This window comes from Nocardia sp. CA-120079, assembly GCF_050955745.1.
Lineage (GTDB): Bacteria > Actinomycetota > Actinomycetes > Mycobacteriales > Mycobacteriaceae > Nocardia.
The window spans coordinates 5,539,546-5,654,888 of sequence record NZ_CP192088.1; the positions used below are offsets into that span (position 1 = coordinate 5,539,546).

101 protein-coding genes, 3 pseudogenes and 1 riboswitch (2 of these 105 only partly in view) are annotated in these 115,343 nt (G+C 65.8%); of the genes and pseudogenes, 67 read left to right on the forward strand and 37 right to left on the reverse strand.

The genetic code is table 11. From position 1 onward, the window contains the following. The 9 genes and pseudogenes from ACQPYR_RS25535 to ACQPYR_RS25575 all read left to right on the forward strand — a co-directional run. Window positions 1–780, forward strand: a pseudogene (locus ACQPYR_RS25535) (DEAD/DEAH box helicase) (its annotated part extends 564 nt beyond the left edge of the window); the annotation flags it as partial. Window positions 781–1,210: 430 nt separating this feature from the next. Further along, window positions 1,211–2,056 (forward strand): DMT family transporter, encoded by an 846-nt coding sequence (locus ACQPYR_RS25540; protein WP_433621474.1) that lies wholly within the window; start codon window positions 1,211–1,213, stop codon window positions 2,054–2,056. A gap of 90 nt (window positions 2,057–2,146) precedes the next feature. After that, the gene (locus ACQPYR_RS25545; protein ID WP_433621475.1) at window positions 2,147–3,583 is read left to right on the forward strand and encodes a GuaB1 family IMP dehydrogenase-related protein; all 1,437 of its coding nucleotides are present in this window, start codon (window positions 2,147–2,149) and stop codon (window positions 3,581–3,583) included. A gap of 680 nt (window positions 3,584–4,263) precedes the next feature. Next, window positions 4,264–5,637: a hemolysin family protein gene (locus ACQPYR_RS25550; RefSeq protein WP_433621476.1), complete on the forward strand. Its 1,374-nt coding sequence runs from the start codon at window positions 4,264–4,266 to the stop codon at window positions 5,635–5,637. Further along, window positions 5,630–6,694: a hemolysin family protein gene (locus ACQPYR_RS25555; RefSeq protein ID WP_433621477.1), complete on the forward strand. Its 1,065-nt coding sequence runs from the start codon at window positions 5,630–5,632 to the stop codon at window positions 6,692–6,694. Before ACQPYR_RS25550 ends, ACQPYR_RS25555 begins: the two co-directional genes overlap by 8 nt. After that, window positions 6,691–7,581: a 3-methyladenine DNA glycosylase gene (locus tag ACQPYR_RS25560; RefSeq protein WP_433621478.1), complete on the forward strand. Its 891-nt coding sequence runs from the start codon at window positions 6,691–6,693 to the stop codon at window positions 7,579–7,581. The genes ACQPYR_RS25555 and ACQPYR_RS25560 overlap by 4 nt, the downstream gene beginning before the upstream one ends. A 145-nt stretch (window positions 7,582–7,726) precedes the next feature. After that, window positions 7,727–9,301 carry an LVIVD repeat-containing protein gene (locus ACQPYR_RS25565; RefSeq protein ID WP_433635242.1) on the forward strand — a complete coding sequence of 525 codons (1,575 nt, stop codon included), beginning with the start codon at window positions 7,727–7,729 and terminating at the stop codon, window positions 9,299–9,301. Between the two features lie 2 nt (window positions 9,302–9,303). Beyond that, window positions 9,304–9,945 carry a DUF305 domain-containing protein gene (locus tag ACQPYR_RS25570; protein ID WP_433621479.1) on the forward strand — a complete coding sequence of 214 codons (642 nt, stop codon included), beginning with the start codon at window positions 9,304–9,306 and terminating at the stop codon, window positions 9,943–9,945. A gap of 96 nt (window positions 9,946–10,041) precedes the next feature. Then, entirely contained in the window at window positions 10,042–10,860 is an 819-nt protein-coding gene (locus tag ACQPYR_RS25575) for a hypothetical protein (RefSeq protein WP_433621480.1), read from the forward strand. An 8-nt stretch (window positions 10,861–10,868) separates the two neighbouring features. Here the strand turns inward: ACQPYR_RS25575 and ACQPYR_RS25580 are convergent, their stop codons facing one another. Further along, window positions 10,869–11,885, reverse strand: coding sequence for a hypothetical protein (locus tag ACQPYR_RS25580; protein WP_433621481.1), 1,017 nt, complete (start codon window positions 11,883–11,885; stop codon window positions 10,869–10,871). A gap of 228 nt (window positions 11,886–12,113) precedes the next feature. Between ACQPYR_RS25580 and ACQPYR_RS25585 the strand changes: the two genes are divergently transcribed. Then, on the forward strand, window positions 12,114–13,328 hold the full coding sequence (locus tag ACQPYR_RS25585) for an IS110 family transposase (protein ID WP_433621482.1): 1,215 nt from the start codon (window positions 12,114–12,116) through the stop codon (window positions 13,326–13,328). A 5-nt stretch (window positions 13,329–13,333) separates the two neighbouring features. Here ACQPYR_RS25585 and ACQPYR_RS25590 read toward each other — a convergent pair whose 3' ends face one another. Next, window positions 13,334–14,668, reverse strand: a complete 1,335-nt coding sequence (locus ACQPYR_RS25590) for a Dyp-type peroxidase (RefSeq protein ID WP_433621483.1) — start codon at window positions 14,666–14,668, stop codon at window positions 13,334–13,336. An 11-nt stretch (window positions 14,669–14,679) separates the two neighbouring features. Next, on the reverse strand, window positions 14,680–15,240 hold the full coding sequence (locus ACQPYR_RS25595; protein WP_433621484.1) for a hypothetical protein: 561 nt from the start codon (window positions 15,238–15,240) through the stop codon (window positions 14,680–14,682). A gap of 210 nt (window positions 15,241–15,450) precedes the next feature. Between ACQPYR_RS25595 and ACQPYR_RS25600 the strand changes: the two genes are divergently transcribed. Both ACQPYR_RS25600 and ACQPYR_RS25605 read left to right on the forward strand, forming a co-directional pair. Next, complete coding sequence (locus tag ACQPYR_RS25600) at window positions 15,451–16,113, forward strand: hypothetical protein (protein WP_433621485.1); 663 nt, start codon at window positions 15,451–15,453, stop codon at window positions 16,111–16,113. A gap of 43 nt (window positions 16,114–16,156) precedes the next feature. Next, window positions 16,157–16,642 (forward strand): hypothetical protein, encoded by a 486-nt coding sequence (locus ACQPYR_RS25605; RefSeq protein WP_433621486.1) that lies wholly within the window; start codon window positions 16,157–16,159, stop codon window positions 16,640–16,642. A gap of 32 nt (window positions 16,643–16,674) precedes the next feature. On the opposite strand, the gene ACQPYR_RS25610 is transcribed toward ACQPYR_RS25605, so the two are convergent. Both ACQPYR_RS25610 and ACQPYR_RS25615 read right to left on the reverse strand, forming a co-directional pair. After that, window positions 16,675–17,232, reverse strand: a complete 558-nt coding sequence (locus ACQPYR_RS25610) for a hypothetical protein (RefSeq protein ID WP_433621487.1) — start codon at window positions 17,230–17,232, stop codon at window positions 16,675–16,677. Window positions 17,233–17,549: 317 nt separating this feature from the next. Continuing rightward, window positions 17,550–19,733: a malate synthase G gene (locus ACQPYR_RS25615; RefSeq protein WP_433621488.1), complete on the reverse strand. Its 2,184-nt coding sequence runs from the start codon at window positions 19,731–19,733 to the stop codon at window positions 17,550–17,552. Window positions 19,734–19,889: 156 nt separating this feature from the next. Between ACQPYR_RS25615 and ACQPYR_RS25620 the strand changes: the two genes are divergently transcribed. The 4 genes from ACQPYR_RS25620 to ACQPYR_RS25635 are packed head-to-tail and all read left to right on the forward strand — an operon-like array spanning window position 19,890 to window position 23,657. Then, complete coding sequence (locus ACQPYR_RS25620; RefSeq protein ID WP_433621489.1) at window positions 19,890–20,639, forward strand: SDR family NAD(P)-dependent oxidoreductase; 750 nt, start codon at window positions 19,890–19,892, stop codon at window positions 20,637–20,639. Next, window positions 20,636–21,685 carry an alcohol dehydrogenase catalytic domain-containing protein gene (locus ACQPYR_RS25625; RefSeq protein ID WP_433621490.1) on the forward strand — a complete coding sequence of 350 codons (1,050 nt, stop codon included), beginning with the start codon at window positions 20,636–20,638 and terminating at the stop codon, window positions 21,683–21,685. The genes ACQPYR_RS25620 and ACQPYR_RS25625 overlap by 4 nt, the downstream gene beginning before the upstream one ends. Next, window positions 21,682–22,365 (forward strand): TetR/AcrR family transcriptional regulator, encoded by a 684-nt coding sequence (locus ACQPYR_RS25630; protein ID WP_433621491.1) that lies wholly within the window; start codon window positions 21,682–21,684, stop codon window positions 22,363–22,365. Before ACQPYR_RS25625 ends, ACQPYR_RS25630 begins: the two co-directional genes overlap by 4 nt. Before the next feature lie 2 nt (window positions 22,366–22,367). Then, entirely contained in the window at window positions 22,368–23,657 is a 1,290-nt protein-coding gene (locus tag ACQPYR_RS25635) for an acyl-CoA dehydrogenase family protein (protein WP_433621492.1), read from the forward strand. Window positions 23,658–23,662: 5 nt separating this feature from the next. Here the strand turns inward: ACQPYR_RS25635 and ACQPYR_RS25640 are convergent, their stop codons facing one another. Next, on the reverse strand, window positions 23,663–24,292 hold the full coding sequence (locus ACQPYR_RS25640) for a DUF4232 domain-containing protein (protein WP_433621493.1): 630 nt from the start codon (window positions 24,290–24,292) through the stop codon (window positions 23,663–23,665). A gap of 200 nt (window positions 24,293–24,492) precedes the next feature. Between ACQPYR_RS25640 and ACQPYR_RS25645 the strand changes: the two genes are divergently transcribed. Next, entirely contained in the window at window positions 24,493–24,723 is a 231-nt protein-coding gene (locus ACQPYR_RS25645) for a hypothetical protein (RefSeq protein ID WP_433621494.1), read from the forward strand. A 3-nt stretch (window positions 24,724–24,726) separates the two neighbouring features. On the opposite strand, the gene ACQPYR_RS25650 is transcribed toward ACQPYR_RS25645, so the two are convergent. Further along, a complete protein-coding gene (locus ACQPYR_RS25650; RefSeq protein ID WP_433621495.1) occupies window positions 24,727–25,386 on the reverse strand; it encodes a winged helix-turn-helix transcriptional regulator in 660 nt (219 codons plus the stop codon). On the opposite strand from ACQPYR_RS25650, the gene ACQPYR_RS25655 reads away from it, so the two are divergent. The 7 genes from ACQPYR_RS25655 (at window position 25,369) to ACQPYR_RS25685 (ending at window position 31,473) form a co-directional block, all read left to right on the forward strand. Then, entirely contained in the window at window positions 25,369–26,502 is a 1,134-nt protein-coding gene (locus ACQPYR_RS25655; RefSeq protein WP_433621496.1) for an acyl-CoA dehydrogenase family protein, read from the forward strand. The two genes, ACQPYR_RS25650 and ACQPYR_RS25655, sit on opposite strands and share 18 nt — an antisense overlap. Window positions 26,503–26,874: 372 nt before the next feature. Continuing rightward, window positions 26,875–27,780, forward strand: a complete 906-nt coding sequence (locus ACQPYR_RS25660; RefSeq protein ID WP_433621497.1) for a cutinase family protein — start codon at window positions 26,875–26,877, stop codon at window positions 27,778–27,780. Window positions 27,781–27,816: 36 nt separating this feature from the next. Continuing rightward, a complete protein-coding gene (locus ACQPYR_RS25665) occupies window positions 27,817–27,963 on the forward strand; it encodes a hypothetical protein (protein ID WP_387292773.1) in 147 nt (48 codons plus the stop codon). A 51-nt stretch (window positions 27,964–28,014) separates the two neighbouring features. Further along, window positions 28,015–28,560: an HNH endonuclease gene (locus tag ACQPYR_RS25670; protein WP_433621498.1), complete on the forward strand. Its 546-nt coding sequence runs from the start codon at window positions 28,015–28,017 to the stop codon at window positions 28,558–28,560. A gap of 27 nt (window positions 28,561–28,587) precedes the next feature. Next, on the forward strand, window positions 28,588–28,857 hold the full coding sequence (locus ACQPYR_RS25675; protein WP_433621499.1) for a WhiB family transcriptional regulator: 270 nt from the start codon (window positions 28,588–28,590) through the stop codon (window positions 28,855–28,857). Window positions 28,858–28,941: 84 nt separating this feature from the next. Then, entirely contained in the window at window positions 28,942–30,606 is a 1,665-nt protein-coding gene (locus tag ACQPYR_RS25680) for a VWA domain-containing protein (RefSeq protein ID WP_433621500.1), read from the forward strand. A gap of 186 nt (window positions 30,607–30,792) precedes the next feature. Beyond that, window positions 30,793–31,473, forward strand: coding sequence for a hypothetical protein (locus tag ACQPYR_RS25685; protein ID WP_433621501.1), 681 nt, complete (start codon window positions 30,793–30,795; stop codon window positions 31,471–31,473). A 75-nt stretch (window positions 31,474–31,548) separates the two neighbouring features. Here the strand turns inward: ACQPYR_RS25685 and gcvP are convergent, their stop codons facing one another. From gcvP to ACQPYR_RS25720, 7 genes are all read right to left on the reverse strand, one after another. Next, a complete protein-coding gene (gene gcvP / locus ACQPYR_RS25690; protein ID WP_433621502.1) occupies window positions 31,549–34,368 on the reverse strand; it encodes an aminomethyl-transferring glycine dehydrogenase in 2,820 nt (939 codons plus the stop codon). Between the two features lie 188 nt (window positions 34,369–34,556). Continuing rightward, window positions 34,557–34,656: riboswitch (glycine riboswitch) on the reverse strand. Between the two features lie 131 nt (window positions 34,657–34,787). Next, a complete protein-coding gene (locus ACQPYR_RS25695; RefSeq protein WP_433621503.1) occupies window positions 34,788–35,387 on the reverse strand; it encodes a MerR family transcriptional regulator in 600 nt (199 codons plus the stop codon). A gap of 195 nt (window positions 35,388–35,582) precedes the next feature. Beyond that, window positions 35,583–36,056, reverse strand: coding sequence for a bifunctional nuclease family protein (locus tag ACQPYR_RS25700; RefSeq protein ID WP_433602795.1), 474 nt, complete (start codon window positions 36,054–36,056; stop codon window positions 35,583–35,585). A 167-nt stretch (window positions 36,057–36,223) separates the two neighbouring features. Continuing rightward, complete coding sequence (gene ftsR / locus ACQPYR_RS25705) at window positions 36,224–37,027, reverse strand: transcriptional regulator FtsR (protein ID WP_433621504.1); 804 nt, start codon at window positions 37,025–37,027, stop codon at window positions 36,224–36,226. Between the two features lie 106 nt (window positions 37,028–37,133). Continuing rightward, a complete protein-coding gene (garA, locus tag ACQPYR_RS25710) occupies window positions 37,134–37,619 on the reverse strand; it encodes a glycogen accumulation regulator GarA (protein ID WP_040689879.1) in 486 nt (161 codons plus the stop codon). 170 nt (window positions 37,620–37,789) lie between these two features. Then, window positions 37,790–38,188: a glycine cleavage system protein GcvH gene (gcvH, locus tag ACQPYR_RS25715; protein WP_433603448.1), complete on the reverse strand. Its 399-nt coding sequence runs from the start codon at window positions 38,186–38,188 to the stop codon at window positions 37,790–37,792. Window positions 38,189–38,265: 77 nt separating this feature from the next. After that, window positions 38,266–38,835 carry a CDP-alcohol phosphatidyltransferase family protein gene (locus ACQPYR_RS25720; RefSeq protein WP_387293224.1) on the reverse strand — a complete coding sequence of 190 codons (570 nt, stop codon included), beginning with the start codon at window positions 38,833–38,835 and terminating at the stop codon, window positions 38,266–38,268. A gap of 271 nt (window positions 38,836–39,106) precedes the next feature. On the opposite strand from ACQPYR_RS25720, the gene ACQPYR_RS25725 reads away from it, so the two are divergent. From ACQPYR_RS25725 to ACQPYR_RS25740, 4 genes are all read left to right on the forward strand, one after another. After that, complete coding sequence (locus ACQPYR_RS25725) at window positions 39,107–40,801, forward strand: GMC oxidoreductase (RefSeq protein WP_433621505.1); 1,695 nt, start codon at window positions 39,107–39,109, stop codon at window positions 40,799–40,801. A 372-nt stretch (window positions 40,802–41,173) separates the two neighbouring features. Next, on the forward strand, window positions 41,174–42,562 hold the full coding sequence (locus ACQPYR_RS25730) for a DUF2252 domain-containing protein (protein WP_433621506.1): 1,389 nt from the start codon (window positions 41,174–41,176) through the stop codon (window positions 42,560–42,562). A gap of 90 nt (window positions 42,563–42,652) precedes the next feature. Continuing rightward, entirely contained in the window at window positions 42,653–43,555 is a 903-nt protein-coding gene (locus ACQPYR_RS25735) for a nuclease-related domain-containing protein (protein ID WP_433621507.1), read from the forward strand. Between the two features lie 640 nt (window positions 43,556–44,195). After that, window positions 44,196–44,834: a phosphatase PAP2 family protein gene (locus tag ACQPYR_RS25740; RefSeq protein WP_433621508.1), complete on the forward strand. Its 639-nt coding sequence runs from the start codon at window positions 44,196–44,198 to the stop codon at window positions 44,832–44,834. A 5-nt stretch (window positions 44,835–44,839) separates the two neighbouring features. On the opposite strand, the gene ACQPYR_RS25745 is transcribed toward ACQPYR_RS25740, so the two are convergent. After that, entirely contained in the window at window positions 44,840–46,792 is a 1,953-nt protein-coding gene (locus ACQPYR_RS25745; protein WP_433621509.1) for an acyl-CoA dehydrogenase family protein, read from the reverse strand. A 230-nt stretch (window positions 46,793–47,022) separates the two neighbouring features. On the opposite strand from ACQPYR_RS25745, the gene ACQPYR_RS25750 reads away from it, so the two are divergent. The 4 genes from ACQPYR_RS25750 (at window position 47,023) to ACQPYR_RS25765 (ending at window position 52,500) form a co-directional block, all read left to right on the forward strand. Continuing rightward, entirely contained in the window at window positions 47,023–47,655 is a 633-nt protein-coding gene (locus tag ACQPYR_RS25750) for a TetR family transcriptional regulator (protein WP_433621510.1), read from the forward strand. Then, complete coding sequence (locus ACQPYR_RS25755) at window positions 47,655–48,587, forward strand: ABC transporter ATP-binding protein (protein WP_433621511.1); 933 nt, start codon at window positions 47,655–47,657, stop codon at window positions 48,585–48,587. Before ACQPYR_RS25750 ends, ACQPYR_RS25755 begins: the two co-directional genes overlap by 1 nt. Continuing rightward, a complete protein-coding gene (locus tag ACQPYR_RS25760) occupies window positions 48,584–50,221 on the forward strand; it encodes an ABC transporter permease (protein ID WP_433621512.1) in 1,638 nt (545 codons plus the stop codon). Before ACQPYR_RS25755 ends, ACQPYR_RS25760 begins: the two co-directional genes overlap by 4 nt. Before the next feature lie 356 nt (window positions 50,222–50,577). Continuing rightward, window positions 50,578–52,500, forward strand: coding sequence for a VWA domain-containing protein (locus ACQPYR_RS25765; RefSeq protein ID WP_433621513.1), 1,923 nt, complete (start codon window positions 50,578–50,580; stop codon window positions 52,498–52,500). Between the two features lie 27 nt (window positions 52,501–52,527). Here the strand turns inward: ACQPYR_RS25765 and ACQPYR_RS25770 are convergent, their stop codons facing one another. Continuing rightward, window positions 52,528–53,382 (reverse strand): TIGR03619 family F420-dependent LLM class oxidoreductase, encoded by an 855-nt coding sequence (locus ACQPYR_RS25770; protein WP_433635243.1) that lies wholly within the window; start codon window positions 53,380–53,382, stop codon window positions 52,528–52,530. Between the two features lie 239 nt (window positions 53,383–53,621). On the opposite strand from ACQPYR_RS25770, the gene ACQPYR_RS25775 reads away from it, so the two are divergent. Both ACQPYR_RS25775 and ACQPYR_RS25780 read left to right on the forward strand, forming a co-directional pair. Next, on the forward strand, window positions 53,622–55,073 hold the full coding sequence (locus tag ACQPYR_RS25775; protein WP_433635244.1) for a threonine/serine ThrE exporter family protein: 1,452 nt from the start codon (window positions 53,622–53,624) through the stop codon (window positions 55,071–55,073). Window positions 55,074–55,169: 96 nt separating this feature from the next. After that, the gene (locus ACQPYR_RS25780; RefSeq protein ID WP_433621514.1) at window positions 55,170–55,832 is read left to right on the forward strand and encodes a heme oxygenase (biliverdin-producing); all 663 of its coding nucleotides are present in this window, start codon (window positions 55,170–55,172) and stop codon (window positions 55,830–55,832) included. Between the two features lie 3 nt (window positions 55,833–55,835). Here ACQPYR_RS25780 and ACQPYR_RS25785 read toward each other — a convergent pair whose 3' ends face one another. Next, window positions 55,836–57,350, reverse strand: a complete 1,515-nt coding sequence (locus tag ACQPYR_RS25785) for a sugar transferase (protein ID WP_433621516.1) — start codon at window positions 57,348–57,350, stop codon at window positions 55,836–55,838. Between the two features lie 491 nt (window positions 57,351–57,841). Between ACQPYR_RS25785 and ACQPYR_RS25790 the strand changes: the two genes are divergently transcribed. From ACQPYR_RS25790 to ACQPYR_RS25805, 4 genes are read left to right on the forward strand one after another with little or no spacing between them, the layout of a single operon-like run. Continuing rightward, window positions 57,842–59,110: a methyltransferase domain-containing protein gene (locus ACQPYR_RS25790; protein ID WP_433621517.1), complete on the forward strand. Its 1,269-nt coding sequence runs from the start codon at window positions 57,842–57,844 to the stop codon at window positions 59,108–59,110. Beyond that, entirely contained in the window at window positions 59,107–59,886 is a 780-nt protein-coding gene (locus tag ACQPYR_RS25795) for a glucose-1-phosphate cytidylyltransferase (protein WP_433621519.1), read from the forward strand. Before ACQPYR_RS25790 ends, ACQPYR_RS25795 begins: the two co-directional genes overlap by 4 nt. After that, window positions 59,883–60,533 carry a PIG-L deacetylase family protein gene (locus ACQPYR_RS25800; protein ID WP_433621520.1) on the forward strand — a complete coding sequence of 217 codons (651 nt, stop codon included), beginning with the start codon at window positions 59,883–59,885 and terminating at the stop codon, window positions 60,531–60,533. Before ACQPYR_RS25795 ends, ACQPYR_RS25800 begins: the two co-directional genes overlap by 4 nt. A gap of 35 nt (window positions 60,534–60,568) precedes the next feature. Continuing rightward, complete coding sequence (locus ACQPYR_RS25805; RefSeq protein ID WP_433635245.1) at window positions 60,569–61,606, forward strand: NAD-dependent epimerase/dehydratase family protein; 1,038 nt, start codon at window positions 60,569–60,571, stop codon at window positions 61,604–61,606. 88 nt (window positions 61,607–61,694) lie between these two features. Here the strand turns inward: ACQPYR_RS25805 and rfbC are convergent, their stop codons facing one another. Then, window positions 61,695–62,252, reverse strand: coding sequence for a dTDP-4-dehydrorhamnose 3,5-epimerase (gene rfbC / locus ACQPYR_RS25810; protein ID WP_433621521.1), 558 nt, complete (start codon window positions 62,250–62,252; stop codon window positions 61,695–61,697). 14 nt (window positions 62,253–62,266) lie between these two features. On the opposite strand from rfbC, the gene ACQPYR_RS25815 reads away from it, so the two are divergent. From ACQPYR_RS25815 to ACQPYR_RS25835, 5 genes are all read left to right on the forward strand, one after another. Further along, complete coding sequence (locus tag ACQPYR_RS25815) at window positions 62,267–63,376, forward strand: class I SAM-dependent methyltransferase (protein ID WP_433621522.1); 1,110 nt, start codon at window positions 62,267–62,269, stop codon at window positions 63,374–63,376. Between the two features lie 101 nt (window positions 63,377–63,477). Further along, complete coding sequence (locus ACQPYR_RS25820; RefSeq protein ID WP_433621523.1) at window positions 63,478–64,113, forward strand: MspA family porin; 636 nt, start codon at window positions 63,478–63,480, stop codon at window positions 64,111–64,113. Between the two features lie 184 nt (window positions 64,114–64,297). Next, window positions 64,298–65,965 (forward strand): fatty acyl-AMP ligase, encoded by a 1,668-nt coding sequence (locus ACQPYR_RS25825; protein ID WP_433621524.1) that lies wholly within the window; start codon window positions 64,298–64,300, stop codon window positions 65,963–65,965. 14 nt (window positions 65,966–65,979) lie between these two features. Further along, window positions 65,980–66,249, forward strand: coding sequence for an acyl carrier protein (locus tag ACQPYR_RS25830; RefSeq protein ID WP_433520803.1), 270 nt, complete (start codon window positions 65,980–65,982; stop codon window positions 66,247–66,249). Next, the gene (locus ACQPYR_RS25835) at window positions 66,246–70,463 is read left to right on the forward strand and encodes a type I polyketide synthase (RefSeq protein ID WP_433621525.1); all 4,218 of its coding nucleotides are present in this window, start codon (window positions 66,246–66,248) and stop codon (window positions 70,461–70,463) included. The genes ACQPYR_RS25830 and ACQPYR_RS25835 overlap by 4 nt, the downstream gene beginning before the upstream one ends. A 162-nt stretch (window positions 70,464–70,625) precedes the next feature. Here the strand turns inward: ACQPYR_RS25835 and trpB are convergent, their stop codons facing one another. The 4 genes from trpB to ACQPYR_RS25855 form a co-directional block, all read right to left on the reverse strand. Beyond that, window positions 70,626–71,861 (reverse strand): tryptophan synthase subunit beta, encoded by a 1,236-nt coding sequence (gene trpB, locus ACQPYR_RS25840; RefSeq protein ID WP_433621526.1) that lies wholly within the window; start codon window positions 71,859–71,861, stop codon window positions 70,626–70,628. A gap of 154 nt (window positions 71,862–72,015) precedes the next feature. Next, window positions 72,016–72,846, reverse strand: coding sequence for a glycosyltransferase family 2 protein (locus ACQPYR_RS25845; protein WP_433635246.1), 831 nt, complete (start codon window positions 72,844–72,846; stop codon window positions 72,016–72,018). Window positions 72,847–72,857: 11 nt separating this feature from the next. Next, window positions 72,858–74,210, reverse strand: coding sequence for a polysaccharide pyruvyl transferase family protein (locus ACQPYR_RS25850; protein WP_433621527.1), 1,353 nt, complete (start codon window positions 74,208–74,210; stop codon window positions 72,858–72,860). Window positions 74,211–74,327: 117 nt separating this feature from the next. Continuing rightward, the gene (locus ACQPYR_RS25855) at window positions 74,328–74,588 is read right to left on the reverse strand and encodes a hypothetical protein (RefSeq protein ID WP_433621528.1); all 261 of its coding nucleotides are present in this window, start codon (window positions 74,586–74,588) and stop codon (window positions 74,328–74,330) included. 229 nt (window positions 74,589–74,817) lie between these two features. Between ACQPYR_RS25855 and ACQPYR_RS25860 the strand changes: the two genes are divergently transcribed. The 10 genes and pseudogenes from ACQPYR_RS25860 (at window position 74,818) to ACQPYR_RS25905 (ending at window position 87,670) form a co-directional block, all read left to right on the forward strand. After that, window positions 74,818–75,894, forward strand: coding sequence for a glycosyltransferase family 4 protein (locus ACQPYR_RS25860; RefSeq protein WP_433635247.1), 1,077 nt, complete (start codon window positions 74,818–74,820; stop codon window positions 75,892–75,894). Next, window positions 75,891–77,036 (forward strand): annotated as a pseudogene (locus ACQPYR_RS25865) (glycosyltransferase family 4 protein); the annotation flags it as partial. The gene ACQPYR_RS25860 and the pseudogene ACQPYR_RS25865, both read left to right, overlap by 4 nt. 121 nt (window positions 77,037–77,157) lie before the next feature. Beyond that, on the forward strand, window positions 77,158–78,570 hold the full coding sequence (locus tag ACQPYR_RS25870; RefSeq protein WP_433621529.1) for a lipopolysaccharide biosynthesis protein: 1,413 nt from the start codon (window positions 77,158–77,160) through the stop codon (window positions 78,568–78,570). Continuing rightward, window positions 78,567–79,580, forward strand: a complete 1,014-nt coding sequence (locus ACQPYR_RS25875) for a CgeB family protein (RefSeq protein ID WP_433621530.1) — start codon at window positions 78,567–78,569, stop codon at window positions 79,578–79,580. The genes ACQPYR_RS25870 and ACQPYR_RS25875 overlap by 4 nt, the downstream gene beginning before the upstream one ends. A 76-nt stretch (window positions 79,581–79,656) precedes the next feature. Beyond that, window positions 79,657–81,039: a hypothetical protein gene (locus ACQPYR_RS25880; RefSeq protein WP_433621531.1), complete on the forward strand. Its 1,383-nt coding sequence runs from the start codon at window positions 79,657–79,659 to the stop codon at window positions 81,037–81,039. Then, window positions 81,030–82,349: a protein tyrosine kinase gene (locus tag ACQPYR_RS25885; protein WP_433621532.1), complete on the forward strand. Its 1,320-nt coding sequence runs from the start codon at window positions 81,030–81,032 to the stop codon at window positions 82,347–82,349. The genes ACQPYR_RS25880 and ACQPYR_RS25885 overlap by 10 nt, the downstream gene beginning before the upstream one ends. Beyond that, window positions 82,346–83,701: a glycosyl hydrolase family 28-related protein gene (locus ACQPYR_RS25890; protein ID WP_433621533.1), complete on the forward strand. Its 1,356-nt coding sequence runs from the start codon at window positions 82,346–82,348 to the stop codon at window positions 83,699–83,701. The genes ACQPYR_RS25885 and ACQPYR_RS25890 overlap by 4 nt, the downstream gene beginning before the upstream one ends. 2 nt (window positions 83,702–83,703) lie before the next feature. Next, window positions 83,704–85,026, forward strand: a complete 1,323-nt coding sequence (locus ACQPYR_RS25895; RefSeq protein WP_433621534.1) for a GNAT family N-acetyltransferase — start codon at window positions 83,704–83,706, stop codon at window positions 85,024–85,026. Window positions 85,027–85,148: 122 nt separating this feature from the next. After that, the gene (locus ACQPYR_RS25900; RefSeq protein WP_433621535.1) at window positions 85,149–86,537 is read left to right on the forward strand and encodes a glutamate-1-semialdehyde 2,1-aminomutase; all 1,389 of its coding nucleotides are present in this window, start codon (window positions 85,149–85,151) and stop codon (window positions 86,535–86,537) included. Further along, on the forward strand, window positions 86,534–87,670 hold the full coding sequence (locus ACQPYR_RS25905; protein WP_433621536.1) for a glycosyltransferase: 1,137 nt from the start codon (window positions 86,534–86,536) through the stop codon (window positions 87,668–87,670). Before ACQPYR_RS25900 ends, ACQPYR_RS25905 begins: the two co-directional genes overlap by 4 nt. Window positions 87,671–87,818: 148 nt before the next feature. Here the strand turns inward: ACQPYR_RS25905 and ACQPYR_RS25910 are convergent, their stop codons facing one another. Continuing rightward, window positions 87,819–88,349 carry a sigma-70 family RNA polymerase sigma factor gene (locus ACQPYR_RS25910; RefSeq protein ID WP_433621537.1) on the reverse strand — a complete coding sequence of 177 codons (531 nt, stop codon included), beginning with the start codon at window positions 88,347–88,349 and terminating at the stop codon, window positions 87,819–87,821. 329 nt (window positions 88,350–88,678) lie between these two features. Further along, entirely contained in the window at window positions 88,679–89,398 is a 720-nt protein-coding gene (locus ACQPYR_RS25915) for a GAF and ANTAR domain-containing protein (RefSeq protein WP_433621538.1), read from the reverse strand. A 329-nt stretch (window positions 89,399–89,727) separates the two neighbouring features. On the opposite strand from ACQPYR_RS25915, the gene ACQPYR_RS25920 reads away from it, so the two are divergent. After that, window positions 89,728–90,489: an ANTAR domain-containing protein gene (locus tag ACQPYR_RS25920; RefSeq protein WP_433621539.1), complete on the forward strand. Its 762-nt coding sequence runs from the start codon at window positions 89,728–89,730 to the stop codon at window positions 90,487–90,489. Between the two features lies 1 nt (window position 90,490). Here ACQPYR_RS25920 and ACQPYR_RS25925 read toward each other — a convergent pair whose 3' ends face one another. The 5 genes from ACQPYR_RS25925 to ACQPYR_RS25945 form a co-directional block, all read right to left on the reverse strand. After that, the gene (locus tag ACQPYR_RS25925) at window positions 90,491–91,222 is read right to left on the reverse strand and encodes a GAF and ANTAR domain-containing protein (protein ID WP_433621540.1); all 732 of its coding nucleotides are present in this window, start codon (window positions 91,220–91,222) and stop codon (window positions 90,491–90,493) included. 207 nt (window positions 91,223–91,429) lie between these two features. Then, the gene (locus tag ACQPYR_RS25930; protein ID WP_433621541.1) at window positions 91,430–93,460 is read right to left on the reverse strand and encodes an SDR family oxidoreductase; all 2,031 of its coding nucleotides are present in this window, start codon (window positions 93,458–93,460) and stop codon (window positions 91,430–91,432) included. Between the two features lie 305 nt (window positions 93,461–93,765). Then, window positions 93,766–95,466 carry a bifunctional metallophosphatase/5'-nucleotidase gene (locus ACQPYR_RS25935; protein ID WP_433621542.1) on the reverse strand — a complete coding sequence of 567 codons (1,701 nt, stop codon included), beginning with the start codon at window positions 95,464–95,466 and terminating at the stop codon, window positions 93,766–93,768. A gap of 99 nt (window positions 95,467–95,565) precedes the next feature. Then, on the reverse strand, window positions 95,566–96,225 hold the full coding sequence (locus ACQPYR_RS25940) for a cutinase family protein (protein ID WP_433621543.1): 660 nt from the start codon (window positions 96,223–96,225) through the stop codon (window positions 95,566–95,568). A 183-nt stretch (window positions 96,226–96,408) separates the two neighbouring features. Further along, window positions 96,409–97,458 carry a zinc-binding alcohol dehydrogenase family protein gene (locus ACQPYR_RS25945; RefSeq protein WP_433621544.1) on the reverse strand — a complete coding sequence of 350 codons (1,050 nt, stop codon included), beginning with the start codon at window positions 97,456–97,458 and terminating at the stop codon, window positions 96,409–96,411. A 160-nt stretch (window positions 97,459–97,618) separates the two neighbouring features. On the opposite strand from ACQPYR_RS25945, the gene ACQPYR_RS25950 reads away from it, so the two are divergent. Both ACQPYR_RS25950 and ACQPYR_RS25955 read left to right on the forward strand, forming a co-directional pair. Then, window positions 97,619–98,260 carry a TetR/AcrR family transcriptional regulator gene (locus ACQPYR_RS25950; RefSeq protein WP_433621545.1) on the forward strand — a complete coding sequence of 214 codons (642 nt, stop codon included), beginning with the start codon at window positions 97,619–97,621 and terminating at the stop codon, window positions 98,258–98,260. Next, a complete protein-coding gene (locus tag ACQPYR_RS25955) occupies window positions 98,257–99,948 on the forward strand; it encodes an FAD-binding dehydrogenase (protein ID WP_433621546.1) in 1,692 nt (563 codons plus the stop codon). The genes ACQPYR_RS25950 and ACQPYR_RS25955 overlap by 4 nt, the downstream gene beginning before the upstream one ends. A 139-nt stretch (window positions 99,949–100,087) precedes the next feature. On the opposite strand, the gene ACQPYR_RS25960 is transcribed toward ACQPYR_RS25955, so the two are convergent. From ACQPYR_RS25960 to ACQPYR_RS25970, 3 genes are all read right to left on the reverse strand, one after another. Then, complete coding sequence (locus tag ACQPYR_RS25960) at window positions 100,088–100,927, reverse strand: expansin EXLX1 family cellulose-binding protein (RefSeq protein WP_433621547.1); 840 nt, start codon at window positions 100,925–100,927, stop codon at window positions 100,088–100,090. A gap of 259 nt (window positions 100,928–101,186) precedes the next feature. After that, the gene (locus ACQPYR_RS25965) at window positions 101,187–102,440 is read right to left on the reverse strand and encodes a bifunctional 3,4-dihydroxy-2-butanone-4-phosphate synthase/GTP cyclohydrolase II (protein ID WP_433621548.1); all 1,254 of its coding nucleotides are present in this window, start codon (window positions 102,438–102,440) and stop codon (window positions 101,187–101,189) included. Between the two features lie 60 nt (window positions 102,441–102,500). Further along, a complete protein-coding gene (locus tag ACQPYR_RS25970; protein ID WP_364472449.1) occupies window positions 102,501–103,133 on the reverse strand; it encodes a PadR family transcriptional regulator in 633 nt (210 codons plus the stop codon). Between the two features lie 100 nt (window positions 103,134–103,233). Between ACQPYR_RS25970 and hemC the strand changes: the two genes are divergently transcribed. Then, a complete protein-coding gene (gene hemC / locus ACQPYR_RS25975; protein WP_433621549.1) occupies window positions 103,234–104,163 on the forward strand; it encodes a hydroxymethylbilane synthase in 930 nt (309 codons plus the stop codon). Window positions 104,164–104,178: 15 nt separating this feature from the next. Here the strand turns inward: hemC and ACQPYR_RS25980 are convergent. Both ACQPYR_RS25980 and ACQPYR_RS25985 read right to left on the reverse strand, forming a co-directional pair. Further along, window positions 104,179–104,280 (reverse strand): annotated as a pseudogene (locus ACQPYR_RS25980) (acyl-CoA dehydrogenase); the annotation flags it as partial. 56 nt (window positions 104,281–104,336) lie between these two features. Then, window positions 104,337–105,179 (reverse strand): IclR family transcriptional regulator, encoded by an 843-nt coding sequence (locus tag ACQPYR_RS25985; protein ID WP_433621550.1) that lies wholly within the window; start codon window positions 105,177–105,179, stop codon window positions 104,337–104,339. 241 nt (window positions 105,180–105,420) lie between these two features. Here ACQPYR_RS25985 and ACQPYR_RS25990 point away from each other — a divergent pair, with 241 nt between their 5' ends. The 6 genes from ACQPYR_RS25990 (at window position 105,421) to ACQPYR_RS26015 (ending at window position 110,290) form a co-directional block, all read left to right on the forward strand. After that, window positions 105,421–105,897, forward strand: a complete 477-nt coding sequence (locus ACQPYR_RS25990) for a flavin reductase family protein (protein WP_433621551.1) — start codon at window positions 105,421–105,423, stop codon at window positions 105,895–105,897. An 89-nt stretch (window positions 105,898–105,986) separates the two neighbouring features. Continuing rightward, window positions 105,987–107,120, forward strand: a complete 1,134-nt coding sequence (locus ACQPYR_RS25995; RefSeq protein WP_433621552.1) for a Rieske 2Fe-2S domain-containing protein — start codon at window positions 105,987–105,989, stop codon at window positions 107,118–107,120. A gap of 11 nt (window positions 107,121–107,131) precedes the next feature. Beyond that, window positions 107,132–107,359 carry a hypothetical protein gene (locus ACQPYR_RS26000; protein ID WP_433621553.1) on the forward strand — a complete coding sequence of 76 codons (228 nt, stop codon included), beginning with the start codon at window positions 107,132–107,134 and terminating at the stop codon, window positions 107,357–107,359. 8 nt (window positions 107,360–107,367) lie between these two features. Continuing rightward, window positions 107,368–108,360, forward strand: coding sequence for a 2Fe-2S iron-sulfur cluster-binding protein (locus ACQPYR_RS26005; RefSeq protein WP_433621554.1), 993 nt, complete (start codon window positions 107,368–107,370; stop codon window positions 108,358–108,360). A 7-nt stretch (window positions 108,361–108,367) separates the two neighbouring features. Next, a complete protein-coding gene (locus ACQPYR_RS26010; RefSeq protein ID WP_433621555.1) occupies window positions 108,368–109,255 on the forward strand; it encodes a VOC family protein in 888 nt (295 codons plus the stop codon). A gap of 72 nt (window positions 109,256–109,327) precedes the next feature. After that, window positions 109,328–110,290, forward strand: a complete 963-nt coding sequence (locus ACQPYR_RS26015; RefSeq protein ID WP_433621556.1) for an NAD(P)H-dependent flavin oxidoreductase — start codon at window positions 109,328–109,330, stop codon at window positions 110,288–110,290. Here the strand turns inward: ACQPYR_RS26015 and ACQPYR_RS26020 are convergent. Further along, the gene (locus ACQPYR_RS26020; protein ID WP_433621557.1) at window positions 110,287–110,538 is read right to left on the reverse strand and encodes a three-helix bundle dimerization domain-containing protein; all 252 of its coding nucleotides are present in this window, start codon (window positions 110,536–110,538) and stop codon (window positions 110,287–110,289) included. The two genes, ACQPYR_RS26015 and ACQPYR_RS26020, sit on opposite strands and share 4 nt — an antisense overlap. 169 nt (window positions 110,539–110,707) lie before the next feature. Here ACQPYR_RS26020 and ACQPYR_RS26025 point away from each other — a divergent pair, with 169 nt between their 5' ends. The 3 genes from ACQPYR_RS26025 (at window position 110,708) to ACQPYR_RS26035 (ending at window position 112,764) form a co-directional block, all read left to right on the forward strand. Then, window positions 110,708–111,118: a hypothetical protein gene (locus ACQPYR_RS26025; RefSeq protein WP_433621558.1), complete on the forward strand. Its 411-nt coding sequence runs from the start codon at window positions 110,708–110,710 to the stop codon at window positions 111,116–111,118. A gap of 44 nt (window positions 111,119–111,162) precedes the next feature. Beyond that, window positions 111,163–111,639, forward strand: a complete 477-nt coding sequence (locus ACQPYR_RS26030) for a nuclear transport factor 2 family protein (RefSeq protein WP_364472488.1) — start codon at window positions 111,163–111,165, stop codon at window positions 111,637–111,639. Window positions 111,640–111,717: 78 nt separating this feature from the next. Beyond that, window positions 111,718–112,764: an aminotransferase class V-fold PLP-dependent enzyme gene (locus ACQPYR_RS26035; protein ID WP_433621559.1), complete on the forward strand. Its 1,047-nt coding sequence runs from the start codon at window positions 111,718–111,720 to the stop codon at window positions 112,762–112,764. A gap of 81 nt (window positions 112,765–112,845) precedes the next feature. On the opposite strand, the gene ACQPYR_RS26040 is transcribed toward ACQPYR_RS26035, so the two are convergent. Both ACQPYR_RS26040 and ACQPYR_RS26045 read right to left on the reverse strand, forming a co-directional pair. Further along, window positions 112,846–113,919: an NAD(P)H-dependent amine dehydrogenase family protein gene (locus tag ACQPYR_RS26040; RefSeq protein WP_433621560.1), complete on the reverse strand. Its 1,074-nt coding sequence runs from the start codon at window positions 113,917–113,919 to the stop codon at window positions 112,846–112,848. After that, window positions 113,916–114,710, reverse strand: coding sequence for an SDR family oxidoreductase (locus ACQPYR_RS26045; protein WP_433621561.1), 795 nt, complete (start codon window positions 114,708–114,710; stop codon window positions 113,916–113,918). Before ACQPYR_RS26045 ends, ACQPYR_RS26040 begins: the two co-directional genes overlap by 4 nt. A 90-nt stretch (window positions 114,711–114,800) precedes the next feature. Between ACQPYR_RS26045 and ACQPYR_RS26050 the strand changes: the two genes are divergently transcribed. Then, window positions 114,801–115,343 carry the 5' portion of a helix-turn-helix domain-containing protein gene (locus ACQPYR_RS26050; RefSeq protein ID WP_433621562.1) on the forward strand. Its footprint extends 324 nt past the window's final position, so the window shows 543 of its 867 coding nt (coding positions 1–543); the start codon lies at window positions 114,801–114,803; the stop codon falls past the right edge of the window.

Consider the following 115,343-nt stretch of genomic DNA (forward strand, 5'->3'; position numbering starts at 1 on the left):
CTGTTTTCGGCCACCCTCGACGGTGAAGTCGACAAACTGGTCAAGCGTTACCTGCGCTCCCCCGTCACGCATTCCACCGCGCCGCCGTCGGCCTCGGTCGCGACGATGTCGCATCATCTGCTGTACCTGCGCAAGGCCGATAAGCGCGAGATCACCGCGCAGATCGCCGCCCGCGATGGGCTGACCATCATGTTCGTGCGCACCAAACACGGTGCGGACCGGCTCGCCAAGCAGTTGCGGGCGGCCGGAATCGCGGCAGGCGCGCTGCACGGCGGTAAGGCACAGAACAACCGCGTGCGGACGCTGGCCGCATTCGCCGACGGTACGACACCGGTGCTGGTGACCACCGATGTGGCCGCGCGCGGCATCCATGTGGACGGGATTTCCCTTGTCGTGCACGTCGATCCGCCCGCGGAATCCAAGGCGTATCTGCATCGCGCGGGCCGCACCGCACGCGCCGGTGAGGACGGCGTCGTCGTCACGCTGGTCACCGAGGAGGAACGCGCCGAGGTCGAGAAGATGACCCGCAAGGCGGGCGTCGATGTCGACGGCGTGCAGGTCCGTCCGAACGATCGGCGCCTGAGCCAGATCACCGGCTCGAAGCAGCCGTCGGGCGTACCGATCGTCGCGGCGAACTCGGCGGTCACGGTGGGTGACGAGGGTGAGTTGAAGGTCGGTAGGTCGAGCCGCCGGTCCGGTCCGGGTTCCGGCGGTCGTGGCCGCGGCGCACGCTCGGGCGGTGCGGGCTCGGCCGGTGCCGGGCGGCGTAGTGCCGGTTCGAGTGGTCGCGCCGGGGGTGCGAAGAAATCCTCGGATGGTTCGTCGAGCTCCACCGCGACTTCGAATCGGCGCAGTGTCGCAACGTCGGGTCGGGGGACGACGGCCGCCCCTGCCGCGGGTCGAACCACAGCAGCGGCGACGGCTGCCCCAGGCCGGAGCGCGGGGTCTGCGAACACGGCTCCGGGGCGGACCGCGAGCACGACATCGGCCGCGCCGGGGCGGGCTGCCGGGTCGGCCAAGGCGGCCCACGGCACGGGCTCACCCGCGCGCGCTACGTCTGCCGGCCATGGTGCAGGGGCCACTTCAGGTCGTGGTGCCGGGTCCGGTCGCACCGCTGCGACCAGCGGCGACACGCCCGGGCGTCCGCGTCGACGCGCCGGGCGGGCACAGGGGGTGCCGAGCGCCCGCAATCGCGGGGCAAACTGAGCAGGTGGCGAATCATCAGGTGGGCGCGGTCGTCTGTGCGCTGATCGCGGCGTTGCTCTTCGCGGTCGCCGCGGTCGCGCAGCAGCATGCGGCGGCCGCGGTTCCCGAGGACGAATCGCTCATGCGCTCACTGCTGCGCAATCCGCGCTGGTGGGGCGGAATCATCGGGGATGCGGGCGGTTACGCCATGCAGGTCGCCGCACTCACTCTGGGGGCGGTGCTGCTCGTCCAGCCGATTCTGGTGAGCATGTTGGTCTTCGCGCTCCCGCTCTCCGCCCGCATCAACCGCCGCCGCATCACCCCGCGCACCTGGGCGACCGCCGTCGCACTCGCGGGGGCCCTTGCCGCCTTCTTGATCATCGGCGATCCGACCGAGGGCAATACCAATGCGCCCCTGCGTGATTGGATCCCGCCGCTCGCCGCCCTGCTCGGTGTGCTGGCGGTGGCCGTCGTCGTCGGCCTCGGGACCTCCGACCCGACGCGGCGCGCACTCCTGTTCGGCACTGCGGGCGGCGCCCTGTTCGGACTGGCCGCCGCGCTCACCGAGTACGTGACCGAACTCTTCGACGGCGGCCTCATCCATGTGCTGGGCAGCTGGCAAACCTGGGCCTTGGTGGCCTCCGGTTTGACCGGGCTCTACCTCCAGCAGCGCGCCTTCCAATCCGGCCCCCTCGTCGCATCGCTGCCCGCCGTCACCATCGCCGAGCCCCTGGCCGCCGCCTTCATCGGCATTACCGTCCTCGACGAACGCTTCCGCACCGACCACATCGGATTCGCGGTGATCACCGTCGCCGTAATCATCATGTGCGCGACCACAATCCAACTCTCCCGTGCCCAAGCCGACGCGTGACAGGCACGGCTCGAGATCAGGTGCACACCGGCGCAGAGGGAATGCTGGGTGATTGCACGGAAGTGCGGCGCACCGGTTAGAATCGGTTAAGTGCAGTTTCTCCCTGGTCATCAGCCGCCGTACGACCTGACCTACGACGACCTCTTCCTCGTCCCGAATCGGACGGATGTCGCGTCACGGTTCGACGTGGATCTTTCGACCACAGACGGGTCCGGCACCACCATCCCCATTGTCGTCGCGAATATGACCGCGGTCGCCGGACGCCGGATGGCCGAGACTGTCGCCCGTCGCGGTGGCATCGTCGTCCTACCGCAGGATCTTCCGATCGCCGCGGCATCGGAAACCATCGCCTTCGTCAAGACCCGCTCGCTCACCGCCGATACCCCGGTCACACTGGATCCGGAACGTTCGGTCTCCGAGGCCGTCGCCCTGATGCACAAGCGCGCTCACGGTGCCGTGGTGGTCGTCGACGGCGGTAAGCCGGTCGGTGTGGTCACCGAGGCATCCTGCAGCGATGTCGACCGGTTCGCCCGGCTGCGCGATGTAGCGGTCACCGACTTCGTGCAGGCACCGGCCAGCACCTCGCCGCGCGATCTGTTCGACCTGCTCGAGGCCGAGCACGCGCAACTCGCCGTGCTCATCGCCGAGGACGGCAGCCTCGCGGGCGTCATGACCCGCACCGGAGCCATCCGCGCAGGCATCTACCAACCCAATGTGGACGCCAACAACCAGTTGCGCGTGGCCACCGCGGTCGGCATCAACGGCGACGTGGCGGCCAGGGCCAAGGCGCTCGTCGACGCAGGCGCGGACTTGCTCGTCATCGATACCGCACACGGCCACCAGGCCAAGATGCTCGAAACCCTCAGCGCCATCCGCGATCTCGGCCTCGGTGTGCCGCTGGTCGCGGGCAACGTGGTCTCCGCGCAGGGCACCCGCGATCTGGCCGCTGCGGGCGCGGACATCATCAAGGTCGGTGTCGGCCCCGGTGCCATGTGCACCACCCGCATGATGACCGGCGTCGGCCGTCCGCAGTTCTCCGCGGTAGCCGAATGCGCCACCGCCGCAAAGGAACTCGGCGTGCACATCTGGGCCGACGGCGGGGTCCGGCACCCGCGCGACGTCGCTCTCGCACTGGCCGCGGGCGCGTCCAATGTGATGATCGGCTCCTGGTTCGCAGGCACCTACGAATCCCCCGGCGACCTGCGCGTCGACCGTGACGGCAATGCCTACAAGGAAAGCTTCGGCATGGCCTCCAAGCGCGCCGTCGCCGCCCGCACCGCCACCGACAGCGGCTTCGACCGCGCCCGCAAGGCATTGTTCGAAGAGGGCATCTCCAGCTCGCGCATGCGCCTGGATCCGGAACGCCCCGGCGTCGAGGACCTCATCGACCACATCTGCTCCGGCGTTCGCAGCGCCTGCACCTACGCGGGTGCCCGCAGCCTCACCGAGTTCCACGACAAGGCGGTGCTCGGCGTGCAATCGGCCGCAGGTTTCGCCGAAGGCCGCCCGCTGCCGTCCGGCTGGTAGCCGAGCAACGGATAATAGCCCGGCCCTTCCTGCCCAGCCGACCCCAACGGAGCGAGACTTACGAGCGACCCGTCCGCGGCCCGTCTCGCGTCCAAGCCGTCGAAGCGCATGCGACATAGTCGCGAGTCTCGACGCGCGCGCATAAGATGCCGAACGACCCGCCATCAGACACCACAACGGAGCGAGACTTACGAGCAACCCGTCCACGGCCCGTCTCGGGTCCGAGCCGTCGAAGCGCATGCGACGAAGTCGCGAGTCTCCACGCGCGCGCATCAGATGCCGAACGACCCGCCATCAGACACCACAACGGAGCGAGTCTTACGAGCAACCCGTCCACGGCCCGTCTCGCGTCCGAGCCGTCGAAGCGCATGCGACGAAGTCGCGAGTCTCGACGGCTCGGACGCGAGACACCAGGGGGCCGCGAACACGCCGCGCCGGAGGCGCGGCCATCAACACAGCAATACCGGCCCACGCGGGCACGCGCGTGGGCCGGTAGCATAGTGGTTGCCGGTTTCCGGTTACACAAACCCATTTGCCGAGAGGAACAAGTTGTCACCCGCGTCCGAGGGCGCCGCACAGGAGGGCTCCTCTACCGAGCCGGGTGACAAACCCGGCGCCCTCCTTCCCACAGCCGCCCGATCCGATTCAGCTCATCGCATGTTTCGCAGGTGGTGCTGACGATGTCCGTCGTGCTCACCGTGCTCAGCCTGATCGGGTTCATCGCACTCACCGTCGGCACCGCGTTGTTCGTTGCCGCCGAATTCTCGCTCACCGCTCTGGAACGCAGCACCGTCGAATCGCATGTGCGCACGGTCGGGGACGCCCGCTCGCGCATGGTCCGGCAGGCGCACACCACATTGTCGTTCCAGCTCTCCGGAGCGCAGCTCGGTATCACCATCACCACGCTGATCACGGGCTATATCGCCGAACCCGTCCTGGCCCGGCTGCTGTCGCCGCTGTTCACCGCGCTCGGTCTGAGCGAGGGTGCGGCGCACGGTATCTCGCTCACGCTGGCGTTGCTGCTGGCCACCTCGCTGTCGATGATCTACGGCGAGCTCGTGCCGAAGAACATCGCGATATCGAAGCCGCTCGGCACCGCCCGGGTGACCGCGGGCCCGATGATCGCCTTCTCGGTGGTGTTCAAGTGGATGATCCACTTCCTCAACGGCACCGCGAATTGGGTGGTCCGGCGCCTGGGCGTGGAACCGGCCGAGGAGCTGCGTTCGGCGCGCTCCCCGCAGGAACTCGGCTCGCTGGTGCGCACCTCCGCACTGCGCGGCGCGCTGGACCACCGCACCGCGCAGCTGGTCGATCGCTCGCTGCAATTCGGTGAACGCAGCGCCGAGGAGTTGATGACGCCGCGGGTCAAGATCGAATCCCTGGACAAGTCCGACACCATCGCCGATCTGATCGCGGCCGCCAGCCGCACCGGTTACTCCCGCTTCCCGATCATCGACGGCGATCTGGACAACACCCTCGGCGTGGTGCACGTCAAACAGGCGTTCACCCATCCGGCGAATCTCCGCAACACCATCCCGCTGCATCTGCTCGCCCGGCCGGTCCCGATCGTGCCGGCCAGCCTCGACGGCGACGAGGTGCTCGAGCGGGTGCGCGCCGACGGCATGCAGGTCGCGCTGGTGGTCGACGAATACGGCGGCACCGCGGGCATCGTGACCATGGAGGATCTCATCGAGGAGATCCTCGGCGATGTCCGCGACGAGCACGACGAGGAAGAACGCGATGTCCGCCGGGTCGCCGACGGCTGGGACTGCTCGGGGCTGCTACGCATCGACGAGGTCTCCCGGGCCACCGGTTACGACGCGCCGGAGGGCGAATACGAAACCCTCGGCGGTCTGGTGCTCACCCGGCTCGGCCGCATCCCGGTGACCGGTGATGAGGTCATCCTGCCGAATCCACGGTCCTCGCATCGCTATCCGAACGACGATGACGGCGGCTGGATCGCCAAGGTCGAACGGATGGATGGGCGGCGTATCGATCGGATCCGGCTGGTCCCGGTCGCGGCCGCCGTGCTGAAGGAGAACAGCCATGGGTGATCTCCTCGGTGTCCTCTTGACGGTCGTGCTGCTGGCCTGCAATGCCTTCTTCGTCGCAGCCGAATTCGCGCTCATCTCGGCCCGCCGGGACCGTCTCGAAGCGCTCGCCGCACAGGGCAAGCGCAAGGCGCACACGGTGATCCGGGCCGGTGAGAACCTGTCCATGATGTTGGCCGCCGCGCAGCTCGGCATCACCATCTGCTCGATTCTGCTCGGCCGGGTCGGCGAACCCGCGGTCGCGCATCTGCTGGAGGGGCCGTTCGAGCTGGTCGGCCTGCCCGAACAGCTGCTGCATCCGGTGGCCTTCGCCATCGCGCTGGCGATCGTGGTGATCCTGCACATTCTGTTCGGCGAGATGATTCCGAAGAATATCGCGCTGGCCGGACCGGAACGCAGTGCGCTGCTGCTGGTTCCGGTGCATCTCATGTGGTTGCGCTTGGCGCGCCCGCTCATCGCCCTCTACAACCTGGCGGCGAATCTGTCGCTGCGCATGTTGCGGATCGAGCCGAAGGATGAGCTCGAGGCGACGGTCTCGAGTGTCGAGCTCGCCGAGATGATCGGTGAATCCCGTTCGGAGGGCCTGCTCGACGAGGAAGAGCACCGTCGCCTCACCCAGGCGCTCGGCACCTCCGATCGGGTGGTGGGCGATGTGATGGTGCAGCTGGCGACGGCCCGCTCGGTTCCGCTGCGCGGCAATGGCACCACGCTCGGCGATATCGAAACCGCGGTCGCCGAAACCGGTTTCTCCCGGTATCCGGTGCGCGCGAGCGACGGTTCGCTGGTCGGGTATCTGCATGTCAAGGATGTGCTCGACAAGGTCGCTGACGAAAGCGCCGGACCGAATACACCCATCCCGCGCACCGATATTCGTCCACTGCCGACGGTCAGCGCCGGTACGCCCCTGTACGAGGCGCTGGCCCGCTTGCGCCGCACCAACTCCCACCTCGGCCGTGTCGTGGACACTCGTGGAAATACTGTGGGCATTGTGGCGCTCGAGGATCTGGTGGAAGAGTTCGTCGGCACCGTGCGCGACGGGACGCACCGGGTGATCGAATGATCGTGCTGGCCGAGTCCGAGTGGCGGACCAGGGCCGCCGCGCACCGGGCTCGGCTGGACGAGCTCGTCGGACCGTATCTCGAGCGGCGCGCGGCGGGGTCGTCACATCCGGTGATCGACTTCCTGTTCACCTACTACGGACACAAGCCCGCCCAATTGCGGCGCTGGCACCCGGGATTCGGTGTCGCATTGGCGGGCGCGCGGGATTACGACGGGGCTCGCGGGTATCACCGGCATGACATACCTTCCGGCGCGGGTGTCCATACCGCCGACCCCGCGTTCATCGGGCGGCGTCGCGACACCATCGAGTTCATCGCAAAACTGCTGCGCGCCACGGCATCCCGCCCGGCGCAGCTGTCCTGCTTCGGCCTGCACGAGTGGGCGATGGTGTACAAAACCGATGAGGTCCGCCACGAACAGGTGCCGCTGCGCTTGGGCAGCACCGGTACCGATGCGGTCGTCGAATCGATGTCTCTGCGCTGCACCCACTTCGACGCATTCCGCTTCTTCACCCCGGACGCGGTCGGTCGCAATGCGGAACCGTTGACCCGCGCCGACCAGGTCGCCCGCGAACAGCCCGGCTGCCTGCACGCGAATATGGACCTCTACAAATGGGGTTTCAAACTGACCCCGCTCATCTCCTCCGACCTGTTGCTCGACTATTTCGAATTCGCCTGCGCCGCACGCGAACTCGATATGCGCGCGAGCCCGTACGACCTCACCGACTACGGCTACGAGCCGATCCGCATCGAAACACCGTCCGGGCGTGCCGAATACGTCCGGGCGCAGTCGAGCTTGGCCGAGCGGTCGACGGGACTGAGACAGTCGCTGCTCGACGTCTGCACATCACTGCTGACAGATGACACCGAGGCACTGACCGCCAGCTGAGCGTTGCGGCGAAATGTATCAATTACCTGGCATTTTAGCCAAAACCCAGCTGTAAGTTACTGCCTGTTACTACCATTCAGTCAGTACACACTCCGTCTGAGTCGGCGCAGTCTGTGCCCATGATGAGGAAAGTTGGGATGCAATGATGCACCCGAAGCCGAGACTGCGTGGTGCCCGCGCGTTGGCCCTGTTCGCCAGCACGATCGTGGCCGCAATGATGTTGCCCAGCAGCGCATCGGCCGATCTGCAATCCGATATCGCCACCGCGGTCCAGGAATTCCTCGATGTCGGCCGGACCTCGGTACCCAGGGCGGACTGCGGACCGGGATCGATGCCGGAAACCGGGCTGCAAGGCGATGTTTCGGCCGCCGACCGCGACAGTCGGCGCAGCACCCAGGGCTACACCTGCAATATGTCGATGGTCGGCAATTACGCCGGACGCGGCGCGGGCATCACCTCCACCAGCTTCGACCACTGCGCCTATCTGGGTTCTTTCTTCCCCGGCGACCTGATCAGCGAGGGCCGCGGCGTCCAGGTACTCGACGTCTCCGATCCGGCACATCCGCGCCCGACGGTCACCCTGACCGAACCCGCGATGCTCGCGGGCACCTGGGAGAGCCTCAAGGTCAACACCGAACGCAAACTCCTGGTCGGGACCGGCGTGCCGGTCGGCGAGGGCGTCGGCTATCTGTCGGTCTACGACGTCTCCGATTGTGCGTATCCGAAGCTGCTCAATCCGGGGCCGGGCACGAATCTGCTGATGCCGCTGCCGATCACCACACACGAGGGCGGCTGGTCCCCCGACGGGCGCACCTACTGGGCCTCGGGTGTCGCGCCCGGTTTCGTCAGCGCGGTCGACCTCACCGATCCGGCCGATCCGCATGTCATCTGGCAGGGGCTGACCGGCATCGAGGCGCACGGCTTCGGCATCAGTGCCGACGGCAACCGCATGTATCTTTCCGCGCTCGGCGGATTCACCGTGCTCGATATCAGCGCGGTTCAGCGCCGCGATCCCAACCCGCAGGTCACCCATATCGGCCGCACCTTCTGGACCGACGGCTGGGCCACCCAGCACAGCGTCCCGGTGACCTATGACGGCAAGCCCTACCTATACACCGTCGACGAAGGTGGTTCCGGCGGTGTGAAACTCATCGATATCTCCAACGACACCGCACCGAAGGTGGCTGGGAAGGTGAAGCTGGAGATCAATCTGCTGCAGAACATCGACAGCAATATCGGTAGTTCGATGGGCGGTTCGGCCTTCGCCTACGAATCGCACTACTGTGCCGCCGACCGCCCGGACGACCCCACCGCCCTGGCGTGCGGTTGGATCTCCTCCGGCATCAGGATTTTCGACGTACGCGATCCGCATAATATTCGCGAGATCGCCTACTTCAATCCGCCCGCACGAACCGGCCAGAATCTGAGCCTGTGGAACTCGCCACATGCCCTCGCGTCGATCATCGGTGTGCCGTTGATGAGCACACCACCGGCCGCACGCGCGGTATTGGAGGGTCAATTCGATCCATTGGACGCGCTCACGCCGCGCACCGGCAACCTCGCCTTCGGCGATGTCTCCACCGACTGGTGTTTCTCGCCGCCGGAGTGGCGCGGCAACCAGCTGTATGTCGCCTGCTCCGATAACGGATTCATGGTGCTGCAATTGGAGAACGGCGTATATACGGTGCCCGAGAATCAGCAATCGACCGTCGGGTCGTAGCTGTGTCCCGTTGGTTCCGAGTCGCGGCGCTCGCCTCGGTTGCGTTCGTCCTGGTTGTGCTCGGCGCGGCGCTGCGGCCGCTCGTATTGCCCGAACAGCATACGACCGCACCGGTTTTCAACGCGGTCGAGATCGGATTCGCGCAGGATATGACCGCGCATCATCAGCAGGCGCTGATCATGGTGCAGCGCTTGGATCGTGACGTGGACCCGACCGTCCTGCGGCTGGCACAACAGCTTTCGGATACGCAGCGCATCGAGATCGGGACCATGCTCGGGTGGTTGCGGCTGGCCGATGCGTCACCGCTGTCGTCGCATCCGATGGCATGGATGCACCCCGATGCGGCTGTGTCGCGACATCATCCGAGCGCGGGTCAGTCGAGCGGCGATGCGATGCCGGGTATGGCGACTGCCGCCGAACTCGACGTCCTGTCCACAGCCCGCGGTTACGATGCCGAAATACTGTTCCTGCAATTGATGTTTCGTCACCATCAAGGCGGACTGGTGATGGCTCGTGCCGCCGACGAGCTTCTGCCCCCGGGCCCGGTCAAGGAAACCGCGCGCTCGATGTTCCAGAGCCAGAGTCAGGAGGCCGGTGTGATCAGCGTGCTACTCACCCAACTAGGTGGTCGGGCCACGCAATAGCCGACTCGCGCCCCATCATCGGATACGGGCTGTGCCAGCTCAGAGTTTGCCGCAGTGTCGTGCCCTGCGCACATCGCGCTTACCTGCCGGCCGGCGATGACACGTACCCGTGCGCATTCGCTGTCGCCGATTCCGATGCGCCCGAATCCGGAGGTACGGTCGATCCAGATCGACGGCACAGAAAGGCGCGAGCGACCCGTGATCCAGACCGAGACAGTCACCGTCCCCGAACACGTGCACGGATATCCCGACGTGGCGTTCGGCGGCTACGTCGCGGGCCTGCTGGCCGGGCCGTGCGAGGCCGCCGAGATACGCGTCGACTTCCGCGCCAGGGTGTCGCTGAAGACCCCGATGTCATTGCGCCCCACCAGATCCGGCGGCTACACGCTGACCGATCCCGTCGGCGCGCTGCTCGCCGAATCGACTCCGGCGGCACTCACGATCGATCCGCCGCCCGCCCCGAGCTGGGCCGAGGCGAAGGCGGTCACCGACGCGGCCATGGTGTCGCGCCGCGTCACCGACTGCTATGGCTGCGGCGCCGCCTGCGCACCCGGCCGCGGCCTGCGCCTACTCACCTGGGACACACCGGATCACGATCTCGTCATCGCCGCCTGGACTCCGGATCGCGGCCTTGCCGACGAATCCGGCCGACTCCCGCCGGAAGTCGTCTGGTCCGCTCTCGACTGCCCCGGCGGCTGGACCGCCATGCGAAAACAAGGTATGAGCTTCGGCGGCGTAACCGCGGCCCTCACCGCCACCCAGCTCCGCCCCGTCTACCCCGACTCCCCCTACATCTCCTACGCCTGGCCCATCAGCCACCAAGGCCGCAAACACACGGTCGGCATCGCTCTCGCCACGCCCTCCGGCGATCTCTGCGCCGTAGCCGAAGCCCTCTGGATCGAACCCAAGCCCTGAACCAGTGGTCACTTCATGGTGGCCAGGTTGTGCCAGAGGTTACGGAGGCTGTCGGTCCCGCCGAACAGCGTGGTGAAGTTGGTGGAGTCGATGAGCACGATATCGCCGGCTCGTCTGTCGGCGGGTGGCATCCAGATCAACGTATTGAATTCGGTATTGCCTGCGGCGGTGAAGGGATGGGGCCGTTGGGGGTCGACACGCTGGCGGCCCAGGACACGAAGCGAGTCGGATTCCGGCGCGGTGAGCTCGTAGTGCGGTAGATGAGGGTGGAAGTTGAACGTCGTCACATTGTCCAGCAGCCGGGGTACGTCCAGATCGCGGAACCCAGTCAAGGGTGCGATCTCATTGGTGCCGTCCACGACGGCGGGGCGCAGGCCCCATTTGTTGTGCACCGGAACATCGAGGGCCTGCATGAGCGAGCGTGTGTACTGGCCGAATCGTTGCTGCCGCGGCACCAGCGGGTCACCGTGATGCGCGTATTCCATTTGTCGCTGCGCGTAGTCGTCGGTGCACCCGACGTCGTGGTGTGGCGCCAGCAGCAGGCAGGTGCCTTCGCGTTGCAGCCAGTCGCGGATCGCATCGATCTCGGCTGCGGTGGCGTGCTGCTCGGAAAGGACGTGATCGAGCCCGAACACCATCAGGGTGTCGGTGTCGGCCAGGATCCGCTCGTCGATCGGCAAGGTGTAGCCGGCCTGGTCGATGCGCTGGAACACAGCGACGGGGTGACCGGTGGCCTCTGCGGCCAACTGCTGGAACGCCAGCGTCGAGCGATGGAACAGCTCCAGTGTGCCTGCGATGCCCTGCAGGAAGTGCGCGGCGTCGTATTCCGGAGTCTCGTAGCTCGGCCACAGCACGTTGCGGACCTCGGTCATTGTCGAGAAGCGGTTGTACATCTCGGCGGGATCGCGTTGGGCCTCCCACGGATAGCTCCATGTCCAATAGATGCTCATCCGCCGTCGCCCGTCGTGGTTGCGCGGAATGTGGTTCTGGTTGTAGGTGCGTGCCGGCGGGAGGGTGCTGCTCATGGTGTCACCCTAAGTTTGTAGGTGTCTGGGGTTGGTGCCCTGGATGCCCAGGGCGGTGGGGTGTAGCTGATGGTGTTTTGCCTCGGTCGAGGCTCGAGAGGACTGGCTGCCCCGCCGCGCTGGACGCTCCGGCTGCTGATTGAGAGCTTGTTGCGGTCGTCGCTGGTTAGGGATCTGTCGGCGGAGTTGTCCATGGGCGCAATGACTTTGGAGTCAAGGAGCACGTGGGTGGATGTTCGCCCGGAGATTTGGGTCGGGATCGATGTCGGCAAACACGCGCATCACGCGTGCGGGGTCGACGAGACCGGAAAAACGGTGTTCAGCCAGAAGTTCGGAAACGACCAAGCCGCGATCGAAGCGTTGATCGCCCGCGCCGAGCGCGGTGCCGAGCGGGTGCGCTGGGCGATCGATCTGACCAGCCCGATGGCGTTGCTGCTGATCACAGTGCTGTTGGCCGCAGATCAGGCGGTGACGTATGTGCCGGGCCGGGTGGTGAATTCGATGACCGGCGGCTTCCGCGGCGAGGGCAAGACTGACGCCAAGGACGCGCGGGTGATCGCCCAGAGCGCCCGCCTGCGTGAGGATCTCAACCAGGTCGTGATGCCCGACGAACTCGTGGTCGGGCTGACCCAGCTGACCAGCTACCGCACCGATCTGATGGCGGATTGGGTGGCCGGGGTCAACCGGCTGCGCGCCCTGCTCGGGTCGATCTTCCCCGCGTTGGAGGCCGCGTTCGACTACTCGAACCGGACCCCGCTGATCCTCGTCGCTGCAATGTGCACCCCCGCCGAGATTCGAGCAGCCGGAATCGACGGTGTCACAACACATCTCACCGACAACGGCGCCTGGAAACCAGGCATCGCCAAAGCGGCCGCCACCGCCCTCGACGCCGCCGGACGCCAGAGCCTGGCCCTGCCCGGCGAGGCAGACACCGCGATGCTGGTCAAACGCATCGCCCGCAAGCTGCTGGATCTGGACCGTGAGATCAAGGACACCGACAAACTCGTCACGACCCGATTCCGGGCACACCCGTGGGCACGCATCATCGAATCCCTGCCCGGCATGGGTCCGAGTCTGGGGGCGGAGTTCCTCGTCGGTACCGGAGGTGACCTGGCCGGCTTCGCCAGCGCGGGCCGCTTGGCCTCCTACGCCGGCCTCGTCCCGGTCCCCCGCGACTCGGGCCGGGTCAGCGGCAACCTGCACCGCCCGAAACGCTACAACCGGCGCATGCGGCGCGTGTTCTTCATGGCAGCCTTGTCGAGCCTGCGCTACGAGAACGGGCCCTCGCGACAGTTCTACGACCGAAAACGTGGTGAACGACTCATCCATACCCAAGCACTCCTAGCCCTGGCCAGGCGCCTGGTCGACGTGCTCTGGGCGCTGCTGCGCGACAACCGCGAATTCACCCTCGACACACCGACTCCCGTCACTGCTACGACTTGACACGGTCATTGAGAGTCCTCTCGACTGTCGAGCGTGGCCAGGTATCGCAGAGCGTTGATGCTCGGGAGGAAGAAGTACGCGCCGCCTTTGAGCGTGGTGAAAGCCGGCAGTCCCTTGTGCACTTTGCGGATGGGCCGCCTGGGGATCGTGAAGTCGAGGGTGCCGTCCTGGGTGCCGCAGATGGGGTCGTGTTCGTTGCCGAGTTCGTGAAATGTCTTGTCGTTGATCCAGACGTTCTGGGCGAACTCGAACTGGCGAACCAGGCTGGCGCAGATGATGAACGCGGCGATCCCGCGGTCCGCTCCGTCGTCGGGGCTATCCTCGGGTAGCGCGGGCCCGTAGGTGGCGCCACGGCGAATCATTCTGCGGCGGTTCATGTTCGCCGCGGTATCACGGGGATTCAGACGCCGCGCATGGGCGCCGAGCGGTACCGCATAGCCGTGCGGATCCATTTCCCTGTAGTTGAAGTCGTTGTTGCGCATGGGATCCGCGCCCAGCGCCGGATCATCCCGGTCCGGTGCCAGCACCAGGGGTGCGCCGCTGCGCCAGCGCCCCATAAGCTTCGCGGCGAGCAACTCCTGCCCGTCCGGGGTGTCCGAGTTCTCGCGCAGATAGTTCCGAAACGCGCCGACATGTTCTTGTAGCCGCCGGTAGGCCATATAGCTTCCGTTGCGGAACAACACCTCCGGCTGCGGCAGCGCTCGTGCCGGTCCGTCCTCGTCGGGGTAGCCCAGGATGAATTCACCGGGTTGCAGCGGTGCCCCCGAACCTGGCGTCGGCGCTTCGCCGGATCCGTCGATCACCGGCTGGGACAACCGATCTCGGAACCCGAAATGATCGTGGGCGTAGTCGAAGGGCGGCGTCGCGTTCAGATCCAGGAACGACAACACGCGCACACCGGAGCAGCGGGCGATCAGTTTGTGGTGTTCAGTGGTGCAGCGCTGATGCTCGGCATCGGTGCGGGCGAACAGGATCGCGATGGCGTGCAGGTCGTCACCGGCCAGCCCACCCACCCAGTTGTCGGGAGAACAAGCGCCCGTGTCACCCAGGATGTCAGCGCGTGCGGCCATGCCTTCGCGGAACTCGTCCGGGAAGGTGGCGAGCGTTTCTTCCGGCACGCCGAGCGCCCGCAGCCCGCGCCAGGTGAAGGCCAGCGTGACCCAGCGGTCGGAACTGTCCATCGTCGCGCGCACGTCCGCCGCCGATTGCACGCGGTCCACCAGCGGCGTCAACCAAGCCCGAGCCCCGACGGGATCATCGAAGGACAGGAACTCGTAGCGGCCGGTCACCGCCGGGGTCCGGGTCAGCAGGATGTGCTGAATATCGTCGAGTTCGAGCATGGCCCACGGGGTTACTGCATCTGGTCGAGCATGTCGGAGAACGCTGCTTTCAGCCGCAGCGCCTTTTTGATCTCGTCGGCGGTGACGTAGGGGTACTCGCCGTATTCGAGGAAGCTCGGAAACTGGTGTTCGCGAACAAATTTCACGAACGCCTCCGGGTTTTCCTTCCAATCCTCCGGAAATCCCTCGAGATTGGTGAAAACCGTGGTGATACCGGTCTGGGAGAACAGGGCCACGGCGTCCTCGGTGTATTTGTCGAAATCGGTGTCGAAAATGCCCTGATATTGGAAATGCAGTCCCGATCCGACGTCGAACAACACCCACCGCAGATAGTGCAGCCGCAGCGGCGCCAGCACATCCGGACCAGCTGCGATCGCATCCTGGATCTGCTTGCCGTATGCGCGAATAGCCTCCTCACGACCCGGCTTCACCTTGGCGATGATCGAGAACCCGTAGCAGGCCGGCGTCCGGGGATAGATCGGGCCGTACCTGCCCCGCTCCAACTCGAAATAGCCCTCCGCCGGAATGGCCGTCGCCGCCGGTCTACTCCAGTCGGGCTCGGTCGTCGTCATATCTTCACCCGCCTTCCGCACCGCAGTAAGCTGGACTTTCAATATGCTATGCCTCGGCCGATCTCGCCGAAACCCAAACAGCACCGGTAACCAAGACGGAATTCGATCGACGACGTCGGTGCGTTGAATTGTGTGCCGGGAGCACAACGAGCAGATCAGACCTGGGCCGGAAATACAGCCACCGGCGCTCGGATTTGACAGGATGACGGCATGTCGACATCGCCGCAACACACCGAGCCGACCCCGCATCGGTTGTCGACACCGCGAGCGGCCGCACTGGCCGGAGTGGTCTTCGCGGTGTTGTTCGGAATAACGCTGATCTTGATCCGTATCGACATGCCCGACGGCATCGAAGGCTCGACTCGTTGGCTGACCAGTCGGCAGAACGCGATCAGAACGGCGACAGTGCTCATGCCGTTCGCCGGAATCAGCTTCCTGTGGTTCATCGGCGTCGTCCGTGACGGATTCGGGCGCTACGAAGACCGGTTCTTCCTATCGGTATTCCTCGGTAGCGGGCTGCTGTTCCTGGCGATGATGTTCGTCGGCACCGCCGTCGCCGCCGGTCTGGTGTCCAGCAACACCGACGTCACCGACCCGGCCGCCCGCGCCGCGGTGGTCGACTTCGGCAAGATGATCGTGGTTTCGGCATGCCAGACCTACGCACTGCGGATGGCGGCCGTGTTCATGATCTCGCTCGCGACGATCTGGCTGAAGACCGGGCTGATGCCGCGCTGGCTCGCCGGTGTCAGCTATCTAGCGGCCCTGGCACTCCTGGTGGCCGGCGAAACGAGCAGATGGATGACGCTGGCCTTCCCGGCGTGGGTGCTCCTGGTCAGCATCCTCATCCTGGTGCGCACCGCATCCCGAACGTGACAAACACCCACCAAGTCTGCGCGACTGTGCGACAGTACCCCTTGTGGACGAGGCAGCGCCCCGCCGTTCGGCCGATCTGGATCCGGTCTACCGGACCGTGGCGGACCGACGCCTGCAATACGAGAACCTGCTCTGGCAGGTTCCCGCCCTCAGTCTGACTGCCCAGGCATTCCTGTTCAGTATCTCGATGGGTGCCGACAACGATTCCATCGCGCGCATAGCCTCGTCGCTACTCGCGCTGATCGTGTCGTTCATTTCGATAATGCTCATGGCGAGCCATCGCCTTGCCGAACGCAAGGACGCGCTGTGGCTGGAGCGGTTCGAAGATCAACAGATCGGCGCGGGCACCTGGAGTTCACACGGTCCTGTCTTCGAGACGCAACACCAGAACATCGACCTCGACGTCGGCTGGCTGGACAAGCTGATACCGATGCGGCAGATGTTCACTGTATGGGTGGTCGGACTGGCCTGTTTCGGTGTGGCCGCAATCTTCATGATCATCCGAACACTGGTTGCTGTCGTGCGCTGAGCTGTACGGCGATGGCGGCCTCGCCCGATCTGTCAGGTGTTTTCGACGAAGCGATACCAGGGACCGTGGAAGGGTTCGTAGCCGATGCCGCCGGGGCCGGCCGGCCCGGTACTCGGGGCGCTGTCCGGGAAGTAGGCGAAGCCTTCGGAATTGGTGGCTCCGCCACTGACATAGAACAGGCAGGCACCGTCGCGGCGGGTGACGTAGGTGACGGTGTAGACGCCGAGGCGGGTGCGGTGGCCCGGATTAGCGCAGGCGGTGGCCTGATCTTCGAGGATGGGGCGGGACAGGCGCCACCCCGCGGTTTCGGGGACTTCGTACCACACCAGCGCGGCGAGGGCGGCGATCAGTAGCGGTGCGGTAAGGCTCACGAGGACAGCGTGATAGCGGATCAAGCCCAGGATGGCGAAGACGATCGCGACCAGCCCGACCACCGAAAGTCCCACCCATAGCAGGACTTTGGCCGGAAAGCTGCCCTGAGCAGCCAATTCCCAACACAGCGCGGCACAGAGCAGCGCGATGACGGTGGTGATGGCGCCCATCCAGAGCTCGAACCACAACGGTGTCGGTCGGAGGCGGCCGCTGTTCATGCCAAAGAAGATACGTCGATCCGCCCTGTCCCCGAAGGGAATCGGCTCACCGTCTGTGGAGATATCTCACCGGGCAAAGGAAACCCCCGGCCTCGGCATCCCATCGAGGGGCCGGGACCGGGGGTCGTCGTACCAGACGTTCAGCTCGGCTATTACAGCGGCGGGAAACCGGCCGAACCGGTGGCCATCCAGTTCCAGAACATCGCCGCGCGATTCACAACCAGGGCGAATACATCAAGGACAACGCTTCCCATAAAACTTCCTCACATCCGACTGTCTCGTGCAGCGCCCAGGGTAACGGATCGTTATCGAACGCCTTAGACGCAAGCCAGCGCCTTGGCCTCACGGCGACGTCGGTGCAGGATCGGCTCGGTGTAGCCATTCGGCTGCTTGGTGCCCTCCAGCACCAGCTCCTTCGCGGCCTGGAATGCGATGCTGCCCGCGAAGTCCGCCGCCATCGGCCGGTAGTTCGGGTCGCCCGCATTCTGCTTGTCCACCACCGGCGCCATCCGCTCCAGGCTGGCCACCACCTCATCGGCGGTGACCACACCGTGACGCAGCCAGTTCGCCATCAGCTGGCTCGAAATGCGCAGGGTCGCACGGTCTTCCATGAGACCGATATCCCGGATATCGGGCACCTTGGAGCAGCCGACACCCTGGTCGATCCAGCGCACCACATAGCCGAGGATGCCCTGGGAGTTGTTGTCCAACTCCTGACGCTTCTCCTCATCGGTCCAGTTCGGATCGCCCGCGAGCGGGATCTCCAGGATCTGATCGACGGTAGCGCGACGGCCACCTGCGGCGATCTCCTGCTGCCGCTCGAACACGTCGACCTGGTGGTAGTGCGTGGCATGCAGCGTGGCCGCGGTCGGCGACGGCACCCAGGCGGTGTTGGCGCCCGCACGCGGGTGTCCGATCTTCTGCTCGAGCATGTCGTGCATCAGATCCGGCATGGCCCACATGCCCTTACCGATCTGCGCCTTGCCGGGCAGGCCGGCGGCCAAGCCGGTGTCGACGTTCCAGTCCTCGTAGGACAGGATCCACTGCTGGGTCTTCATCTCGGCCTTGCGGACCATCGGCCCGGCCTCCATGGAGGTGTGGATCTCGTCGCCGGTGCGGTCCAGGAAGCCGGTGTTGATGAACACCACGCGCTGCGCGGCGGCCTGGATACAGGCCTTCAGGTTGACCGTGGTGCGGCGCTCCTCGTCCATGATGCCGACCTTGAGGGTGTTGCGGGTCAGGCCGAGGACGTCCTCGATCCGGCCGAACAGCTCGTTGGTGAAGGCGACCTCGTCCGGGCCGTGCATCTTCGGCTTCACGATGTAGACCGAACCGGTGCGGCTGTTCTTCAACTTCGTATCGCCGAGCAGGCTGTGCTTGGCGATCAGCGAGGTGATCAGACCGTCCATGATGCCCTCGGGCACATCGTTGCCCGCGGCGTCGATGATCGCGTCGGAGGTCATCAGGTGGCCGACGTTGCGCACGAACAGCAGCGACCGGCCGTGCAGCACCAGCTCGCCGCCGCCGAGCGCGGTGTAGACGCGATCCGGGTTCATGGTGCGGGTGAAGGTCTTGTCGCCCTTGGTCACCTTTTCCGCCAGCTCACCCTTCATCAGGCCGAGCCAGTTGTGGTAGCAGAGCACCTTGTCCTCGGCGTCCACTGCGGCGACCGAATCCTCGAAGTCCATGATCGTGGTGACCGCGGACTCCAGCACCACGTCCTTGACGCCCGCCGGATCGGTCTTGCCGATCGGCGAGGCCGGATCGATCTGGATGTCGATGTGCAAGCCGTTGTGCTTCAACAGGATCGAAGTCGGTGAGGCCGGATCGCCCAGGTAGCCGACCAGTTCCGCGCCATCGGCGGCCAGCGTGGTGACCTCGTCGTTGCTCAGCGTCACCGCCAACTGCCCGCCATCGATCGCGTAGTGCGTCGAGGACCGGTGCGAGCCGTTGGCCAGCGGGGCGGCGGTATCGAGGAACTTGCGCGCGAACTCGATCACGCGGCTGCCGCGGACCGGGTTGTAGCCGGTGCCCTTCTCGCCGCCGTCGGCCTCGGAGATGGCGTCGGTGCCGTAGAGGGCGTCGTAGAGCGAACCCCAGCGCGCGTTCGCGGCATTGATCGCGAAGCGGGCGTTCATCACCGGCACCACCAGCTGCGGGCCCGCGGTGGTGGCGATCTCGTCGTCCACATTCTGGGTGGCGATCTCGAAGTCGGTCGGTTCCGCGCGCAGGTAGCCGATATCGCCGAGGAAGCTCTTGTAGGCGGCCTTGTCGTAGTTCGCGCCGGGGTGCTCGGCGTGCCAGGCATCGAGCTTGCCCTGGATCTCGTCGCGTTCGGCCAGCAGGGCGCGGTTGCGCGGAGCGAGGTCGTTGATGACCTGCTCGGCTCCGGCCCAGAACGCGGCGGAATCTACGCCGGTTCCGGGGAGCGCCTCGTTCTCGATGAACTCGTGGAGAACGCTGGCCACCTGGAGCCCGCCGACCTGAATCCGCTCTGTCATCTACTGCCTCACTTTTGAGAAAGCCGGGTGGGAAAAATCGCAACCAATGTTACCCATCGGTAGTGATGTGACGGTGTGTCGGGGCCTTGATTGTATCGCCCGGCGGAATTAATGTACTGATTGGAACATTACCGGCGGCCGGAGCAATGGAGCGCAATGCCAGGACAGTCGTTAGCGGATAAGGTCGCGCTGGTCACGGGCGGTAGCCGCGGGCTCGGCCGAGAGATGGTGCTGGCCTTCGCCGCGGCCGGTGCGGATGTGGTGATCGCAAGTCGCAAACTCGACGGGTGTGTCGAGCTGGCCGATGAGGTGAAGAACACCCACGGTCGGCGCGCACTGCCGGTGGCGTGCAATGTCAGCGATTGGGCGCAGTGCGATGCGCTGGTCGAGGCGGCCTACGCGGAGTTCGGCAAGGTCGATGTGCTGGTCAACAATGCCGGGATGTCGCTGCTGTATCCGAGCCTGGATCAGGTGAGCGAGGACATGTTCGACAAGGTGATCGCGGTCAATCTCAAGGGCCCGTTCCGTTTGTCGACCTTGATCGGCACCAGGATGGCCGCCGCCGGTGGCGGGTCGATCATCAATATCTCCTCGATCGAGGCCCAACGACCGGAACCGCTCGCGGTGCCCTATGCGGCGGCCAAGGCGGGATTGGCCAATCTCACCGGCGGACTCGCGCAGAGTTTCGCGCCGACGGTGCGGGTCAACACGATTCAATGCGGTCCGTTCGAGACGGATATTTCCAAGGCGTGGCCCGCTGAGCTGCGTACTGAGCTGACTCGGCATATGGCACTCGGACGGATCGGCCGCCCGGATGAGATCGTCGGCGCGGCACTGTACTTCGCGACGGACGCCTCGGCGTATTGCACCGGCGCGACTCTGGCACTGGACGGTGGTTGGCGATGAAGGCACTGACTTACCAAGGACCGCAACAGATCTCGTACACCGAAGTGCCCGATCCGATACTGCCGGGCCGCGACGGCGCAATCGTTCGGGTGACCGCCGCCGGAATCTGCGGTAGTGATCTGCACATCTATGCCGGGCACGGCTTCACCGACGGCACCGGATACAGCGTGGGCCACGAGGCGGTCGGCGAGATCGTCGAATTGGGCGCGGATATGCAGGGTTTCGTGGTCGGTGACCGGGTGCTGGTCTCCGCATCCGTCGGCTGCAACCGCTGTGCGAAGTGCAAGGCCGGCATCGTGGCAGCCTGTGAACGTCATCCGATGCCTGCCGACGCCTGCTATGGACTCGGCGGATCGCTCGCCGGCGCGCAGGCGGAATATCTCGCGGTCCCCCATGCCGAAGGGAATCTGGTGCGGCTGCCCGATTCGATCAGCGATGAGGCCGCGATCGTGCTCACCGACAACGCGCCCACCGCTTGGTACGGCGCGCGCCGCACCCGCATCGCACCCGGTGAGACCGTGGTGGTGATCGGGCTGGGACCGGTCGGGCTGATGGCCGTGCAGTCGGCGTTCGCGATGGGCGCGGCGCGGGTGCTCGGGGTGGATCTGGTTGCCGACCGCCGCAAGCGCGCCGCCGAATTGGGCGCGGAGATCATCGAATCCGACGAGCCCAAGACCGTCATCCGCGAAATGCTCAGCGGTGGCGCGGATGTCGCGATCGAGGCGGTCGGCGCCGATGCGACCATCAAGCTCGCCATCAGCGCCGTCGGGCATCGCGGCCGGGTCGGCGTGGTCGGCGTAAGTCACAATCGCGCCTTCCCGTTCCATATGCAGTTGGCTCAGGTCAAGGAGCTCGAATTCCATATCGGACTCTGCTCGATCCAATACGAACTGCCCGCACTGCTGCGACTCACCGCGGCCGGTCGAATCCGGCCCGAAGTCGTTGTCACACACCGATTCCGGATGTCGGATGGTGCGAACGCCTACCGCATGTTCGCCGACCGTGCCGATGGGGTTTCCAAAGTCGTCCTGGATCCACGCCGATGACCGCAGCATCGCGCGGCGATTCCGTGCGGGGTGGTGGCCGGGTGACGGGCGGGCCCGAGTTGGCCTCGCCTCGTCGTCGCGGTCGTCCACCGGCCACGGAGACCACAGCCGAGGCGACCAGGGCGCGCATCGTGGCGGCCGCGGTGGAACTGTTCGCGGAGCAGGGTTTCCACGGTACCGGCGTCGCGGAAATCGGCGATCGGGCCGGAGTGCAGCGGGGTGCGCTGTACTACCACATCGGTTCCAAGGAGGAGTTGCTCTGGCAGATCCTGCGCGATTACATCCAGCTCATGCTCACCGATGCCCAGCGGATCTCCCGCGGCATCGATGACCCGATCGTCAAGTTGCGCAAGCTGATCCACAGCCACGTCGGGCTGATCATCGAGCACCACCGCGAGGTCGCCATCCAATTGCGCGATGTCACCGCACTGACCGGTGAGCGCGGCGAAGAACTACAGGAAATGCGTGACGAAATACAGGCCTGCTGGCAGCGCGTCATCGACGCGGGACATGCGGCGGGCCTGCTGCGTACCGACGACCACGTAGTCACCAACAGTGTGCTCGGCATGCTGAACATGGTGACCTTCTGGTACCGCCCGCACGGCGGGCGCTCCCCCGATGAAATCGCCGACATTGTGGCGTCCACCGTTCTCGACGGCATCACCGACACGAAAGGCTGACCATGGCTTGGGATTTCGAAACCGACCCGGAATACCAGCAGAAGTTGGACTGGGCGGCGGAGTTCGTACGTACCGAGGTGGAGCCCCTCGATCTGCTCTACCCGAATCCCTATGACCGCACCAATACCGAGGCGATGGCGCTGATGCGGCCGCTGAAGGAGAAGGTGAAGGAACAGGGACTGTGGGCCTGCCATCTCGGACCGGAACTGGGCGGCCCCGGCTACGGGCAGCTCAAACTCGGCCTGCTCAACGAGGTGCTCGGTACTTCGGTGTGGGCGCCGTCGGTATTCGGTTGCCAGGCACCGGATTCCGGTAACGCGGAGATCCTCGCGCACTACGGCACCGAGGAACAGAAGGCCAGGTACCTGGAGCCGCTGCTGGCCGGTGAGATCGGTTCCTGCTATGTCATGACCGAACCGACCGGCGGATCGGATCCGACGCTGTTCAAGACCCGCGCCGTGCGCGACGGCGACTCCTGGGTCATCAACGGCGAGAAGTGGTTCAACTCGAACGCGCAGTTCGCCAGCTTCCATATCGTCATGGTGGTCACGAATCCGGATGTCAGCCCGTACCAGGGCATGTCGATGTTCATCGTGCCCGCCGACACCCCCGGCCTGGAGATCGTGAAGAACTTCCACGTGCACGGTTTCAGCGAGCACGAGGGACATCTGCGCTTCACCGATGTCCGGGTGCCCGCCGACCACCTGCTCGGCCAGGAGGGTATGGGCTTCATCGTCGCGCAGACCCGCCTCGGCGGCGGTCGGGTGCACCACGCGATGCGCACAGTCGCGTTGGTGCGCAAGGCCTTCGACATGATGGCCGAACGCGCGGTCTCCCGGCCGATGCGCAAGGGGGCCCTCGCGGGTTTGCAGATGACCCAGGAGCGCATCGCCGACAGCTGGATCGAGATGGAGCAGTTCCGCCTGCTCGTCCTGCGCACCGCCTGGCGGATCGATAAAGAACAGGACTATCTGAAGGTCCGCAAGGACATTGCCGCCATCAAGGTGGCAATGCCGAAGGTGATGCACGATATCGCCCAGCGCGCACTGCATCTGCACGGCGCGATCGGCGTCAGCCAGGACCTACCGTTCGTCGACATGATGAATTACGCCGAGGTCATGGCGATCGCCGACGGCCCCACCGAGGTTCACAAGATCACCCTCGCCAAGGAAGTCTTGAAGGACTACACCCCGGGCGACCCGGTATACCCGAGCGGCTACCGTCCCGCCCTGCGTGAACAGGCCCGAGAACTGGTGGCCCGCCGCTTGGAACACATTGTCGGCAACCTCTGAAATCGCTATTGGGTGGTCACCGGGTGAACGCTCAGCGTGCAGGTGTCGATGGTGGTGCCGACCGCGTGCGTGTCGGTGGTGTTCGGGGCGGTGACCAAAAGTTTCGTGTACGTCGGGCACTGGTTGCCTTCCGCATCGACCGCGCCGCCCTCGACCACTGCCTCGGCATTGTGGTCGTGGTCCAGGACGACGGTCGGTGGCGTATCGATATCGGCAGGGAGACCGCCCAGATAGCCGCGCAAGGTGCGCTCGGCATGCAGGAGCGGCCCGCCTGGGCCGGTATCCACGCCCGGGTATCCGGTCAGCGTGCACGCACCGCTGGCGCCCACGACCGAGAAATGCACGCGCACACCGCGGTGGCCCGCACCCGGCGATATCGGTTCCACGCCGACGATGAGCTGGCTGCCGACGCATGCCGGTATCGGCGGCAACGGCGACGCCGGTTCGCCGTTCGCTCCAGTTGGTTGGTCGGTGGCTACCGCGCTCGCCCCCGGCCCACGGCTACCGACGCTGGTCGGCACTGCGCTAGTACCTGCGGCCGCACCGTGGCCATGATCACCGCCCGAGCAACCGGCCAACGCGAGTACCGCGCAGCAGCCCAGCGGCACCAGATATTTCACCGTCGATATCGACATCGGAACACATCCCTTGCGTATTCGATTCGAACTGGTGCCCCCACCGATTCGTTGCGGACGCCACTTCCGGAACTCCCCGTTCGACACGCGGTCCCCCCGAGCGGACGAGCCTGTCGAGCTGTTTATCGGCCGCACCCGTCGAGCGTTATCGGTGCACACCCGAACAATCGGGTCCAACCTGGATGCCCGGAGGTAACCGAGTGATCGCATACGAGGTGCGGCGGGTGCACAGCTGCGAGTTCTGCGGTACCGACGACCGGGCCCTCGGCACCGACGCCTCGTTGGACCGGGCCAAGTCGATCGCCGAACGCGACGCGGGCCTCGCTCTCGAATGGGCATGGTTCATCGCCGACGGCGAGTGGCCGCTGAGCGCCGATCCGGGGGACGGCGTCTACCGCTACTACATCTACGCCCGAGAGACTACTGCGTAATGATCACGAGGCGCGTACGACCGGATCCGCATATCCCGCAACAGGACTCAGCCGCAGTACCGCCGGCATCCGCCGGGTGAGCGCCGTCGGCCCGGTGAATTCCACTCGGCCGGTTCGCATTGCGTGCGAGAGCGGAATGCGTCCCAGCCAAACCTGGTACAGCGATTCGAGATCGGAGCTGATCGTGACGTCGACCGGATAGCCGGGATCGGCATCACAGACCGAAGGCACACCCGATTCGACGACGATCCAATAGCGCCGGAAGTCGTCGGTGAACCGCACACACAACACGTGACGCTTACCGGGAAACGTGGATGTATCCAGCCGGGAGTGCATCCACCACACCAGCAGCCCGGCATCCAGTTCCTCGGGCTGCGGTTCGCCGAAGGTCCAGCGTGCACCCCATTCGCCGAGTCCGAACAGGATCGGCTCCAATTCCCGACCGGCGGCGGTGAGCAGGTATTCGCTGCCCACCTTGTCGATCAATCCGGCCCGCTCGAACTGGCGCAGCCGCTTGGCCAGCAGGCTGCGCGAAAGCCCTGGCAGACCGCGCGCCAGATCGTTGAAGCGAGTTGTGCCGATGAGCAGATCTCGCAGGATCAGCAGCGACCAGCGCGTTATCGCGGCCGTTCCTAACTTCGAAACATGACGACTATCGCCCATGACATCACCACCACCGACTGGATCGCCCTGGCACGCCAGGTAGGGGAAACCCTGCGCGCCGATGTGGCCGCCCGCGACCGCACCGGCGACATCTCCGTCGCGGCCTTCGACCTACTGCGGGCCACACGACTGAGCGCCGCACTCGTACCGACCGAGTTCGGCGGCGGCGGTGTGACGCACCGCGAGATGGGCGAGATCCTGCGCGAACTCGGCCGCCACGATCCGTCCACCGCGGTCGCGTTCGCCATGCACACCCATCTGGTGGCCGCGCAGGTCTGGCGGCACAACCACGGCATCGACGCCTCGGCGGTATTCGCCAAGGTGGCGGCGGGCGCGATCCTGGTCAGCACCGGCGCTTCGGACTGGGTCGAATCCAACGGCCGGGCCGAGCGCGTCGACGGCGGCTTCCGGGTGAGCGCGCGCAAAGCGCCCGCCAGCGGCTGTGAGGTCGGCGATGTGGTGATGACCAGCATCCGCCGCGGCGATGCGCCGGAGGGACCCCAGGTGCTGCACTTCGCGGTGCCGTTGGACGCCCCCGGTACCCGTATCGAAAAGACCTGGGACACTATCGGTTTGCGGGCCAGCGGCTCCCATACGGTGGTCTTCGAGGATGTCTTCGTTCCCGATGCCGCGATCTCGCTGACCCGCCCCGCCGACGTGTGGCCCCCGGTGCTGAATGTGGTGATCGGCGCGGCCATGCCGCTGGTCATGGCGGCCTATCTCGGCATCGCCGATGCCGCGGTCGAATTGACCGCGGCACTCGTCGCCGACCGCGGCGAACCGTATACCTTCCAGTTGGCGGGCGAAATGATGAACGCCTACACCACCGCAGCGGATCTGATCGCCGCCATGTTCACCGATTCGGACAATCTGCATTTCGACAACACCGACGGCTATGGTGCCCGCACGCTCAGCCGCAAGACCGTGGCCGCCGACGCACTCGTCGATACCGTCCGGCTGGCTATCGAAACCGCTGGCGGCGTGGGCTTTTCGCGCGGGTGCGAGCTGGAGATGTGGTACCGCGACATCCACGGCTGCCTGTTCCACCCGCTGCCGCGGGCCGAGCAGACCCGGTTCACCGGCCGAGTTCTGTTGGGCCACACGCCCATCGGCTGACCCGACCTTCTCGAACGACATATGCTCGAAGCCGGGACGCACGCCTGTCGATCGGGGTTCAATGGATGGGCACACGATGATGCACGGGAGGGAGTCATCGGTGTCCTGATAACCACCACAACCGTGGACGAGGCGGTGACTGCCCCTCGGACACGATGAAGGAGTCGCGCACCCCCTCGCCCGCGACTCCTTCATCCCGCCGCGCCGGGCGAATCGTCGGCATTGCGCATTGTGTTAAAAATGTTCGGCGTTTGTCACGGGTTGTTCCCGCATCAACCCCTGGTCAGACCGTACGGTTGTCTCCGACGCGACGGCAGGCAGTCGCGTACGGCCCCCGGCCGCTTCGGACCTAGCAAAACCGAGGTGTGGACCATGTTTATGCGCAAGATGATCGGTGCCGTGGCGGGAACCGTCATGGTAGGTGCGGCCGGCGCCGTCGGCGGTGCCGGCGCGGCGACGGCAGCGCCCAATGGCTGCCCCGACCTGTATGTCGTGGCGGTACCCGGCACGTGGGAAACCTCCGATGCCAATCCCGGCGAGGGCATGCTCGCCAGCGTCACCGATAACCTGCCGCGAAATACCAGGACCGACTACGTGACCTACGCGGCGACCGCTTTCCCCTGGGAGACCGATGTTTACGGCCGGTCCAAGCGGCAGGCCATCGATAATGCCCGCGGCCTGGTCACGGCCATGGCCCAGCAGTGCGCCGAGACCAAGATCGCGCTGATCGGCTACAGCCAGGGCGCGGATGCGGCAGGCGATCTCGCCGCCGAAATCGGCACCGGACTGAGTCCCATTCGGCCCGAACGCATCGCCGCGGTCGGGCTCATCTCGGATCCGCGCCGCTCCCCGACCGACGCACTCATCGGCCCGCCGGTCGACGGCGCTGGTGCGGGCGGCCCGCGCATCGGCGGCTTCGGCTTCCTCACCCAGAAGACCCGGACCATCTGCGCCGTCGGCGACCTCTACTGCGCCGCACCGCCCACCGACTTCGCGACCCGCGTCGCCGGCTTCCTGGCCCAGGCCTCCGATCCCGACCCGGCTCAGGTGTGGCGCTATCAGCAGGAGGCGTTCGCCATCTTCAACGACCTGATGGCGACGGGGGTGTCCCCGCTCATCCAGAACCAGCTCGCCGATCCGGAAATGAACGAGCGCAAGCGGGAATTCGAGCGGTTCTACAACTCGTTCGTACACCAGAACTATCCGACCTACGTCGTGGATTCCAACGGCGCCACCGCCACCGCGTGGCTGCGGCAGTGGCTGATCGGCCTGGCCTGAAAAACCCTTCGCCACCGGTGGGCGCGCTGTGCCACCATGGATTTCGATGATGATCACCCGATTCCGCGGGTGCTCACGAGCATGAGGAAGGAGGCGGCGGCCGTGACCATTGTCGTATCGAGCTTGCGTCGGTATGACGCGCGCGTCGAGCAGGAACTGCGCCGCCTCCCGGCCGGTAACTGACCGACCCGCGCCGTCCGAATTCGCTCGCTCTCTCGAAACATGGTGACTCCCATGACGTTCCACCGTGCCACCGATCCGGTGGTGTCTACTGTCGACAACTGGATACACACCCGGGTACTGGTATTGAACGCCAGCTACGAGGCCCTCACCGAGATCAGCGCCGACCGGGCCGTGGTGCTGCTCATGGGCGGCGCCGCGGAGTCGATCGCCGATCGGGAGCCGCACCTCCCGATCCGCTCCAAGCATCTCGAGCTCGCGCTGCCGGAGACGATCCGGCTGCTGCGATACGTATACCTCGACCATGTGACGCGAGTACACGACGGCAGTCGCGCGACGCTGGCCGGTGTGCTGCGCCGCGACCACCACCGGTGCGGATACTGCGCGTCCTGGGCACGCACCGTCGACCACATTCGGCCCCGCAGCAGGGGTGGTCCCAACACTTGGGACAACCTGATCGCCGCATGCGCGCGGTGCAACTCGAGCAAGGCCGACCGGACGCCGGAGGAAGCGGGCATGCGGTTGCTGTGGCAGCCGAAGGCGCCCGACCACCTGGCCAAACGGCAACAGCGGATCTGGAAGCAACTGGCCGCTACCTGAGCCGAGAGAGAAAGGAGAAGGCTCGAAATGACCGTCGAATTGGAGACCAGCGCGCTTGTCGATCTGACCGACCTGCTCCCGCTCTCGGATTCCCGAGAGTGGCATCGGGCGGCCTGCCGCGGTGATCCGAATCACGAGGCATGGTTCCCGTACCCGTCGCAGGACTTCGAGTACGCGCGCGCGGTCTGCGCCGGCTGCCCGATTCGAGACGCCTGCGGTGAATTCGCCGCGCGGACTGGACAGTCCGGAGTTTGGGGCGGACACGAGTTCGACCGCGGACGGATGATCCGACCCTAGTCGGACGTTCGCGCCACGCCGTGCCGGTGCGCCGCACCGGACACACCGGCACGGCAAATCCCGCGTGAACATACACTGAGGATCGTGGGCACACATCGCAGCGGAACCAGGTCCCGGGGCGTCAGCAAAGGTCCGGTTATCGCAGTGGTTGCCGTTTTGCTGCTAGTCGCGGCGGTCTTCGCGTTTTTTCAACTCAGTGATCGCGCCGCGAACCGGGACAAGTCGGCCGCGGCGGAATGTAAGGAGGGGCCGTCGACGCTGTTCGTCACGGTCGATCCGGATATCGCCGATCCCGTGCGGGCCGCGGCGGAGCGCTACAACGCGACCAATCCGAAGGTGCGCGATCATTGCGCGAAAGTGGTGGTTACGGCCCAGCCGTCAGCGGCGATCGTCGCCGGGTTCACCGCGGGCACGCCGTGGAACGGTGCGCTCGGTCCGCAGCCGGGGCTGTGGATCGCCGATTCGATGCGGTCCATCGAATCCATGCGGGTGCCTGGGCTGATCGAGGGCACACCCGCGCCGGTTGCGATGAGTCCGATCGTGGTCGCCGTTCCCGAGGATCTGCGAGGCGCGCTCGAGCAAGCCAAGATCACCTGGGCGGATTTACCACGGCTGCAACAGGGTTCGCTGGACGAACTCGGATTGTCCGGGTGGGGCGGGCTGCGGATGGCGCTGCCCGCCGGGGACTCGACCTTGGCGGCGGCAGCAGCGGTCGGCTCCGCGGTTTCGGGAACCGATCCGCTCACCGATCAAGTCGCGCGGTCCGGTCAGGTTGTCGCGGCCATCTCCGGGCTCGCCGCGAAAGCGCCGCAGGCGGCGGACACCACGGCCGCATTGGCCGCGATCGGTGGGACGAATTCGCCCATTCACGCAGTAGCGGCTACCGAGCAGCAACTGAAAGCTGTTGGTAGTACATCGGAATTTCGGCCAATGGGGACCGCACCTGTTGCCGATCATCCCGCCGCGCTGATGTCCGGGGCGTGGGTGGACAAGACCCAGAATCTGATCGCATCACTGTTCACCGACTACTTGCGCGCACCCCAACAGTCCTCGGCCTTCACCGCTGCCGGATTCGCCGCGGCACCGGCCCTCGCCGCACCCGCCGCGCCGCGGACCGCACTGGACAAGGTGCGTGCCACACTGGCCAACCCTGTTCTCGGCGTGCAAGCTACGGTGCTGCTCGACGTCTCGTCCTCGATGGGCAACAGCGACGGATCCCTCACCCGGCTCTCGAATGCACTCGGCGCGCTGCGGTCCACGACGAATGTGATGCCACCGGACTTCGGACTCGGCGTCTGGACGTTCGGGAAGAACCTCGACGGGACAACGCCGTACAAGATCCAAACGCCCACCGCGCCACTGAACAATCAGCAGCGCACCGCCTTGGATACGGCGCTGGAGGCGGTGAAGCCCACCGAATCTCGTACCGACCAGGCTTATCCGTCACTGATCGCCGCCTACAAGTCGGCTGTTCGCGGATACACTCCGGGGCTCACCAATTCGGTTCTGCTCATCACCGACGGCCCGGACGACGACTCCACCACTACCGGAGCCAAACTGCTGACCGAGCTGACCTCCGCCGCCGATCCGGCCCATCCGGTTCGCATCGATGTGATCGTTATCGGGGGCAATGGCACAGAGACGCTCCAAACCGCCGCTCAGCGGACCGGGGGCACATACACGCGACTGCCGACCTCGGATGACGTCGGCTTCGGGACCGCGGTTATGCACGCGTTGACGACGCCGTGAATCATCGCCTGCGGCAATCTCCTCGGCGTGGCGCCGATCTACTACCGCTCGTTCGTCACTCACGAACCGCTGACCACGCAAGACACCCTCCGCGCGGCCGGTGTCGCACCAGCCGCGGCACGTGCCGGTGCGATCTGACGGCCGATCGGGGCACAGTGGAGCAGCCCGCAATGCAATGATGACCCGGTGACTTCCTGGCTTCCGCTTCTCAGCTCGCTCATCGTCGCCGCCGCGGCGCTCATCGGCGTCCTGATCAACAACCGGACGAACCGCGACGCGATCACCGCGGCCGACGAGCGCAACCGGACCACACTTGATGCCGCACAGGCCAATATCGAGACAACCCACGCCGCCGCGCAACGCAACATCGACAACGCCAACGCCGCCGCAGAACGCCGCGAACAGGACAAATGGCGACGCGACTCGATTCTGACCGCGATCTCCTCGGTACTGCTCGCCGCCGCCGACGTCCGCCAAACCCTGTGGGACACCCTCGATTGGAAGGCCGAATCCGTCGAGGAGGTGGACAGTTTCGGCAAGGAAGTACAGCAGAGCATCTCCGCATGCAACCGCTACATCACCCGCTTGCGCGTCCTTGCGAACCCCAAGATCCCGCAGCGCTGCGAGGATCTCCTCCGCACCCTCACCGCGGCCCAGAGCATCACCGTGCAACGCCTCAAGGTCGAACTCGACCACGAAGCAACCATGGACGACGTCAACGCGATCCGCGCATTGTGGCACAAGGCAATTGCCAACACCGTCCAAGACGAACGCGCCGTCATCGACGCGACGCGGTCGGAACTGGGAATCGAAGCCCTCAGCGAGATACCGGAACTCGAACCCGAGGCCGCGCCGGACCCAGCGTGACCCGCCGCCCTCGGGGCACGAAAGATGGCTACCGAGCCGCACCGGCAACGGGGTCGAGGTGCGGCTCGGTGGCCGTCAGTACGCGTCCAGCGGCGGGCAGGAGCAGACGAGATTGCGGTCACCGTAGGCGCCGTCGATGCGCCGCACCGAGGGCCACACCTTGCCCCGCGCCGGATCCAATCCCTGCGGGTACACCGCGACCTCCCGGCTGTACGGGTGGTCCCATTCCCCGACCAGACAGGCCGCGGTATGTGGTGCGCCGCGCAGCGGGTTGTCCTCGACCGGCCACACACCCGCGGCGACCTGATCGATCTCGCCCCGGATCGCTGTCATCGCGAGGACGAATTCGTCCAACTCGGCGAGGTTTTCGCTCTCGGTAGGCTCCACCATCAATGTGCCCGCCACCGGGAAGCTCATGGTCGGCGCGTGGAATCCGTAGTCCGCCAACCGCTTTGCCACATCGTCGACGGTCACGCCGGTCCGTTTGGTGATCTCGCGCAGATCCAGAATGCACTCGTGCGCCACCATCGAGTTCTCGCCGGTGTACAGCACCGGGAAGTGCTCGTTCAACCGGCGCGCGATGTAGTTGGCTGACGCGATCGCGGTCAACGTGGCCTTACGCAGGCCGTCCGCACCCATCATCCGGATATAAGCCCAGGTGATCGGCAGAATCGACGCCGAACCGTACTTGGCCGCCGACACCGCGTGCGAACCCGGCTCGAGCGGGTCACCGGGCAGATACGGCGCCAGATGCGAGCGCACCGCCACCGGGCCGACGCCCGGACCACCACCACCGTGCGGAATACAGAAGGTCTTGTGCAGGTTCAGATGGCTGACATCGCCACCGAACCGGCCCGGACGGGCAAGGCCCACCAGGGCATTCAGATTCGCACCGTCGACGTACACCTGACCACCCGCATCGTGCACCAGCGCACACAACTCGGCGACCTCGTGCTCGTACACGCCGTGCGTGGACGGGTAGGTGATCATGATGCAGGCCAGCCGGTCGGCGTGGTCGGCGATCTTGGCGCGCAGATCGTCGAGGTCCACATCGCCGTTCTCCCGGCACTTCACGACCTCGACGCGCAGCCCCACCATGGTGGCCGAGGCCGCATTGGTGCCGTGCGCACTGGACGGAATCAGGCACGTATCCCGGTGGGTATCACCACGATCCAGGTGATAGCGCCGTATGGCCAGCAACCCGGCGTACTCGCCCTGACTGCCCGCGTTCGGCTGCAGGCTCACCTGGTCGTACCCGGTGATAGCCGAGAGCCAGCCCTCCAGATCGGTGATCACCCGCAGCAGGCCGGGCGCATCCTCGACCGGCGCGTACGGATGGACCCGCGCGAAACCGGGCCAGGTGATGGCCTCCATCTCGGCGGTCGCATTGAGCTTCATGGTGCAGGAGCCGAGCGGAATCATGCTGCGGTCCAACGCGATGTCCTTATCGGAAAGCCTGCGCAGATAGCGCAGCATCGCGGTTTCGGTGTGGTAGTTGGTGAAGGCCGGATGGGTGAGGAATTCCGAGGTGCGGGTCTCGATCGAACCGCCGGTCACGCTCGGCGCACCGCCCGGATCGCCGACGCCCGATGGCAGGCCGGTGCTGAACGATTCGAGCACTGCGGTGACATGCGCCTCGGTGGTGGCCTCGTCACACGCGATGCCGACGTGATCGGCATCCACCAGCCGCAGGTTGATTCCGCTCGACTTCGCCTTCGCGACAACGGATTCCGCGCCGCCGGGCACGCGCACCAGCAGGGTGTCGAAGAAGTTCTCGTGCACCACGACACCATCGAGCCCCGCCGCGATGGCGGCCGCACGCGCATGAACGCGGCGGGCAATCGCCCGCAGTCCGTCGGCACCGTGGTAGCTCGCGTACATCGCGGCCACAATGGCCAGCAGCACCTGCGCGGTACAGATATTGGAGGTCGCCTTCTCCCGGCGAATGTGCTGCTCACGGGTCTGCAGCGCAAGCCGGTATGCCTTGTTGCCATCCGCGTCCACGGAGACGCCGACCAACCGGCCGGGCAGCTGCCGCGCATGCTTGGTGTGCACCGACAGATATCCGGCATGCGGACCGCCGAAGCCCATCGGCACCCCGAAACGCTGTGTGGTGCCGAAACATACGTCCGCGCCCTGTTCCCCCGGCGGCGTAATCAATGTCAGCGCAAGCAGATCCGCACCGACCGCCACTAATGCACCACGCTCGTGCGCCGCCTCGATCACCGGCCGCCAGTCCACAATCCGCCCCGACGCACCCGGAACCTGAACCAGCACGCCGAAGAACTCGCCATCGGGCAACTCGCCACCGGACAGATCCGCCGAGACGATCTCGATGCCCAGCGGCTCGGCCCGGGTGGACAGCACGGTCCTGGTCTGCGGGAACAGATCGTCATCGATGAGCAGACGTGCGGACTTGGATTTGCCCGCGCGGCGCAGCAGCGTCATCGCCTCGGCGGCGGCGGTGGCCTCATCCAGCATGGACGCATTGGCCACCTCCATCCCGGTCAGATCCGACACCATGGTCTGGAAATTGAGCAGCGCCTCGAGCCGCCCCTGGCTGATCTCCGGCTGATACGGCGTGTAGGCGGTGTACCAGGCCGGATTCTCCAGCAGGCTGCGCACCAGCACCGGTGGAGTCAGCGTGTCGTAGTAGCCGAGCCCGATCATCGAGGCGGCGACGGTATTGGATTGCGCGAGCTCGGCGAGTTCGGCGAGCACCTCGTGCTCGGTGGCCGCTGGCGGCAGCACCTCGAGGCCGGTGCCGTCCAGGATGCTCGCGGGCAGCGCCGCGGCCGCGAGCTCGTCCAGCGAGCCGACGCCGACGACGTCCAGAATCCGGGCGAGTTCGTCCCGGTCGGGTCCGATGTGGCGGTCGGCGAATGATCGAGTCACGGCAGCTCCAAGGTCGGGCGGGGTCGACCAACAATGGTCGACGGGTACCAGCCCTCCCCCTCTGTCGTGGAGCCTGAGAGATTCGGACGCCGCGACGCCCTGCCTCGAACGGACAGGGCTCAGGACCCCTTTCCCCATGGGCGGGCGATCGCCGCGTTGTGCGCCAAACACCACTTTCCAGAGACGTCGAAGCCCGTACGGTCCTTTTGCCTGAGAGATTGACGGGGAGGTGCTGCTCCTTCGGCGCCCGGACTCTTGTGAAGTCCGGAACTCTCCCGCACGGCGGCGACGCATGGCTAGTTTATGCCGCGCGCGCAATAAATGACGCCACCGGACCCCGGATGGGCGTGTAGCGCTCATCACTCCGGTGCATATGAGAAATTGCCCGCCGCAGCAGCGACGGGCACTGGACACGATCTCTAGCCGGTCTTCTGGTTCATCCGAGCCTTACGACGGAAGGACAGTTCGTCCTCCGGGCGTTCGCTCGCACTGCCGCTCACCGCCCGCTCGGCCGGGAAGTTGGCGATGGCTCCGGTCAGTTCCCGCATGGCGCCGCTGACCGCGATTCCGAAGACGCCCTGCCCACCCTGCAGTAAATCCACTACCTCCTCGGGCGAGGTGCATTCGTACACCGAGGTGCCGTCGGAGAACAGCGTGATACCAGCCAGATCCTGCACGCCCCGGCTGCGCAGATGATCGACCGCGATGCGGATGTTCTGCAGCGAGATGCCCGCGTCCAATAGTCGCTTCACGATTTTCAGGACCAGAATGTCCTTGAACGAATACAACCGTTGGCTGCCCGAGCCCGCTGCACCTCGGATGGAAGGCACCACCAGTCCGGTCCGCGCCCAATAGTCGAGCTGCCGATACGTGATCCCGGCCACCTGGCATGCGCTGGGTACGCGGTAGCCGACCAAATCGTCGGGCACCGAATCATCTGGGAACAGGCCTGGCTGTACCACATCCTGCGATTGCTCTGCCACTGACCACTCCCTTGCTTCGCCGACGCCTTGCCTCATCGATGACCCGGCTCCGTCACGACCAACGACCGGCCATAACGGACGTGGCCCAACTATCGAGATTACTCCCCCTGATTGTCCCGGGAGCGGCATCATCCGACCAAACGCGACGCGCGGTAAGAGTCTCGACCTCTACTTTAGGGCCAGCAGAAATATGGGCACGCCGAACCGACAATGCCAGTCCGCCAGGTCATCTCAGCTATCGGTGGCCTTGAAATCGTCCGGCGAGACCGACTCGAGGAACTCCTTGAACTTCTCCACCTCGTCCTCGCGCTCGTCCGGCATGACCAGCCCCGCCTCCTCGAGCACCGGCTCCTCGGCATAGATGGGGCAACCCACCCGCAAGGCGATCGCGATCGAATCCGACGGCCGCGCCGAGATCCGCAGATCGTTCTCGAAGACCAGATCCGCGTAGAAGGTGCCCTCCTGCAGATCCACGATCCGCACTTCCTTGAGGGTGTGCCCGAGGTCGGCGATCAAGATCTTGATCAGATCGTGAGTCAGTGGACGGATCGGGGTCACCCCCTCTTGTTCGAGCACGATCGCGGTCGCCTCGGCCTGCCCGATCCAGATCGGCAGATACCTGTCTCCGGACACCTCGCGGAGCAACAGCACGGGCTGGTTCTGTGGCTGCTCGACACGAATGCCGATTACGCGCATCTCACTCATCGCACTGCCTCCCAATGACTCGCCGGCCGCCCGGCATGACCGCTGCAGAGCTCGCCGTACCACGAGTCTAAGCGAACCTCGACGCGTGCAGCATTCCCTGTGCACAGCCGAAATCGGCGTGTTGTTTGTCTGGAACGCAAAGCGAACTTCGAATGCACCCGCCGAACTCAGCCGCCGAGCGAGGACCGCACCGACGCTTTCACCAGGCAGGTATGCAATGTCAGCGACAATGCCGCCAACTCCCGCACCGTCTCCTCCGCACGTGCGCGCGCACCGGCATCGCGACTCTTGGCGATCGGGGCCGCGATCTGCGCGACCAGCGCGGCCTCGCGGTCCGCGGCCAACTTGAAGGCGCGCAAATGCCGTGCCTCCAGGCCGAATTCGGCCATCGCCTTGGCGGTTTTGGCCAGCGTCACCGCATCCTCGTCGAAGAAACCGGCGGCGCCGGGGATGATCAGATTCGCTCGGATCAGATCGGCGAGGAATTTCTCATCGATCTCGGCCTCGGCAAGCAGATCCCCCCGGGTGAGCCGGATTTCATGATCGAATCGCAGCTCATCGGGCGAGATTTCACCGGGCACGACGCCGAGTTTGCGCGGCGCCGCAGTGCGCGCGCCATGGTGCGCCGCGGGTGTTGCGGTGGGCTCGGAGTCGGGCATGGCGTGCCCCGACTCCGGCGCACCGTTGCGGCCGGAGTGCGCCCGGGCGCGGGCTTCCCGCACACCGAGCGTCGCCGCACCGCTGTCGATCGCTTCGAGCTGCTCCTTGATCACCTTCAAGGGCAGGTACTGATCGCGTTGTGCGGTCAGCACGAATCTGAGCCGTTCGCAGTCCGCGATCGAGAACCTGCGATAACCCGACGGTGTGCGCTCGGGTCGGATCAGCCCCTCGGCCTCGAGGAAACGGATCTTCGAGATTGTGATATCCGGAAAGTCCGGTCGCAGCAGGTCCAGCACGGAGCCGATCGACATGCCTCCGCGAGCCCACTGCGCCGCGCCCGTCATAGCACCGAGTCTTTCATGACACAGCGTTCTTCCCTGTCAACACTACCGACACGCGAAATCCGTGCCGCTGATGTCACAGGCTGCCCGCACCCGCCGACGAATCGCTCTGCTGGACCCGGGGCCCAGTGAGGAAGACGAGGCGGAACTTGCCGATCTGAACCTCGTCACCGTTCTGCAACTCCGAGGAGTCCACCGGCTCCCGGTTGACGTAGGTGCCGTTCAGGCTGCCCACATCGACCACCTGGAAGGAATCGTCGTCCTGCCGGAATTCGGCATGCCGACGGCTGACGGTGACGTCATCGAGAAAGATGTCACTGTCGGGATGGCGGCCCGCCGACGTGGTCGGCTGATCGAGCAGGAACCGCGAGCCCGCATTCGGGCCTCGCTTCACGACCAAGAGGGCAGCACCAACCGGCAGACCCTCGACCCCTTGGACCGGCTGTTCGCCGGTCGCCTCAGCGGAGCGCGACGCGTCGACCTCGTTCAGGAAATCCGCGCGGAAGACCGACGTCGTCTCGGCCGCGGTCTCCCCGTAACCCGGGTCTTTGTTCTCGCTCACCGTTTCTCTCCTCCTCGAACCTGATTATCCATGCAAGCAGGTGCTGCCTTCACCGCCACGACCTGGGGATCCTGGCGCTAGAACACCGGCTGCCAAGCACCGGCACATCTGTTGGCATTGACCGTACCCTGCCAGGGCGTACCCGTGCAGGTAGAACTGGGAAGGCTGGGTCAGCCCCCGATAACTCCTTGATAACCTGCGGCATCCAGTAGTTCACCGAGCGCGGCATCCACGCCGGCCTCGTCGCTCAATTCGAGCTCGAAGATCCACCCGTCGCCATAGGGATCGGTGTTCAGTGTTTCCGGCTCCGAGTCCAGAACATCGTTCACCGCAACAACTTTCGCGGCCAGCGGAGCGTAGATATCGGACACGCTCTTGGTCGACTCCACCTCGGCGATGCTTTCCGCGGCCGCCACATCTTTGTCGACCTCCGGCAACTGCACGAACACAACGTCACCGAGTTGAGACTGGGCGTAGTCGGTGATGCCCACCCGAACCCGGGTCGGGCCGATCCGCCGCACCCATTCGTGCTCTTCGGTGTAGCGCAGATCCTCGGGGGTCTGGGTCACAGGCCGTCCTTTCATCGTGCTGACCTTCTCGAGCGATCTGCAAGCAGTCGCCAGCGGGTTCCACGCAACTCTAATCGCTACTCACTGCGGTGTGGCACAGCCGGTATCGCTCGCGCGACGGCGAAAGCCTTCCAGACGTAGAGCACGCCGGTCCACACATACACCGCCGTGCCCCAGACCAGGAATGCCCCGCCGAAGGCACGACCGAAACCTGCCAGCGCCCAATCCATCTGACCGGCCAGCAACCACGGCAGCGCCGACATCAGCGCGAAGGTGGCGGCTTTACCGAGGTAGATGACCTCGGGTGGATCCAGTTCGCGGCGTTTGTACACCGAAAGAGTCAAGGCCAGGACGGCATCGCGACCGATCAGGATCACTGCGACCCACCAGGGCAGCAACCCGCGGATCACGAATGCCGCCAGCGTGGTCACCAGGTACAGCCGGTCCACGAACGGGTCGAGCAGCGCACCGAGTCGCGACGACTGGTCGAGCAGCCGGGCCAGCTTGCCGTCCAGGAAGTCGGTGACGCCGCTGAGCACCAGCAGCGTGAAAGCCCAGCCGTCGGCACGCACCACCAGCAGCAACCACACGAAAAGTGGCACACCGGCCAGTCGCAATACGCTCAGGACATTGGGAACGGTGAAGATGCGGTCGGCGAAGACGCCGCCCGCGGCCGGACCGCCTGCTTTCCCCGGGTTGTCCGCGCCGGAGCCGGCGCGCTCGCCCGGTTCCGTTTTCCCCGATTCGGTTGTCACAGCCCGTGCATACCGCACCGACCCCGGTTCACGCCATCCGGGCACGCCGATCGCGCATACTTTCGGTACCTGACCTGCTGTGCGATACACCGCAGCGACCCGGGTGACAGAATGAGTGTGAAACCGTCTCACACGGTTGCCGCACGGTTCAGAGAGGGAAACCATGCCAGCATTCGACTACGACGTGGTAGTGATCGGCTCCGGATTCGGCGGCAGCGTCAGTGCGCTGCGCCTGACCGAGAAGGGCTACCGTGTCGGCGTGCTCGAGGCCGGACGGCGCTGGCCCGCCGAGGATATTCCGAAGACGAATTGGAATGTGCGCAAATCGATCTGGGCGCCACGGCTCGGTTTGACCGGACCGCAGCGGATCAGTGTGCTCGGCAAATGCGCGGTCTTCTCGGGCGCGGGCGTCGGCGGTGGTTCGCTCATCTACGGCAACACCCTCTACGAGCCGCTCCCGAACTTCTACACCGATAAGCAGTGGGCCCATATCACCGACTGGAAGGCCGAATTGGCGCCGTACTACGACCAGGCGCAGCGCATGCTCGGCGTGGCCCCGAATCCGCGGATGACACCCGCCGACGAGGTGATCAAGGAGATTGCCGACGATTTGGGCGTCGGCCATACCTTCCACCCGACCGATGTGGGTGTTTTCTTCAACGAGACCGATCCGGGCACCGAGGTCGAAGATCCCTATTTCGGCGGCGCGGGTCCGCACCGCCGCGGCTGCGTGCACTGTGCGCAATGTTTCACCGGCTGCCCGAACAATGCCAAGAACACCACCACGACGAATTACCTGTATCTGGCCGAAAAGGCCGGGGCCGAGGTACATCCGCTGACCACCGCGACCGCCGTCCGGCCGCTGTCCGGCGGTGGATATGCGGTCGAGACCGAGGCCTCTGATCGCTGGATTCGCAAGCAGCGCAAGACATTTACCGCCGAGCAGGTGGTATTCGCCGGTGCTGCGCTCGGCACGCAGAAGTTGCTGCACAAGATGCGCGACGAGGCGATACTGCCGGAGCTGTCGCCGCGTCTCGGTGAGCTGACCCGCAGCAATTCCGAGGCGATCCTCAATGTGGTGAGCCGCTCGCGCCGCGATTTCGCCGAGGGCATCGCGATCACCTCCTCGATCCATCCGGAGGCCGATACCCACATCGAGGTCTGCCATTACGGCAAGAGGCAGAACGCACTGTTCCCGATGTCGGTGCCGATCGTGGACGGCGGGGCGTTCCGATTCCTGCGCTTCCTGCTGGCAATCGTGTTGCATCCGTTGGTTTTCCTGCGCAGTCTCAATGCCCGCCATGCCTCGGAGAAGTCGGTGATCCTGCTGGTGATGCAGTCACTGGACAATTCGCTGACCTCCTACCGCAAGCGCGGGCAATTGAAGACCAAACAGGGCACCGGCGAACCGAATCCGACTTGGATTCCGCTGGCGCACGATATCGGCCGACGGTTCGGCGCCAAGGTGAACGGCGATACCCACGGCCTGATCATGGATGTGCTGAATATCCCGGCCACCGCGCATTACATCGGCGGTTGTGTGATCGGCGAGGGGCCCGAGGCCGGTGTGGTCGACCCGTATCAGCGGATATTCGGACATCCCGGGCTGCATGTCGCGGACGGTTCGGCGGTGACGGCGAACCTCGGTGTCAATCCGTCGCTGACGATCACCGCACAGGCCGAGCGCGCAATGGCGTTCTGGCCCAATAGGAACGAGGCCGATCCGCGTCCGGAACTCGGTTCGCCATATCAGCGGATCTCCCCCGTCGCCCCGAACCATCCGGCGGTGCCCGCATCCGCCCCCGGCGCATTGCGATTGCCGATCACACCGGTCGACCCCGCGGTGCCCGCCACCTGAGCGGGCTGGGTACGTCAGCGCCCCGATACCCATCTCGCTCGACCACCACGGAGCGAGTCTTACGAGCGAGGAGTTCGCGGCCCGTCTCGCGTCCGAGCCGTCGAAGCGCCTATGCCGCAGGCGCGGGACTCGCCCGTCGACACGAGTGCATCAGATGCCGAACACCCCGGCCGTCACCGACCACGACGGAGCGAGTCTTACGAGCGACCCGTTCGCGGCCCGTCTCGCGTCCGAGCCGTCGAAGCGCATGCGCCGCAGGCGCGAGTCTCGACGGCGCCGCTAGCGACTGCTTGCAGGTCGCTCGAAAGGGTCAGCCGTGAGACACCAGGGGGCCGCGAACACGCCGCGGCGAAGCCGCGGCAAAATGACACAGTGGACGGTGGTATTGATCTTCGCTCGTATGTTCCTGCCGAGGACGTCCGCGCTCGCGGGCGGGCGCTGCGTCAGCGGGTTCCGGTCAGTGCCCGGGATCGAGTGGTCACCTGGTCCACACGACCGGATGTGCTCGACTTCATCGAGGCGAGCAATGCCGGTCGGTTGCCGCATCTGGTTCCGCTGCGGATCGGTCGCATGCTCGCCTCGCCGTTCACCTTCTATCGCGGTGCTGCCGGTTTGATGGCCGCCGATCTCGCGGGCAGTCCGGACACCGGTGTACCCGCGCAGATCTGCGGCGACGCGCACGCCGCGAATTTCGGCCTGTACGGCACGCCACGCGGCGAAATCGTCATGGACATAAATGATTTCGACGAAACGATCGTCGGCCCGTGGGAATGGGATCTGGAGCGGCTCGCGGCCAGTCTGGTGCTGGCGGGCCGCGAAGGCGGTGCGGCCGAAGACGATTGCCTGCGGGCCGCGCGGGATGCGGCCCGCAACTATCGCCTCGCCATCGATCATCTCGCCGAGCAACCGTTCATGGAGTCGTGGAGCGCGCTGCCGGACGAGTCGATCATCAGTAGGGCCAGGGCCGATGATCTGCTCGACGACTTCAAGAAGGCGGCGAAGAAGGCGCGCAAGAACACCAGCGCCAAGGTGGTCGAGAAGTGGACCGAACATCTCGAGGACCACGAGACCGGGATCAGCAAGCACCGATTCGTCAGTGATCCACCGATTCTCACGGCGGTCGACGCCAAGGTGGCCGAGGAGATCATCGACGGGCTGGAGCGCTACGGCGACACCCTGCGCGAGTCCCGGCGCAATCTGCTGACCCGATTCGCGGTGTCCGACACCGCCTTCCGCATCGTTGGCACCGGTAGCGTCGGACTGCACAGCTATGTGGCACTGCTGCACGGCAATGACGGCGAGGCGCTGGTGCTGCAGCTGAAACAGGCCAACCCGTCGGCGCTGGCGCCGTTCCTGCCCGCAGCGCGGCCTGCGCACGAGGGTGAGCGAATCGTGCGGGGCGCCAGGCTGGTTCAGTCCGAGACCGATATCCTGCTCGGCTGGACCACACTGCGCTTGGAGACCGGCGAACTGCCGTTCACGGTGCGCCAGTTCCGCAATATGAAGGGCAGTATCGATCCGGCCGAGCTGTCCTCGGACGATCTCGACGATTACGGCAGGCTGGCCGGTGCGCTACTGGCTCGCGCACATTCGCGTTCCCTCGATCCGCGCCTGCTCGCCGGGTATTTCGACGGTGCAGAGGCGTTCGAGGATGCCGTCGCGCGCTTCGCGGTTCGCTATGCCGATCGGACCGAGGCCGACCACGCCGAATTGGTCGACGCGGTGCGGGCTGGAAAGATTGCCGCGGAACAACCGCAGTGACACGCCGCGTCTGGTCATAGGCGCGGCGAACCGGGCAGAGTTGTCCGTATCCTTGCCACCATCGAGTGATGACGTGAAGGGCGGTCGCGAATGCTCGTGCGAGTGCAGAACCCGGCAGGCACCAATGCCGAGCGGGCGCTGATCGACTGGCTGCGCACCTGGAAGGATCCGGCCAGCCCGCACGGCGTCGCCACAGTGAATTGCAGTCTGTTCCACAACGATCGGCTGCATCAGTTCGACGCGGTGATCTGGACCCCGACCAGTTGCGTGGTGATCGAGGCCGAGGCGCTGGTCGCGCGCCAGGACGGCGTGCTGGAGGTGCCGCTCAGCGGTCCGTGGACGATCTCCGGCGCACCGATCGCCAGCGAAGCCCGCGATCGCCGCACCCCGCTGGACCGATCGCGCGAACACACACTCGCACTGCAGAATTGGCTGGCCGCGCGCGGTCTCGGTCAGCGCGCGGTGCACGGTGTCGCGCTGATCGTGCCGCTGCGCGGCGCCGAACTGTCGGTCAAACAGGAGTGGAGCGATCCGAGTTTCGATGTGATCCTCGGCAGCGATCCGGAACGACTGCGGCACTATTTCGAGACGCTGGCCGATTCCGAGAAGAACATCCACCTGTGGACGGCCAACGATGTCGCGGTGGCCTTCCGCAGCCTGGGCATCCTGCCCGCCCTGCCTGCCCCGCAGGATCTGATCAACGAGGGCTTCCTCGGCCCGATCGATATCACGCTGTGGCACGGCGGCCCGAACCAGGCGCAGGCGGAGGCCTATGCCGAGGAGTTGGCGCGGGCCGAAAAGGATGCCGACGCACCGGCCCTGGTCATCGAGGCGCCCTGGTACAGCCCGTGGAAGCTGTATCCGCGGCAGGCAGGCGATATGGATCTGGGCCGGGCGTTCATGCGCATCACGCTGGCGGCGGGCATGCTCATCGCGTTCGCGTGGGTGATCTGGTTCGTGATCACCGCGGTTTTGACCTATGGGCCGGGGTGAGGACAGACGTCGGCTGTTCCGCGGACTGTGCTCGGCACGCATTCGCTAGAGGTGTAGCGGCTCATGCGATCTCGACGCGCTCGGCATCGCGGCCGATAAAGCTCGGCAGCCGTCCGACGCGCGGCCACCGTGTGGCTGATCTGAGGACATACCGTCACGATCACCTGTCCCATCGGGGAGGTATTCGCCTTCTTCGCCGATGCCACCAATAGCGCCGGCTGGCGAGCGGGAGTCAAGGAGATCACCGCCGAGGCGCCGCCGGCGTCGGGCACCGTGTATCGACAGCGGGTGACCGGCCCCGGCGGCCGGGCGGTATCCGCCGACGTGCGGATCACCGAATTCGAGCCCGAGTGACGGGTCGTCCTGGAAGGCATTTCGGGACCGCTGCGGCCGGTCATCGAGTACACCTTCGACATGGTCGACGGGTGCACGAAGGTGACATTTTCGCTGTCGGCGCCGCTGTCGGGTCTGAAGAAACTGCTCATGGCCGGGGCGGTGCAGCGGACGATGGACGCGTAGGTCGCCGGCTTGGACTCGCGCCAAGGAGCTACTGGAGGCGGGCGAGTCCTGATCGACCCGTGCGGTGGACCGTGACCCCGCGACCGACGGGGTCTGTTCGCGGGTGCCCTATCGTCGAGCGGTGATCGGGAAATGGGAGGGGTGGCTCGCCCGGATACGCGCGAACCTCGTCGCGCTGTCCGTGGTGCTCGTCGGCCTCGGCATCGCCGTAATGCTGCCGCTCACCTTTCCCGGCGACGGCGCGGCCACCGATCTGGATCGCGAGGTCGCCGAGCCGATCCACTCGGCGCTGGACGAACATCCCGTTAGCTACGAGGCGCTGGTGATCCCGAGCAACGGCTACATCCTGATCCCGCTATTGCTCGCGGCCGCCGCCTGGTTCGGCTATCGGGGGCGGTGGCGGCGGGCCGTGGCGATGGTGGTGATTCCGCAGGTCGTGGTCGGAATCAACAGCTGGGTGCTCAAACCGCTATGGGATCGACCGCTGCACGACTATCTCGCGTATCCGAGCGGACATACCGTGCATCTGGTCGCGATCGCCACCGCGTTCGTCGTACTGACCGACTCGACGCGGGCGCGCGTCGGCGCCATTGTGATCGCCACCGCCGCACTGGTCTGCGCCGCGGTCGGCATGATAGGCCTCGGCTATCACCTGCCCACCGATATTCTCGGCGGCACGGCGGTGGCGATCGCACTTGTCGTCGTCTGCTGGAAACTTACCGAGCGATTTCTCTCGGAGCAGGCGCGCACCGACTCCTAGATCCGCTACACCGTCGTACGATTACTGGTCCGATCGAACACGCTCGCATCATCCAGCAGTGCCGCACGCAGCATGCTCTCCGGCACACCCATGCCCTCGACCAGCGTCAGTGCATCCGGGCGCAGCCGGTCGACCAGTTCATTGACACCGCGACGCACGGCCTTCGCCCGTTCCACCGACATGAACCGGTGCATGATGAACCACGCCTGGTTCTCCTCGAGCATCGAGTAGACGTACAGATCGCAGACGGTCTCGGCGAGTTCGCGCGCCTGCGGATCCGCGATTCCGGCAATGCCTTCGATGAACGCCTCGAGAATCAGTCGATCGATATGTGCGGTGCCCGCGGCGAGGATGTGGTCCTGCGCGTTGTTGAATGCCTCGAAGGGTGCGGTGTCCTTCGCGCGGGCACGCAGCCGGTGTCCGGCGGTGCGCACCAGATAGTCCTCGCGATCGGCGAACAGCTGCAGCTGCACCGAGCGGCGGGACAGATCGCCGTCGTCGACCGTGTCGTCACTGCGGTCGCGCAGCGTCTGGATCAGTTGGCGCACACCGGAACGCTTGCGGACCACGTCACCGGCCATGGTGGCGGCGAAGCGCACCCAGCCGAGCGCGTCCAGATCGCGGATCTCATCGGAGTAGGCGGTGAGCACTTCCTTGGCCACCAACTGGGTGAGTACGACATTGTCGCCCTCGAAGGTGGTGAACACATCGGTATCGGCCTTCAGTGTGACGAGCCGGTTCTCGGTGAGATAGCCTGCGCCGCCGCAGGCTTCGCGACATTCCTGGATGGCGCGGGTGGCGAATCGGGTCTGTGCGACCTTGAGTCCGGCGGCCCGCTTCTCCAGGGCGCGCTGTGCGCCGGGATCGAGATCCTGGCCGGTCTGCACCAGATGCATGCGGCGGACCAGATCGTTCTGCGCGAAGGCAAGCGCATACGACCGGGCGATCAAGGGCAGCAGCCGCCGCTGATGACTGCGGTAGTCCAGCAGCAAGGTCTCCTGGCCGCTGTCCGGATCCGAAAATTGCCGGCGCTTCAGTGCGTATCGCGTGGCAATGCTCAATGCGACCCGCGCACCGGCCGCGGCCGCGCCACCGACGCTGACCCGCCCGCGCACCAGAGTGCCCAGCGTGGTGAAGAATCGGCGGCTCGGATTCTCGATATCGGAGCTGTAGGTGCCGTCGGGAGCGACATCGGCGTACCGGTTCAGCAGATTCTCCCGCGGAATGCGAACCTGATCGAAGACGATGCGGCCGTTGTCGACACCGAGCAGGCCGCCTTTGAGTCCGTCGTCGTAGGTGGTCACACCCGGCAGGTCGGCGCCGTGCTCATCCCGGATCGGCACCAGGAAGCAGTGCACACCCTGACTCGTCCCTTCGGTGATCAACTGCGCGAAAACCGCTGCCATCCCGGCATGTTCGGCCGCGCCGCCGATGTAGTCCTTGCGTGCCGACGGTGTCGGCGAATGGACGACGAACTCCTGGGTCTGCGGATCGTAGGTCGCGGTCGTCTCCAGATTCGCGACATCGCTGCCGTGTCCGGATTCGGTCATCGCGAAACAGCCGAGCAGATCCAGTGATATCAGCCGCTTGACCACATCGCGATGCCGTTCGGTTCCGAGGTTCTCCACGGCCCCGCCGAACAAGCCCCACTGCACACCCGATTTCACCCACAGCGACAGGTCGGCGTACGCGAGCATCTCCAGCCCTGTGACCGCCTCCCCCGGCTCCCCCGTGCCCCCGTTCTCGCGTCGGAATCCACGCTCCGCGTAGCCCATCGATGCGATCGCCCGCATCTGCTCGAGCACCCGTGCCCGTGCCGCGTGGTAGTCGAGATACGGATTGCCGGTGAACTGGTCTCCGGCCAGTTGCACCCTGGCCTCGGCGCGAACCGCGCGCCATGGGCCGTCGAGTGCGTCGCGGAGGTGGTCCGATGTCGAGACGTTCTCGGTGTCAGGCATACCCCGACAGTAGCGTTTCGCTGACGTCCAGAGGCCGGTAAGCGCCGATGGGCTGCCCGCCTCTGTGTCCGCTTCCAAGACGCTGACCAGCACGTTCTGCCGACATAAAGTTCGTGACACGACATCTTCGACGAACTCTTGCTTTACCATTGAACGCGTGTTTAATATACTAAACATGTGTTCAACCAGAGAGCCGTATCGCAAGGACCCGCCGATCTAGGAGGCGCCGCGTGACGATCCCGAACTCGGATCTCACCACCGCCGCCCGCATTCGCGATATCGCGATCGAGGTGTTCGGTGACAACGGATTCCAGGTCGGAGTGCGCGCGATCGCCGCAGCGGCCGGTGTCTCCCCCGGACTGGTCAACCATCACTTCGGTTCCAAGGACGGCCTGCGGGCCGCCTGCGACGAGCGGGTGCTGGAGTTGATCCGGGACCAGAAGTGGAAGACCGCCACCGAGACGAACGTCGCGAAAAGCATGCTCACCGCGATGTCCGAGATCGAGTCATACGGCCCGCTGGTCGCCTATATGGTGCGCAGCCTGCAGGCAGGCGGGCCGTTGGCCGGGTCCCTGCTCGAGCACATGATTTCGGATGCCGAAGAGTACATCCAGGCGGGCGTCGAGGCGGGCACCCTCAAGCCGAGCCGTGATCCCGCCGCGCGTGCCAGATATCTGACGATGGTCAACGTCGGCGCAACCGTCCTGTACGTCACCCTGCTGCAACAACGCGGCGAAAAGCTCGACTACCGCAAGGTCGTTCGCTCCTTGACCGAGGAGTTCATGCTGCCCGCCGCGGAGCTCTACGCCCAGGGATTCCTGACCGACCCAACGATTTTGGACACCCTTACCAAGGAGACCTGATGTCCGACATCATCGAAGTTCGCGATCTGCACAAGAACTTCGGCCACTTCGCCGCCCTGACCGGGCTGGATCTCGCGGTCCGCGAGGGCGAAATCCACGGCTTCCTCGGCCCGAACGGCGCGGGTAAGTCGACCACCATCCGTATCCTGCTGGGGATCCTGCGCGCCAGCTCCGGCCAGGCCCGGCTGCTCGGACGCGACCCGTGGACCGATGCGGTCGAACTACACCGCGAAATCGCTTATGTACCAGGCGATGTCACACTATGGCCATCTTTATCCGGCGGGGAAACCATCGACCTATTGGCCAGAATGCGCGGTGAAATCAACCCGCGGCGTCGCACCGAACTCATCGAACGATTCGACCTGGATCCGCGCAAGAAGGCACGCACCTACTCCAAGGGCAACCGACAGAAGGTCGCCTTGATCTCCGCGCTCGCCTCCGATGTGCGTCTGCTGCTACTCGACGAACCGACCTCGGGCCTGGATCCACTGATGGAGCAGGTCTTTCGCGAATGCGTCGAAGAGGCCAACCAGCGTGGCACCACGGTCTTGCTCTCCAGCCATATCCTCTCCGAAGTCGAGGTGCTCTGCGACCGGGTGACCATCATCCGGGCCGGGCGCACCGTGGAAAGCGGATCGCTCGCGGATATGCGCCATCTGTCGCGCACCTCCATCACCGCCGAATTGCTCGGCGACCCAGGCGATCTCAGCCGCGTCCCGGGTGTCGAGGACATCGAACGCGACGGTTCGACGCTGCGCTGTCAGGTGGACGGAGAACATCTCGGCGAGTTGATCCGGATCCTCGGCGATGCCGGAGTGCGCAGCCTCACCAGTGCGCCACCGACGCTGGAGGAGCTTTTCATGCGGCATTACCACGTCGACGGCGCGACGTCCGAGCAGGCGCGGGCGGCCATGGAGAAGGTGGGATCATGACAACCGCAACCGTGGGTGGCAGGCATTACGCCACGCCCGCCGTGCGCGGGTCGGCCGACTTCGCCGGTACCGCCCAACTGCTGCGACTGTTTCTGCGTCGCGACCGAATTGTGTTGCCGCTGTGGGTATTTGCTTTCGGCCTGCTGCCCGCCGCCTACGTCAGCAGCGCCAAGGCCGTTTACACCACGCAGGCCGACCTCGATCATGCGGCGCGGTCGGTCATGGAAAGCCCGGCGCTCATTGCCATGTACGGGCCGGTCTTCAGCACTGATCTGGGCTCGGTCGGGCTGTGGAAGGCCGGTCCGTTCTACGCGATGATGGCGATCGCGACGATTCTCACCGTCATCCGGCACACCCGGGTCGAGGAGGAGACCGGTCGCGCGGAATTGGTCGGCGCCACGAGTATCGGCCGCTACGCGGGGTTGACCGCCGCCATGATCATGACGGCGACCGGCTGTCTGATCGTCGCCATGCTGAGCGCCCTCGCGCTCTACGGCAGTGACCTGCCCGCCGCCGGTTCGCTGGCCTACGGGGCGACGCTCGGCAGTTCCGGTCTGGTCTGGGCCGGGGTCGCCGCCATCGCGGCACAGGTGAGCGTGGGTGCGCGGGTCGCGCGCGGGGTGGCGTTCGGCACACTCGGCACGGCCTTCGCGTTGCGCGCGGTCGGCGACGCCGGAAACGGTGTGCTGTCCTGGTTCTCGCCGCTCGGCTGGTGTATCAATATGCGGCCGTATGCGGATGAGCGCTGGTGGGTGTTGATTCCGCTGCTCACCGTCGCCATCGTGACCACGATCGCCGCGTATATGCTACTGCGGCAACGTGATACCGGATCGGGTCTGCTCGCCGAGCGGCCGGGCGCACCGGTCGCGGCTGCGACGCTGTCCGGTCCGTCGGGACTCGCGTGGCGGCTACAGCGCGGCTCTCTGCTGGCCTGGTCCATCGGCTTCCTGCTCTACGGATCGCTGATGGGTGGCGCCATCAACAGCGTCGGCGACATGCTCGACAACAGCAAGCAGGTCCGCGATGTGATCAACCGGATGGGTGGCACCGATGTGCTGCAGAATTCCTTCATCACCTTCGCCCTCGGCATGCTGGCCATCGCGGCGGCGGCCTACTCCATCTCGGCGGTACTGCGACTGCACGAGGAGGAGTCGAGCCAGCGCGCCGAGGCAACGCTGGCCGGTTCGGTGAGCCGAGAACGCTACGCGCTCAGCCATATCGGCATCGCGCTGCTCGGACCGGTGGTGCTGCTGTTCCTCGCGGGTGCGGCGGTCGGAGTTATCTACGGCATCTCCGACGGCGATCTGGCGGGCAAGCTCGGCGACTGCCTCGGCGCAGCGGCGGTGCAACTGCCCGCGGTGTGGGTGCTCACGGCGATCACGGCGGCGATCTACGGGCTCGCGCCGCGCTACACGCCGGTCGCCTGGGGCGTGCTGAGCACGATGATCATCATCTTCGTCATCGGCGCGCTCGACGGACTCCCGCAGTGGGTCCGCGATCTGGTCCCCTTCGTGCACCCGCCGAAGCTGCCCGGCTCATCGTTCGAGGCCACACCGATCCTGTGGCTGCTCGGGATCACGGTCGTGCTGCTCGGGGTCGGGATCGTGGGCTTCCGCCGCCGCGATCTGCGCTGAGATTCGGATAGCAGTGCCCCGTAACGAGTTTCACCGCTCGTTACGGGGCACTGTGCCGCGTTATCGGTCGTCGAGGTGCCGCCACGCGGTGAGGGCGAGTCCGGACCGGGTCAGTCCGGCGGGCTCGGTGAGGTCGATGCCCAGTGTCTTTCCGATCCGGATCGTCGAACAGGGCACGCACGACGAACTCCTGCACCGTGGTGACCGCTGCGCCGACTTCTGGAATATGTCCCTGGCAGCCTGACCACCCGCTACGGACAATCGGTTATGCCAGCGCCCGTTTCACCGATGGGAACACCCACCCCCTATGGGTAACGTTTGCTTCGTTACCAAAGCGAAATAAGCAGACGAGGCAGATGTCGAGAATTACTCAGCGCTTTACCCGACTGACCGCGGCCACTGCTGCGGGTTTGATCGGACTCGCCGTGGCGGCACTGCCCGCGCAGGCACAGCAGAGTCCGGACAACCCGCAGTACGCGCCGACCATGCTCATTGTGGACGCGTCCGGCTCCATGCAGCGCCCCGATCCGGCGGGCACGATGATGGATGCCGCCAAGAACGCCGTGCGGAACTTCGTCGGTTTCGCGCCCGCGGATTCCAAAGTGGGACTGACCGTTTACGGTACGAACACCGGAAATACCGAGGCGGAGAAGGCATCCGGCTGCCGCGACGTCCGGGTCCTGCACAAACCCGAACCCCTGGACCGGACCGCGCTGACCAGCGCGGTCGACGGGATCAAGGCCAGTGGTTGGACGCCGATGGGCACCGCACTGCGTCAGGCCGCCGAGACACTGCCCAAATCAGGACCGCGCTCGATCGTCCTGGTCTCCGACGGTGACGACACCTGCTCCCCGCCCGAGCCCTGTGAGGTCGCGCGTGAATTGAAAAAGCAGGGGCTCGATCTCATCGTGCACACCATCGGATTCGCCGTCGACGCCAAGGCCCGCGCCCAGCTGACCTGCATGGCACAGGCCACCGGCGGTACCTACAGCGACGCCGCCGACGGTCCCGCGCTCGAACGGACACTGCCGCGCATATCGTCGGCCGCCCTGCGCAATTACCAGGCCGTCGGCATACCGATCACCGGCGCGCCGACCTACGGCGCGGCGCCGGTCGCGACCCCGGGCCAGTATCTGGACACCATCGGTCAGCAGGAAAAGCGTTACTGGGCAGTCGATGTCCCGTCGGGTGCGACCGCGTATTTCAGTGGCACGCTTTCCTTTCCGCGATTGCGCGATATCTCCCCGACCGACGATCTGAACACCCTGCAAATGCGGGTCTACGGTGCGGGCGGCGAGGACTGCAATGTCTTCGAATCCGAGCTCTCCACCAAATCCAGTGACGGCGCCGCGCTCACCGTGGCCAAGGCCTTCGACGGTGCGACCAAGGAACGCAAGGGCAATAGCGGCTCTGACAAATGCAAGGGCGGCGGCCGCTACTACTTCCAGTTGACCTGGGATAAGGTTTCCGCCGGTGTGCCGGAACGACTTCCGATCGAACTGATCGTCGGCATCGAACCCGCGGTGAGCGACACCGGTCCGGTCGCGGTCGCACCGCCGATCAGCTTCGTCGAACCCAGCGGTGCGGGTACGCCGGTATCCGGCGGCTCGTCGTTCACCGTGGCCGCAACGATGCCGGGCAGCGGTCGCTACACCGATACGCTCCAGCCGGGTGAATTCGTCTTCTATCGCGTCAGATTGGACTGGGGTCAGGGCCTTGCGTATCGAGTTCGGTTCGGGGCCAATGGCGGCCGCGGACTCGATAACCTCTCCAATATTCGAACCAGCCTCTACAGCCCGGTCCGCGAGGAGATCGATTCGGACTTCTCGTCCTATACCGGCACCGAGGGAGTACTGCCGGCCAACAAGGCGATAGCCACGGTGCCGGTTCGGTACAACAACCGCAAGGCCGACCAGTTGGAGTCACGGCGGGAGGCGGTGGCCGGTTGGTATTACATTGCCGTCAAACTCGGCTCGACCTTCGAACAGGGCGAAAACCGCGCGGTGCCGGTGCAATTGGATCTCACCGTCAGCGATACCAAGGGGAGCGGTCCGACGTACGCGAGCACCATCGGCGAGGGCGTTTTCGGTGAGAATTCGACCGGTGCGAAGACACCGACGAGCCGCACGCCCGGTGCGGCTCCCGCGGTGGCGGAATCGAGGACGTCCGAATCGAATTCGTCGACCGGCATGATCGCGATCGCCGTGATCGGCGTTGCGATCATCGGCGTGGCCGGTGTACTGATCGGATTGCTTGTGGCACGCAGGCGACGCGGTTAGCGTGAGGCCCGCTGACGCCGACGGGGGTCAGCGGGCTGCGTCGAGACCGAGCTTTCCGGCGAGGCGGGTGAGGTATGCGCGCACGTCATCGGCATCGCGGTCCGGCAGGCCGAAAACCGCTTCGGTGATACCCAATTCGGCCCACTGGGCGAGCTGCGCCGCATCATGGCGTCCGGCCAGCGCGATGATCTCCGGGCTGCCCGCACGCTCGTGTTCGCGCCAAACCCGGTGCAGCAGTTCGATTTTCTCCCCGAGGCCGTCCTCGGTGGGGGTGGTCAGCCAGGCGTCCGCATTCTTGGCCAGCCAGGTGAACGACTGCTCGGTCCCGGCCGCGCCGAGAATCACCGGAATCCGCTTCTGCACCGGCTTGGGCCAGGACCAACTCGGCCCGAAATTCACGAATTGCCCCGCGAAGCTGGCCTCCTCTTCCGACCACAACGCGCGCATGGCATCGAGATGTTCACGCAATACCGTCCTGCGCCTGTTCGCGGGCACCCCGTGATGCGCCATTTCGTCGGTATTCCAACCGAAACCCACGCCGAGGCTGACCCGGCCGCCGGACAGATGATCCAGCGAGGCGAGGGTTTTGGCCAGGGTGATCGGATGGTGTTCGGCGGGCAGGGCAACCGCGGTGGACAGCGTGATCCGGCTGGTCACCGCCGCCGCGGTGGCCAGCGCGACCCACGGGTCCAGCGTGCGCAGATATCGATCGTCGGGCAGGCTCGCATCCCCGGTGCGCGGATGCGCGGCCGCCCGAACCACCGGGATATGGGTGTGTTCGGGCACGTAGAAGGCGTCGAATCCGGCTTGTTCGGCGGCCGCGGCCGCATCGGCGGGCGTGATGCCCCGGTCACTGGTGAACAACACAATTCCGTACCGCACCGTGCACGCTCCCATCTGCAAATTAGAACAAGTTCTATCACTTTTCCTTGCTCCGACCAAGTGTCCGGACAACCGTCTAGCCACTGAATGGTCCCTCGGACCACCACGGATGCGAACCAAGGCCTCGGTTGACTACGGTCGCGCACATGGGTCCGGACACATTTCCAGGAGGAGACGACACCGCCCCGGGCGACCAGGCGGCCAGGCGGCCGCGATTGCGCTTCCTCCGCGCACCCCGCATTCCGGTCGTCAAACAGGCGGTCGACCTGCTGGTCGCCGACCGCCCCGCCACCGCCGACCACATCGTCGCCGCGCCGACGCCGCTGCAGCCGATCGATCTCACCGACGATGCGCGCGTCGCCGAGGTGCTCGATCTGGCCGTGCGGGTCGGCGAGGTGGTGCTCGCCTCGGGTACCGGTGTCAACGACACGATGACCCAGGTGCGTTTCATCGCCGCCACCTACGGACTGGCCCGCTGCGATATCGACGTCACCTATGACGCGATCAGGATCTGGGCAGACCGCGGTCCCCTGCTGCCGCCCGCCAGCACCATGCGGGTAGTCAAATACCGCTCACTGGACCTCACTCGCCTCGCCGCGGTCGACCGGCTTACCCGCCGCATCCGCAATGAGGTCGTCCCACCCGGCGACGCGCGTGCCCGCCTGGACGCGATCACCTCCGCGCCGCATCCGTACCACCGCTGGGTCGCCACCTTCGGCTGGTCGCTGCTCGCCGCATCGATCGCGGCGTTGCTCGGCGGCGGCTGGCTCGTCGCCGCGGTCAGCTTCGGCACCACCCTGGCCATCGACCGCGTCAATCGCGTCCTGAATCGCTACGGTCTGCCGTTCTTCTTCCAGCATGTGGTGGGCGGCGCTGTCGCGGCGACACCGGCGCTGCTGCTGGCCACCCTGGCGGCGACCCTGCATATCGATGTCGACCCGACATTGGTCATCGCCGCCGGAATCACCGTGCTGCTCAGTGGATTGCAGCTGGTCGGCGCGGTGCAGGACGCGATAACCGGCGCGCCGATCACCGCGACCGCCCGCATGCTCGAGGTCATGATGATGACCGGCGGCATTATCGCGGGCATCGCGATGGCACTGCGGGTCGGCGATATCCTCGGCGCCACGATTCCGCCGGTCTATCTGACCTCCAGTCGCGATATCACCGATCTGCCGATCAAGATCGCGGCCGGTGCGGTGGCCGCGCTGGCGTTCGCACTGGCCTGCTACGCCGAGCGTCGCGCGCTCGCCGCGGCCGCATTCGGCGGTGCCGCGGGCACCATCTGTTTTCTGCTCGTACAGCATCTCGGCTTCGGTCCGGTGATCTCCTCCGCGGTCGCCGCGACGCTGGTCGGTCTGGCCGGTGGTCTGATGGCGCGCCGAGCGCTGACTCCCCCGCTGGTCGTCGCGCTCGCGGGCATCACCCCGCTGCTGCCGGGTCTGAAGGTGTATCGCGGGCTCTACGCGCTGCTCAACGACGAACTGCTGATCGGAGGCAATCAGGTGCTCGCTGCGGTCGGCGTCGGTTGCGCACTGGCCGCGGGTGTCACCCTCGGCGAGTGGTTCGACCGCACCGTGCGCAGGCCGCGCATCCTGAGCCGATTCGGCTCGATCCGCCGGCCGGTCATCGTGCGCATACGCCGACTGCCGCGACATCCGCATCGCCGGGAATCCGGCCGTCGATCATGATGCGCAGGTGGCTGCCATGGACAGCCGGTATGGTTGTTCGAATTAGTTAGGGTGCCCAAAGCCCTCGCTCGTCAGATTCAGTGAGGCGGTTCAGAAATGTCGGATACGGTCCCGTTCTCCACGGCGATCCGCAGCGCCACCGCACAGCAGCACGAGGAAGCGGAAAACTCCTCGTTCATCAGTGACATGCTCGGCGGCGAACTCGGCATCGACTCCTACCACCGCTACACCGCCCAACTCTGGTTCATCTACCACGCCTTGGAAGACCGCTGGGACGCCCTCGCCGACGATCCGATCGCGGGTCCGTTCATCCGTACCGAACTGGCCAGGACCGCGGAGCTCGAACGCGACCTCGCGCACCTCATCGGCCCCGACTGGCGCGACGCCCTCGAAGCGCTACCCGCCACGGCCGCCTACGCCGCCCGCATAGACGAATGCGCCCGCGAGTGGCCCGCCGGGTACATCGCGCACCACTACACCCGCTATCTCGGTGACCTCTCGGGCGGCCAGGTCATCCGGGGGACCGCCGAGAAGTTGTGGAATCTCCCGCATCGCGGCGACGGTGTGCGCTTCTACGTCTTCGACGCGCTCGGAAATCCGGCGGCCTTCAAACGCGAATACCGCGGCCTGCTCGATCAATTGCCGCTCGACGACCTCGAACGCCGCCGGGTGCTCGACGAGGGACAGCGGGCCTTCGCGCTGAATACCGCGGTATTCGCCGAACTCGCCGCCGAATTCCCGGCCCGCCGCCCCAGCTGAGTCTCAGTACGCACCCTCCCCGCGCGCAACCGCACCGATCGTCTTGGCGATCAACAGCAGATCCAGGATCATCGACCAGTTCTCGACATAGGACAGGTCAAGGCGAACCGCATCCTCGAGCGATAGATCCGAGCGTCCGCTCACCTGCCACAGACCGGTGACGCCCGGCTTCACCAGCAGCCTGCGCCGCATATTGCCGTCGTAGGTGTCGACTTCGCGCTGCACCTGTGGACGGGGGCCGACCACGCTCATCTCGCCGCGCAGCACATTGAGGAACTGGGGTAACTCGTCGAGACTGAATTTGCGAATGATCTTGCCGATCGGAGTGATGCGCGGATCGTCCTTCATCTTGAAGAACACCGGATTGCCGCCATTCGCCTCGATGAGCGCCGCGACATTGCGATCCGCGTCGACGTACATGCTGCGGAACTTGATCATCTGGAAAGGCTTGCCACCGCGCCCGATTCGTTCCGAGCGGTAGAAGACCGGACCGGGGCTCGTCAGCCTGACCAGCATTGCGATGCCGAGCATCGCCGGCAGGATCGCGAACAGCACGGCGCCGGCGAAGCACATATCGAAGACCGCCTTACCGGTCGACTTCGCGCGGTCGTACTGCGGTTTGGCGATGTGCAGCATCGGCATGCCCGCGACCTGACGGTTGGTCTGCCTGGTGCCCGCGATATCGACGACCCCGGGCGCGACGATCAACTCGACGCCGAGCGGATCGAGATCCCATGCCATCCGGCGCAATTCGACGGGGCCGAGGTGATCGGTCGCGGTCACCGCGACGGTATCTGCCCCACTGCGGCGCACCGCGTCGAGCACCGAGCGATCGTCGCCGACCACCGAGTAGGACTTTCCGGATGCCCGGATCGCGTAGTCGGTCGTGTCGGTGCCGCCATCCGGAATGCATACGCCGACAACCTGATATCCGGAATCCGGATCGCGAGAGAAGGCGGTCGCCATCGCCTGCGCCGCCTCGGGCCAGCCGACCACGAGTACCGAGGTGCGGTATTCGCCCTCCCGCCTGCGGCGCTGTCTGGTGTGCAGTCGCCAGAGCAACCGGCTGACCATCAGTCCGACCAGCCCCAGCGGCAGCGCGATCGCGAGATAGCCTCGCGCGAACTCGATCTGGAAGATCAGCGACATGATCGCCAAGGCCCCGAACAGTCGCAACGTGGCCGAAACCAACCGCCGATACTCTTCGGACCCGGACCCCACCACCTGTGGCGACCGGGAATTGCATGCCGCGAGGAAAGCGAGCCAGGTGAGCGCGAGCAACACCGAGACAACGGTGTAGCCGATCTCGTACGGCATCGGCCAGGCCAGCGGGGGCGCGGCGGGGCCGCCGAACCGGATCAGCTGTGCAAGGCCGACGGCTACGGCGATCACCGCGAAATCCGTTGTGGCCAGCCGCCGTACATACTCCGCCTGCCAACGTTCGCGCTCGGAGCGCGGCAGGGTCGGTGACGGGCCTGCGAGATCCAGGTCGTCATCGTCGGTGAGCTCGTAGCTCATTGAACAAACACCTCCCCCTGGGAGTCTTTCGTTGCCCCCGATCCCCGTCGACCGGTCCCCTCGACGCAATCCGACCGCCCGGGGTGTTCCTTCAGTCGACGGCCCGAAGGCGATTGTTACAGAACACAATCCACTCCACACGCTGAACAGAAAGCGCCGCAAAGTATTCCACGGAGTAGCCAACATTCGGACGGTCGGTTTTTCGAAACTTGACACAAATGCGTTGCCGGGAAAAGTCGGCAGGTGGCGCACCCGCGCCCACACCAGATGGAAGTGACATTGGGGGCTCCGCCACCAAGAGGGGTTGTTTGCCGACCAGATGCCCATGGTCTGAGCGCGCCTGAATTCGTCCGAAAACCGCTACCACACAATCGGTTTCATGAGCCGCGAGCAAGCGATTCGCTGTAACGTCTCACTTGATCGCGCCGACGTCTTCGGCATGCCGGTAATTCGCCGGGGCCGATCCACGCGGCAGGAGGCAGGGGGCCAGGATGCGTTGTCGACTTTGTGATTCCGAGCGTTTGTCGAGTGTGCTCGACCTCGGCGCCACACCGCCGTGCGAGAAATTTCTCGCGGTGGACGAACTAGACCTTCCCGAGCCGACCTATCCGCTGCATCTGCGGATCTGCGAGGACTGCCTACTGTTGCAGATCCCCGCATTGATCACGCCGGAGGAAACCTTCACCGAATACGCTTATTTCGCCTCGTATTCCGATAGTTGGGTACGGCATGCCGAAGTCTTCGTTTCCGAAGCTGTCAAAAAGCTTGACCTCGACACCGATTCGTTCGTGGTCGAGGTCGCCAGCAACGACGGGTACCTGCTGCGGCATGTGGTCGCCGCGGGCATCCCGTGCCTCGGCATCGAACCCTCGGTGAATGTCGGCGCGGCCGCGCGCAACCTCGGCGTACCGACCGAAACCGCCTTCCTCGACGAGGAATTCGCCAAACGGATCCGCGCCCAGCACGGGCCCGCAGACCTGGTCGTCGCCAACAATGTCTACGCCCACGTCCCCGATCTGCGCGGATTCACCCGCGCACTGCGCGAACTGCTCGCCGATGACGGCTGGCTCTCGATCGAGGTGCATCACGCGCTGAACCTGATGGAGCTCGGCCAGTTCGACACCATCTATCACGAACATTTCCAGTACTACACGGTGCTCTCGGCCCAGCGCGCGCTGGCCACTGCCGGATTGGCCGTGGTGGATGTCGAACTGCTCGCCACCCACGGTGGCTCGATCCGGCTGTGGGCCCGGCCGGAGGCAGTCGCGGACGCACCGAGCAGCCGGGTGCGCGAGGTGCTGCACCGTGAGCAGACCGCAGGCCTGCACCGCCCCGAGGGCTACCGGCACCTGGAGACCAGCGCGCGGCAGGTCCGTCAGGAGCTGCTGCGGTTCCTGCTCGACGCGCGTGCGCAGGGCAGGCGGGTGGTCGGCTACGGCGCGCCCGGTAAGGGCAACACTCTGCTCAACTATTGCGGGGTCCGCCCCGACCTGCTGAGCTATACCGTCGACCGAAATCCCTATAAGCACGGGCGATTCACGCCGGGCACCCGGATTCCGATCTACCCGACGGCACGCATCGACCTCGATCGACCCGATGTGGTGCTGGTACTGCCGTGGAATCTCGAGGCCGAGATCACCGCACAACTGAGCCATATCGCCGAGTGGGGCGGCGAACTGGTCTATCCACTACCGACTTTGCACAGCGCCGTGCTCGGGGAAACGAACATTGCTGAATCGAGGGGAAGGCACGCGCGATGAAGGTTGTGCTGTTCTGCGGCGGGTACGGGATGCGGATGCGTGACGGCTCCGACATGCTGCCCAAGCCGATGCAACTGGTCGGTCCACGGCCGCTGCTGTGGCATGTGATGCGCTATTACGCGCACTTCGGCCACAAGGATTTCATTCTGTGCCTCGGCTACGGGGCCGAGCACATCAAGAACTTCTTCCTGACCTACCAGGAGTCGGTCTCCAACGACTTCGTCATCCGCGACGGTTCGGTGGAGTTGCTGCGTACCGATATCAGCGACTGGTCGATCACCTTCGTCGACACCGGCCTCGACTCGGCCATCGGCGAACGGCTGCGCCGGGTGCGCCCGTATCTCGAGGGCGAGCAGACTTTCCTGGCCAACTACGCCGACGTGCTCACCGACGCACCGCTCGACGAGATGATCGAGCGCTTCGACGCCTCCGGCGCGGCGGCCTCGATGATGGTGGTGCCGCCGCAGCAGTCGTTCCACTGCGTCGACATCAAGCCCAATGGCGAGGTCAAGGAGATCCGGCCGGTTTCGTCGATGCCGCTGTGGGAGAACGGCGGATACTTCGTGCTCAGCCACGAGGTACTGGATCTGCTGCCGCCCGGCGGTGATCTGGTGGCCGACGCCTGCGGCAGGTTGGCCGGACAGGGCCGGCTCTACGGCTATCAGCATCTGGGCTTCTGGAAGCCCGCCGACACCTTCAAGGAACGCGCCGAACTCGACGCGGCATACCGATCCGGCATCCGCCCGTGGATGGTCTGGGAGAAACAGTTCGCATGATCGCGCTGACCACGGGGTCACTGACCGAGATCGCGGTGCTCGGCGCGCATTGCGATGACATCGCGATCGGCATGGGAGCGACGCTGCTCACGATGGCGCGCAAGCATTCCGGGCTGCGGGTGCGCGCACTGGTGCTCACCGGTGCGGGCACGGTGCGCGAGGACGAGGAGCGCGCCGCGCTGGCCGCGTTCTGTCCGAACGCGGATCTGCGCGTGACGGTGCTCGACTTGCCCGACGGCCGAGCACCCGCGCACTGGGACCGAATCAAGCAGGCGCTGGCCACTTTCCGCGCGAACACCGAACCGGATCTGGTCTTCGCACCGCAGCGCGGCGACGCACATCAGGATCATCGGCTCCTCGCCGAACTGGTACCCACCGAATTCCGGGACCATCTGGTGCTCGGCTACGAAATTCTGAAGTGGGAGACCGATACGCCGACCCCGACCGTATTCGTGCCGATATCAACGGAATTCGCCGAGGAAAAGGCGCGGATGCTGCACAAGCACTACCCTTCTCAAGTGGGGCGGGACTGGTTCGACGAGCAGTCGTTCACCGGTCTGTCCCGGCTGCGTGGGGTGCAATGCCGGGATCGGCATGCCGAAGCATTCGTTGTCGACAAGGTCGTCGTCGATTTGGGTCTGTCATGACTATTGGAGCTCAATTGACTGCCGAAGACACGGGCATGCGTGTACTGCTCACCGGACATCAGGGTTATCTCGGCACGGTCATGGCACCGGTGCTGCGCGCCGCGGGCCACGAGGTGGTCGGACTCGATGCCGGTTTCTTCGCCGATTGTGTCCTCGGCCGACCGCCCGGCGATCCGCCCGGTCTCGCGGTCGACCTGCGCGATGTTACCGTCGATCAGCTCATCGGATTCGATGCGGTGATCCATCTCGCGGCGTTGTCCAACGATCCGCTCGGGGCGCTCGATCCCGAAATCACCTACGCGATCAATCATCACGCGTCGGTGCGGCTGGCCCGGCTCGCGAAAGAGGCTGGGGTGCGGCGGTTTCTATACGCATCGACCTGTTCGGTGTACGGCGCGGCGGGCGAGGATCTGGTCACCGAGGACGCCCCGCTGCGTCCGATCACGCCCTATGCCGAGAGCAAGGTGCGGGTCGAGGACGATGTCGCGGCACTGGCGGATGCCCGCTTCACGCCGGTATTCCTGCGCAACGCAACGGCATTCGGCTTCTCGCCGCGGCTGCGCGCGGATATCGTGCTCAATAATCTGGTCGGGTACGCGGTGCTCACCGGCGAGGTCAAGGTGCTCTCGGACGGGACACCGTGGCGGCCGCTGGTGCATGCCGACGATATCGCCAAGGCCTTCGCTGCCTGCCTGACCGCGCCGCGCGCGGCGATCGACTGCCGGGCGTTCAATATCGGCACCGAGGCGAACAACCTCACGGTGGCCGAAATCGCCGAGGCCGTGGTGAGGGCAGTGCCGGGCGCCCGGCTGTCCATAACCGGCGAGAGCGGTGCGGACCCGAGGTCCTACCGCGTCGACTTCTCCACCGCCCGTTCGGTTCTCGGCTACCGCGCCACCTGGACGGTGGCCGCCGGGGCCGAACAGCTGTATCGCGAATACACCGCCAGGGGACTGACCAGTGACGATTTCTTCCGCCGGTTCACCCGGTTGCCACATCTGGAGAAATTGCGGGATACCGGGGTGCTGGACGCGTCGATGCGCCGGATCACCGCGGCTCGCCAAGTTTCGTGAGCGAGTGTCAGCGAGGCAGAGTCGTGAGCGAGCGTCAGCGAGTGAACCATCGGCACAGCGCGCATGCTGCGCACGACGGAGCCGAGCGTCAGCGAGGCAGAGTCGTGAGCAGCCGGCTCCAACTGCCGGCAGCTCGGTCACGGGCCGAGACCACGGTGACCGGCAGCGGCCAGGCGATGGCGAGTTCCGGATCGTCGTAGGCGACGCCGATGTCCTCGGTCGGATCGTGCGGACGGTCGATCCGGTAGCAGACATCGGCGGCCGCGGTGAGCGCCTGGAAGCCGTGCAGGAAGCCCGGCGGCACGTAGAGATGCCGGAATTCGGTGTCGTCGAGTCGAAATGCCTGCTGCTGCCCGAAACTCGGCGAATCCGGCCGGATATCGACGAGCACGTCGTGCACCGCGCCGTGCGCGCAGCGCACCAGCTTCGCCTCACCGCGCCTGGAGCGTCCGTGCATGCCACGGATGACTCCGCGTGCCGAACGCGATTGCGAATCCTGCACGAAGGCGGCCGCCGTACCGGGTGCGCCGAGGTGGGCGTCGAACTCCGTGGCGTCGAAGGTGCGGGTGAACAGGCCGCGGTCGTCCCGGACGGGTTCGGGCACGAGCACCAGGACATCGGCGAGATCGGTGTGTTCGATGCGCACCAGGCCATCGTGTCATGAACGGGACGGTCCCGGGTCGCGGTTGTCGCGGCTGCTCGAGTTCCGAACTCACTCCGGTGCTCGATCTCGGTAAAGTTCCTGCCGCCGACCACTTTCCGCTCGCGGCCAGTGCGATCGAAACCACCGAGATCGCGCATCCGCTGCGCATGGATGTCTGCGGCGCCTGCGGGCTGGCGCAATTGGCCGATGACGACACCCGCACCGCGGAGCCGCGCGGCATCGAGCCGCAGGCGCTGCGCGATCAGGCCGCTGACGCAGTGGCACGGGTGGCACGCGCCGGTCTGTTGCGCGGGCGGACCGCGCGCGAATTCGGCAGTCCGCACGGCGGTACCTGGCTGCCATTGCTCGCCGAGCGCGGGTTCGAATCCGTCGACGGGGTCGCCGATGTGGTGCTCGACTGCTTCGGCATCATGCACGAGCCGGATCAGCGTGCCGCCTTCGCGCAGCGGGCCGCGGCGACCGCACCGACGGGTCTGCTGTTGCTCCAATACCACTCGCTGGCCACCATTGTCGCGGCAGGTCAGTGGAATGCATTGCGGCACGGGCATTTCGCGTACTACTCGCTCGGCGCACTGCACCGATTGCTCGAGGCCGCCGGGATGTGTGTGGCCAGGGCGTGGGAGTTCGATCTGTACGGCGGCACCGTGCTGATCGGCGCGGTGCACGGCACGGTCGAACCGGACGATGCCGTGCGCGCGATCAGCGCCGCCGAAGCCGAATACACCGAGCTCGTTGCGCTACAGGGCCTTCAGCGCACGACCGACGAGCATGCCCGGCTACTGTGCCGCTGGCTCGAGGCGATGGCAGCGCGCCGCAGACGGGTGTACGCCTATGGGGCGGCATCGCGCGCGGTCGCGCTCTTCAGCATCGCCGGCGTGCACCGCGGACTGATCGCCGCAGTCGCCGATGCCTCACCAGCCAAACAGGGCCGTCGGATGCCGGGCACCGATATACCGATCATCTCCCCCGCCGAACTCGTCTCCGCCCGACCGGATTTCGTGCTGCTGACATTGCGCGATCTGCTCGCGGAGGTCCGTGCCAGGTTTCCCGAACTCGACGGCCGCTGGGTCGTCGACGATCCCGCCGGTCCCTCGGAAGGGCGGTGACCATATGCGGTGAGTTCACTGCGTCGTAGCGGGATCGGCGTCGGCGTTGCGCGTTTTGCTGTAGAGACATCTGTTATTGGGGAACCTGAGGGGAAATTCTGATGAGGGAGAACACACTCCGTAGCCGGAGTCTGCGCGCGTTCATACTGGCCTCGGTAGCGGCTTCGGGTCTGGCCTTTACCACCGGCGCCGCCTCCGCGGCGATCGATAGCACCAGTCAGATCGTCGATCGGCAGGATCGGACGGTCGAGGCGATTCAATCCGATACCCGGATCGATTTCGTTCCACCGCTGGACGGCAATCCGCTGACCCGCGAGTGGTTCCACAACGGGGAGGCCTCCTACCGCATCTCCGGACCGAACGCCCAGGACTGGTCGGGCCACATCACGGTCGGTTATCAGGTCGGATATCCGGCCACGGTAAACGGCCGGATCCGGTTCCAGTGGTACACGCCGGACCTCGGTCTCGATCTCGGTGGCGCCGACGGCTCGGTGCTCAAGCTCAACGGACTCATCCCGCGCGCAGGCGTCGAGCTCGAGGTGGGTTTCGGGCCCGGCATCCAGACCTTCGAATGCACCGGCGGCGACGTCTCCGGCGCGGAGGGCTTCATCCGGATGTCCGGCTTCCACGGCACCGTCACCGGCGTGCTCGGTCAGACGACCATTCGCCCGTTCGTGCGGGTGATCAGCGCCAACGGTGATGCGGTGTACACCTACGGCAGGCTCTGGACCATCTGAGTCCGCAGCGCTCGGCAGTGTGGCGTCCGGTCGTCGGGCGCCACACTGCTGTGTGGGCACCTTGGGGTGAGAATTGCCCACCCTCGGGTTTGCTGGGCGATCCCTGAGGTCTCTGTCCCACGGGGCGCGAACACCGGAAAGTTATTCGTGTTCCCGTTCCCGATCTCCTGGAGGAATTCCCTCTATGCAGCCGAGCTACGTTCACCAAGTCCGTCGGCAGGTATGCGAATACGGGGATACGAGGTCGTACACCTATCTGCGTGAGGTCGGTCGCGAGTTCGTCGAGGAGATCGTCACCTACCGCGAACTCGATCGCGATGCCAGGGCGGTGGCCGCTTGGCTGGCGACACGTCGAGAAGCCGCGCAGCCGGTCGTCCTGCTCTATCAGGACGGCATGGCCTTTCTACGGGCTTTTCTCGGTTGTTTGTACGCCGGTGTGGTGGCCGTGCCTGCGCCGCTGCCGCACTACGAAAGCAGCGCGCAGCGGGTTCGCGGCATAATCGCGGACTCCGGTGCCCAGCTGGTGCTCACCAGCGCCGATGTGCGACCGCTGGTCGCTGCCGCCACGACCGCGACCGTCGTCGCCACCGACGATCCGCTCGGCGACCCGGACGCCTGGCGGATGCCCGACATCGATTCCGCAACGATCGCCTTTCTGCAGTACACATCGGGTTCGACGGGCACACCGAAGGGTGTCGTCGTGACGCACGGCAACCTCATGCACAACGAGGCCGCCATCATGGCGATCGGACTGGACGATTCGACGACCGCCGTCAGCTGGATCCCCCATTTCCACGATATGGGGCTGATCGGCCTGCTGCTCGCGGTGGTCTACGGCGGCGGGAATCTCGTATTCATGGCGCCGACGACCTTCCTGAAACGTCCGGTCCGCTGGCTGCAGGCCATCGACAAATACCGGGCAACCATCACTGCCGCACCGAATTTCGCGTACGACCTGATCCTCCGGCGGGTCAGCGACGAGCAGTTGGCCGAACTCGATCTCAGCACCCTGACCATCGCGCTGTGCGGGGCCGAACCGGTCCGTGAGCGGACCGTGACGGCGGTGCTCGAGCGGTTCGCGCCGGCCGGTCTGCGGCCCACGGCATTCCTGCCCGCGTACGGCCTTGCCGAAGTGACGTTGCTTGCCAGCGTAGGAGCGGTCGATGCCGCGCCGGTCTACCTGGACTCCGAAAACGGCGCCCGGATCATCGGCTGCGGTGCACCCGCCCGCGGTCTCGATATCCGCATCGTCGACCCGGACACGCGAGAGCGGTTGCCGGACAACACGGTCGGTGAAATCTGGATCCGTGGTGACAGTGTCGCCGCAGGCTATTGGAACCGTCCCGCCGAAACCGTGGACACCTTCGACGCCCATATCGGCACCGAGGGACCATTCCTGCGCACCGGTGACCTCGGTCTGCTGCGCGATAACGAGTTGTTCGTGACGGGTCGCCGCAAGGACCTGCTGATCATCAACGGCCGCAATGTCTATCCCCAGGATGTCGAAGAACTGGTGCAAGAGCTGCATCCCGCGCTCGCCGACAGTACCGGTGTGGCCGTCGCCGTGGACGCGGGCGGACGGGAGCGAATGGTCGTGGTGCAGGGCGTGCAGCCCGCACGGCTCGGTGGCTCGACGCTGGCCGAGCTGACTTCCACGATCAAGATCGCCGTGGCCCGCAGTTTCGATGTGCCCGCACCGAATGTCGTTCTGGTAGAGCGCCGAGCGGTACATCGCACCACCAGCGGCAAGGTGCAGCGCGGCGCGATGCGCGATGCCTTCCTCCAGCACCGCATCGAGGGCGTACTGCACGAGGATCTCGAACCGGCACTCAACCGAGCACTGACCGTCTGAATCAGGAGTCGAACTTGTTCACCACCAATACCTTTGCCCGCTCGACCACGATCGAGGGCTGGCTCGTGACGCGCATCGCCGACTACACCAACCGCGCCCCGCACCAGGTGGATCCGGCGGTCCCGCTCGCCGAACTCGGTCTCGACTCCGTTTCGGCGGTGAGTCTGTGCGGCGAGATCGAGGACCGCTGGGAGCTCGATCTCGACCCGACCATGGTTTTCGACTACCCCACCATCACCGATATCGCCGAATTTCTGACCATCGAACTCGCCGAAGTCGCATGACGGATATCGCCATCGTCGGCCTGGATTGCCGATTTCCGCAGGCACCGGATCCCAATGCGCTGTGGCAGATGCTGATCGACGGACGCGACGCCATCTCAGAGGTGCCCGCGAACCGCTGGCACGCCGACGACTTCCACGACCCCGCAGGCGCACCCGGCACCATCAATACCCGCAGCGGCGGATTCATCGAAGACGCGGACGCATTCGACCACGAATTCTTCGGTATCGCGCCGCGCGAGGCAGAGGCGATGGATCCGCAACAGCGCCTCCTGCTGCAGGCTACCTGGCGCGCCTTCGAGGACGCCACGCTCGATCCGCGGTCCCAGTCCGGTTCGCGCACCGGGGTTTTCGTCGGTGTGATGGCCAACGAGTGGGCGAATCTGCAGATGAGCGATTACTCCGCGATCACGCCGCAGCACGGGTCGGGCAACGGGTACTTCATGACCGCGAACCGGCTGTCCTATCAACTCGATCTCCGCGGTCCGAGCATCGCGGTCGATACCGCCTGTTCGTCATCGCTGGTCGCGATCCATCTCGCCTGTGGTGCACTGGCTTCCGGCGAATGCGATCAGGCGGTCGCCGGTGGCGTGAACCTCGTCCTCACCCCGGCCGTCGGTGTGTTCTACACCCAGGCGGGCCTGTCCGCGCCCGATGCCCGCTGTAAACCGTTCAGCGGCAACGCCGATGGGATCGTGCGCGGTGAGGGCGTCGCCGTGCTCGTGCTGCGGCGTCTGGCCGATGCGGTGGCCGAGGGCCTGCCGGTCTACGCGGTGATCAAGGGCAGCGCGGTCAACTCCGACGGCCGCAGCAACGGCATCACCGCGCCGAACCGGTGGGCACAGCAGCAGGTGATCACCGAGGCGTATCAGCGGGCCGACGTCCGGCCCGAGGACGTGGACTTCATCGAAGCACACGGCACCGGAACGATTCTCGGTGACATGATCGAGGTCAAGGCGCTCGGCGCACTGCATGGGGCGAACCGCGCCGAACCCTGCGGCATCGGTTCCATCAAGGGCAATCTCGGCCATACCGAGGGCGCTGCGGGCGTCGCCGGACTGATCAAGGTCGCGCTCGGTCTGCACCACGGTGTGGTCGCGCCGACGAGGTTCGCCGAACAGGAAAACCCCCGGTTGCGGATGAGTCATCGCGGTCTGCGCCTGGTCGCGGAACCGATGCCGCTGCACGGACCGGCGCTCGGCGGGGTCAGCAGCTTCGGGATCGGCGGCACGAATGCGCACATCGTGCTGGCGAGCGCACCCGCGAAGCACGCTGCGACGGCGTCGGGTGGTGGCGTACTCACGCTGTCGTCGAATGACCAGGAAGGACTGCGGCGCAACGCACTTCGACTCGCCGACGCATTGGCGACGGTACCGGAGGATCGGTTCGCGCAGCTGTGCTGGACCAGTAACCAGGTCAAATCTTCCGGGCGCACTCGAATGGCGATTGTCGCGACCGATCGTGGCGACGCTATCGCACGCCTGCGGGGCGAACCCGAAATCGGTGTGGCACAAGCCGTCGGCACCGGTTGGATGTTCACCGGTCAGGGCTCGCAATTCGCCGGTATGGCAGGGGCATTGGATGCGGCGAACCCGTTGTTCCAGCACGCGCTGTGGGCGGTCGACGACTGCATGATCGACCACCTGGGTCGCTCGGTGCGCGACCTGCTGCTCGATGAGAGCACCGATATCGACCGCACCGACCTCGCACAACCCGCCATCTTCGCGATGGAATACGCACTCGCCCGGTCACTCGCCGACGCGGGCGTGCGGCCGGCATGGCTCATCGGGCACAGCATCGGCGAAGTCGTGGCCGCGGCAGTCGCGGGAGTTTTCGACCTCGACAACGCGTGTCGGCTGGTGGTCGCGCGCGGACGGCTGATGCAGCAGTTGCCGACGGGCGGCGCGATGCTCGCGGTACGCGCGGCCGAGGACGGGGTGGCCGATCTGCTCGCCGAGGAACCCTTGGTTGCGGTCGCCGCCGTCAATGGTTCGGCAGATCTCGTGCTCTCGGGTCCGGCCGCGGCGATCGAGCGGATCCGCGCGGCACTCGACGCACGTGCGGTGATCACGAAGGCGCTCAATGTTTCCCACGCGTTCCACAGCCCGCTGATGGAGCCGATGCTGGCGGAGTTCGAGGCCATCGCCCGGGACTGCGTCTATCGTGCACCGAATATTCCCGTCTATTCGACCGTGCGCGGCCGCCTGCTCGATGCTTCCGAGCTCATGGACGCCGCGTACTGGACCGAACACGTCTGTGCCACAGTCCGATTCGCCGACGCCGTGGCGGCGGCACTAGGCACCGAGCCCAGCCATATCATCGAGGTCGGCCCGCGAAAGGTGCTGGCGGCGCTGGTCGGCCGGATTCGGCCCGAGCTGGCGGCGCGCTGTCTCGCGCCCAGCCCCGGACCGGGTGCGACCGGAGCTGAATTCGCGCAGACCCTTGCCGCGCTGTACCGCGACGGTTTCACCCCCGATTGGGATCGACTCTACGCATCGGCGCAACGAGTCCGTCGCCGCCTGCCGACCTACGAGTTCTCGACCGAACACCGATTCTGGGTCGAACCCCCCACCCACACCACGACTTCCACAACCCCTGAGGCAACAACCACTATGGACCAATTGATCGCACTCTTCCGCGAGCAGGCCGCCGTATTGGCCAGTGTCGCGACGGGATCCACCGAGATCCGGACACCGGACACCGAGCGGTCGTCGGTCGGCCCGGAGGCGGTCGCCGCCATCGTGCGCGCGGAGGTGGCCCGGGTCAGCGGCTTCCCCGCCGACCTGTTGCGGGACGACCGGACGATCACCGACGGCCTCGGACTCGATTCGATCATGCTCACCGACCTGTTCGGCGGACTCGTCCGCAAACTTCCCGGACTGACCATCGATCCGAGCTGGTTCACCGCGACGACGACACTGGGTGATGTCATCGGTCATGTCGCGGATCAGGTGACCGGTGCGCCCGCGCCCGCCACGCCGGCACCCGAGCGTGTGACGGTGGCGCCGGAGTATCGGATCTCCGACTTCGCCGAGGTGCGGGCCATCGCCGATCGGCTCTCCGGCGCCGAGGCGCTCGGACTTTCGAATCCGTACTTCCTGATCAACGACGGCGTCACCCGGGACACCTCGGTGATCGACGGCACGCCAGTGCTCAACTTCTCCAGCTACAACTACCTGGGACTGTCCGGTCATCCGGCGGTTGTGACGGCAGCTCAGGATTCGGTCGCCCGCTACGGTAGTTCGTGTTCGGCCAGCCGCGTGCTCTCCGGCGAGAAGCCGGTGCACCGCGAACTCGAGGCCGAACTAGCCGGGTTGCTCGGCACCGAGGACGCGATCGCACTCGTCGGTGGCCATTCGACCAACGTCACGATCATCGGTCACATCGTCGGTCCGCAGGATCTGGTGATCCACGACAGCCTCGCGCACGACAGCATCCTGCAGGGCTGCAAACTCTCCGGTGCGACGCGGCGGCCGTTCCCGCACAACGACCATGCGGCACTCGACCAGCTGCTCACCGACATCCGGCACCAGTATCGCCGTGTGCTGATTTTGATCGAGGGCGTCTACAGCCAGGACGGCGATATTCCGGATCTGCCCGCGATCATCGAGGTCAAGCGGAAGCACCAGGCGCTGTTGATGATCGACGAGGCGCACAGCATCGGTGTGCTCGGCGCCGGCGGCGGCGGGATCGGCGAATACTTCGGCGTCGATCGCGGCGATGTCGAATTGTGGTCGGGCACCATGTCGAAGGCGCTGGCCGGCTGCGGTGGTTATGTAGCGGGCAGCGCCGAGCTGATCCGCTTCCTCAAATACACCACACCGGGTTTTGTCTACAGCGTCGGCATGACCCCGATGAACGCGGCCGCATCGGCGGCGGCGATCCGGCAGCTGCGCTCCGACCGCACACCGCTGGATCGCCTGCGGCACAACGCACAACTGTTGCTGCGCCTGGCTCGCGACGCCGGTATCGACACCGGTGACAGCGCGGACACACCGATCATCCCGTGCATCATCGGCGACTCGATGCAGACGTTGACACTGTCGAACGCGCTGCTGCGCCGCGGCATCAACGTCAACCCGATTCTGTATCCGGCAGTCCCGGAAAACCTGGCCCGCCTGCGCTTCTTCGTCACCGCATGCCACACCGAGGACCAGATTCGCGACACAGTGAAGATCCTCGCCGAGGAGCTGGCCCTACTTCGGTCGGCTGCCTGAGCGGTGCCGTCGCCCGCGCACGGTCGCTGCGCTGATGCCTGATCGAGCAGGTCGGGCTCGGTATCCGGACCGCCGAGACCGCTCGACGGCATGCTCGGCAATTCGGTTCGCCCCGTTTGTCATTCGGCCGAACCGGCATGGCGCAGTCGATCCGCGAATCGCCTATCCGGCCGGTCGCTCCGCCGCGATGGCGAGATCCTTTTCGCCGCGTCCGGAGAGCCCGAGTACCACGATCGAGTCGGCGGGCAGGTCACCGCGTTCGGCCAGTTCGAGGACATACCCGACGGCGTGGGCGGATTCGAGGGCGGGAATGATGCCTTCGGTGCGAGTGAGGGCGTGCATGCCGCGCAGGGCCACGGCGTCGGTGGCGGTGCGGTAGGTGACGCGACCGATGTCCTTGAGGTAGCTGAGTTCCGGGCCGACGCCCGGATAGTCGAGGCCCGCGGCAATGCTGTGCGTCGGCGTGACCTGTCCGTCGTCGTCCTGCAGCAGATAGCTGTAGGCGCCGTCCATTTCGCCGGGACTGCCCGCGCTGAGGGTGGCGGCGTGAACCCCGGTTTCGACGCCGAGGCCCGCGGCCTCGACACCGATCAACCGAACGTCCGGTTCATCGATGAAGGGGTGGAACAGGCCGATGGCATTGCTGCCGCCGCCGACACACGCGACGAGGTAATCCGGTAGTCGGCCTTCGGATTTCAGGATCTGCAGTCGGGTCTCGCGGCCGATGACGGTTTGCAGATCGCGCACGATCAGCGGATACGGTGCCGGCCCGGCCGAGGTGCCGAACAGGTAGTGCGTGGTGTCGAGGTTCGACACCCAATCGCGGACCGATTCACTGATGGCTTCCTTGAGTCTGCGGCTGCCGGTCTCCACCGGACGCACCTCGGCGCCGAGCAGTGTCATCCGCATGACATTGGAGGCCTGGCGATGCATATCGTGGGCGCCCATATAGATGACGCACGTCATGCCGAGCATCGCGCAGACGGTTGCCACCGCGACTCCGTGCTGACCGGCGCCGGTCTCGGCGATGATCCGGGTCTTGCCCATCCGCTTGGCCAGCAATCCCTGGCCCAGTGCGTTATTGATCTTGTGCGCACCCGTATGGGTCATATCCTCGCGTTTCAGATAGACCCGCACGCCAGTCACCGCGAGCAACTCGGCGAAGCGCGGCACCTGATGCAACAGCGTGGGACGGCCGACCCGGGTGCGCAGCAATTCGTGGAGTTCGTCGCGGAATTGGGCGTCGGCCCGCGCCAGCGCATACGTCTGTTCCAATTCCAACAGCGCGGCCATCAGACCTTCGGGAACATACCGGCCGCCGAACTCACCGAACCGCCCGCGCGCGTCCGGAAGTGTGCTCGATAGCAGCGCGCCCCGCGACACATGATCAATAACCATCCACACCAACGCTTCCTGCCGCGAGTCCCCAGCAACCTGTCTACTTCGACTCGCCGCAGTGCGCGCGCCCGCAACGGATTAGTTAACAGACTCTTTAGTTTGCCGAATCGGGATTCACCACACCGGCAGCCCGGCGAAACTGCCAGTTCATGTGTCAGACCAGCAAATCCGGGCGATTGCGGACGGTGGCTACCGTGCGCACGCGCAGGCGGTGCAATGCGGCCTTGGCCAGGCGGGCATCCCCGGCGAGCACATCGCCGCGGTGGACCAGATCCGGGTAGTCGTTGGCGATGCGGTGGTGGAAGCGATACATGTCGGTCAATTTGCTGACCGTGGAGGTCTGGCTGCACAGGTTGAACGACGAATTGCGCCACGCGGCGAGGATTTCGGTCATCCCGAAGAAGACGCCGAAGGACGAGACCCGCGCAAACAGGTCGACATCCATGGGAAAGACCAGGTCACCACGCAAACCGCCGACACGGTCGTAGTGCTCGCGATAGAACATGGCCGCCGCTGTCGGTCCGAAGTCGGCGGGGCCGCGGCGCACGATGGTGCGCGCCAAGGCACGTGGGGTCTGTCTGCCGAGCAGCCCGGCCAATCCGAGTTCGGTCTCCAGCACCTCCCCCGCCTCATCGATCACCTCGAAACGGCTGGAGGAGATGGCGATCGACGGATCGGTCATCACCTCGAGTTGGGTGGTGATCGCAGCGGGGCGCAGTACATCGTCGGCGCAGACGACCTTGATCAGTTTTCCGGCGCAGGCTCGGATCGCCTTGTCCCAGTTGTCGCCGATGGCCAGCACGGTGTCGTTGCGCAGCAATCGGATTCGTGGATCGTCGAACGATGTCGCGACCTCCGACGTATCGTCGGTACTCGCATTGTCCACGACGACCAGTTCGAATTCCGCATCCTGATCGAGGATCGATCGCAGGGTTGTGGCTAGCGTCCGGCCGGAGTTGTAGGCCGGAACGCAGACCGACAGCATCGTCACCACGGCTATCCCTCTGATCGTGGGACCGGGCGAACCGGTCCGTTCTCCACCAATCCGAATACTCGCGCCAAACCACTCCGGCCCGCATCGATCTGTTCGACGGCCCGCTGTTGCAGTGGATCCCGGAGCGCAGGTGCATCGTCCCACAGCTCGTCCAGCGCCAGGGTCAATTCCTGTTCCAGTTCGGGATCGTTCAGATGCACCACGCGCAGTCCAGTCCCGAACATCTGCGCCAGCCCGTGGAATTTGTCGTCGTAATACTCCGAGGCGGTGATACCGACGGCCGGAATCCCCTGGGACAGCGCGAAGACCGCCAGATGATAGGCACTGGTCACCAATACGCGACACCGCCCGACCTGCCGGGCGACATCCGCCGAGGTGCCACCGCGACCGACCGGCGGCAGCGCGTTATCCGCCCCGGCCAGCAGCGGCAACGTCGAAAGCCGGTCCTCTGAGGCGTATTCGGAGATGATCAGCGGCACCAGCCCGGCGTTCGACTCCGCGGCGCGGGTGCGCACCACCTGACCGACGATCCCCTGGGCTTCGAGGCTGACCTGCGCATAGTCCGCGACACGCAGACAGACGCCGATCTCGGTGCCGATCCTGGCATCGCGACTGCGATAGGCGAATTCGACCGCATCGTCACCGGTGACCAGCACCCGATCCGACTCGACGCCGAATTTATCGAGCAACTCCGGGCCGCGCCGCCCTTCGCGCAGCGCAACGAAATCGACCTTCGGCAGCACCTCCTCGGCTCGGCGGACCAGATAGGGGTCGCGCATCGGTCCCATGCCCTGACCGATCAGCGCCGTCGGGATGCCGCGTGCGCAGGCGTATTCGAGCAGGTTGAGGGTGCGGTGCGCCTGGTAGCGGTCGACATCGGTCAGATAGCCGCCGCCGATCGCGAGTACCAGCGAGGCCTGTTCGACCGCCGCCGGAATCTCCACCGGGAATTCGTGTTCCGGTGCTACCGGATTCGTCTCGGCATCATCGGACTCGCCGCGACCGCGGGTGCGGATGGCGCGCAGCCGATCCTTCGGTCCGTCCGTGGTCGCCCGCCACCACAATGCCGCCGGGCCAACCACTTTCGTCCCCGCGGTACGCGATAGCACTCCTTGCCAGCCGTCGGATCCCCAGCGCCAATCGGGCCCGCAGATCGGTTCGGCCTCCGGCACCAGCCCCTGAAGTACACCGGGCTGATGGGTGAGCACACCGATGCGCGCCCGCGGCCAATGCGCGCGGATCCGCTCGACGGTGACCACCATCATCGCGATATCGCCGCGATTGCGCAGCCAGTACTCGCCGTTCTCGACGAGCACCCGGATCTCACGTTCGGCGACATCGATGTGCTCAGCCACAGACCCCTTGGTCCCCACTGTCCTAGTCCCTCCCGCTGCCCCCCGCGGGTCGGTCCGCGCCGCCCGGCACGAACTCGATGTGAAATCTACCCCACCCGATCGATGTGGGCCAGCTGGCTAATCCGTTGTCAGCTGGGCGATCTGGCCGCTGTAGACCGCACACAAGGAGGCGCCGGCGAAGGCCGCGCAATAGTCGATGAGATGGTCCATCGGCACGTCCAACCGACCGCCCTGCTTCTCCACGACCACCCGCTCCAGCATCCCGACCACCGACAGCGCGAAGATATCGATGATCTCCGCGTGCGGCCGCACATCCGGCCACGCCTCGGTGGCCGTGGCCGCGACCAATCGGGCGAAGCGCCACAGCGCTTCGCGCATCCGAGATTCGGCGCCGGCCGCGGTGGGTTCAGGTGAATCTGTTCGACCTCGGTTGACCGACAGCGGACTGGTCATCCGCCCGGGTCGGAAGTTGATCTCAGTCCCGCCAGAACCATCGAACTCCCTTAGACTGTTGCGCGGGAAGCGAGTTCAGATAGCTGGCTCGTCCCATCATCGCCAGAAGCAGGGGGCCGCGATGACGGCAGCGACCGGGGCATTGCGCGTGCATATGACGGGTTCCGAATGGTTCTCGGCAGCACCGGGCGGACTCAATCGTTATTTCACCGAACTATTCCACGCACTCGCACGGCAACCGGGCGTACAGGTTTCGGCGTCGGCGTTCGGCACGACCGGCGCCGATGTTCCGCCCGGCGCTCGGTCGTGGGGACGAACCGGCGGTTCGACCATCACCAGGGCCCGCTCCGCATTTCTGGAGCGGGCCGAACTGGGCCGCGCGAATATCCTCGACCGGCACTTCGCGCTGTATGGTCCGGCGGCCTTCGCGCGAGGCGGGCGGGTGCCGCTGGTCGTGCACTTCCATGGACCGTGGGCAGCCGAGAGCCGCCTCACCGGACAGAGCGAAATCGGTGCACGGGCGAAGTATCTGCTCGAGCGGATCCGCTATGCGGGTGCGGACCGATTCGTAGTGCTGTCCAATCACTTTCGTGAAGTACTCAGCGACGACTATCGGGTCCCGGCCGACCGGATCCAGGTCATCGCGCCGGGTGTAGATCTGACCCGATTCCGAGCCTCACCGATACCGACCGGTACCCGCCGAACCGTGCTGTCTGTGCGCAGACTCGAACGCCGGATGGGCATCGATACGCTACTGCGCTGTTGGCCGGGCGTGGTCGCCGAACATCCGGACGCTCGACTCGTCCTCGTCGGAACCGGGACCGCCGAGGGCGAATTGCGCGCCCAGGCCGCGGGCACCGGGCTGGGCGATTCGATCGCCTTCGCGGGAAGTGTCGACGACCGACAACTCACCGACCTCTATGAACGGGCCGCACTCACCGTTGTCCCGACCACGGCGCTCGAGGGATTCGGACTGATCGCCCTGGAATCCCTGGCGGCGGGTCGTGTTCCGATCGTCACCGACTGTGGCGGACTACCGGATTCGGTACGCGGACTGGATTCTTCGCTGATCGTGCCTGCCGGGGAGGCCGAGGCACTTGGCGCACGGATCGTGGCCGCGCTGAACGGCACACTGCCGACGCCCGAACAATGTCGCGCGCACGCGGAAACTTTCTCGTGGGATGTCACAGCGGAGCGTCATCTCACGATGTATCAGGAATTAAGGCGATGACCCCATCGAGGACGACCAAAGCCCTCTTTCTCGCGCATACCGCGGCGCCGTCGGGCGCGGAACTGGCGACGCTTCGGTTGCTTGCCGCGCTGCGCGAGTCGGGGCTCATCGATGTCGCGCAGATCTATACGGAGGACGGCCCGATGGTCGAACGCATGCGGGCGCGCGGGGTCGAGACCCGCGTCGTGCGCGGTGCTTTCGACAGCCGTGCCATGACCATCGGGTCCGGGCCGGTGCGGCTGGTCGCCGGATTCATCGCCCTGCTGCGATTGGGCTGGACGTTGGGCGCGACCGCGCGCGAGGTGCGCGCCGATGTGCTGATCGCCGAGAGCACCAAGGCTTTGGTGATGGGTGCGGTCGCGACGCGACGAGCGGGAATTCCGCTGGTTTGGCAGGTACACGATCGAATCTCGGTCGACTATTTCGGCCGACTGCCGACGGCGGTGATCCAGTTGCTCGGCCGACTCGTGGCACACGGTTATCTTGCCAATAGCCGAACCACCTTGCGCACCTTACGGATCGGCCGTCGTCCGGCGGTGGTGGCCTATCCGGGTGTGGAACTCGCCGAGGATATCGAGCGCGCCGCGCAGCGTCCGCCCACCGAAACGGTCGTCGTCGCCGTCGGCAGGCTGACGCCGTGGAAGGGCCAGCACGTGCTGCTGCGCGCCATCGCGGCGATGAAAGTGCAACCGCGACAGATCTTTCTGATCGGCGGCACCTTCTTCGACGAGGAGCCCTACCGGGCCGAATTGGCGTGCATGGCACAGGAATTCGGGCTGCCGGTCATCTTCACCGGTCACGTCGACGATCCTGGAAGCTATCTGCGCAATGCCGATATCCTCGTGCACTCCTCGGTACTTCCCGAACCATTCGGACAGGTCGTGGTCGAGGGTATGCACGCGGGCTGCGCGGTGATCGCTTCCGGACCGGGCGGCCCGGCCGAGATCGTCGAACCCGGTGTCAATGGACTGCTCGTGGACGGCGGCGATCAGCGACAACTCACCACCGCACTCGACACCCTCATCGCCGATCCGGCGCTGCGGACCCGCCTGGCCACGGCGGCCCGCACCCGCGCCGGGGATTTCGACATCGAAACGTCGGCGCGCACCGTCGCCGCCCTCCTGAATTCCATAACCCAACGCAACGGTGCGGTATCTGATCGGCGGCGCTCGCGGGGCCCTACGTGGTTACGCTCCGCTACCGCCTCCGGGCCCGTCGCTCCCGCCGCGGGGGGCCACCAGAATCCGCGAGAACGGACTCCGCATGTCTGAACACAAACATGCCGCGGGCCAGCCCACCGAACCACCGACGCCGACCGCCACCGGCGGCGCCCATCGCAACGACGAACGCGGCGCGCCCGGCGGCGGCCTGCACCGATCCCACGGCCTCGGCGGGGTGCTGCGCGATATCGGCTACGTCACCTTCGGCAAGTACGGACAGTACGTCATCACGATCGTCACGGTTCCGCTGATCGCGCGCGTGCTCGGCGCACACGGCTTGGGCCTGTTGGCAATAGGTATGTCGTCGTATTTCATCGGCTCGCTGCTGGTGGATCTCGGCATCACCTCGTTCCTGGCCGCGCGGGTGCACGATTCGCGCGAACGCGATGGCGAGAGCGCCCGGCTGCAGACGATCAATCAGTTGCGCGGCGATTATCTGGCGATCCGCGCGAGCACCCTCGGCGTCATCGGGATCGCGCTGCTGCTTTGTCTGGCCGCGAGTGCGTCGGTGCAGGTGGACATGATCCTGTTGGGCCTGTTCGCGGGAGGATTCTGGTCGGTTTCGGAGGATTGGCTGTTGATCGGGCAGGGCCGGTTCGGAGCGTCGACCGCCTATCAAGCGGTCGGCCGGGTCGGCTATCTGATCCTGCTCGTCGGGCTGCTCCCCCGGATGCCGAGCGCGCAGCTCGCACTGCTGTGCCTGCTGCTGTCGTCCGTGCCCACGGTGGCACTGACCTGGTGGGATTCACTGCGCAGCTTCGGCCCGCCCGCGCGGCCTCGGCAATTCAAGAGCGTATTGCGAACGGGTGCACCGGTTCTCACATCGAGGGTGCTGGTGACATCCTATGGCCAGGGCGCGGCCGCAGTGTATTCCGCTGTGCTGGACACGGTTTCGCTCGGCCTGTACTCGGCGGGCGACCGGCTTGTGCGCGCGATCCAATCCACCCTGGATCCCATCGGATTCGCGCTGCTGCCCCGCATGGCGCGGCGCAGCACCGATCACCGATTCTGGCGACACGCCCTGCTGGCGCTGGCGGCCTGCATCGGTGTCGCCACCGTGGCGGCCGTGGCCGTCTGGCTGGCCGCGCCACTGTTGATCCGCCTGGTCTTCGGTGACGAATTCACCGGAGCCGTCGGGCTGTTGCGAGTAGAGATCTTCATGCTGCCCGCCACCACGATCACCTCGTTCGTCACCACGGCGCTGCTGCCGGTGCGACAGGACACCACAGGTGTGCTCATCGGTGCGGTGCTCGGCACCTGTGTCGCAGGCGTCGCTCTGTTCATTGCTTTCCGGACTCATTCGGTCTGGACACTCATCTACAGCAGTGTGCTCGTCGAATTCAGTACGGCTATATGGTATCTCGCGCGCGTTCGCACATTGATCGTGCGCGAACGCACGGTGCCCGTAGCCTCGAGTCCCGCCGTGGTGCTGATGCGCGAGGAGGGCACCGCGTGAAGATCTTGTTCATCGGGGACGACTGGGTCGGCAGCAATGCGCGCTCGCTCGCGGACGGCCTCCAGCAGGCGGGCCACGAGGTGGTGGTCGTCGACTCCACCCCGGTCACCCTGCCGAAACGACTGTCGCCGCCGTGGGTCTACGCCAAGTTCGCGCGCAGGCGCGCGCCGTGGACCGTCACCGACCTGCACGGCGAAATCGACCGTGCCGCAGCACAGTTCCAGCCCGATCTGGTCTTCGCGTTCAAAGCCGTGCACCTCGACCAGCGCAGGTTGTTGGACCTCCCGGCGCGGCTACACGTGCACTACAGCCCCGACGATGTCGCCAATCCGGCGAACGTCAGTCCGGAATACCTTGCGCACGAACCTGATTGGGATCTGATCGTCACCACCAAGCAGCACAATGTGCCCGAACTCCTCGACCGGGGCGCGAAGGCGGTCGGTTTCGTCCGCAGCGCCTACGATCCGGCGTGGCACTATCCGGCCGCGCGCGGACGGACACCGCGCTACCTGGTCGGCTTCATCGGCGTCTGCCGCCCCGATCGCCGAGCCGATCTGGTGGCGCTGGCTCGCGAACACGGCGACCGGATGCTCGTGCGCGGTCCGGGCTGGCGGCGGGTTCCGGAATTGCGCACCACCCGCGCCACGGTGGGCGGCCCGGTCTACGGTTCGCGCTATTCGGCCGTGGTCGCCGATATCACCGCGAATCTGGTGCTGCTCAACTCCGACAACCGTGACACCCACACCTGTCGCACCTTCGAAGTGCCCGCCGCGGGTGGGCTGTTCGTCGGCGAACGCACCGATGAACATGCCGAACTCTTGCGCGACACCGTCGAATGCTTCCTGTTCACCGATCAGACCGAACTGCGCGAAATCCTGGACTGGTGCGCGCGGCATCCGGAGAAGGCGGACGCGATCGCCGAGGCCGGATATCGGCGGATCGCCGACGGCGGGCACCGGTACGTCGACCGAGCGCGCGAGATCATGGCCGTACTCGAGGCGCAGTCATGAGTGAGCGCAGCGAGCGAACAATCAACACAGCCGCCCAGGCGGGCGTGACGGAGCCGAGCGCCGGCGAGGCGCAGGCATGACCGCCTATTCCGAGATCATCGCAATCGGCTGCGCCCTGGTCACTTTGGTGGTCGCCTCGGCATGGGTGCCCAGCGTCGCACGGGTTTTCATCATCGCGCAGGCGGCATTCTGGTCGCTGTCCTACCTCGCCCGGCCGCTAGTACTGCTCGCAGTGCAACCCGAACCGCACTACGGCGACAATGTGCCCGATCCGCGACTGGCCGTACTCGGCTACGACCGCGGCATCGCACTGGTGCTGCATCATGTCGTCTTCGGCTTGTGGGTTTACGCGATACTGATTGTGGGATATGCGATCTGGTCGCGACATCATCGGGTACCCCGCCCGCCGGCGATGACCGGCAATCCGGATTTCGTGCCCGCCCTGGCCACCATCTACGTCATCGGACTGCTCGGTAGGGGCGCCTCCTACGCCTCCGGATCCACCGGGCACGCCGGTGATGTCGACAGCGCCAATCCGATTCTCGCCTTCGTCAGCATTCTCGCGACCGTCGCGGCGCTCGGACTGATCATTTTCATCCGACCGGCCCAGCCGCGCACCACCGCGCTGTTGATCGGTGCGCTGTTGGCCGGGGAACTGATGTGGACCGTGGTCGTCGAATCGAAGACCCCGATTCTCGGTGCCGCGTTGGCCGTGGCGGTCCGGTTCGCGATACTCGGCTGGACCAAGGCCAAGGTGGTCGGTGTGCTGGCCATCGCGGTGCTCGGCATCGGCGGTTTCGGGTGGTTGCAGTCGTTCAAGACCACCGAGGCAGGCACGGCCGAAGCAGCGATGACCAGTTCGGCATATCCGCCTTCGGTGCGGCCGTTCCTGAGCATCCTGCGGCGCTTCGATCTTCTCGAGGCCGCAACCGACGCCTACTATCACGGCACCGGATACTGGCTCACGCCCGCCGAGGAGTTCCGCCACGCCGCGCTGAGCCTGATTCCGACCCAATTGCTCGGTGCCCCGAAATTCCAGTCGGGTACCGCATGGGCCGACGACGTTCGCGGCGCCTCGGTGGACATGACACGGGTCTCGGTGTCACTGGCCGAGGGAAATATCAACGAGGGCTATGTGATCGGCGGCTATACCGGCATCGTGGTGAGCGTCGGCTTCACCTTCGTGCTGCTGCTCGCCTGGGCCAAAGCGCTGTATTCCCGGTACTTCCCGATGGTGGTGCTCGCGCTCGCGCTGACCGGAGCCTCCTCGCTGTTCGAGCGCGGCATCCTCGGCAGCATGGAGGCGCTCGGCAAATTCCTGCAGGCCGCGGTCCTCGCGACGCTGATCTATTTGGCGGTCCAGGAATATCGCCGCCGCGCGAAACCGCGGGTCCTATCGCAGCCACCGCAACAGCCTTTGCTCGTCATCGGGAAAAGAGGTTCCGAACAATGGGGTTGATCGACTACTGGCATATCGCGCGTCGTCGCTGGATGCTGATGCTCGGTGTGCTGGTGCTGTGCCTACTCGCGGCGGTGGGTTACGCACGCAGCCAACCGACGAACTATGTGGCCACGAGCAGCGTCTACGTCTCGATGGCGACCGGAACCTCGGTGAACGATTCGTATCAGGGCGGACTGGCCGCCCAGCAGCGCGTGCGGTCGTACCTTGGCTTGGCCACCAGCGCCAATGTCGCCAAGCGCACCATCGACGATCTCAGCCTGAAGATGTCGGTCGACGAACTGCGTGCCAAGATCACCGCGGCATCGCCGCCCGCCACCACTTTGATCGTCTTCTCGATCAAGGACAGCTCACCCGAACGCGCCCGCGATATCGCCAATACCGTTGTCGCACAGTTCCGTCAGTTGATCGGCGAACTCGAATCCATCGAGAAGGACGCCGCACCCGCCGCCCGCGCCGAGGTCGTGGACCGGGCCGAACTGCCATCCGGAGCGAGCGGTCCACAATCGACCCGGCTGCTCGCGCTCGGTGTGCTGGCCGGACTCGCGCTGGGCGGGCTGGCCGCCTTCGTCCGCGATCGCACCGACCGCAAGCTGCGCACCTCCAATGATCTGGAGGCGGTGCTGGCGGGCCCGATTCCCGGATCGACGCGTACCAGCGCGCCGGTGCCGATCCTCGGCATCATCGATCTCGGTCGTCCGGGTGCGGTCGAGGAAACCCGAAGGCTGCGAACACGTTTGCAGCGCAACGGTGCGGCGACGACGGTGCTGCTGTCGAGTCTGTCGCCACGGTCGGAGCCGGAAATCGCGATGGCACTGGCCAAGTCGTTCGCCGATACCGGCCGGCATGTGGTCTATATCGACGCCGACACCTCCGGTCACGGCGGATCACAGCAGATCGCCCTCGGGGCGGTGCCCGGACTGGCCGGTGTCCTGCACGGATCGCTGTCGGTCACCGATGCGCTGACCGGCTGGCCGCAGGCCGGGGTGACGGTGCTGCCATTGGGCGAGCTGGATGAGCACACCTCGGATTTGCTCGCCTCCGACCGGTTCGCGGCCGTGGTCGCCAAACTGCGCACCGATTACGACCATGTAGTGATCCAGGCCGCGCCGGTCGCCCACGCCGCCGATGCGATCGCCCTTGCCCCGCTGTGTGAGCAAACCGTCGCGGTGGTCGAACTCGGCACCAGCACCGCACCGCGAATCCGCGGCGCACTGGCCACATTCGGGGACAACCTGCTCACCGGCGCGGTAGCGTACAGCAAGCGCGGCACGGGTATACAGCGGCTGGTGGGGAGGCTGCGCCTGTGAATTTCGAGGCTGTCCATCGACGGCGACTGCTGGCCGCATCCCTCGGCGCCGCCGCCGCGGTACCCCTGGCTGCCTGCTCCTCCTCCGACTCCCCGGGTGTCGAATTCCGATCACCGCATGTCAGCGACGCACCGTCGGCGCGCAATGTCCGCGACTTCGGTGCGGTAGGGGACGGCGTCGCCGATGACACCGCGGCGATCCGGTCGGCGGCAGCCGTCGGAGACGCGCCGCTCGTACTGTATCTGCCCGCAGGACATTACAAAGTGACCTCCTGGCCCGATCTGCCCGACTACGCAACGATTCTCGGCGACGGCGGCGATGTCACGCTGGTCACCTGCGATGCCGACATCACGCTCATCACACTGCGCAAACGCAACCGGGTGCGGTTCTCCCGCATCGGCTTCTTCCTGACCGGGCCGCGCGCGACGGCGGTGGTGCTGTCAGAATCGTTCCGCTGCTCCTTCGACGGCGTGGTGATCCGCGGCAATCACCTCAGCGACAACCATCCGCGCTTCCTGCAGCAGCGCGGTGTGGTCCTCGAAAACAACACCGGTGGAACGGCATTCGTCAACTGCGATATCAATAACTTCGGCTTCGGCATCGTCACCTCCTGCATCCAGAACTACGTGACCTCCTCCAAACTCACCAGCAACTACATCGGGGTGCTCGGCACCGGCAACAACCACAACGCGGGGCTATCGCTCACCAACGTGGAATTCGTCTCCGATGAGGATCCGCGCACCACCGATCGGCATATCAGCATCGACGGTGCGGCCAATGACTGGTGGCTGACCAATGTCTGGTTCGAAGGCGCCGATACCGCGCTGTCGGTGGGCCAGCGCGATCGCGGCGGACCCGCTCAGTTCGGCATGATCAACTGCAAGGTCGCCGCGCGCACGGTCGGGCTCGACCTCGTCCACTGTCGGCAGCCGTATCTGGCCAATGTGCAATTCGACAAGGACTCGGACCGGCCGCCGATCGAGTTGCGCATCGACGCGACGGGCTGTCCGGAGGGCACCGCGGTCAACCTGATCTCCAGTGCCGCCGATGATCTCGCGCCCGGCATGTTTCCGGAGAAGTGGCACGTCATGGGGCGCCACGGCATGCACGCGCCGCAGTACAGTGGCACGATGGTCGGCCGGGCAGGGCAGGGCAATGCGGATATCTACCAGGCGCAGGCCCCCGACGGCACCGTGCGATCGGCCGTATTGTCCAGCGGTGCTTGGCTTTCCGACCGCGCGGAGAGCGGGCTCGTGCTCAAGGACGCGGCGGGCGGCTACTGGCGCCTATTGGTCGGCACCGATGGTGCCGTGAAAACAACCTCGCTCGGCCGCCAACGACCACGGGAGTGAGCATGTCCAGCAGTTCGTTGTCCGGAATCCGGCTCGGACCCATGACATTGCACGGCGCGACGGTCGTACTGCGCCCGCCGCGGATCGATGACTACGCGCAATGGCGGCGGATCCGGCTCCGCGATCAGCGCTATATCGAACCCTTCTGGTCGAGTTCGCCGCTGGACTGGGACGCGCGACATACCGGAAAGCTCTGGGTCCGTGAATGTCTCAGCGTGCGCGCGGAGGCGCGGGCGGGTCGCCGACTGTCCTTGGTGATCGAGGTCGACGGCAGACTCACGGGCCAGATCGAACTGGTTTCCATCGAATCCGGCACCGGATCCGCCGAAATGGGGATCTGGGTGGATGCCGAAGTGGCACGGCATGGCATCGGTGGCCTGGCCTCGTCCATGGTGCTGGATTTCGGTTTCGGACCGGCAGGACTGCAACGCATTACCGCCCCGATCTCCCCGGCGAATCTCGCCACCGCGTGCGGCGCCGCCCTCATCGGATTCCAGCGCGAAGCAATGATGACCAGGTATTTCGATGTCGGTGGGGCTCGGCGCGACCACGAACTGTGGGCGATCACCAAAGCCGCGAAACCACCGAACGGCTTCGCGCGGCACTGGATCGAGAGCCACTCGACCCGACATTCGGAAACGCCGCAGCCCGCCCGCCCGGACACCGACACCGATACGCCGCTGAACAGGACTACCGTGCTGGCCGCTATTGCCCGCTACTGCGCGGGCCGGGCACTGCACCGATTCGATCCACTGCGCTCACCGCCCACAACCCGCCTGACCGATGACGACGATCCGAGGGTGGTGCTGCGCAGTCGGCACCTGCTGGACCGGACCGGGTGGCGGATCGCGCGAATCCGTAACCGCGTCGCACTCGATCCGGAGCCGAACGCACCGGCCGCCGCATGGGAGCGTCGGCACGGACGAATCGCTTGGCTACGCGAATTCTTCTGTGCTCGTGCGGGATTGCGATCCGAACGGGGTCTGGTGCTGGCGGTCGAGGTGAACGGCGATTACGCGGGCGAATGCCGATTGTTCGATCTGGATATGTTCGATCGCAATGCGCGCATGTTCGTGTGGACCGATCCGGCCGTCGGCGGTGAGCAGGTCCGGATGGCGGCCACCCGGCTGCTACTCGACCACGCCTTCACCGCACTCGGCCTGTGCCGGGTGGCCACCGCCATCGAACCCGGCGATGTGCATGCGGCCGAAATCGCCGCGCGCGTCGGCATGGTCCGCGAGGGACGCATGCGCTGCTTCGTCGGCGCCACCGGTCGCAGGGCCGATCACGACCTGTGGGCGGTTACCACCCCTGTCGCCCAGTGACGAAGTTGCGCGGACACGCGGCCACACCGGACGTACAGTGAACCGGAGAACCTATCGCGCGCAAGCCGATTCGTGCCGGGGGCCCTGTGTGCGCGTGCATCATCTCTGCCCAGGAGTTCAGCATGGACCACGTCGACCGCGGCCATACCAACCCCGACAACCCCGCGGCCCGTCGCAACCGTTTCGCGCGCAGCAACGAGCTCCAGGCACGGCTGCACGATCTGGTACCCGGCGGTGCGCACACCTATGCCCGCGGGCCGGATCAGTATCCGGAGTTCATGGCGCCGATTCTGGTGCGCGGCGCGGGCTGTCAGGTCTGGGATGCCGACGGTAATTGCTATGTCGAATACGGTATGGGTTTGCGTTCGGTCACCCTCGGCCACGCATACCGCCCGGTACTCGAGGCCGTGACCAGGGCGATTGCCGACGGTGTCAGCTTCAGTCGACCCACCGAGCTGGAATTGGCTGCGGCACAGGACTTCCTGTCGCTGGTGCCGGGCGCCGATATGGTCAAATTCGCCAAGAACGGCTCCGACGCCACCACCGCCGCGGTGCGGCTGGCCAGGGCGGCGACCGGGCGCACCGTCATCGCGGTCTGCGATCAACCGTTCTTCTCGGTGGACGATTGGTTCATCGGCACCACCCCGATGGCCAGCGGCATTCCCACCGAGGCCGTCGCAGGCACGATGAAGTTCCAGTACAACGACCTGCCGTCGCTGGCCGCCGTGCTGAATACCGGCGCGGTCGCGGCCGTGGTCATGGAGGCGGCGACGGCACTGGACGAGCCCGCACCCGGCTTTCTCGAAGGGGTGCGCGAACTCTGCGATCGGCATCGCACCCTGCTCATATTCGACGAGATGATCACCGGGTTCCGGTGGTCGGCGGGTGGTGCGCAGGCCATCTACGAGGTGACACCCGATCTGTCGTGCTGGGGCAAGGCGATGGGCAATGGTTTCCCGATCTCGGCGCTGGCGGGTAAGCGCGAGTTCATGGAACTCGGCGGGTTGCGTACCGACCGCGATCGGGTGTTCCTGCTGTCCACCACGCACGGGCCGGAATCGGCTTCGCTGGCGGCATTTCGGGCGGTCGCGCACGAATACACCACCGGCGATCCGATCGCACGGATGGAGGACGCCGGTCGATTGCTCGCCGACGGTGTCAACGCGATCGCCGCCGATCTCGGTATCGCGGACTACCTGCAGGTGCTGGGGCGTCCTTCCTGTCTGATCTTCGTGACGCGCGATCCCGATGGCCGACCATCCCAAGAGTTCCGCACGCTATTCCTGCAGGAGCTGTTGGACCGAGGTGTGCTCGGTCAATCCTTCGTAACCTCGGCCGCACATACCGAACCCGATATCGACCGAACCATTACGGCGTGCCATGAGGCGGCGAGCGTGTACCGCAAGGCAATTGAGCAGGGCACGGTCGACGGGTTGCTGGAGGGCCGCCCGGTGGCTCCGGCCATTCGGCGCAGGGCCGAGCCCCGACGCATCGACTCGGTGGCCCAATGAACCTGTCGCACAATGGGACCGGATCGGCGCGGATCGCGATCGTGCACGAGCGGTTCACCGAATTCGCCGGATCCGAGGCGGTGGTCGGCGAATTCGTCGAAACCTGGCCCGACGCACAGGTATTCGCGCCGATTGTCGATACGGCAAGCATCCGACCGCCGCTGACGGCGGTGCAGGGCACCTGGCTCAGCCGCGCATACGCCGCCACCGGTCGTCGCTCACATGCCCCGCTGTTGCCGTTCGTGCCACACGCCCTTCGACAGCTGCCCTTGCGCGGACGGTTCGACGCGGTTCTCATCAGTCATCACGCCTTCGCCACCCAGGCCGCGTTCGCCACGGACGCACCGACCATCGTGTACGTGCACAGTCCGGCCCGCTGGGCCTGGGATCCGGAATTCCGCGCACAGGAGGCGGGCGGGCGGGCAGGGCGACTCGCACTCACCGCACTCGGCCGGCTCGCCCGTCGCGGCGAACTGCGCGCCGCCCCACACCTCACCCATGTGATCGCCAACTCGCACGCGGTGGCCGATCGCATACGCGACTGGTGGCGGTTGCCCTCGACCGTGCTCAATCCCCCCGTGCGGGTCGACGATTTCACCCCCGACCCGAGCGTGCCCCGCGAGGACTTCTTTCTCGCCGCCGGCCGCCTGGTCCCCTATAAACGCCCCGACCTGGCCATTCGCGCCGCCCAGCGCGCGGGTGTACGCCTGGTCGTCCTCGGCGACGGCCGCTTTCGCCCCCAGCTCGACGCGATCGCGGGCCCCGAAACCACCTTCCTCGGCGCCACACCTTTCCAGACCCTGCTGGACATGTACCGCCGCTGCCGTGCCCTGCTCATGCCGGGCATCGAGGATTTCGGCATCGTCCCCGTCGAGGCAATGGCCTGTGGCACACCGGTGCTCGCGGTCGATCAGGGCGGCTCCCGCGATACCGTACGCCCCGGAATCACCGGCGAATTCGTCGAACACGGCAGCGAGGAGCACGTCATCGCGGGCCTGGCGCAGGCCATGCGCGACTTCGATTCCACCGCCTACGATCCGACCGTCATCCGCGCCCACGCGATGACCTTCTCCCCCAAGTCATTCCGCGCTGGAATCGCCGATATCGTCAGCAACACAATCGGATCCGGATAACATTCGATCGGTCTCGTGCGGACGCTCTACTTCCGCCTCGAAGGATGCCTGGATCGAGGCCAGGGATTCGCCGGCTCACTGCCCGCACCGACGACGGCTGCAGCCGGACGCTGCCGTTCACCGTCGGCACGGGCAGTCCGACCCGGCGCTAGTTGAGCGGTTCGGACAGGTCGGTCTTCAGGTGCTCGAGTCCCGCCCGGATCCGGGATTTGACCGTGGGGAGACCGACCCCGAGACGCTCCGCCACCTCGGGATAGCTGAGGCCGGAATAGTACGCGAGCGCGATGGATTCGTGCTGGAGAGCGGTCAGATGGGTGAGGCTGCGACGCAGGGCGTCCCGTTCGTCGTGCCGCACCGCCGCCTCGGCCACCACATCGGTCGGGGGTTGATAATCGCGGCTGCCCCAGGAGTGATTATGGTCCATGGTGGCGCGTTCGTGCCGGACCCGGTCCACGGCCTGGCGATGAGCCAGCATGCGCAACCAGGTGAGCACGGAACCGCGGCGCTCGTCGAACCCGATCGCACAACGCCATACCTCGAGGTAGACGTCGTGACAGGTCTCTTCGGCATACCCACGGTCACGGACGATCGCAAGCACCCGACGATAGACCAGACCGTGAGTGCGGCGGTAGAACTGGGCGAAGGCCTCTTGATCGCCGTCGCCGATGCGATGTACCAATTCTGCATCGACACCGTCGGATTCGATATCAATCCGATTACGAACCGGCCGAGCGACCGACCGCAGAGTGGTTGGAAGTCGTTCGGACCGATGCGAATTGCGTTCGGACCGAGATGAAACGAGCAGGATCACGATTGCCCCCAGACAAACAAGTGATGCGACATGCAGGTTGATTTCGACGTATGAAGCTGCGTCGAAGCAGACCGTCGAGGGCATGGACGGCACTGGCGGAGAACGGAATCGGCCGGGGACTGGGGCCGATAGTCCAACTTTCACATTACCGCGCCGCGCGCAAATGATCATGCACTTTCGCGCAGTAGTGGATTTACTCAGATGCGCAGGCCGAGTTCGACGATCCCTTTCGCCACCGCATGCACGGCGACCCGATTCTTGCGAGCATGTGTGCGGATCAGTTCGAACGCGACCTCCGGCGTGGTCCGCCTGGCATTGGCGATCACACCCTTGGCCTGTTCGATGACGATCCGCGAATCCAGCGCGTGCTGCAACTGCGCGGTCAGGCGCTGCTGGCGGCGTAGCACGTTGGAATTGACGATGTGGCCCGTCGCCATGCTCGCCAACAGTCCGCCCACCGAGAGATCCTGGTCGGTCCAGATCCGTGGGCTCGGGCCGTAGAGGCCGAGCGCACCGACCGTGGTCTCGCCGACCCGCATCGGAATCTCGGCCAGCGACGACAACCCATGCCGGACCGCCTCGGCGGCGAACTCCGGCCAGCGCTCGCCGTGCCGACCGATATCGTCGATCGCGATGGGTTTGCCGGAGCGGTACGCGTCCACGCTCGGACCGCGTTCGCTGCGATGCTGACAGAGTTCCATGGCCACCAGTTCATCCGGAGCCGCGGCGGCCATGCGGGAGCGCTCGTCGGGCGTCAGCGTCTCATCCGGCATCAGCATGACGGTGCAGCCGGCCAGATCGAGCGCGACGATCGCGCTGTTCATCAGCTGGCGCACCATCTCGGCGGTGTCACCGATCGCAGGTAGCAGCTCGGCTAGTCGCGCTGCCGCGGCAACCAGCACCTTGTTGTCAGACACCCGAATCACCCCACATGTGCGAAAATCGGTCGTCCCCTCAAGTCCCGCGCCGCACTTGCTGACGTTTCCATGGTATGGCTAAGCGAAGTAACACACCACAATTTCGACACCACCATGCTCCTTTGAATTATCCAGCTACTCATCGGATTCCGTTGACCGGCCATCGGTCAGTGGTCGACATGACTACTATCCGAATGCCACGATGGACGACAGGCTCGACCTGACCGTGCCACAACGATGTGCCCGGTGAGGCTTATTTTCGCTGAATTCGCTCCGTTTAAATGTGCCGCATTACGGCGAGCAGCAATGACCGCGACCGGGAGACTGCAATGGCGCCCCCATTCGACGATCGGCAGCACGACCGATCATCCGAGCCGCTGCCGGATTCGATCCAGTTATTGCGGTCACTTGTGCGCGCGGTCGATTCGCTGGCGAGCGATTTCGACGTTGTCGAACTATGTCAGCAGCTACTGGAAGCCTGTACCGAAGTCACCGGCGCGAGCGATGCCGGATTGTTGCTAGCCGACCAACGCGGTGAGCTACAGGTACTCGCCTCTACCAACGAGTCGGTCCGACTGCTCGGTTTGTTACAGCACCAGGGACCGAGCCTGCATGCCTACCGGAACAAGACCGCGGCATCGATCCCCGATCTGCGTGCCGACGCGGATCGGTGGCCGGAGTTCGCACCTGCGGCATCGGCCGCGGGATATCGCTCCGCCTACGCCGTACCGCTGCGACTGCACCGCGACAGCGTCGGGGCGCTCACGATTCTCGCGACCTCGGCCGCCGCGCTCGGACAGCTGGATCTGCGCATCGGGCAGCTCCTCGCGGATATCGCGGCTGTCGGCATCGCGCAACACGTGTTGCTCGCGCAGGGCGCGACGATCCAGGCGCAGTTGCCGACCGCGCTGAACACGCGCGTCACCATCGAGCAGGCCAAGGGGGTACTCGCCGAGCGCGGCGACCGGGATATGGATCGTGCGTTCCAAGTCATGCGCGGACATGCCCGCGCCACTGGACGACGGCTCTCCGATATCGCCGGTGACATTGTCGAGGGGCGCATCGATCTGCGTGCCGACGCGGCGGACTGAGTCAGGTATCGAAGCGCAGTCGGTGGTCCACGACCAGCGCCGCGACCTCGGCCAGCGACAGCCCGTGCGCGAAGGCGTAGGCGCGCAGCCGCGCATAAGCGTCGGGTGCGCGAATGCCCAATTGTGCGAGCACGATTCCGGCCGCCTGGTGGATCGTGCGGCTGGTCAGCGGCTGATCCCACCATTGCGCGGCGGCGTGCACGGATTTCGCCGATCCGGCCACCAGCTGCGCGATGACCAGATCGGCGATATGCAGCCCCGCCGAAATCACGTACGGTTCCGGTTTGCCCGGTTCGGTCCGATACAGGTCCAGCACGCCGAAACGCACCACACCCAGCTGTAACGGCACCGCGACCATGGAACCCGCGACCACCGCCACGCGGTTCAATTCATCGGCGAAACCCGGCCACCGCACATCGGTTTCGGCCAGATCGGCCACCAGCACCGGCACACCGGCGACGGCGGCGTCCACGGCCGGCCCCTGCCCCGCGGTGGCCTGCACCGCCTCCACCCGCGCCGCCACCGAATCACTGGTGGCCCACGGCTGCAGACCGGCATCGCGCTCCTGGATCAGGATCGCGGCACGCTGCACCGGCAGCACCCGCACACAGGCGCCGCACAGGGCGGTCATCCCACCGCCGTCGGCCGACAGCTTTTTCAGAAACTCGAGGGCCGAGAAGAATTCATCGGTCAACTGATCGAACTGCCCCACACCATTCCTACGAACTTTCACGACCGTTATCCCTGCCACGAGGTCGACGGTCCCCATGTCCCAGGATTCGTCACGACACCGGCACTGGACCGCAACTTCGCCGCCGGAAATACCGCGGGTCGGCACCGCAAGAATACGAAACACCGATCGTCCACACCAGGGCCGAACGTCCCACGCTCGCCGCAGCAGGCGGTTCGCGTCGGGACGATCAGCCCATGATGGGATCTATCACCAATGTAGGCCGGGAATTACGCGCGTAACTCGCGCGGCCGGGCTCGGCAGTGCCATCAGCGGCAGTACCACCGGTGCAAGGTAGGACAGCGCATTGCGACCGGAGTCCTGATCCGCGTCGTCGGCAGCGGCGGGCGCCGCCGTCTGCTGCTTCCCCTGTGCCGCATGCGATTCACCGAACCAACGGAACCCCTGATGCATGATCGTCCGCTTGACCGACGGCATCAGCAGTTCGACCGCCTGAGCGAAAGTGCCGACCGGGGTGTCGATGCGGTGCGGGCGATCCTCGATTGCGCGCACCACGATTTCGGCCGCGCGGTCGGGATCGGGCACCGGCAGCGAGCGATAGATATCGGTCGGCGCGATCATCGGCGTGCGCACCAATGGCATGCGCACGGAGGTGAAAGTGATTCCCGCATCCCGATTTTCGACGGCAGCAATCTCGCTGAAGTTGTCCAGCGCGGATTTGCTCGCCACATACGCGGCGAAGCGCGGCACCTTGGTCTGCACGGCGATCGAGGAGATGTTCACGATATGTCCGAAACGCCGCGCCCGCATCGACGGCAGCAGCGCGAGAATGAGTCGCACCGCACCGAAGTAATTGACCGCCATGGTCCGCTCGAAATCGTGCATACGGTCGGTGGAATTGACCACCGAGCGACGGATCGACCGTCCCGCATTGTTCACCAGATAATCGACGTGACCGTGATCGGCGAGCACCGCGGCGACCAGATCGTCCACACCGTCGGAATCGGTGATATCGCACGGATAGGCGTGGGCGACACCACCTTCGGCCCGCACCGACTCCGCCGCGGCGTGCAGATCGTCCACGCCGCGCGCCACCATCAGCACGGTCGCACCGCGCTGTCCGACGGCATGGGCGGTGGCCAGGCCGATACCGGAGGACGCCCCGGTGATCAGGACTACACGACCGTCGAGCGGATCACCGCCGTCGCCGGGTCGGCCCCGGTTCGGGTCCAGGTTCTCGGCCCAGTACTGCCACAGCCGCTCGGCGTAGCTGTCGAACGACGGCACCGCCAACCCCGTCCCGCGCAACTGTGCCCGCGTGGAGTCGGAGACGAATTCCGCCGCGAACGAGGTGTGCGGTGCGACCTCGGCCGGAATTCCCAACTGCGCCAACAGGAAATCGCGAACCGTCGCGACTCCCGGGATGTGCGCGAGCCCGTTCAGCGCGAGTCCGCTGCCGGGCACCGTGCCGATTCCGGTCGGCGCACCCGCCGCGGCCGCGAGCGCACCGTAGATATCGCCGAACGGCTGCGGCTCGGGGTTGACCAGGTGGAATGTACGTCCGTCGAGCCCTTTGCGGCGCACCAACTCGACCATCGCGCCCGCCACGTAGTCGACCGGCACAATATTGGTCGCACCCAGATCCGGCAGCAGCATCGGCAGTTCGGCGGGCAGCGCGCCGAGGCGCGCGATGGCCGGGAAGAAGTAGTACGGACCGTCGATCTTGTCCATCTCACCGGTGCGCGAATCGCCGACCACGATCGCCGGCCGGTACACCCGCCAGCGCACTCCCTCGGATTCGCGGACCAGCTTCTCCGCGGCGAATTTGGTCCGGTGGTACGGCGAGGTCAGCCGCTGGCCGAGGTCGAAATCCTCCTCGAAGAATTTGCCCTTGTGGTCACCGGCCACGGCCACCGAAGAGACATGGTGCAGCACCGCGCCCAATTCGCGGGCCAGCTCCAACACCGAGCGCGTGCCCGCGACATTGGCCGCGTGTGCGGTCTCCTCGTCGGCGGTCATGTCGTAGACCGCGCCGAGGTGGATCACGTGGTCGGCCTTGGGCGCGTCCTCGATCAAACCGAGACCTTCGGCGGTCAGATCACCGAGCATCGGAAATGCGCGTTCGCCACCCGTCCAGCCCGCGGTGAGTTCACCGAATTTCGCCACCGACGCGGTGCGAACCAGCACATGCACAATGGCTTCGGAATCGGCCGCCAGCAGTTCCTGAACCACCCGCCGGCCCAAGAATCCGGTTCCGCCTGTCACGATGAAGGTCGTCATCGCATTTCCTCCTGCTGTCGCACTCGAATTGAGTTGTCACACATGCGCGCCCGGCATGCAGCAGTGAATGCGGACATCATTGATTTCGGCTTCCAACCAACAGTTTGCTGAGCCAATGCAGGAACACCGTTGCCCTACTGGTGGGTAACTTTAATCGGCGCAGCTAGCCTCGAGCAAGCGAACGACGGCCGAGGACGATGTGTGAATGGTCACCAATGGCCGTCGCTAATATTGTGTGTTACAACAGTTTTCAGATAATGCCCGAACGCGAAACCTTAATCGGGACACCGCGTTTGCCCACCCGCTCAGCGCTTCCCGGCGCGGGCGGGCGGCGATTCCAGCGGGGGGCGGCCATTCAGATAGGTCTCGAAAGCCTCGAGATCGATGGGGCCGACAGTCTTGTCGGTGCCCTCGGTGAAGACCGTGAAACCGTCGCCGCCCGAAGCCAGGAAGCTGTTGGTGGTGATGCGGTAGGTGGCGACCGGGTTGAGTGGTTGGCCGCCGATGCGCACGCTATCGGCGACGACCTTGCTGCCCTTCGGACTCGACTCGACATAGGTGTAGGTGAGCCCGGCGGGCGAGAGCACGGTCGCCTTGCCGTTGCTCCATTGCTGCTCGAGCAGACGCAGGATCTGACTGCCGGTCATGGTGACGGTGACGACCTGATTGCCGAACGGCTGCACGCTGTAGATATCGCCATAGCTGATCTGACCGGACTTCAGATCGGTGCGTACACCGCCCGGATTCATGAAGGCCGCGACCGCCGCCGCTGGTGCGCCCGCGGTGACCGAGAGCATCGAGTCGGCGATGACATCACCGAGCGGCGATTCGCCGGAGCCCGCCGGTTCGTGCGGCAGCGACGCCGCCGCGACGCCGACCGGCCGCTCCGCGCGCGGTTTGGCCTGCTCGGCATAGAAGTCGATCAGCGAGGTGGTGGCCGCGTCCGGAGTGACCTCCCTGGTCACCACCCGGTTGACCGCCGATGCCTGCACACCGTCGGCGCCGAAGCGCAGGGTGACATCGGTGATCAGCCGACCGTAGGAGGCGGCTTGGGTAACCACCTTGCCGTCGATGGTGCAGACATACGGCTGGTGCGAATGTCCGGTGAACAACACCCGCACCGCGGGATCGACACCGGTCGCCAATGCGGTGACCTCGGGGGAGATATTCGCACAACCGTTGTAGTCGACCGCCGCATTCTGAGCTGTCTTCTGCACACCACCGTCGTGCACCAGCGCGACCACCGTTTGCGCGCCGGCCGACTTCACCTCGGGGACATAGCGATTGATCGCCGCGACCTCGTCGCCGAAGGTGTAGCCCCGAATGCCTTCCGGCAGCACGATGCTCGCCGTCTCGGGCGTCACCGTACCGATGACACCGATCTTGTGTCCGCCGACCTCGAGCATCGTCCACGGCCGCAGCGTGGGCGGCAGCTTACCGTCCGCACCGGTGACATTGGCGGCCAGAAAGGGGAACTTCGCTCCGGTGAACGGCGCGCCGGGCGAGCATCCGGCCAGCGCGCATCCGCCCTGCTGCAAACGCGCCAATTCGACTACGCCGCTGTCGAATTCGTGATTGCCCACCGACGAGGCGGCCAGTCCGATGGAATTCAGAAAGGTGATGGTCGGCTCGTCGTGGAAGAGTCCGGAGACCAGCGGGCTCGCGCCGATATTGTCCCCCGCCGACACCACGGCACTGGCCGGATACGCCTTCTTCAACCGGGCAAGATGGGTCGCGAGGTAGGCGGCACCGCCCGCGTCGTGCCCGGCGATCTTGCCGGTCGAACCCGTCGGCGGTTGCAGATTGCCGTGGAAATCGTTGAGCCCGAACAGATGTATCTCGTCCGACTGCGCGCCGCGCAGATCGTCGGTCGAGATGAGCGGGATCACCCCCGGTGCCGTCGAGGTGGTCGGGTGACCGCTGTCGGGTGCGGTACCGCACCCCGCCACCAGGGCGATGCTCACGAGTCCCGCAATGATCATGCCGATGCGGCGATACGCTCTCATACTTCAGACTGTCCCACGCCCGGGTGCCATCGGCATGAATCTCGTGCGAACACACCGGCGGCGGGATCGATGCTCGACCCCGCCGCGCGGATTTCCCGGTTACACCCGGCCTGCCGCGAAATCCGCGGCCGGCCAGAACGCCCAGCCGTAGTTCGTGTGCTGGCTCGGGTCGAAGCCGCCACCGCAGATCGGATCACCACCGGTGCAGTAATCGGCGGCCTTCCAGGCATAGTTGCCGGGGACACCCCAGCCGATCAGGCGGAGGGGATCACCGAACAGCAGAACCGCGGAGACCTTCCATTCGAGATCGCCGGGGAGCACGTAGATCCCGGGCAGCGCGGTCACGATGCCGGTGCCGACGACTCCGTGCACGACGGCCGCGCCCTGCGAGTAGCCGACCAGGATGAACTGCTGATCCGGGCACATTTGCGACTGCCGAATGACATGGTCGGTCATGTCCTGGGTACCGCGGCTGAGCGACGTGGGGTCGAGCAGGTCCGCAGGGTAGTCCACCCGGTAAGCGCTGCTGCTCACCGGAAGTGCTTGAAGCAGCGTGTCATACAGCGGGTCGCCGACGACGGAGCCGAGCCACCCGGGTTCCCCCGTGCCTCTGGCGACGACCACGTCGACCGCGGCACAGTCCGCCCGTGCCTGCGCGCCGATGCTGGTCACCACCCCCGCCGTCGCGACGAGCAATAGCACAGCGAATACCGGTGCCAGCCGCCACTTCTCGAAGATTCTTACCTTCCGGATTTCCATCGTGATCACCTCTCACGCCGTTGTGAGAAGCCGGGTGACGATTGTCAGAGACAACTGTCACCCGGCTATATCCGTGAAGGTAAGAACGATAGAGAGTCGCGTCAAGCAACTCAGCTGAAGCGAGACCGGTTCAGCGCTGAATCGTGTTCTGGAATCTGTTCCCGCACACGATGATTCGGGCGCCTATGGGATGAGAACCGCTGCGCCGGTGAAACGTCCGTATGCGAGATCCGCGAGGGCTCGATCCGCCGTACCGAGGGAGTACCCCGTTGTGGTCACATGTATACGGTGTTCGCCCGCCAGCGCGAGGAATTCGCGCGCGTCGGCGCGGGTATTGGCAGTCACCGAGCGAATCTCGCGCTCCTGGAACAGATGCCGCTGATAGTTCAGCGCCGGGATGTCGCTGAGATGGATACCCGCGATGGCAAGGATGCCGCCACGATCGAGTGCTTCCATAGCGGGCAGCACCAACTCGCCGATCGGCGCAAACAAGATCGCCGAATCCAATTGCACCGGAGGCCGATCCGCCGCACCCTGCACCGAGGCCGCGCCGAGGTCGGCGGCCAGCTCGCGCGCGGCCGGATCCCTGGTCATCACATGCACCTCGGCACCGCGCGCCAGCGCGACCTGTGCGGCGATATGCGCGCTTCCGCCGAAGCCATAGATACCGAGCCGTCCACCCCTCGGCAGATCGGCGCGCTGCAGCGCCCGATAGCCGATGATCCCGGCACACAGCAGCGGCGCGGTTTCCATATCGCTGTATCCGCCGGGCAGCCGGTGGGCGTAAGCCGCTGGGACAGTGGCATATTCGGCGTAACCGCCGTCCGCGTCCCAGCCCGTGTACTCCGAATTCGGGCAAAGATTCTCCGCGCCGCGCAGACAGTACCGGCAGATGCCGCAGGTGTGGCGCAACCAGGCAATGCCGACGCGATCACCCACCGCGAATCCGGGAGCCGAAGAGCCGAGTGCCCCAGCGGATCCCGGCCCCTGTGCCACCACCTCCCCCACCACCTCGTGCCCGGGCACTACACCGGGCCGATGCACCGGCAGATCCCCCTCGGCGACATGCAGGTCGGTGCGACAGACCCCGCAGGCCAGTACCCGCACCAGCAGTTCACCGGCCGCGGGCTCGGGCACCGCTTCGCGAACGAAGTCGAGCGGTCCGCCATCGATCGCTCCCGGCCGTCGCACCCGCCAGCCGGTCATGCCCGTGGTCGCCGCACTCGCATTCATACCGGTCACTCCTCACCGACAGGGAGAACGGTCTCTTCGGATTATCCCTGCCGACCGCGCTGGTTCACCCGTTCCGCCGAAGGCGAGTCGGCCTTCTGATACATTTCTGTATTGAATACATTGCTGTATCGAATGGAACGGATGCCCGAGGAGGTGCGCATTGGCCTCGACCACCGATGCGGATACCCCGGTGCGCCGGGTGACCCGCCGGCGCACCGAAACACGTAAACGCCTGCTCACCGCCGCGTATCAGGTCTTCGCCGAGGAGGGCTTCGGCCGCGCCTCGGTGGAGCGCGTCTGCGAACGGGCCGGGTTCACCCGTGGCGCCTTCTACTCCAACTTCACCTCGCTCGACGAGTTGTTCCTGGCCATGTGGGAGCAGCGATCGGCCGCCATGATCGCCGGTATCCGCGCGACCCTCGACGGCTTCTCGGTCGACGGCGTCGCCGATATCCGCGCCGCGGTCGAACGCTTGGACCGCGCCGTGCCGATCGATGAGGACTGGTTCCGCATCACCGCCGAATTCACCTCGCACGCGCTGCGCACACCCGGCCTACGGCAGGTGATGGCCGGCCGCGAGGAGGCGATCGTCGCGGCACTGATGCCGACGATAGTCGCCGCACTTGGCCGCGTCGGCCGGACCGTGCCAGATCCCGTCGCGCTCGGACAGGCCCTGGTCGCGGTGCACGACGGCACCGCCGTTCAAGTGCTGATGGAACCCCGCAGCCGCAAAGTGCGCATGCGGCGCACCGATCTTTTCTGCCACCTCGTGCTGGCCTACAGCACCGAAACCGAAGGATGACCATGACCGACCCGAGTGCCGAATTCACGCAAGAGGCAGATGTCATCGTCGTCGGTGCGGGCCTGGCCGGGCTCGTGGCGACCCACGAATTGGTCAAGGCCGGCCGCAAGGTGCATGTGCTGGACCAGGAGAATCGCAATAACCTCGGCGGCCAGGCCTTCTGGTCGCTCGGCGGACTGTTCTTCGTGGACAGTCCGGAGCAGCGCCGCCTCGGCATCAAGGACTCCTACGAACTGGCACTGCAGGATTGGTTCGGTTCGGCGGGCTTCGACCGCGAGGACCAGGACTACTGGGCCCGCCAGTGGGCGCGGGCCTATGTGCGCTTCGCGGCCACCGAGAAGCGGGACTATCTGCACGAGTTGGGTTTACGGGTGACGCCGCTGGTCGGTTGGGCCGAGCGCGGTGGCGCCTTCGCCGATGGGCACGGCAATTCGGTGCCGCGCTTCCACCTCACCTGGGGTACCGGCCCCGAGGTGGTGCGGGTATTCCAGGAACCGGTACTCGAGGGTGAGCGCCGCGGACTGGTCGGCTTCAGTTTCCGGCATCAGGTCGACGAGTTGATCGTCGAGGACGGTGCGGTGGTCGGCGTGCGCGGCAGTGTGCTCGAGCATACTGATCTGGAACGCGGTCGGGCTTCGTCACGAAATGTAATCGGCGACTTCGAATTCCGTGCCAAGGCGGTGATCGTGACCTCCGGCGGCATCGGCCACAATCACGAGCTGATCCGCCGCAACTGGCCCACCGAACGGCTCGGTCCGGCGCCGGAGACCATGATCTCCGGTGTGCCCGCGCATGTGGACGGGCGGATGCTCGGCATCTCCGAGACCGCGGGCGGCGCCATCGTCAATCGCGATCGCATGTGGCACTACACCGAGGGCATCAACAACTGGAATCCGATCTGGCCCGATCACGCCATCCGGATCATCCCCGGTCCGTCCTCGCTGTGGTTCGACGCCAATGGAAAGCGTTTGCCCGCACCGTGTTTCCCGGGCTTCGACACCAATTCGACCATGAAGGAGATCCTGGCCACCGGCTACGACTACTCGTGGTTCGTGCTCACCCAGTCGATCATCGAGAAGGAGTTCGCGCTATCGGGCTCGGAGCAGAATCCGGATATCACCGGTAAGGATCTCAAGCTCACCCTCAAGAGCCGGGTGGCCAAGGGTGCGCCCGGTCCGGTCGAGGCGTTCAAACAGCACGGTGTCGACTTCGTGGTAGCGAACACCTTGCGCGAGTTGGTCGATGGCATGAACAAGATCGCGCGCGGCCCGCAGTTGGACTTCGACGAGTTGGAACAGCAGATCGTCGCCCGCGATCGTGATGTCGCCAATAAGTACTCCAAGGACGCGCAGCTGATGGCGATCAACAATGCGCGCCAGTACTTCGGCGACAAGGCGGGCCGCGTGGCCAAACCGCATCGCATCCTCGATCCGGCCAGCGGGCCGCTGATCGCGGTGCGGCTCAATATCTTGACCCGCAAGACCCTCGGCGGACTACAGACCAATCTGGATTCGCAGGTGATGCGGCCGGACGGCACGCCGCTGCCGGGACTGTATGCCGCGGGCGAGGTCGCCGGATTCGGCGGCGGCGGTGTGCACGGCTACAACGCACTGGAGGGCACCTTCCTCGGTGGCTGCATTTTCTCCGGCCGTGCCGCCGGACGGGCCCTGGCAATGAAACTGAGCTAGTGCCGCGTCCAGATTGCTTGCTGCCCTGTCCACCTCCGCCAGCTCGCCGAGCAGCGTGATACGGCGGTCGAATTCGGCGTGGGCGACCTCCATTCGACTACGTTCGACGAAACCCCCGGGCCCGAGCAGAGATACGGCGCTAGCTCGCACAGCCCGTCGAGGCGACGCTTGACGGCGGCTGCGGTGTCGTATCGGTAATCTCCGGCGCCGGGGCGGGCGGCGGTTCCGGGGCAGGCTCGGTATAGAGGCTCATGCCGGTGTACCGCTGGCCCTGCTCCAGGGAGATCCCGGTGATTTCCGCCTGGTGACCGTGGACATCGGTCACCTGCGCCGAGAACGGTCCCGACCCGGCGCCGCTGATCGTCCAGTAGTTGTCCATGCCGCGATCGAGCTCCTGCCACGGCCCGCCCATCGCGGACCGTAATGCCACCCGTTGGATGGGGTTGCCCGATCCGGTGACCAGCATTGCCAGCCAGGAGGCCGAGGAGTCCGGCTTCAACTCGTAGATCAGCTCGGGTGCGGGAAGCGGATCGCGGACCAGCGAATAGCGGATCTGCGCGACACCGTCGGATCGATTCGCGATCTGTTCGAAGGCCGCGGTGCTCAAATCCAATTGTCCCGAAGCACATCCCGGGCAGCGGTCGGCGATGAGCACTCGGACGTCGCCGCGTGGGCCGTGCACATCGAGATACGCACCGCACAGATCGGCGTGCCCATACTCCCGAGTGGAGACCCCTACATAGAAGCCGCTCGTCGGCAGTCCGGTGAACGAACACGCGATACCGGGGCCGAACGCGTAGTACCGTGCCTGGCCCGGGCGTGTGGACGGCGGCGCGTCCACCGCATGCCAGTTGGCGACTCCGGTGCTACTGCTCGCCACCATCATTCGCGAAGTAGCGGTCCCGGTGTCCGGCACCGGATGTGTCGCCTCGCACGACGAGTGCGGCTCGCTTCCGGCGGCCCAGATCGTGACCGCCACCGCGGTAAGTAGCACGCCAGCGGACGACCACAACCACCGGGAGCGGAAATGCTGCTGTTGGATCGGTATTCGGTGCACCGCTGTCCCCGACTTCCGGCTCACCCAACTCGCGGACTCTCCATCCTGACTCCATCAGGAAAGCAGCCCGACCCGCGACGCACGACTCGAACGAAAAATCTCCGTAGTGAAACATGCACATGTCGGCAATCTCACGGCAAATAGCGAGCATTCGTCGACGAAGATCGGAAAAGATTCGTTACTACGAGGTGGCCCTTGCTGGTTCGGCGTCCACACCCGAGAGTTGATGGTCCATCCGATCGCGCTTGGCGCGCAGGTAGCGGATGTTGTGTTCGGTCGGCGTCGCCTGCAGCGGCAGCCGCCGCGCGACCGTGACCCCGTACTGTTCCAGGCCCGCCTGTTTGGCCGGGTTGTTACTGAGCAGCCGAATCGACCGAATGCCGAGATCGGCGAGCACCTGCGCACCCGCCGCATACCCGCGGGCATCGACGGGCAACCCGAGTGCGAGATTCGCTTCGACGGTGTCGGCGCCGCGATCCTGTAATTCGTACGCCCGCAGTTTGTTCAACAATCCGATGCCCCGCCCCTCCTGTCCACGCAGGTAGACCACCACGCCACTGCCCTCCTCGGCGACCGCACGCAGCGCGGCGTCGAGTTGGTCGCCGCAATCGCAGCGCAGTGAGCCGAGAGCGTCACCGGTGAGGCATTCCGAATGCAGCCGCGCCAATACGGATTCGCCACTCGGTTCGCCGAAAACCAGTGCGAGGGTTTCGGCTCCGGAGATCTCGTCGCAGTAGCCGATGAGGCGGAACTCGCCGTATCGAGTCGGCAGGCGGGTCTCCACGACCCTGGTCAGGGTGGGTTCGGCCCGGCGGCGGTAGGCGATCAGATCGGCGATCGAAATGATCGGCAGTGCATGGGTTTCGGCGAAGTCGAGCAGCTGCGGCAGACGGGCCATCGAGCCGTCGTCGTTCACGACTTCGGCAATCACACCTGCGGGTCGCAGTCCGGCCAGGCGGGTCAGGTCGACGGCGGCCTCGGTGTGGCCGGCGCGGCCGAGCACACCGCTGGGATGCGCGCGCAGCGGGAAGACGTGGCCGGGTCTGGTCAGCTCGTCCGGCGTGGTGCGCGGATCCGCAAGGGCGCGCACGGTGCGGGCGCGGTCGGCGGCCGAAATCCCGGTCGTCACACCGGAAGCCGCATCCACCGAGACCGTGTACGCGGTCCCCTTGGGATCCTCGTTGGTCTGTGTCATCGGTGGCAGCCGGAGCCGATCCAGATCAGCGCCGGGTAGCGGTGCGCACAGCACGCCGCTGGTGTGGCGGACCATGAAGGCGATCGCTTCGGGCGTCGCCAGTGCGCCGGCGAGGACCAGATCGCCCTCGTTCTCCCGATCTTCGTCGTCGACGACCACGACCATGCCACCCGCGGCCAGTGCGGCGAGCGCCGTTTCGATCGTGTCCAGCGAACGCTGCTGTGCGAATTCGATGCGCATATGACTAGTAGAAGTATTTCTATTAGACATATCAAGCGCCATCCCACTCAGTGAGCGGGATCAGGAAGCGCGGCGCCCCTTGCCCTTCGCGGACTTCTTCGGAGCGGTCTTTGTCGCGAGTTTATCGACGTCGGCCAGCAGCGCCTCGGCGAAATCCCGCTCGGCCTCGTAATGCCGTATGCACCAGCGCAATACCGCGCCCGGATAGGCCCAGTCCGGATTCTCGTCGGCGCCCTCGGCGTCGACCTCGGCGAGTTTGCGCATCCGCTCCGCGTATCCGATGTGCTCGGAGAGAATTTCGCGCAATCGGTCCGGTTCGGCGAGATGCCCCAGCCAGGCGCGCAACATGACGCTGTGCTTGAGCACCGGCGCCTCCACCGGTGCATGGTTCACCCACTGCGCCGCCGCCGCGCGACCGCTCTCGGTGATGGCGTACATGCGCTTACCGCGCACGCCGTCGTCCTGCAGCACCGTGCGCGAGGTGGCGTAACCGTGTTTCTCGAGGCGTTTGAGCTCGGCGTAGATCTGACTGAACGACGGGCTCCAATAGAAGAATTGCAGGCTCCAGTCGGCCCATTTCTTCAGGTCGTAGCCGGAGAGTTCGTCGGCGTGCGAGAGCATGCCCAGCACGGCCCAACTCGTCGTCGGCAGGTCGGGAACTTCGGCGCTCGCCGGAGACTTCGCTTCGGTCACGATAGGACTATACCGCTTAGGCATATTTCGGGTGCAAAGTCCCGCTGAGTGGGACACGCCCCCGTGATCGGGGCGCGAGTGCCGGGAGTAGTCTCGCCGCATGTCGCGTACGCGCATTATTCGGATCGGCACCCGATCCAGCCCGATGGCCCTGGCTCAGGCCGAGCAGGTCGCCGGATTGCTGGCCGGGCTCGGGGTCGAGAGCGAACTGGTCAAGGTAACCACGGCGGGCGATCGGTGGATGGGCGATCTGTCCAAGCTCGGCGGCAAGGGCGCCTTCGTCAAGGAGATCGATCGAGCCCTGCTCGATGACGAGGCAGATCTGGCGGTGCACTGCCTCAAGGACATTCCCGGTGATATTCCGGTACCGGAAGGGCTCGCCTTCGCCGGTTATCTGCCGCGCGAGGACGTGCACGATGCGGTGATCACCCGAACCGGCGCGCCGCTGGCCGAACTCCCCGACGGCACGGTCGTCGGCACCAGTTCCGTGCGCCGGACCGCGCAGCTGCGACTGCACTATCCGCATCTTGCGGTGAAACCATTGCGCGGCAACGTCAATACCCGATTGGCGCGCCTCGAAGAGGGCCATATCGATGTGCTGATCGCGGCCGTATCCGGGCTGCACCGCGTCGACCAGGCACACCGGATCACCGAAACCCTCGACCTGGACACCATGTGCCCGCCGATCGGGGCCGGCGTCATCGCACTGCAGTGCCGCGACGACGACATCCAACTCCTCGATCTCGGTGCGCGCCTGGACGATCCGGCCACCCACCGGCACGCGGATGCCGAGCGCGCGATGCTGCACGCACTGCAGGGCCACTGCAACTCCCCGATCGCCGGATACGCGACGACCGACCCCACCGGACGACTCACCTTGCACGGCAAGGTCTTCAACCTCGACGGCAGCCAATGGCTGGACGCCAAACACTGGGGCGTCCCGGATGACCCGAGTGCCCTCGGCTTCTTCGTCGGCGCGGACCTGCTGCGCCAGGGCGCACGCGCGATCATCGACTCGATCCCGCACTGAACTGATTCGGGGCGTTCAGTCGGTGAAGCCGTCCATCATGGACAGCACGCGGAGCATGACTTCGTCGGCGCCGCCGATGCTGAGCAGCCGGCTGTCACGGTAGGCGCGCGAGGTCCAAGGTCCCACCCCGACGCTAGCCGAGCGCCGGGCAGGTCGTGCTCGACAGACCCGAATCACCGCCATCGAGCGTGGCGCGGAAACATCGCCCGCCCTGCCTCGTGCGCAACCTCGACCAGCACCCGCGCCAAACGCGCGGTATCCAACGCCGTTCGATCCCCACCGATTCGACCGGACAGCGAGAGTGCACCGATGGCTGCTCCGCGCCCGCGAATCGGCACCGCGACGCAGGAGATCCCGGTCACCGACTCCTCGTTGTCCACGGCAATTCCCTGCCGATGCCGGATGCGGGTCAATTCACGGTGCAGTTCCGCCCGGTCGCAAATGGTCCGCGGCGTCAGTTGCGGCAACCGGTCCCGGAAGGACGTCTCGATAATGCTCGGCTCCAGCGATGCCAGTATCGCCTTGCCGAGGGCAGTGCTGTGCGCGGGCATCCGGCCGCCGAGGCGGGTCGGGATGCTCGCGGTGTAGCGGCCACCGGCCTTGTCCAGGTACAGCACCTCGCGTCCGTCGAGCACGCCGAGGTGGCCCACCATGCCGGTCCGCTGACTCAGTTCGTGCAGCAGCGGGCTCACCACATCGCGAATCTCATTGTGATCGGCGGCGAGTCCGCCGAGTTCCAGCGGACGCAAGCCGAGGCGGTAGCCGCCGGGCGCGTGCGCCAACCAGCGCAGCCGAATCATCTGGTCCAGGATGCGGTGCACCGTGGACCGCGGCAGGCCGGTTCGCTCGGCCAATCCGAGCAGCGTCAGAGTCGGTGTCGAACCGTCGAAAGCGTCTAGGATCAGCGTCATTCGCTCGATCATGGAAACCGGCGGCTGCGCGGGCCGGGTGGTCGGACGACCCGGACCCGATAACAGCTCGTCGGATCCCGGACCGGTCAGCACCTCGACCGTCATGGCGCACCTCCATTGTGTAGCTCATACAGCTTAGAAGTATTTCGATTAGGCATGTCCGTTTTCGGCATACCTGCTTGTGTCCCCAATCACAGTGCCGTCACGCGGACGACGTCGAATCCCGGAAACTACGGAGATCGCTACGGATCTTCTCGGTAGCCGGAACCGACCATTGACAGCCGACCGCGCGCGCCGCTTTCCTTCATGGCGAAACGGAATATTTCTAGTCGAAACTAGGAGCGCTATGGCCGTCGTGCTCGACTTCAAGGCCGTCCTCGGCCGATTCGCCACCGGAGTCACCGCGATCACTGCCCTGGACGGCGCGCAGCCCGTCGGGTTCGCCTGCCAGTCCTTCTCCGCACTATCGCTGGATCCGCCTGCCGTGGCACTGTTCCCGGCCCGGACCTCCACCACCTGGCCGCGGATCCGCACGGCGAGCAAGTTCTGCGTGAACGTGCTCGCCGCCGATCAGGAGCAGGTGTGCAGACAACTCGGCCGCAGTGGACCCGACAAGTTCGACGGACTCGACTGGACCCGCTCCCCCAACGGTTCACCGTTGCTCGACGGATCCATCGCATGGATCGATTGCGAGCTCGGCGCAGAGTTGGACGGCGGCGATCACACCATCGTCATCGGCCATGTCACCGCACTGGGCGCGGGCCGCGAGGCCGATCCGCTGCTGTTCTACCGCTCCGGATTCGAGCGCCTTACCACCGCCTGAGCCGTCTCCCGGCCAGTGAGACCACACCTTTGCGCGTCCATCGGCGCGCCGAACCATCGAAACGACAGCCCGACGAACGTGGAGGAACCATGACCGACGATCAGGTGCGCGTGATCGACACCGGCACCCCGCCCACCCGGTATGCCAGAGGTTGGCACTGCGTCGGCCTCGCCGACGACTTCCGCGACGGCAAACCGCACACCATCGAAATCCTCGGCACCGAACTGGTGGTTTTCGCGAGCGCGGACGGCACCCTCAATGTGCTCGACGCCTATTGCCGACATATGGGCGGCAACCTCGGCGACGGCATTATCAAGGGCGACACCATCGCCTGCCCGTTCCACGATTGGCGCTGGCGAGGCAATGGCCGTTGTGCCGCAATCCCTTACGCGCGCCGCGTACCACCGCTGGCCCGGACCAAATCGTGGATCACGTTGGAGCAGAACCGGCAGCTGTTCGTCTGGAACGATCCCGAAGGCAATCCGCCGCCCGCGGATATCACGATCCCTCGCATCGAGGGCGCATTCAGCGACGAATGGAGCGACTGGACCTGGAACCAGATCACCATCGAGGGCGCGAACTGCCGCGAGGTCATCGACAACGTGGTGGATATGGCGCATTTCTTCTACGTGCACTTCGCCTTTCCGACCTACTTCAAGAATGTTTTCGAGGGCCACATCGCCAGTCAGTACATGACCTCGATCGGACGCGCGGATGCGCAGGGCGAGTTGGCCAAGGAGGCGGGCGCGGAGAACACGCTGCATTCGGAGGCGCACTATTACGGCCCCTCCTACATGATCGATTACCTGGTCAACGAATCCAGCGGGCAGCGGGTCGAATCCGTTCTCATCAACTGCCACTACCCGGTTTCGCCCACGAAGTTCGTGCTGCAGTACGGCGCGATCGTCAAGAAGCTGCCCGGCCTGTCGCCGGAAGATGCCGATGCGATGGCGGTACGTTTCGCCAATGGACTCGGGCGCGGTTTCGAGCAGGATGTGGCGATCTGGGAACGCAAGACCCGCATCGACAATCCGCTGCTGTGCGAGGAGGACGGGCCGGTCTACCAGCTGCGGCGCTGGTACGAGCAGTTCTACACCGATATCGCCGAGGTGGAGTCGAAGATGACCGACCGCTTCGAATTCGAGGTCGACACCACCCGTGCCGTCTCGGCATGGGAGGCCGAGGTCGCCGAGAATCTGGCCGCGCAACGCGCGGATGCCTGAACGGATCGGTAATGGATTGCATCACCTGCCATGCCTGCCGGAATCAGGTGTCGGTGGTCAAATTCAGCCCCGCGCACACCAGCGTGCAGTGGAATTCGGTCGCTCGCGCGCACTGTGCCGAGTTCGCTCGTAACGACGGCGGTCCCGTGCGCGGGTGTGCGGCATTGCGCGACAGCATCGAAAAAGCCGTCAGCGCGGGAGAAGTCGGGTTGAGTACCCGCGACGGGGATTTGCTGTGAATGCGGCGGTGACGCTTCGAGTTGTTCGAGTAACTGCCGAAACCCAGGATGCGGTCTCGCTGGAACTGGTCGCCGAACCGGAGCATCACCTTACCTATCGGCCCGGCCAGTTTCTGACCCTGCGGATACCCAGCGAACGAACCGGTTCGGTGGCGCGCTCGTACTCGCTGTCCAGTGCGCCGCACGAGGGCCGAGTCGCGGTCACCGTGAAGCGGACAGCGGACGGATACGCTTCGAACTGGCTGTGCGACAACGCTGTTCCCGGCATGACAATCGACAGCTTGCCGCCCGCGGGGCTCTTCACACCCGATTCACTCGACACCGATCTGCTCCTATTGGCGGCGGGCAGTGGGATAACCCCGATGCTGTCCATCCTGAAATCGGTACTGGCGCAGGGCACTGGACGGTGCACGCTGATCTACGCCAATCGCGACGAGGAATCGGTGATCTTCGCCGATGAACTGAGGTCGCTGACCGCCGAGCACCCGAACCGGCTCGTTGCGCTGCATTGGCTGGAGGCTGTTCAAGGCTTACCATCAGTGCCCACACTGACCACCTTGATCACACCGTGGACCAGCCGCGAGCTATTCGTCTGTGGCCCAGCACCTTTCATGGATGCTGTCGTCACAGCCGCCGGCAACCTGGGCATGGACCGGGTGCACGTCGAGAAATTCGTCTCGATCTCCGGCGATCCCTTCGCCGAAACCGAGGTCGAAGACACCGACGACGCTGCCATCGTCGAGGTCGAACTCGACGGCGCCACCAACGAATTCGCCTGGCCGCGCAATACCGTACTGCTGGACGTGCTGCTCGCGCGCGGTATGGCGGCTCCGTACTCCTGCCGCGAGGGCGCCTGCAGCGCCTGTGTCTGTCGTGTCGTCGACGGCGAAGTGAAGTTGCTGCGTAACGAAGTTCTGGAACGTGCAGACCTGGCCGACGGCTATGTACTCGCCTGCCAGGCGGTTCCGGTCACCGATGCGGTCCGGGTCACCTATGAATGAGGAGAATATGGCAATCATCAGCTCGCTCGGCTATGTGCGGGTCGCGGTCAGCGATCCGGATGCCTGGCGCACCTTCGCCTTCGATGTGATCGGTTTCGCCGAGGGGACCGGGCCGGATCCGGAGGCCATCTATCTGCGCATGGATGAGCACGTCGCACGATTGGTCCTGGTGCCAGGCGAAACCGATAGGGTGCTCGCCATCGGCTGGGAGGTTCGCGACCATCGCGCACTCGCCGCGGCACGAGCAGCCGTGGAGAAGGCCGGAATCGAAGTCACCGCGCTCACCGTGGCCGAGGCCGATGCCCGCAGTGTGGAAGAGGCGATCACCTTCCGTGATCCCGCGGGCACCACCGTCGAGATCTTCCACGGACCCGTACTGGACCACAGTCCGGTCGTCGGCAAGTACGGAAACCGTTTCGTCACCGCGGGACTCGGCCTCGGCCACGCGGTGCTGCCGGTGCCCGATCTCGACGGCGCCTTCCACTTCTATGCCGACGTCCTCGGTTTCCTGCCGCGTGGTGCGTTCCGGCTGCACACACCGCCCGAATACGGTCCGGTGCGCATCCGCTTCCTCGGTGTGAATCAGCGCCACCACAGCTTGGCGCTGATTCCCTCCGGCGGTCAGGAGGGCTCGGGGCTGGTGCACGTCATGGTCGAGGTCGACAGTCTCGACGATGTCGGCCGTGCGCTCGACCGGGTGAACAAGGCCGGATATCACCTGTCCTCGACGTTGGGCCGCCATACCAACGACAAAATGATCTCCTTCTATGTGCGCACTCCAGGCGGCTGGGATCTCGAATTCGGCACCGAGGGCATGCTGGTGGACGAGAACACCTACACCGCGGAGGAAATGACCGCCGATAGCTATTGGGGTCACGACTGGGATCGGGCCTGACAAGATCACGGGCGGAGACCGACGGCCTGATAACCCTTGACTATCGTCGATAGCGACGGAAGGGGTTTTTCGATGGCACTGCGCACCGAGTTCACCGACCTGTTCGACATCGAGCATCCCGTGGTGCTCGCACCGATGGGTGGCGTCGCGGGCGGTGAACTGGCCGCGGCGGTCTCCGAGGCCGGTGGACTCGGCCTGATCGGTGGCGGCGGCGGTGACGAGCGGCTACTCGATCAGGAATGTGCGTTGCTCGCCGCTCACACCGAAAAGCCCTGGGGCATCGGCCTGTTGAGCTGGGCCATCGATCTCGACACCGTACGAAGGACGGTGGCGCGCCGACCGCACGCGATCCTGCTGTCCTTCGGCGACCCCACTCCGTTTGCCGCCGTGGTCCGGGAATCCGGGATTCCGCTGCTGGTCCAGGTCACCACCACGGACGAGGCGGCCCGCGCCCTGGAGGCCGGAGCCGATGTGCTGATCGCGCAGGGTGCGGAGGCAGGCGGGCACGGCGGCGGGCGGGCGACGCTGCCCTTCGTACCCGCGGTTGTCGATATGGCGGCGGGTACGCCGGTGCTCGCCGCGGGTGGTATAGCCGATGGACGTGGGCTCGCCGCCGCAGTCGTACTCGGTGCGGCGGGCGCGTTGATCGGTACTCGCTTCGAGGCGACATACGAATCGTTGCTCTCGGCCGAGGAAGCCAAGGCCATCATCGATGCACGCGGCGGCGACACCGAACGCAACCGCATCATCGATATCGCCCGCGAATCACCGTGGCCCGCCGAGTACACCGCACGCACCCTGCGCAACCGATTCCTCGACGAATGGGCCGGACGGGAGACCGAACTCGCGGCCGATCCCCTTGCCCGGCAACGCTATCGGGCGGCGGCCGAGCAGGGTGATCTCGACTGTGCACCGATCTGGGCGGGTGAGAATGTCGACCTGATCGGCAGTCTCGAATCCGCCGCTGATCTGGTGCGGCGCATCAGCGCCGACGCGGAAGCGGCATTGCGGCGAGCCGCGGCGCAATGCGACTAGTCGGCGTGTTCCTCGGTCAGGGCGCGGAGCAGTTCACGGGTGTAGCGCTCGGCCAGTAGCGGCAGGAAGTTGTCGATGGTGGCGTGATCCGCGAGGTAGTCGTAAGCGGAATACAGCCACCGTTCGATGGCTTCGTCGCGGGTGCTGTCGAATTCGCGCTCCAGACGGCGCGCGGCGGCCTTCAGCGCGAACTGCTGATTGAGGGATGGTTCGTGGAGGGGCGGGTGCGTAACAGGACCTTCGGTCATTGCGGACTCCTGGTCGGTAACTTTCAGTGCAAAGGATGCGGTCGAAACCGTCTCCACTCGATCGAGTACCCGATGGGTCGGACGGCGACACCCCGGATACGCCCATGGCCGCTCAGAATCTTGCACTACCCTTTCGATATATGCCAACATCCTCACGAAGGTGGACGCAATGAGCGAGCAAACAATAAACACAGCCGAGCACTCGCTCGTGCCGGAGCCGAGCGCCGGCGAGGCGCAGGCCGCAGGCATGAGCGAGAACCCGCTCTGGGTGCCCGACGCCTGCACATTGCCGACGGCGGAGCAGCCATTGCGCGTGGCCGAGTTCACCGATCTCTTCGCGGCCGCGCTGCGTCGGGTCGAACGCATCGCGCCTACCCGTCTGCGGCTGGAGCTGGCCGCAACGCACGAAGACATCGCCCGCGACCTCGCCGCCCGCGAGAGCTCCTGCTGCGGATTCTTCGGCTTCGATTTCGCCACGGCGGGCCCGGATGCCATCGCGATGGACATCGAAGTACCCGCGAGCCGGGTCGACGTACTCGAGGCATTGGCCGACCACGCCGCGACCGCCCGAAGAAAGTAGAACAGGTTCTTGTCTGAAGCCCCGGCAAATGCCAAGCTGAACGGATGGATCTCGCCGCCATCGAAGCCGTCCGCCAGCTCAAGTACCGTTACTTCCGGACCCTCGATCTCAAACAATGGGACGACTTCGGAGATACCCTCGCCGTCGACGTCGCCGGACGCTACGGCACCCACGCCCTCGGTGAACCACTGACCCTCGACGGTCGCGACGCCGTCACCGCATTCATGCGCGAGAACCTCGGCCCCTCCGTGGTCACCACGCACATCGCGAACCATCCGGAGATCACCGTGGACGGCGAAACGGCAACGGGCTCATGGGCTTTCGAGGACACCGTGATCGCCACCGAATACGGCGTCCTCATCCGCGGCGCAGGCTACTATTCCGACACCTATCGACTCGATCCGGACGGCCACTGGCGCATCACCTCGACCAGTTACCAGCGCATCTACGAATCCATGCAGGCCCTTGCCGACACCCCCAGCTACCAACTGCTGACGAACATGTGGGCGACACAGAAATAGGACAGGTTGCCGGATTTGAGGCCACTATCTTCCGGGTGGCACTCGACCGGAACCGCGGTGGCGGCGGAGGGTGAAAACATGTCCTCCCTTGCGCCCGCTGAATTCACGACCGAGACCGCCTACCTGAACACCGCTTCGCACGGGTTGCCCGCCGCACGAACATTGGCGGCACTGCAGGAGTTCAACGCGCTCTGGGCGGCCGGCCGTGCCGCACCGACGACGCGGGACTATCTGGTACCCGAATTGCGGGCCGGATTCGCGCGACTGCTCGCGGGCGCTTCGGCCGACGATATCGCGCTGGGCAGCACGGTTGCGGGGTTGATGGCGCCGGTGGTCGCCGCGCTGCCACCGGGAGCGGAGGTACTGCTCGCGGAAGGCGAATTCTCCTCTGTCTCCATGCCTTTCGTACACCGCGGAGACCTGAACGTCCGGTTCGTGCCGTTGCAGCGCATCGCCGACGAGGTCCGGCCTGAGACCGCGTTGGTGGCGGTGAGCGTGGTCCAGTCGAAGGACGGTCGAGCCGTCGATCTGCCGACGCTGCGCGCGGCAACTCTGGCGCATAATGCCCGGCTGCTCGCCGATGCCACCCAGGCCGCCGGTTGGGTGCCACTGCGTTTCGTCGATGCCGACTACTGGGTGTGCGCAACCTTCAAATGGCTGATTGGCGCACGCAGCGTGGCCTTCTTCGCCGCACCGCCGGAAGCGGCCGCGCAGCTGCGCCCGATCAGCCCCGGCTGGTACGCGGCGGCCGATCGCTGGGCCGAGCTGTACGAACCGATCGCACTGCCCACGACCGCCCGGCGTTTCGATTCGACACCGGACTGGCTCGGCGTCATCGCCACCCGCTCCGCACTGTCCTTGATCGAAGAGCTGACCGTCGACAAGATCGGCGCGCACAACCGCGAACTCGCCACCCGATTCCGAAATGGGCTGGCGGAGTTGGGATTCGAGTCGGTGCCAGCGGATTCGGCGATTGTCGCCGTGTCGGGTGCGGGCGATGCGGCACCCCGTTTGGAGGCGGCAGGCGTGCTCACCTCCGCTCGCGGCGGGGGCCTTCGATTCTCGTTCCACCTCTACAACAGCGCCACTGACGTGGACCGCGCCCTCGCCGCCCTCGCCCAGTAACAGCGGCACCCTGTCGAGCTTCGCACCCCCGCCCGGGGGTGCGAAGCTGCGCAGAGGTAAGGCGACGCGATTCTCGGGTAACTACGCCGGGCGAGTAGCGGGTGCGGTGATGAGCGGGAGGTCGAGGGCGGTAAGGATGCCTGATGGTGCCTGCACCACGGCCGGGACCGCGTTGACGATGCGCATCGCTGTCGCCAGCAGGGTGGCGTGGTTGTGGTCGCCATTGCGGCTCGAGGTGACCAGATCCATGGCGTAACTCGGCTCGCCAGTGATCTCGACGCGATAGGAGCCCTCATGGTGCGCGGGCTGCGGCCAGTCGGGGCACAGGTCGGGACGCAGGCGCGTGACGTGCTCGAGAACGGTCACGGGCTCGTCGCCGACCATCCCGCGAACCTCGAAACGCAGTGCCGCGACGGTACCTTCGGCGATATGGCCGGTGGCGATATCGAAGGACTCGGGAGCGGGGATGCGCTCGTAGGTCTGGGTAACCGCGTCGAGGGTGACACCGATTCCCGCCGCCAACTGGCGCACGGTGCCGCCCCAGGCGAGCGACAGCACCCCGGGCTGCAACAACATCGGGATCTCGTCCAGCGGTTTGCCGAAGCCCATGATGTCGAACATGACCTCGCGGTTGTCGTAACTGGCGTAGTCGACGATTTCCAGACACCGCAGTTGGTCGATGCGCAGGCAGGTGCCCGCGAGCGCGAGCGGCAGCAGATCATTGGCGAAACCGGGATCGATACCGTTGACCCACAGCGACGAATTGCCCTGTGCCGCAGCCTCTTGGATCGGCTTGAGCAATTCGTCGGGCAGCACACCATAGGGATACTGGAAGAACACCGGCGCGCACGCCACCACATTGATGCCCGCGCTGAGTAATCCGCGCAGATCTTCGACGGCCTCCAGCAGCCGATTGTCGGTCATCGAGCAGTAGACGACACAGTCGGGTTTCGCGGCCAGAATCGCCCCGGTATCCGTCGTCGCGGCCACACCGACCGGATCATCGAGGCCGGCAATGGTTCCCGCATCGAGCCCGTCCTTCTTCGGACCCGACACCCACACCCCGACCAGCTCGAGATCCGGATTCGCGATCACGCCCGCCAGCGCATGCGCACCGACATTCCCGGTGCCCCATTGGACTACGCGGTAGCTCATGACAGATCCGGAAGCGGGAGATCGAGATTCGGCGCGATCAGGCCGCCGTCGGGTTCGAGTACCTTGCCCGTGACGTACTTTCCGGCGGGCGACACCAAATACAGTGCGGCGGCGGCTATATCCTCGGGTTCGCCGATGCGGTGCAGCGGCGTCTTGGTCTCCAGCTCGGTGCGCATCGCGTCGTTGCCCGCCACGATCTCCAGCGCCGAGGTGAGAATCGAACCGGGCGCAATGGCATTCACCCGGATGCGCGGATTCAGGTCCATTGCCGCCAACCGGGTGTAATGCGCCAGCGCCGCTTTCGCCGTTCCATAGGATACGAAGGCGCGGCCGGGCAGGCGGCCCATGGTCGAGGTGATATTGAGAATCGAACCGCCACCGGCGGTTTCGAGGATCTTCGGCACCGCCGAGCGAACCAGCGCATGCGCATTGGTCACGTTGAAGTTGAATGCCTCCACCAGCGCATCCGGTGTCGTATCGAGCAGCGGGCACGGCAGCGCGCCGCCGACATTGTTGACCACGATATCGAGCCGCCCGAAGCGTTCGACGGCCACGGTGGCCAGTCCGGCGGTCGCCTCGATATCGCTGAGATCCGCCGGCACCACGTGGGCCTGGCGGCCCACCGCCGCCACCTGCTCGGCGACCTCGTCCAGCTGACTCTTGGTGCGGGATGCGATGACGACATCCGCCCCCGCCTCCGCGAAAGCCACCGCGATCGCCGCGCCGAGGCCGCGCCCCGCGCCGGTGACGACGGCGACCTGGCCGTCGATTCGGAATCTGTCCAGGATCATGAGAGCTCCCACTGTCGAATATTCGACGCCATACTGCGGTAATATTCGTCATCGTAGAGCCGTCCCGCCGAGCCGCACAAGAGGTTGCACATGTCCGACCGGTCTCCGTCCCCGCCGACCCGCCGTGTCATCGATATCGTGTCGCTGCTCGCCGCGACGCCGGAGCCGATCAGCGTCGCGGGCATCGCGGACCGGCTCGATATCGCCCGCGCGACCGCGACGGCGATTCTGGCCGAACTGGAATCGGCGGGCTGGGTGCGACGCGACCCGAGCCGCGGATACGGTCTCGGTCCCACACTGGCGAATCTGCACGGTCCCGCGCTGCCGCACGCACTCGGCGATATCCTCGCCGAACTCACCGTGCGGACCGGCTACGGCGCGACATTGAGTCGTATCGAGCCCGATCACCTCACCGTGCTCGATGTGCGCCACGGGCCCGAGCGCGTCGTCCCCGGCATCCCCGTCGGCCATCGCATCCCGATGCAATTTCCGGCGGGAGCGAGCGTGATGCCGTGGCGCTCGGCGGCCGAGCAGAACACCTGGCTCGCCACCGCACCCGACTCCGATCGCCGCGTCGCGAGCGGGCTGCTCGCGCTCGTCCGTGATCGCGGCGTTGCCCTGTTCCGCCCACGT

What these genes read in the sequence shown, in the direction of transcription:
- ACQPYR_RS25670 (WP_433621498.1), top strand. Translation starts at nt 28,015, where the DNA reads ATGACGTTCCACCGTGCCACCGATCCGGTGGTGTCTACTGTCGACAAC.
- ACQPYR_RS26015 (WP_433621556.1), top strand. Translation starts at nt 109,328, where the DNA reads ATGGCACTGCGCACCGAGTTCACCGACCTGTTCGACATCGAGCATCCC.
- ACQPYR_RS25550 (WP_433621476.1), top strand. Translation starts at nt 4,264, where the DNA reads ATGTCCGTCGTGCTCACCGTGCTCAGCCTGATCGGGTTCATCGCACTC.
- ACQPYR_RS25825 (WP_433621524.1), top strand. Translation starts at nt 64,298, where the DNA reads ATGCAGCCGAGCTACGTTCACCAAGTCCGTCGGCAGGTATGCGAATAC.
- ACQPYR_RS25700 (WP_433602795.1), bottom strand. Translation starts at nt 36,056, where the DNA reads ATGAGTGAGATGCGCGTAATCGGCATTCGTGTCGAGCAGCCACAGAAC.
- ACQPYR_RS25835 (WP_433621525.1), top strand. Translation starts at nt 66,246, where the DNA reads ATGACGGATATCGCCATCGTCGGCCTGGATTGCCGATTTCCGCAGGCA.
- ACQPYR_RS25595 (WP_433621484.1), bottom strand. Translation starts at nt 15,240, where the DNA reads ATGACGACGACCGAGCCCGACTGGAGTAGACCGGCGGCGACGGCCATT.
- ACQPYR_RS25660 (WP_433621497.1), top strand. Translation starts at nt 26,875, where the DNA reads ATGTTTATGCGCAAGATGATCGGTGCCGTGGCGGGAACCGTCATGGTA.
- ACQPYR_RS25555 (WP_433621477.1), top strand. Translation starts at nt 5,630, where the DNA reads ATGGGTGATCTCCTCGGTGTCCTCTTGACGGTCGTGCTGCTGGCCTGC.
- ACQPYR_RS25965 (WP_433621548.1), bottom strand. Translation starts at nt 102,440, where the DNA reads ATGCGCATCGAATTCGCACAGCAGCGTTCGCTGGACACGATCGAAACG.
- ACQPYR_RS25620 (WP_433621489.1), top strand. Translation starts at nt 19,890, where the DNA reads ATGCCAGGACAGTCGTTAGCGGATAAGGTCGCGCTGGTCACGGGCGGT.
- ACQPYR_RS26000 (WP_433621553.1), top strand. Translation starts at nt 107,132, where the DNA reads ATGGATTGCATCACCTGCCATGCCTGCCGGAATCAGGTGTCGGTGGTC.
- ACQPYR_RS25805 (WP_433635245.1), top strand. Translation starts at nt 60,569, where the DNA reads ATGCGTGTACTGCTCACCGGACATCAGGGTTATCTCGGCACGGTCATG.
- ACQPYR_RS25905 (WP_433621536.1), top strand. Translation starts at nt 86,534, where the DNA reads ATGAACCTGTCGCACAATGGGACCGGATCGGCGCGGATCGCGATCGTG.
- ACQPYR_RS25735 (WP_433621507.1), top strand. Translation starts at nt 42,653, where the DNA reads ATGCTCGTGCGAGTGCAGAACCCGGCAGGCACCAATGCCGAGCGGGCG.
- ACQPYR_RS26035 (WP_433621559.1), top strand. Translation starts at nt 111,718, where the DNA reads ATGTCCTCCCTTGCGCCCGCTGAATTCACGACCGAGACCGCCTACCTG.
- ACQPYR_RS25955 (WP_433621546.1), top strand. Translation starts at nt 98,257, where the DNA reads ATGACCATGACCGACCCGAGTGCCGAATTCACGCAAGAGGCAGATGTC.
- ACQPYR_RS25845 (WP_433635246.1), bottom strand. Translation starts at nt 72,846, where the DNA reads ATGCTGTCGGTCTGCGTTCCGGCCTACAACTCCGGCCGGACGCTAGCC.
- ACQPYR_RS25940 (WP_433621543.1), bottom strand. Translation starts at nt 96,225, where the DNA reads ATGGAAATCCGGAAGGTAAGAATCTTCGAGAAGTGGCGGCTGGCACCG.
- ACQPYR_RS25930 (WP_433621541.1), bottom strand. Translation starts at nt 93,460, where the DNA reads ATGACGACCTTCATCGTGACAGGCGGAACCGGATTCTTGGGCCGGCGG.
- ACQPYR_RS25995 (WP_433621552.1), top strand. Translation starts at nt 105,987, where the DNA reads ATGACCGACGATCAGGTGCGCGTGATCGACACCGGCACCCCGCCCACC.
- ACQPYR_RS25920 (WP_433621539.1), top strand. Translation starts at nt 89,728, where the DNA reads ATGGCGCCCCCATTCGACGATCGGCAGCACGACCGATCATCCGAGCCG.
- ftsR (WP_433621504.1), bottom strand. Translation starts at nt 37,027, where the DNA reads ATGTCGATCGGCTCCGTGCTGGACCTGCTGCGACCGGACTTTCCGGAT.
- ACQPYR_RS25675 (WP_433621499.1), top strand. Translation starts at nt 28,588, where the DNA reads ATGACCGTCGAATTGGAGACCAGCGCGCTTGTCGATCTGACCGACCTG.
- hemC (WP_433621549.1), top strand. Translation starts at nt 103,234, where the DNA reads ATGTCGCGTACGCGCATTATTCGGATCGGCACCCGATCCAGCCCGATG.
- ACQPYR_RS25600 (WP_433621485.1), top strand. Translation starts at nt 15,451, where the DNA reads ATGTCGACATCGCCGCAACACACCGAGCCGACCCCGCATCGGTTGTCG.
- ACQPYR_RS25650 (WP_433621495.1), bottom strand. Translation starts at nt 25,386, where the DNA reads ATGGGCGATAGTCGTCATGTTTCGAAGTTAGGAACGGCCGCGATAACG.
- ACQPYR_RS25745 (WP_433621509.1), bottom strand. Translation starts at nt 46,792, where the DNA reads ATGCCTGACACCGAGAACGTCTCGACATCGGACCACCTCCGCGACGCA.
- ACQPYR_RS25855 (WP_433621528.1), bottom strand. Translation starts at nt 74,588, where the DNA reads ATGCGCGAAGCGCTGTGGCGCTTCGCCCGATTGGTCGCGGCCACGGCC.
- ACQPYR_RS25565 (WP_433635242.1), top strand. Translation starts at nt 7,727, where the DNA reads ATGCACCCGAAGCCGAGACTGCGTGGTGCCCGCGCGTTGGCCCTGTTC.
- ACQPYR_RS25985 (WP_433621550.1), bottom strand. Translation starts at nt 105,179, where the DNA reads ATGACGGTCGAGGTGCTGACCGGTCCGGGATCCGACGAGCTGTTATCG.
- ACQPYR_RS25800 (WP_433621520.1), top strand. Translation starts at nt 59,883, where the DNA reads ATGATCGCGCTGACCACGGGGTCACTGACCGAGATCGCGGTGCTCGGC.
- ACQPYR_RS26045 (WP_433621561.1), bottom strand. Translation starts at nt 114,710, where the DNA reads ATGATCCTGGACAGATTCCGAATCGACGGCCAGGTCGCCGTCGTCACC.
- ACQPYR_RS25790 (WP_433621517.1), top strand. Translation starts at nt 57,842, where the DNA reads ATGCGTTGTCGACTTTGTGATTCCGAGCGTTTGTCGAGTGTGCTCGAC.
- ACQPYR_RS25780 (WP_433621514.1), top strand. Translation starts at nt 55,170, where the DNA reads ATGTCGGATACGGTCCCGTTCTCCACGGCGATCCGCAGCGCCACCGCA.
- ACQPYR_RS25560 (WP_433621478.1), top strand. Translation starts at nt 6,691, where the DNA reads ATGATCGTGCTGGCCGAGTCCGAGTGGCGGACCAGGGCCGCCGCGCAC.
- ACQPYR_RS25945 (WP_433621544.1), bottom strand. Translation starts at nt 97,458, where the DNA reads ATGAATGCGAGTGCGGCGACCACGGGCATGACCGGCTGGCGGGTGCGA.
- ACQPYR_RS25895 (WP_433621534.1), top strand. Translation starts at nt 83,704, where the DNA reads ATGTCCAGCAGTTCGTTGTCCGGAATCCGGCTCGGACCCATGACATTG.
- ACQPYR_RS25590 (WP_433621483.1), bottom strand. Translation starts at nt 14,668, where the DNA reads ATGCTCGAACTCGACGATATTCAGCACATCCTGCTGACCCGGACCCCG.
- ACQPYR_RS26030 (WP_364472488.1), top strand. Translation starts at nt 111,163, where the DNA reads ATGGATCTCGCCGCCATCGAAGCCGTCCGCCAGCTCAAGTACCGTTAC.
- ACQPYR_RS25935 (WP_433621542.1), bottom strand. Translation starts at nt 95,466, where the DNA reads ATGAGAGCGTATCGCCGCATCGGCATGATCATTGCGGGACTCGTGAGC.
- ACQPYR_RS25900 (WP_433621535.1), top strand. Translation starts at nt 85,149, where the DNA reads ATGGACCACGTCGACCGCGGCCATACCAACCCCGACAACCCCGCGGCC.
- ACQPYR_RS25625 (WP_433621490.1), top strand. Translation starts at nt 20,636, where the DNA reads ATGAAGGCACTGACTTACCAAGGACCGCAACAGATCTCGTACACCGAA.
- ACQPYR_RS25860 (WP_433635247.1), top strand. Translation starts at nt 74,818, where the DNA reads ATGACGGGTTCCGAATGGTTCTCGGCAGCACCGGGCGGACTCAATCGT.
- ACQPYR_RS25760 (WP_433621512.1), top strand. Translation starts at nt 48,584, where the DNA reads ATGACAACCGCAACCGTGGGTGGCAGGCATTACGCCACGCCCGCCGTG.
- ACQPYR_RS25765 (WP_433621513.1), top strand. Translation starts at nt 50,578, where the DNA reads ATGTCGAGAATTACTCAGCGCTTTACCCGACTGACCGCGGCCACTGCT.
- ACQPYR_RS25580 (WP_433621481.1), bottom strand. Translation starts at nt 11,885, where the DNA reads ATGAGCAGCACCCTCCCGCCGGCACGCACCTACAACCAGAACCACATT.
- ACQPYR_RS25665 (WP_387292773.1), top strand. Translation starts at nt 27,817, where the DNA reads ATGGATTTCGATGATGATCACCCGATTCCGCGGGTGCTCACGAGCATG.
- ACQPYR_RS25870 (WP_433621529.1), top strand. Translation starts at nt 77,158, where the DNA reads ATGTCTGAACACAAACATGCCGCGGGCCAGCCCACCGAACCACCGACG.
- ACQPYR_RS25785 (WP_433621516.1), bottom strand. Translation starts at nt 57,350, where the DNA reads ATGAGCTACGAGCTCACCGACGATGACGACCTGGATCTCGCAGGCCCG.
- ACQPYR_RS25755 (WP_433621511.1), top strand. Translation starts at nt 47,655, where the DNA reads ATGTCCGACATCATCGAAGTTCGCGATCTGCACAAGAACTTCGGCCAC.
- ACQPYR_RS25820 (WP_433621523.1), top strand. Translation starts at nt 63,478, where the DNA reads ATGAGGGAGAACACACTCCGTAGCCGGAGTCTGCGCGCGTTCATACTG.
- ACQPYR_RS25575 (WP_433621480.1), top strand. Translation starts at nt 10,042, where the DNA reads ATGACACGTACCCGTGCGCATTCGCTGTCGCCGATTCCGATGCGCCCG.
- ACQPYR_RS25725 (WP_433621505.1), top strand. Translation starts at nt 39,107, where the DNA reads ATGCCAGCATTCGACTACGACGTGGTAGTGATCGGCTCCGGATTCGGC.
- ACQPYR_RS25990 (WP_433621551.1), top strand. Translation starts at nt 105,421, where the DNA reads ATGGCCGTCGTGCTCGACTTCAAGGCCGTCCTCGGCCGATTCGCCACC.
- ACQPYR_RS25695 (WP_433621503.1), bottom strand. Translation starts at nt 35,387, where the DNA reads ATGAGGCAAGGCGTCGGCGAAGCAAGGGAGTGGTCAGTGGCAGAGCAA.
- ACQPYR_RS25655 (WP_433621496.1), top strand. Translation starts at nt 25,369, where the DNA reads ATGACGACTATCGCCCATGACATCACCACCACCGACTGGATCGCCCTG.
- trpB (WP_433621526.1), bottom strand. Translation starts at nt 71,861, where the DNA reads ATGGTTATTGATCATGTGTCGCGGGGCGCGCTGCTATCGAGCACACTT.
- ACQPYR_RS25885 (WP_433621532.1), top strand. Translation starts at nt 81,030, where the DNA reads ATGGGGTTGATCGACTACTGGCATATCGCGCGTCGTCGCTGGATGCTG.
- ACQPYR_RS25880 (WP_433621531.1), top strand. Translation starts at nt 79,657, where the DNA reads ATGACCGCCTATTCCGAGATCATCGCAATCGGCTGCGCCCTGGTCACT.
- ACQPYR_RS25815 (WP_433621522.1), top strand. Translation starts at nt 62,267, where the DNA reads ATGAACGGGACGGTCCCGGGTCGCGGTTGTCGCGGCTGCTCGAGTTCC.
- ACQPYR_RS25615 (WP_433621488.1), bottom strand. Translation starts at nt 19,733, where the DNA reads ATGACAGAGCGGATTCAGGTCGGCGGGCTCCAGGTGGCCAGCGTTCTC.
- ACQPYR_RS25795 (WP_433621519.1), top strand. Translation starts at nt 59,107, where the DNA reads ATGAAGGTTGTGCTGTTCTGCGGCGGGTACGGGATGCGGATGCGTGAC.
- ACQPYR_RS25640 (WP_433621493.1), bottom strand. Translation starts at nt 24,292, where the DNA reads ATGTCGATATCGACGGTGAAATATCTGGTGCCGCTGGGCTGCTGCGCG.
- ACQPYR_RS25610 (WP_433621487.1), bottom strand. Translation starts at nt 17,232, where the DNA reads ATGAACAGCGGCCGCCTCCGACCGACACCGTTGTGGTTCGAGCTCTGG.
- ACQPYR_RS26040 (WP_433621560.1), bottom strand. Translation starts at nt 113,919, where the DNA reads ATGAGCTACCGCGTAGTCCAATGGGGCACCGGGAATGTCGGTGCGCAT.
- ACQPYR_RS26025 (WP_433621558.1), top strand. Translation starts at nt 110,708, where the DNA reads ATGAGCGAGCAAACAATAAACACAGCCGAGCACTCGCTCGTGCCGGAG.
- ACQPYR_RS25635 (WP_433621492.1), top strand. Translation starts at nt 22,368, where the DNA reads ATGGCTTGGGATTTCGAAACCGACCCGGAATACCAGCAGAAGTTGGAC.
- ACQPYR_RS26020 (WP_433621557.1), bottom strand. Translation starts at nt 110,538, where the DNA reads ATGACCGAAGGTCCTGTTACGCACCCGCCCCTCCACGAACCATCCCTC.
- ACQPYR_RS25630 (WP_433621491.1), top strand. Translation starts at nt 21,682, where the DNA reads ATGACCGCAGCATCGCGCGGCGATTCCGTGCGGGGTGGTGGCCGGGTG.
- ACQPYR_RS26010 (WP_433621555.1), top strand. Translation starts at nt 108,368, where the DNA reads ATGGCAATCATCAGCTCGCTCGGCTATGTGCGGGTCGCGGTCAGCGAT.